Origin of the sequence: Marinobacter sp. P4B1 (assembly GCF_001447135.1) — a bacterium.
GTDB lineage: Bacteria > Pseudomonadota > Gammaproteobacteria > Pseudomonadales > Oleiphilaceae > Marinobacter > Marinobacter vinifirmus.
In genome coordinates this window covers 115,343-230,685 of the sequence record NZ_LLXM01000011.1, presented here as the reverse complement: position 1 = coordinate 230,685, position 115,343 = coordinate 115,343, and the positions used below count along the sequence as shown (strand labels likewise).

General features: G+C 55.0%; 102 protein-coding genes and 1 pseudogene (2 of these 103 running past the window's edge). 28 read left to right on the top strand and 75 right to left on the bottom strand.

Annotated features, from left to right (window positions below; translation table 11 throughout):
• From AQ621_RS08785 to AQ621_RS08690, 20 genes and pseudogenes are all read right to left on the bottom strand, one after another.
• Positions 1 to 3,384, bottom strand: partial view of an EAL domain-containing protein gene (locus AQ621_RS08785; protein ID WP_082640981.1) — the 5' portion only. It extends 90 nt beyond the left edge of the window; the window shows 3,384 of its 3,474 coding nt (coding positions 1-3,384); its start codon is at positions 3,382 to 3,384; its stop codon lies off the left edge, out of view.
• A 166-nt stretch (positions 3,385 to 3,550) separates the two neighbouring features.
• Positions 3,551 to 4,012 (bottom strand): flavodoxin family protein, encoded by a 462-nt coding sequence (locus tag AQ621_RS08780; protein WP_058341160.1) that lies wholly within the window; start codon positions 4,010 to 4,012, stop codon positions 3,551 to 3,553.
• A 22-nt stretch (positions 4,013 to 4,034) separates the two neighbouring features.
• The gene (gene recA / locus AQ621_RS08775; protein ID WP_058341159.1) at positions 4,035 to 5,078 is read right to left on the bottom strand and encodes a recombinase RecA; all 1,044 of its coding nucleotides are present in this window, start codon (positions 5,076 to 5,078) and stop codon (positions 4,035 to 4,037) included.
• A gap of 124 nt (positions 5,079 to 5,202) precedes the next feature.
• Entirely contained in the window at positions 5,203 to 5,703 is a 501-nt protein-coding gene (gene pncC / locus AQ621_RS08770; protein WP_058341158.1) for a nicotinamide-nucleotide amidase, read from the bottom strand.
• A gap of 420 nt (positions 5,704 to 6,123) precedes the next feature.
• Positions 6,124 to 6,450 carry a hypothetical protein gene (locus AQ621_RS08765; protein WP_058341157.1) on the bottom strand — a complete coding sequence of 109 codons (327 nt, stop codon included), beginning with the start codon at positions 6,448 to 6,450 and terminating at the stop codon, positions 6,124 to 6,126.
• A gap of 34 nt (positions 6,451 to 6,484) precedes the next feature.
• Complete coding sequence (locus tag AQ621_RS08760; protein WP_058341156.1) at positions 6,485 to 7,540, bottom strand: hypothetical protein; 1,056 nt, start codon at positions 7,538 to 7,540, stop codon at positions 6,485 to 6,487.
• Positions 7,541 to 7,609: 69 nt separating this feature from the next.
• A complete protein-coding gene (locus tag AQ621_RS08755; RefSeq protein WP_058341155.1) occupies positions 7,610 to 7,966 on the bottom strand; it encodes a hypothetical protein in 357 nt (118 codons plus the stop codon).
• Positions 7,967 to 8,024: 58 nt separating this feature from the next.
• Positions 8,025 to 8,246, bottom strand: coding sequence for a hypothetical protein (locus AQ621_RS08750; RefSeq protein WP_058341154.1), 222 nt, complete (start codon positions 8,244 to 8,246; stop codon positions 8,025 to 8,027).
• 166 nt (positions 8,247 to 8,412) lie between these two features.
• Positions 8,413 to 8,856 carry a cyclic-phosphate processing receiver domain-containing protein gene (locus AQ621_RS08745; RefSeq protein WP_058341153.1) on the bottom strand — a complete coding sequence of 148 codons (444 nt, stop codon included), beginning with the start codon at positions 8,854 to 8,856 and terminating at the stop codon, positions 8,413 to 8,415.
• 223 nt (positions 8,857 to 9,079) lie between these two features.
• Entirely contained in the window at positions 9,080 to 10,528 is a 1,449-nt protein-coding gene (locus AQ621_RS08740) for a helix-hairpin-helix domain-containing protein (RefSeq protein WP_058341152.1), read from the bottom strand.
• A complete protein-coding gene (locus AQ621_RS08735; protein WP_058341151.1) occupies positions 10,519 to 11,319 on the bottom strand; it encodes a PP2C family serine/threonine-protein phosphatase in 801 nt (266 codons plus the stop codon). Before AQ621_RS08735 ends, AQ621_RS08740 begins: the two co-directional genes overlap by 10 nt.
• On the bottom strand, positions 11,316 to 12,023 hold the full coding sequence (locus tag AQ621_RS08730) for a vWA domain-containing protein (RefSeq protein WP_058341150.1): 708 nt from the start codon (positions 12,021 to 12,023) through the stop codon (positions 11,316 to 11,318). The genes AQ621_RS08735 and AQ621_RS08730 overlap by 4 nt, the downstream gene beginning before the upstream one ends.
• 240 nt (positions 12,024 to 12,263) lie before the next feature.
• Positions 12,264 to 13,349, bottom strand: a complete 1,086-nt coding sequence (locus AQ621_RS08725; RefSeq protein WP_058341149.1) for an IS630 family transposase — start codon at positions 13,347 to 13,349, stop codon at positions 12,264 to 12,266.
• A gap of 205 nt (positions 13,350 to 13,554) precedes the next feature.
• A pseudogene (locus AQ621_RS08720) lies at positions 13,555 to 13,875 on the bottom strand (DUF4372 domain-containing protein); the annotation flags it as partial.
• Between the two features lie 312 nt (positions 13,876 to 14,187).
• Positions 14,188 to 15,000, bottom strand: a complete 813-nt coding sequence (locus tag AQ621_RS08715) for a chlorite dismutase family protein (protein WP_051302626.1) — start codon at positions 14,998 to 15,000, stop codon at positions 14,188 to 14,190.
• A 256-nt stretch (positions 15,001 to 15,256) separates the two neighbouring features.
• Positions 15,257 to 15,838, bottom strand: coding sequence for a NapC/NirT family cytochrome c (locus AQ621_RS08710; protein WP_051302625.1), 582 nt, complete (start codon positions 15,836 to 15,838; stop codon positions 15,257 to 15,259).
• Between the two features lie 53 nt (positions 15,839 to 15,891).
• Positions 15,892 to 16,560 carry a molecular chaperone TorD family protein gene (locus AQ621_RS08705; RefSeq protein ID WP_082640977.1) on the bottom strand — a complete coding sequence of 223 codons (669 nt, stop codon included), beginning with the start codon at positions 16,558 to 16,560 and terminating at the stop codon, positions 15,892 to 15,894.
• Positions 16,561 to 16,612: 52 nt separating this feature from the next.
• Entirely contained in the window at positions 16,613 to 17,356 is a 744-nt protein-coding gene (locus AQ621_RS08700; RefSeq protein WP_058341147.1) for a cytochrome c family protein, read from the bottom strand.
• 74 nt (positions 17,357 to 17,430) lie between these two features.
• Positions 17,431 to 18,438, bottom strand: a complete 1,008-nt coding sequence (locus tag AQ621_RS08695) for a 4Fe-4S dicluster domain-containing protein (RefSeq protein ID WP_201785334.1) — start codon at positions 18,436 to 18,438, stop codon at positions 17,431 to 17,433.
• Positions 18,431 to 21,280, bottom strand: a complete 2,850-nt coding sequence (locus tag AQ621_RS08690; protein WP_058341146.1) for a molybdopterin-dependent oxidoreductase — start codon at positions 21,278 to 21,280, stop codon at positions 18,431 to 18,433. Before AQ621_RS08690 ends, AQ621_RS08695 begins: the two co-directional genes overlap by 8 nt.
• Positions 21,281 to 21,867: 587 nt before the next feature.
• Between AQ621_RS08690 and AQ621_RS08685 the strand changes: the two genes are divergently transcribed.
• Positions 21,868 to 22,125, top strand: coding sequence for a type II toxin-antitoxin system ParD family antitoxin (locus AQ621_RS08685; protein WP_058341237.1), 258 nt, complete (start codon positions 21,868 to 21,870; stop codon positions 22,123 to 22,125).
• 5 nt (positions 22,126 to 22,130) lie between these two features.
• A complete protein-coding gene (locus AQ621_RS08680) occupies positions 22,131 to 22,430 on the top strand; it encodes a type II toxin-antitoxin system RelE/ParE family toxin (RefSeq protein WP_058341145.1) in 300 nt (99 codons plus the stop codon).
• Between the two features lie 555 nt (positions 22,431 to 22,985).
• Here the strand turns inward: AQ621_RS08680 and AQ621_RS08675 are convergent.
• Positions 22,986 to 23,882, bottom strand: a complete 897-nt coding sequence (locus AQ621_RS08675) for a LysR family transcriptional regulator (protein WP_058341144.1) — start codon at positions 23,880 to 23,882, stop codon at positions 22,986 to 22,988.
• A gap of 144 nt (positions 23,883 to 24,026) precedes the next feature.
• Here AQ621_RS08675 and AQ621_RS08670 point away from each other — a divergent pair, with 144 nt between their 5' ends.
• From AQ621_RS08670 to ygiD, 4 genes are all read left to right on the top strand, one after another.
• Positions 24,027 to 24,659, top strand: a complete 633-nt coding sequence (locus AQ621_RS08670) for an NADPH-dependent F420 reductase (RefSeq protein WP_058341143.1) — start codon at positions 24,027 to 24,029, stop codon at positions 24,657 to 24,659.
• Between the two features lie 66 nt (positions 24,660 to 24,725).
• Positions 24,726 to 25,163, top strand: coding sequence for a DoxX family protein (locus tag AQ621_RS08665; RefSeq protein WP_058341142.1), 438 nt, complete (start codon positions 24,726 to 24,728; stop codon positions 25,161 to 25,163).
• Between the two features lie 84 nt (positions 25,164 to 25,247).
• On the top strand, positions 25,248 to 26,207 hold the full coding sequence (locus AQ621_RS08660) for a glutathione S-transferase family protein (protein ID WP_058341141.1): 960 nt from the start codon (positions 25,248 to 25,250) through the stop codon (positions 26,205 to 26,207).
• 66 nt (positions 26,208 to 26,273) lie between these two features.
• Positions 26,274 to 27,083, top strand: coding sequence for a 4,5-DOPA-extradiol-dioxygenase (gene ygiD / locus AQ621_RS08655; protein WP_058341140.1), 810 nt, complete (start codon positions 26,274 to 26,276; stop codon positions 27,081 to 27,083).
• Positions 27,084 to 27,533: 450 nt separating this feature from the next.
• On the opposite strand, the gene AQ621_RS08650 is transcribed toward ygiD, so the two are convergent.
• From AQ621_RS08650 to AQ621_RS08585, 15 genes are all read right to left on the bottom strand, one after another.
• Positions 27,534 to 28,523 (bottom strand): nucleotidyl transferase AbiEii/AbiGii toxin family protein, encoded by a 990-nt coding sequence (locus AQ621_RS08650; RefSeq protein WP_058341139.1) that lies wholly within the window; start codon positions 28,521 to 28,523, stop codon positions 27,534 to 27,536.
• On the bottom strand, positions 28,523 to 29,134 hold the full coding sequence (locus AQ621_RS08645; RefSeq protein WP_058341138.1) for a DUF6088 family protein: 612 nt from the start codon (positions 29,132 to 29,134) through the stop codon (positions 28,523 to 28,525). The genes AQ621_RS08650 and AQ621_RS08645 overlap by 1 nt, the downstream gene beginning before the upstream one ends.
• Positions 29,135 to 29,217: 83 nt before the next feature.
• Positions 29,218 to 29,724: a hypothetical protein gene (locus tag AQ621_RS08640; protein ID WP_201785332.1), complete on the bottom strand. Its 507-nt coding sequence runs from the start codon at positions 29,722 to 29,724 to the stop codon at positions 29,218 to 29,220.
• Between the two features lie 254 nt (positions 29,725 to 29,978).
• Positions 29,979 to 30,764, bottom strand: coding sequence for a hypothetical protein (locus tag AQ621_RS08635; RefSeq protein ID WP_201785331.1), 786 nt, complete (start codon positions 30,762 to 30,764; stop codon positions 29,979 to 29,981).
• A 98-nt stretch (positions 30,765 to 30,862) separates the two neighbouring features.
• Positions 30,863 to 32,740: an ADP-ribosylglycohydrolase family protein gene (locus tag AQ621_RS08630; RefSeq protein WP_201785330.1), complete on the bottom strand. Its 1,878-nt coding sequence runs from the start codon at positions 32,738 to 32,740 to the stop codon at positions 30,863 to 30,865.
• A 59-nt stretch (positions 32,741 to 32,799) separates the two neighbouring features.
• Positions 32,800 to 38,292 carry a sacsin N-terminal ATP-binding-like domain-containing protein gene (locus tag AQ621_RS08625; protein WP_058341136.1) on the bottom strand — a complete coding sequence of 1,831 codons (5,493 nt, stop codon included), beginning with the start codon at positions 38,290 to 38,292 and terminating at the stop codon, positions 32,800 to 32,802.
• A gap of 29 nt (positions 38,293 to 38,321) precedes the next feature.
• The gene (locus AQ621_RS08620; RefSeq protein WP_058341135.1) at positions 38,322 to 41,495 is read right to left on the bottom strand and encodes a UvrD-helicase domain-containing protein; all 3,174 of its coding nucleotides are present in this window, start codon (positions 41,493 to 41,495) and stop codon (positions 38,322 to 38,324) included.
• Complete coding sequence (locus AQ621_RS08615) at positions 41,492 to 44,242, bottom strand: PD-(D/E)XK nuclease family protein (RefSeq protein ID WP_145840270.1); 2,751 nt, start codon at positions 44,240 to 44,242, stop codon at positions 41,492 to 41,494. The genes AQ621_RS08620 and AQ621_RS08615 overlap by 4 nt, the downstream gene beginning before the upstream one ends.
• A gap of 25 nt (positions 44,243 to 44,267) precedes the next feature.
• Positions 44,268 to 45,926 (bottom strand): NERD domain-containing protein, encoded by a 1,659-nt coding sequence (locus AQ621_RS08610; protein WP_058341133.1) that lies wholly within the window; start codon positions 45,924 to 45,926, stop codon positions 44,268 to 44,270.
• A gap of 40 nt (positions 45,927 to 45,966) precedes the next feature.
• Positions 45,967 to 49,200 carry a DEAD/DEAH box helicase family protein gene (locus AQ621_RS08605; RefSeq protein WP_158499528.1) on the bottom strand — a complete coding sequence of 1,078 codons (3,234 nt, stop codon included), beginning with the start codon at positions 49,198 to 49,200 and terminating at the stop codon, positions 45,967 to 45,969.
• Positions 49,190 to 51,037 carry a phospholipase D family protein gene (locus tag AQ621_RS08600; protein ID WP_058341132.1) on the bottom strand — a complete coding sequence of 616 codons (1,848 nt, stop codon included), beginning with the start codon at positions 51,035 to 51,037 and terminating at the stop codon, positions 49,190 to 49,192. The genes AQ621_RS08605 and AQ621_RS08600 overlap by 11 nt, the downstream gene beginning before the upstream one ends.
• The gene (locus AQ621_RS08595) at positions 51,037 to 52,290 is read right to left on the bottom strand and encodes a DUF6361 family protein (protein WP_058341131.1); all 1,254 of its coding nucleotides are present in this window, start codon (positions 52,288 to 52,290) and stop codon (positions 51,037 to 51,039) included. Before AQ621_RS08595 ends, AQ621_RS08600 begins: the two co-directional genes overlap by 1 nt.
• A gap of 60 nt (positions 52,291 to 52,350) precedes the next feature.
• On the bottom strand, positions 52,351 to 52,986 hold the full coding sequence (locus tag AQ621_RS08590) for a hypothetical protein (RefSeq protein WP_145840269.1): 636 nt from the start codon (positions 52,984 to 52,986) through the stop codon (positions 52,351 to 52,353).
• A 13-nt stretch (positions 52,987 to 52,999) separates the two neighbouring features.
• Positions 53,000 to 53,416, bottom strand: coding sequence for an HNH endonuclease (locus tag AQ621_RS18005; protein WP_082640972.1), 417 nt, complete (start codon positions 53,414 to 53,416; stop codon positions 53,000 to 53,002).
• Positions 53,406 to 54,344: a BrxR family helix-turn-helix transcriptional regulator gene (locus tag AQ621_RS08585; protein ID WP_082640970.1), complete on the bottom strand. Its 939-nt coding sequence runs from the start codon at positions 54,342 to 54,344 to the stop codon at positions 53,406 to 53,408. Before AQ621_RS08585 ends, AQ621_RS18005 begins: the two co-directional genes overlap by 11 nt.
• Positions 54,345 to 54,473: 129 nt before the next feature.
• Between AQ621_RS08585 and AQ621_RS08580 the strand changes: the two genes are divergently transcribed.
• Both AQ621_RS08580 and AQ621_RS08575 read left to right on the top strand, forming a co-directional pair.
• Positions 54,474 to 55,625 carry a ComEC/Rec2 family competence protein gene (locus AQ621_RS08580; protein WP_058341129.1) on the top strand — a complete coding sequence of 384 codons (1,152 nt, stop codon included), beginning with the start codon at positions 54,474 to 54,476 and terminating at the stop codon, positions 55,623 to 55,625.
• Complete coding sequence (locus tag AQ621_RS08575) at positions 55,600 to 57,924, top strand: Mov34/MPN/PAD-1 family protein (protein WP_145840268.1); 2,325 nt, start codon at positions 55,600 to 55,602, stop codon at positions 57,922 to 57,924. The genes AQ621_RS08580 and AQ621_RS08575 overlap by 26 nt, the downstream gene beginning before the upstream one ends.
• A gap of 93 nt (positions 57,925 to 58,017) precedes the next feature.
• Here AQ621_RS08575 and AQ621_RS08570 read toward each other — a convergent pair whose 3' ends face one another.
• From AQ621_RS08570 to AQ621_RS08550, 5 genes are read right to left on the bottom strand one after another with little or no spacing between them, the layout of a single operon-like run.
• A complete protein-coding gene (locus tag AQ621_RS08570) occupies positions 58,018 to 59,046 on the bottom strand; it encodes an HTH domain-containing protein (RefSeq protein WP_058341127.1) in 1,029 nt (342 codons plus the stop codon).
• Positions 59,047 to 59,093: 47 nt separating this feature from the next.
• Entirely contained in the window at positions 59,094 to 62,111 is a 3,018-nt protein-coding gene (locus AQ621_RS08565) for a type I restriction endonuclease subunit R (RefSeq protein ID WP_058341126.1), read from the bottom strand.
• Positions 62,108 to 63,328: a restriction endonuclease subunit S gene (locus AQ621_RS08560; protein WP_058341125.1), complete on the bottom strand. Its 1,221-nt coding sequence runs from the start codon at positions 63,326 to 63,328 to the stop codon at positions 62,108 to 62,110. Before AQ621_RS08560 ends, AQ621_RS08565 begins: the two co-directional genes overlap by 4 nt.
• Complete coding sequence (locus AQ621_RS08555; RefSeq protein WP_058341124.1) at positions 63,325 to 64,905, bottom strand: type I restriction-modification system subunit M; 1,581 nt, start codon at positions 64,903 to 64,905, stop codon at positions 63,325 to 63,327. The genes AQ621_RS08560 and AQ621_RS08555 overlap by 4 nt, the downstream gene beginning before the upstream one ends.
• Complete coding sequence (locus AQ621_RS08550; RefSeq protein WP_058341123.1) at positions 64,902 to 65,111, bottom strand: helix-turn-helix domain-containing protein; 210 nt, start codon at positions 65,109 to 65,111, stop codon at positions 64,902 to 64,904. The genes AQ621_RS08555 and AQ621_RS08550 overlap by 4 nt, the downstream gene beginning before the upstream one ends.
• A 275-nt stretch (positions 65,112 to 65,386) precedes the next feature.
• On the opposite strand from AQ621_RS08550, the gene AQ621_RS08545 reads away from it, so the two are divergent.
• Genes AQ621_RS08545 through AQ621_RS08535 form a run of 3 tightly spaced genes read left to right on the top strand, consistent with a single transcriptional unit; the run spans position 65,387 to position 67,076 of the window.
• Positions 65,387 to 65,737, top strand: a complete 351-nt coding sequence (locus AQ621_RS08545; protein ID WP_058341122.1) for a helix-turn-helix domain-containing protein — start codon at positions 65,387 to 65,389, stop codon at positions 65,735 to 65,737.
• Between the two features lie 33 nt (positions 65,738 to 65,770).
• Positions 65,771 to 66,769: a hypothetical protein gene (locus AQ621_RS08540; RefSeq protein ID WP_058341121.1), complete on the top strand. Its 999-nt coding sequence runs from the start codon at positions 65,771 to 65,773 to the stop codon at positions 66,767 to 66,769.
• A 55-nt stretch (positions 66,770 to 66,824) separates the two neighbouring features.
• Positions 66,825 to 67,076: a hypothetical protein gene (locus tag AQ621_RS08535; RefSeq protein WP_058341120.1), complete on the top strand. Its 252-nt coding sequence runs from the start codon at positions 66,825 to 66,827 to the stop codon at positions 67,074 to 67,076.
• A gap of 5 nt (positions 67,077 to 67,081) precedes the next feature.
• Here the strand turns inward: AQ621_RS08535 and AQ621_RS08530 are convergent, their stop codons facing one another.
• The 14 genes from AQ621_RS08530 to AQ621_RS08465 all read right to left on the bottom strand — a co-directional run bounded on the left by AQ621_RS08530 (position 67,082) and on the right by AQ621_RS08465 (position 79,304).
• Positions 67,082 to 68,647: a conjugal transfer protein TraG N-terminal domain-containing protein gene (locus AQ621_RS08530; protein WP_058341119.1), complete on the bottom strand. Its 1,566-nt coding sequence runs from the start codon at positions 68,645 to 68,647 to the stop codon at positions 67,082 to 67,084.
• Positions 68,644 to 69,000: a hypothetical protein gene (locus AQ621_RS08525; protein ID WP_058341118.1), complete on the bottom strand. Its 357-nt coding sequence runs from the start codon at positions 68,998 to 69,000 to the stop codon at positions 68,644 to 68,646. Before AQ621_RS08525 ends, AQ621_RS08530 begins: the two co-directional genes overlap by 4 nt.
• A 10-nt stretch (positions 69,001 to 69,010) precedes the next feature.
• Positions 69,011 to 70,372, bottom strand: coding sequence for an integrating conjugative element protein (locus tag AQ621_RS08520; RefSeq protein ID WP_145840267.1), 1,362 nt, complete (start codon positions 70,370 to 70,372; stop codon positions 69,011 to 69,013).
• Positions 70,372 to 71,391, bottom strand: a complete 1,020-nt coding sequence (locus tag AQ621_RS08515) for a TIGR03756 family integrating conjugative element protein (RefSeq protein WP_058341116.1) — start codon at positions 71,389 to 71,391, stop codon at positions 70,372 to 70,374. Before AQ621_RS08515 ends, AQ621_RS08520 begins: the two co-directional genes overlap by 1 nt.
• The gene (locus tag AQ621_RS08510; protein ID WP_058341115.1) at positions 71,388 to 71,873 is read right to left on the bottom strand and encodes a TIGR03757 family integrating conjugative element protein; all 486 of its coding nucleotides are present in this window, start codon (positions 71,871 to 71,873) and stop codon (positions 71,388 to 71,390) included. The genes AQ621_RS08515 and AQ621_RS08510 overlap by 4 nt, the downstream gene beginning before the upstream one ends.
• A 117-nt stretch (positions 71,874 to 71,990) precedes the next feature.
• Positions 71,991 to 74,717, bottom strand: a complete 2,727-nt coding sequence (locus AQ621_RS08505) for a conjugative transfer ATPase (RefSeq protein ID WP_058341114.1) — start codon at positions 74,715 to 74,717, stop codon at positions 71,991 to 71,993.
• A gap of 5 nt (positions 74,718 to 74,722) precedes the next feature.
• The gene (locus AQ621_RS08500) at positions 74,723 to 75,145 is read right to left on the bottom strand and encodes a TIGR03751 family conjugal transfer lipoprotein (protein WP_145840266.1); all 423 of its coding nucleotides are present in this window, start codon (positions 75,143 to 75,145) and stop codon (positions 74,723 to 74,725) included.
• A complete protein-coding gene (locus AQ621_RS08495) occupies positions 75,102 to 76,499 on the bottom strand; it encodes a TIGR03752 family integrating conjugative element protein (RefSeq protein ID WP_058341113.1) in 1,398 nt (465 codons plus the stop codon). Before AQ621_RS08495 ends, AQ621_RS08500 begins: the two co-directional genes overlap by 44 nt.
• An 8-nt stretch (positions 76,500 to 76,507) precedes the next feature.
• Positions 76,508 to 77,305, bottom strand: coding sequence for a TIGR03749 family integrating conjugative element protein (locus tag AQ621_RS08490; protein ID WP_058341112.1), 798 nt, complete (start codon positions 77,303 to 77,305; stop codon positions 76,508 to 76,510).
• A 12-nt stretch (positions 77,306 to 77,317) separates the two neighbouring features.
• Positions 77,318 to 77,971: a PFL_4703 family integrating conjugative element protein gene (locus AQ621_RS08485; RefSeq protein ID WP_029133456.1), complete on the bottom strand. Its 654-nt coding sequence runs from the start codon at positions 77,969 to 77,971 to the stop codon at positions 77,318 to 77,320.
• Complete coding sequence (locus AQ621_RS08480) at positions 77,943 to 78,323, bottom strand: TIGR03750 family conjugal transfer protein (RefSeq protein ID WP_058341111.1); 381 nt, start codon at positions 78,321 to 78,323, stop codon at positions 77,943 to 77,945. Before AQ621_RS08480 ends, AQ621_RS08485 begins: the two co-directional genes overlap by 29 nt.
• A gap of 3 nt (positions 78,324 to 78,326) precedes the next feature.
• A complete protein-coding gene (locus AQ621_RS08475; RefSeq protein WP_058341110.1) occupies positions 78,327 to 78,677 on the bottom strand; it encodes a TIGR03745 family integrating conjugative element membrane protein in 351 nt (116 codons plus the stop codon).
• Positions 78,678 to 78,761: 84 nt separating this feature from the next.
• Positions 78,762 to 78,992, bottom strand: a complete 231-nt coding sequence (locus AQ621_RS08470; RefSeq protein WP_031432075.1) for a TIGR03758 family integrating conjugative element protein — start codon at positions 78,990 to 78,992, stop codon at positions 78,762 to 78,764.
• Between the two features lie 9 nt (positions 78,993 to 79,001).
• Positions 79,002 to 79,304, bottom strand: coding sequence for an integrative conjugative element protein, RAQPRD family (locus AQ621_RS08465; protein WP_058341109.1), 303 nt, complete (start codon positions 79,302 to 79,304; stop codon positions 79,002 to 79,004).
• Between the two features lie 221 nt (positions 79,305 to 79,525).
• Between AQ621_RS08465 and AQ621_RS08460 the strand changes: the two genes are divergently transcribed.
• From AQ621_RS08460 to merR, 4 genes are all read left to right on the top strand, one after another.
• Entirely contained in the window at positions 79,526 to 79,882 is a 357-nt protein-coding gene (locus AQ621_RS08460; RefSeq protein ID WP_058341108.1) for a mercuric transporter MerT family protein, read from the top strand.
• Positions 79,883 to 79,914: 32 nt separating this feature from the next.
• Entirely contained in the window at positions 79,915 to 80,235 is a 321-nt protein-coding gene (merP, locus tag AQ621_RS08455) for a mercury resistance system periplasmic binding protein MerP (protein ID WP_058341107.1), read from the top strand.
• A 27-nt stretch (positions 80,236 to 80,262) separates the two neighbouring features.
• Entirely contained in the window at positions 80,263 to 81,897 is a 1,635-nt protein-coding gene (merA, locus tag AQ621_RS08450; protein ID WP_058341106.1) for a mercury(II) reductase, read from the top strand.
• A 97-nt stretch (positions 81,898 to 81,994) separates the two neighbouring features.
• Positions 81,995 to 82,426: an Hg(II)-responsive transcriptional regulator gene (gene merR / locus AQ621_RS08445; protein ID WP_227508278.1), complete on the top strand. Its 432-nt coding sequence runs from the start codon at positions 81,995 to 81,997 to the stop codon at positions 82,424 to 82,426.
• A gap of 78 nt (positions 82,427 to 82,504) precedes the next feature.
• On the opposite strand, the gene AQ621_RS08440 is transcribed toward merR, so the two are convergent.
• The 18 genes from AQ621_RS08440 to AQ621_RS08350 all read right to left on the bottom strand — a co-directional run bounded on the left by AQ621_RS08440 (position 82,505) and on the right by AQ621_RS08350 (position 99,881).
• The gene (locus AQ621_RS08440; protein WP_058341105.1) at positions 82,505 to 83,239 is read right to left on the bottom strand and encodes a TIGR03747 family integrating conjugative element membrane protein; all 735 of its coding nucleotides are present in this window, start codon (positions 83,237 to 83,239) and stop codon (positions 82,505 to 82,507) included.
• A complete protein-coding gene (traD, locus tag AQ621_RS08435) occupies positions 83,232 to 85,331 on the bottom strand; it encodes a type IV conjugative transfer system coupling protein TraD (RefSeq protein WP_058341104.1) in 2,100 nt (699 codons plus the stop codon). The genes AQ621_RS08440 and traD overlap by 8 nt, the downstream gene beginning before the upstream one ends.
• A complete protein-coding gene (locus tag AQ621_RS08430) occupies positions 85,328 to 85,858 on the bottom strand; it encodes an integrating conjugative element protein (RefSeq protein WP_058341103.1) in 531 nt (176 codons plus the stop codon). The genes traD and AQ621_RS08430 overlap by 4 nt, the downstream gene beginning before the upstream one ends.
• A 4-nt stretch (positions 85,859 to 85,862) precedes the next feature.
• Positions 85,863 to 86,411 carry a lytic transglycosylase domain-containing protein gene (locus tag AQ621_RS08425; protein WP_201785329.1) on the bottom strand — a complete coding sequence of 183 codons (549 nt, stop codon included), beginning with the start codon at positions 86,409 to 86,411 and terminating at the stop codon, positions 85,863 to 85,865.
• Positions 86,412 to 86,414: 3 nt separating this feature from the next.
• On the bottom strand, positions 86,415 to 87,170 hold the full coding sequence (locus tag AQ621_RS08420) for a TIGR03759 family integrating conjugative element protein (RefSeq protein WP_058341102.1): 756 nt from the start codon (positions 87,168 to 87,170) through the stop codon (positions 86,415 to 86,417).
• A gap of 288 nt (positions 87,171 to 87,458) precedes the next feature.
• The gene (locus AQ621_RS08410; RefSeq protein WP_058341100.1) at positions 87,459 to 88,217 is read right to left on the bottom strand and encodes a hypothetical protein; all 759 of its coding nucleotides are present in this window, start codon (positions 88,215 to 88,217) and stop codon (positions 87,459 to 87,461) included.
• On the bottom strand, positions 88,207 to 88,788 hold the full coding sequence (locus AQ621_RS08405; protein WP_201785328.1) for a PFGI-1 class ICE element type IV pilus protein PilL2: 582 nt from the start codon (positions 88,786 to 88,788) through the stop codon (positions 88,207 to 88,209). Before AQ621_RS08405 ends, AQ621_RS08410 begins: the two co-directional genes overlap by 11 nt.
• A 31-nt stretch (positions 88,789 to 88,819) precedes the next feature.
• A complete protein-coding gene (locus tag AQ621_RS08400) occupies positions 88,820 to 89,686 on the bottom strand; it encodes a phage integrase N-terminal domain-containing protein (protein WP_058341230.1) in 867 nt (288 codons plus the stop codon).
• Positions 89,687 to 90,525: 839 nt separating this feature from the next.
• Positions 90,526 to 91,626, bottom strand: a complete 1,101-nt coding sequence (locus AQ621_RS08395; RefSeq protein WP_058341098.1) for an SEL1-like repeat protein — start codon at positions 91,624 to 91,626, stop codon at positions 90,526 to 90,528.
• 346 nt (positions 91,627 to 91,972) lie between these two features.
• Entirely contained in the window at positions 91,973 to 92,401 is a 429-nt protein-coding gene (locus AQ621_RS08390; protein WP_058341097.1) for a DUF6573 family protein, read from the bottom strand.
• A 98-nt stretch (positions 92,402 to 92,499) separates the two neighbouring features.
• On the bottom strand, positions 92,500 to 93,015 hold the full coding sequence (gene radC / locus AQ621_RS08385; protein WP_058341096.1) for a RadC family protein: 516 nt from the start codon (positions 93,013 to 93,015) through the stop codon (positions 92,500 to 92,502).
• 104 nt (positions 93,016 to 93,119) lie between these two features.
• Entirely contained in the window at positions 93,120 to 93,524 is a 405-nt protein-coding gene (locus AQ621_RS08380; protein WP_029133474.1) for an STY4534 family ICE replication protein, read from the bottom strand.
• Between the two features lie 217 nt (positions 93,525 to 93,741).
• Positions 93,742 to 94,764, bottom strand: a complete 1,023-nt coding sequence (gene parM, locus AQ621_RS08375) for a ParM/StbA family protein (protein WP_058341095.1) — start codon at positions 94,762 to 94,764, stop codon at positions 93,742 to 93,744.
• Positions 94,765 to 95,240: 476 nt separating this feature from the next.
• Complete coding sequence (locus AQ621_RS08370) at positions 95,241 to 96,014, bottom strand: PFL_4669 family integrating conjugative element protein (protein ID WP_058341094.1); 774 nt, start codon at positions 96,012 to 96,014, stop codon at positions 95,241 to 95,243.
• 165 nt (positions 96,015 to 96,179) lie between these two features.
• The gene (locus AQ621_RS08365) at positions 96,180 to 97,463 is read right to left on the bottom strand and encodes an STY4528 family pathogenicity island replication protein (RefSeq protein ID WP_082640962.1); all 1,284 of its coding nucleotides are present in this window, start codon (positions 97,461 to 97,463) and stop codon (positions 96,180 to 96,182) included.
• On the bottom strand, positions 97,453 to 98,058 hold the full coding sequence (locus AQ621_RS08360) for a DUF2857 domain-containing protein (RefSeq protein WP_058341092.1): 606 nt from the start codon (positions 98,056 to 98,058) through the stop codon (positions 97,453 to 97,455). Before AQ621_RS08360 ends, AQ621_RS08365 begins: the two co-directional genes overlap by 11 nt.
• Positions 98,059 to 98,063: 5 nt before the next feature.
• Positions 98,064 to 99,641 carry a ParB family protein gene (locus tag AQ621_RS08355; RefSeq protein WP_082640960.1) on the bottom strand — a complete coding sequence of 526 codons (1,578 nt, stop codon included), beginning with the start codon at positions 99,639 to 99,641 and terminating at the stop codon, positions 98,064 to 98,066.
• 3 nt (positions 99,642 to 99,644) lie between these two features.
• A complete protein-coding gene (locus tag AQ621_RS08350) occupies positions 99,645 to 99,881 on the bottom strand; it encodes a hypothetical protein (protein WP_201785327.1) in 237 nt (78 codons plus the stop codon).
• 138 nt (positions 99,882 to 100,019) lie between these two features.
• Between AQ621_RS08350 and AQ621_RS08345 the strand changes: the two genes are divergently transcribed.
• The 11 genes from AQ621_RS08345 to AQ621_RS18000 all read left to right on the top strand — a co-directional run bounded on the left by AQ621_RS08345 (position 100,020) and on the right by AQ621_RS18000 (position 110,789).
• Positions 100,020 to 100,682: a S24 family peptidase gene (locus AQ621_RS08345; protein ID WP_227508277.1), complete on the top strand. Its 663-nt coding sequence runs from the start codon at positions 100,020 to 100,022 to the stop codon at positions 100,680 to 100,682.
• Positions 100,683 to 100,958: 276 nt separating this feature from the next.
• The gene (locus AQ621_RS08340; RefSeq protein WP_058341091.1) at positions 100,959 to 101,999 is read left to right on the top strand and encodes an ABC transporter substrate-binding protein; all 1,041 of its coding nucleotides are present in this window, start codon (positions 100,959 to 100,961) and stop codon (positions 101,997 to 101,999) included.
• A gap of 40 nt (positions 102,000 to 102,039) precedes the next feature.
• Positions 102,040 to 102,765, top strand: coding sequence for an ABC transporter permease (locus AQ621_RS08335; protein WP_058341090.1), 726 nt, complete (start codon positions 102,040 to 102,042; stop codon positions 102,763 to 102,765).
• Positions 102,755 to 103,534 (top strand): ABC transporter ATP-binding protein, encoded by a 780-nt coding sequence (locus AQ621_RS08330; RefSeq protein ID WP_058341089.1) that lies wholly within the window; start codon positions 102,755 to 102,757, stop codon positions 103,532 to 103,534. Before AQ621_RS08335 ends, AQ621_RS08330 begins: the two co-directional genes overlap by 11 nt.
• Positions 103,531 to 104,049 (top strand): VOC family protein, encoded by a 519-nt coding sequence (locus AQ621_RS08325; RefSeq protein WP_058341088.1) that lies wholly within the window; start codon positions 103,531 to 103,533, stop codon positions 104,047 to 104,049. Before AQ621_RS08330 ends, AQ621_RS08325 begins: the two co-directional genes overlap by 4 nt.
• Positions 104,046 to 105,224 carry a 3-dehydroquinate synthase gene (locus AQ621_RS08320; RefSeq protein ID WP_058341087.1) on the top strand — a complete coding sequence of 393 codons (1,179 nt, stop codon included), beginning with the start codon at positions 104,046 to 104,048 and terminating at the stop codon, positions 105,222 to 105,224. The genes AQ621_RS08325 and AQ621_RS08320 overlap by 4 nt, the downstream gene beginning before the upstream one ends.
• Positions 105,221 to 106,336 (top strand): His/Gly/Thr/Pro-type tRNA ligase C-terminal domain-containing protein, encoded by a 1,116-nt coding sequence (locus AQ621_RS08315; RefSeq protein WP_058341086.1) that lies wholly within the window; start codon positions 105,221 to 105,223, stop codon positions 106,334 to 106,336. The genes AQ621_RS08320 and AQ621_RS08315 overlap by 4 nt, the downstream gene beginning before the upstream one ends.
• Positions 106,333 to 107,268 carry a hypothetical protein gene (locus AQ621_RS17545; RefSeq protein ID WP_058341085.1) on the top strand — a complete coding sequence of 312 codons (936 nt, stop codon included), beginning with the start codon at positions 106,333 to 106,335 and terminating at the stop codon, positions 107,266 to 107,268. The genes AQ621_RS08315 and AQ621_RS17545 overlap by 4 nt, the downstream gene beginning before the upstream one ends.
• Positions 107,261 to 108,628 carry a sulfatase family protein gene (locus tag AQ621_RS08305; protein ID WP_058341084.1) on the top strand — a complete coding sequence of 456 codons (1,368 nt, stop codon included), beginning with the start codon at positions 107,261 to 107,263 and terminating at the stop codon, positions 108,626 to 108,628. The genes AQ621_RS17545 and AQ621_RS08305 overlap by 8 nt, the downstream gene beginning before the upstream one ends.
• 44 nt (positions 108,629 to 108,672) lie before the next feature.
• Positions 108,673 to 109,875 (top strand): glycosyltransferase family 4 protein, encoded by a 1,203-nt coding sequence (locus tag AQ621_RS08300; RefSeq protein ID WP_158499527.1) that lies wholly within the window; start codon positions 108,673 to 108,675, stop codon positions 109,873 to 109,875.
• The gene (locus AQ621_RS18000) at positions 109,842 to 110,789 is read left to right on the top strand and encodes a PIG-L deacetylase family protein (RefSeq protein ID WP_082640956.1); all 948 of its coding nucleotides are present in this window, start codon (positions 109,842 to 109,844) and stop codon (positions 110,787 to 110,789) included. Before AQ621_RS08300 ends, AQ621_RS18000 begins: the two co-directional genes overlap by 34 nt.
• Here AQ621_RS18000 and AQ621_RS08295 read toward each other — a convergent pair.
• Positions 110,682 to 112,349: a carbamoyltransferase C-terminal domain-containing protein gene (locus AQ621_RS08295; RefSeq protein WP_058341082.1), complete on the bottom strand. Its 1,668-nt coding sequence runs from the start codon at positions 112,347 to 112,349 to the stop codon at positions 110,682 to 110,684. The genes AQ621_RS18000 and AQ621_RS08295 overlap by 108 nt on opposite strands.
• A 656-nt stretch (positions 112,350 to 113,005) precedes the next feature.
• Here AQ621_RS08295 and AQ621_RS17280 point away from each other — a divergent pair.
• On the top strand, positions 113,006 to 113,263 hold the full coding sequence (locus AQ621_RS17280; RefSeq protein WP_082640954.1) for a helix-turn-helix transcriptional regulator: 258 nt from the start codon (positions 113,006 to 113,008) through the stop codon (positions 113,261 to 113,263).
• Positions 113,264 to 113,274: 11 nt separating this feature from the next.
• Here the strand turns inward: AQ621_RS17280 and AQ621_RS08290 are convergent, their stop codons facing one another.
• Positions 113,275 to 114,582, bottom strand: coding sequence for a tyrosine-type recombinase/integrase (locus AQ621_RS08290; protein ID WP_058341081.1), 1,308 nt, complete (start codon positions 114,580 to 114,582; stop codon positions 113,275 to 113,277).
• 213 nt (positions 114,583 to 114,795) lie between these two features.
• Here AQ621_RS08290 and mutS point away from each other — a divergent pair, with 213 nt between their 5' ends.
• Positions 114,796 to 115,343, top strand: the 5' end (the start) of a protein-coding gene (gene mutS, locus AQ621_RS08285) for a DNA mismatch repair protein MutS (protein ID WP_058341080.1). 2,074 nt of this gene lie beyond the right edge of the window; 548 of the gene's 2,622 nt are visible here — the first part of the coding sequence; its start codon is at positions 114,796 to 114,798; its stop codon lies beyond the right edge, outside the window.

Here is a 115,343-nt window from a genome sequence, read left to right as displayed (position 1 = left end):
CTTCAGGTAGCAAAACTGCTCCTGGGTTTCCACGCCTTCGGCCACCACGTTCAGCCCCATTTCCCGGGCCAGGGTGATCACACCCTTGCACACCGCCGCGTCTTTCTCGTTGGTGGTGACATTGTCCACAAAGCTGCGGTCGATCTTGATGTTGTCCACCGGCAGGTCTTTCAGGTAACTGAAACTGGAAAAACCGGTGCCAAAATCATCAATGGCCGTGGCAACCCCCATGCCGTTCAGGGCATTGAGGATCTCAATGGCGCCTTCGCTGTCTTTCATCAGGATGCCTTCGGTCAGCTCCAGCTCCAGGTGTTCCGGTGCAAGACCGGTGTCTTCCAGAATCGACCTGAGCACCGTCAGAAAGCCCGGGCGGTGGAACTGCAGCGGCGACAGGTTCACCGCCATACGGCCCTTCAGCAGCCCCATCTCAAGCAACCGCCGGGCGTCTTTACACGCCTGGGTGGTTACCCACTTGCCCAGGTGGGCAATCTGGCCGGTTTCCTCGGCTACGGGAATAAAGTCTGCGGGTGAGATAAAGCCTTTCTCCGGATGCTTCCATCGAACCAGCGCCTCCAGGCCGCAAAGGTGACCGTCCTGATCCACCTGGGGCTGGTAATTCAGGAACAGCTGGCCGGTTTTGATGGCTTCCTGTAATTCATTACGCAACTCCACACGCTTGGACAGCTTGGAATCCAGGTCTTCGGAGTACACCACATAGGTATCACGCCCCTGCTGCTTGGCCTTGTACATGGCCATATCAGCCTGCTGAATCAGCTTTTCCGGCCCGGTGGACTGCTTGTCCAGCAAGCTGATGCCGATGCTGGCAGAAATATAAAGTTCATGGCTGCCCACCTGATGAGGGTCCGCAATGCTATCCAGAATCCGGTTTGCCACTTCGTCAGCCTGGGCCGGGGAGGTCAGGTCAGGTAACAGCAACACAAACTCGTCGCCGCCAAAACGGGCCAGCGTATCTTCCGGCCGGGTCACCAGCTCCAACCGCCTGGCAATGCTGATCAGCAGGCCGTCCCCCACTTTGTGGCCAAGAGCATCATTGATCGGCTTGAATTCATCCAGGTCTACAAACAGCACGGCCAGCTGTTGATCATTCCTCTGGGCCAGCGCCACGTCGTGAGTAAGCCGATCTTCAAACAGGCTGCGGTTACCCAACCCGGTCAACACGTCGTGAGTAGCCTGATAGGCAAGTCGGTTTTCCTGCTCTTTCTTCTCCGAGATGTCGGTCATGATGGCGGTAAAGTGGGTAACCCGGTCATCGTCATCTTTCACTGGCGCCAGCGCGACATGGTTCCAGAACGGCGTTTCGTCCCGACGATAGCTTTTCAAGGTGACACTGGCTGCACGCCCAAACCGAACCGCGGTCCAGATAGCGTCCATATCGCTCTCTTCGGTTTCCGGGCCGGTGAGCTGCTTTACCGGCGCTCCGATCACTTCCTCGCGGGAATATCCCGTGATGGCCGTGAACGCAGAGTTCACGAACACCACCGGCATGTGGCTTTCCCGCACATCAACCACCACCACAGCGTTCTCGCTGGACTCCAGGCTGCGCTGCAGAATCCTCTGGTTTTCCTGCGCCTGGTGCCGGTCGGTTACATCCTTCACCAAGGCAAAGACACCCACTACCCCGGCATCTACCACAATCGGAACAAACGCACATTCATAGTTCCTGCGTTTGCCCAGGGCGTTCAGAAAGGCCACTTCAAAGGTCTGAGGATGGCCTGCCACGGTATTCTGAAAGGCCGTATCAAACACAACAAAGTCGGCCTCATCCATAGCGCCGTGAGTCAGAACATCCTGGTAACGGGTAACCCCCAGATCCCGGTTGGTAAACCCCACGATCTTCTGGGCTACCGGGTTAACCGCCTGGTAAACCCCTTCGCGGTCGAAGGCAAACACTGCATCCGGCGACTGAGAGAACAACGACCGGAAGCGTTGCTCTGCCACGTTGATTTCCCTGGCCTGCCGTTTCTGCAAGCCCAACAGGCTGCGCCCCATAATCAGCATGTAACTCATCAACAGCCCGAAACCAAACAGTGCCGGCGGCAGCATTCCCCGCAGAGAAAGTACCGATGCCGGGCCAGCCGTGGCACTGAGCACAAGGTCCGGGCCGTTGGGAATGTTTACTGGCACATGCTCGTAAACCTCATGTTCCAGGTGATGAAGTGCAATAGCTCGCTCCACAGCCGGGCTGTCCGCTCCCTCAAGCCGGATCTCGAAATCGTAATAGTCCCTGGATGATTCAAGCGCCAGCAACTCCGCCACATCAAATACCGCGAGGAAATACGCACCCGAATCCAGGTCTGGCCGCACCAGGGCGATCGCCGAAAACGGCTTAGCCGGGTCCGGGAATATCCAGGCGCTGGCCAACCGTTCGTCGCGCGCTTTGCGAACCCAACCCAACACTTCCGGGTTGACGGTCTGATCCATCACCCACAGCAGATCCTCAGGGTTACGACTCCGCCGCCACACCGGAGACCGACCATCCCGGAACAACACCAGGGACTTCAGGGCCGGCGTATCTTTGAAATACCAGCGCGTTTCGGTTTGCTCGAGAGCTTCAGGCACTTCAAAGCCCAACGACGCCCACCGGTTGGCCAGCCGATCAATCAACGCGACGGAGGACTGCAACTCCAGTTTTAGCTCGCTGGCATAGTACTGAATGGTAGAGCGGGCGATGTGGTGTCGCTCTTCATGGGTGCCCCAACTGGCAATGACCGACAACACAAACGTGCCAAATACGCCAGCCACCCCAGCAACTACGCCGTCTCGTCGCAGCATGAACGGCTTATTGGGATTGAGCTGGGCCAGGATAATCAACGCGATGCCAAACCCCAGGCAGAACAACCCGGCAATCAGCGAAAAACCTTCAACCAGACCGCCCGGAGCACCCAACAGGCCCGGGCGGACATTCTCCAGCACCGCATAGGAGCCAATGGCCAAGCCAAAACAACCGGCAAGCAGCGCATACAACCGCCCTGCTGCCCCGCGCAGCCCGATGAGAGATACGCTGGCCAGCACCAGCACGGCGACTGCAGGCAGGTTCATCAGCCGGGACTGTCCACTGAGCAGCGACACCGCTGAGCCGTCCCCGCTATCCAGTAGGTTGTGGCCCAGACTGTATGCACCCAGGCCCACCAGCATTATCCCGAACGCGAGTTGCCAGAGGCGCTTTCGAAAGAAAATAGCAGTCATTGCCCCTGCACCGGCAATAATCGCCAGCGCCCCCTCTGCCGTAAGCATCAGGCTCTGAGGCATCGGCACCATCGGGAAGGCTGTGATAATTAATGCCAGGACGCCGGCCTGAAGGCCGCACAGAAAGAGAATCAGTAAGCAGGCCTGGAGCCTGAGGTCGCGAGTTGGCTGTGGCATGAAAAAACTTTGTTGTCGCCCGGAAGTAAGGAGAAATTAACAAGTTACTAGCACCTGAATACTAGCAGTTGATTTTAGCCAATTCCGTTGTTTCCTTGTTACCGAATAGCCCTCCTCGCCTATCGGCGGTGGCCAGCAGCGATTAAACGCCGTTGCGCCGGGGTTTTCAGATAATTCCGGCATCCAGGCTGGCCGCCACAAACAGCCCCAGCTCTTCACACTGGTCGGCAAATTCGGGCTGGTAATCACCCCGGCACAGCAGGGGTTCCTGAATAAGTTTCCAGCGCAGGCCAGTGGTGATGCTGTCTATGGCGCGGCGTGTGCCGGTGCCATCGTGCCCGGCGCGGATATAGAAAGTAAAAGGCAGGCCCTGGGTTTTCTCCAGGCAGGGGTAATAGCTACGGTCAAAGAAGTCTTTGAGGGCGCCAGACATATAGCCGAGGTTTTCGGTGGTGCCAAGGATGATGGCATCGCAGGCGAGGACATCTTCGGGGCCGGCTTCGAGCGGCGCTTTCACCACCACTTCCACCGCTTCAATATCCCGGTTACGGGCGCCCTTTTCGACGGACTCCCGTAACCGCAGGGTATTGGGAGACGGTGCATGGGCTACTATCAACAGTCGCTTCATGTAACGCCTCCCGGGTTCTTACTTAGAGCAATTCACCGTTCGCTTCCACGGGCGCTTCTGCCGCTTCTTTCTTCACCGGCTTGGGCATCAGCTTGTCGCGAACCTTGGCTTCGATTTCGTTGGCGATGTCCATATTCTCTTCCAGGAACTTGCAGGCGTTGGCCTTACCCTGGCCGATCTTGTCGCCGTTATAGGCGTACCAGGCACCGGATTTGTCGACGAAGCCTTCTTTAACACCCATGTCCAGAACTTCGGCCATGTGGTAGATGCCCTTGCCGTACATGATCTGGAACTCGGCCTGCTTGAACGGCGGAGACACCTTGTTCTTGACGACTTTTACGCGGGTTTCATTACCTACCACTTCGTCGCCGTCCTTCACCGCACCGATGCGGCGGATGTCCAGGCGTACGGAAGAGTAGAATTTCAGGGCGTTACCGCCGGTGGTGGTCTCGGGGCTGCCGAACATCACACCGATCTTCATACGAATCTGGTTGATGAACACCATCAGGCAGTTGGCGTGCTTCACGTTACCGGTCAGCTTACGCAGCGCCTGGGACATCAAACGGGCCTGCAGGCCTACGTGGCTGTCGCCCATTTCGCCTTCAATTTCCGCTTTCGGAGTCAGGGCCGCTACCGAGTCGACGATGATGACGTCGATGGCATTGGAGCGTACCAGCATATCCGCGATTTCCAGGGCCTGCTCGCCGGTGTCCGGCTGGGAGACCAGCAGGTCGTCAACGTTTACGCCCAGTTTTTCAGCGTAGATAGGGTCCAGTGCGTGCTCGGCGTCGATGAAGGCACAGGTTTTGCCGGCTTTCTGCGCTTCGGCGATCACTTGCAGGGTCAGGGTGGTTTTACCGGAGCTTTCCGGGCCGTAGATCTCTACGATCCGGCCATACGGCAAGCCACCAATACCCAGGGCTACGTCCAGCCCCAGGGAGCCGGTGGATACCGCAGGAATGGCTTCACGGGGCTGGTCGCCCATTTTCATCACGGCGCCCTTGCCGAACTGGCGTTCAATCTGGCCCAGTGCTGCGCTGAGTGCTTTCTTGCGGTTGTCTTCCATTGTTACCTGCCCCTCACTATTCGATATGACGACACCGGAGGTGTATCCAGTGTTTTCCTGTATATTTGAACAGTATTAAAACATAAGCCTTGGCACAGACCAACCCCTGCCGGGGTGAAAAACATCACAGTGTTTTCAGAAACTCCGTAACCCCTTGCAACACATACAAAACCGATTGCCGGCGTACCTGTTCCCGGTCGCCGTCAAAGTGCTGAACACGGGTTTGCGTGTTGTCCGGGCCGGCTCCCCAGGCAAACCATACCGTGCCTACCGGCTTTTCCTCGCTGCCGCCGCCAGGGCCGGCAACGCCGCTGATGGCCACGGCCACATCCACACCGGTGGCGCGAACGGCACCGGCCACCATCTGGCGCACCACCGGTTCGCTGACAGCGCCGTGCTCGGCCAGCACCTTTTCTTCTACGCCCAGAATGGCCTGTTTGGCCTCGTTGCTGTAGGTCACCAGCCCGGCCATTACATAGGCAGAGGAACCCGCCCTGTCTGTCAGCACCTTGGCCACCCAGCCACCGGTGCAGCTTTCAGCGGTGGCCATGGTTCTGCCCTGCTGTATCAACAAGTCTCCCAGCGCATTGCCGGCGGTTTCCAGTTGCTGATCGGTTGCTTGCATAGCCTTCTCCAAGATCCTGTTGCCAAACCCTTCGTTTCATCCCGGGCGTTATTTTCTTACAATCCCCGCTTTGACCCAAACGCACGATCAACCGGACGCTTCCATGCCTGCAACCCAGACCGATCTTTCCAAGCATACCCCCATGATGCACAGGTGTTTTATATTTGTTTAATAATGTTTTTTTAAGATCTACAACATAAAAGCTACACTATTGGTTACAGTTTTTTCAGCTCCTTGCTTCGTAGTGTGTTTTTATGTTGTAACTAGGCTACCTTCCGGGCTTTGACTTCCAGGTGAATGCCCTCCCCCTCGCAGCTCTTGGTTTTCCACTTCGCCTTCTCCTTGGCTATGAACGACTAGCAGAGGTCAAGGATACACACTGAACATTTCCCTGGTCGTCTCAATCGGCGGCACGCCCACTTACCGCGACTGCAGACCAAGGAAACAAGCAACATAGCATCCATAGTCTCCGATCCAGCGCCTATCCTCACCTAACTCCCGCCGCCAATCGATCGCTTCACCGCTAGCGGCCGCATTCCTACTGAGAATGTTCAAGGCATCGATAAAGCTATTGTGCGCGAGGGTTCTCGCTCTATCTACTTCTGCCCGTTCTTCAACGGACATCAGATACCACTCGGCGCGAAAATGTGCGTAACGTATAGCCGACTTAAGCACTTGCCGAGTGAGCTCTTCCTGCTTGCTAGCCATCATTTGGGCGAAGATTCGTTTTGCAGTTACTTCATCCATAGCCACTGATCCTGCCGCCTTGATTCGGTGGACATCAAGGTGCCCGATGTCCATACCTGTCGTATAGCTGCAGATCGACTTCATCATAAGCCGCCGAAAAGGCATCAAGCACGGGCTCCACTGAGCCTGCCGAAGGAGCAAATACATTGATCAAATTCGACGGAAAATACACCGCGGAAGCACCGGATTCGACTGCAAGCTGGAGAATCTCCGCCACGGCCCTTTGGGTGATGTTCAGCACATCACTTCTCGATGTATCAGGCAGCAATGGCGCAACAGCTATCGCGATCAAGCACTGGGGCAAACCAGGCGCAGTCTTCTCATCCTCGGAGCCCAACTCTATGACAAAACCCTGACCAACAGGTACCTGTCCTGTTTTGAATAACTCACCAATGCGATGCTGAACACGCTCTTTTGCCTGATCTAAGACCCGATCAAGGCCTCCACGAAGGAGGCTATCCCCAGAGCAGGCCGCAAGTGCTTCGCCATCTGCTTCTATGGGAAGCACCAGCGCTTCGCTGTGCAATAACTGAGGGACTGTGTTGTCACTCGATATGACGGTCGCGCCAAGCGCATGGGCCATAGAGATCCCCATTGAATCTTCTCCAAAAACATATAGGTCAGGAATTGCAGTAGACGGCGGCTTGCCCGTGTTGCCTACCTTCTTGCGTACGCTGGTATTGCCGTATAGTGCTGGCAACCAATAATCCCTGTCCGATGCCGGGACAGCCATTTGCCTAGCTCTGAACGCTGAAATCAATTCCGAATAAAAAGCTCGCGCAGCATCCTCTAGCCCGAACAAGTTCAGGCTTTCGATAACACGCGTTACGCGTTGATAATTGTGATTGAACCCGGTTGTCATGGCCCGTGGATCTGATTTCATGAACGTGAGAAACCGGTTGGTATTGTTGGATAATTTCGCCATATTATCCCGATCCTGCGCCATTTGCTCTACATCGCTTTCAGTCAGCCTGTGATTCTCACCGGTTACCGCAGAGCGTTGTGTTGTGGGAAATGCCCTCTGTACCCAGTCATGGCCGGATTCCAACGCCTCATTCGACCACTGTGAGATACTCAGAATTGGCTGCATATAGGTCTCCGCTTGCGCTGATCAAATCTAATCAGGTTAATTGCGAGCTCTCTGTTCCCAATATCAAAATCAGGCTCTCTGCCAAATGCTGCAAAATGTACGAATCGTGCGATCTCGCTCTGCATAGGCATACCGATACAACGTTAGCAGGATAGCCGCCTCGGGCGGATAGGCAGGCCAAAGAGTAGAAGGACTGTATTCGGCCAAAATGTATTCTACATATTCTTTGAAAGATTTATCCGCATGCCGAGCCATAGCCTCAAAATACTCAAGCAGGTCTTCTGGAATTTCTACGTCTACGCCAGCAATTTTGTTTGTGCGCGCATCAGCACCAAGAGTAATTCGAATCCCCATGACGTATCCCCCACTTATTGAATCATTTGTTGTTTTGAAGTCAACGGATACAGAATCAGACCAGGCGACCATTCGAATCTAAAGTCTGGGCACCACCCAATTCTTGCTTTCTACTCGTGACCCGCCTGAATTACCGCAACATTTGTCTTTTATTCAACGACATTAGCTCCACTTTCTTTTTGACAAGTTTCGTCATTAGGGGCCAAAAATCATCTGGGGGATGAAAAACCCCTAATTCAAACAACAGTTCCATATTTTCTATTATTTCAAGGACTTCAGCTTTGCTCTTGCTTGCCGATATCAGCTTGGCATATCGCCCCATCAACGATGGAATTAACACGACTTTACCCATGATCGATTTACCTACCGCCTCTAGGGGACGCTGCCATTGAGGTAAGGCTGTCTTCCATGCCACTGGAAGAGGAACAGGCGCCCTAAAGCGGCAAGATCAGGCTTGTGGTGGGCATTCGCACAAAGGGGGAGCCTGCCGATCAGGCAGCAAAACACGTGATTGCCCGTTACGCCTGCTCCGATTCCCAGATTTCTTTCGCCTCCAACACCCACGCCGAAAAAAGTTCTTGTGTCATGTTGTACATCGGAAGGTGTGTGACCCAGAATCCAGCGCGATCCAATTGGCTTACCATTCGAGGCCCTTGCACTTGGTTTGTTGAGTGCACAAGAACGGGCACATCGAAGTATTTGTTCGCGATCAGTTCCAGCGCTACATTACTGCCAGACAGGCTCCTATCGTCTGAGGTGATCACCTGTTGCTGGAGGTCATGATCCAGAAGCACGCCACCATAGTCCACACTGCGATCACGTCGGATCATCCCGATCGCCAGACCAGCTGATCGGGCCCAGACGATATGCACACCCGGCGGAACCCAGGATCGGAACATCTCCACTCGGCCGTCATCATCCTCCACCAGCAGCAGCCGAAATAGTGGGTTAGGACTTGGCATGACTTAGTTCCCTCCTGCGGTTCAGATCTTCACCTCCGGCCTTCAGATACGGAACTACTCGTCAATTTCCTTGGCCCACTCTTTGCGAGATGGGCCGTCCTTGCGCCGATTCCGGTGTGGCCCACCCTTGTGCCTTCTTGCGTGTACAGCGACCGGATTACGACGCTTGGCCGGCTTTATGACTATACGAATCTTGTCCATCGCTGCCTCCTGATGCCCCAGTTCAGTATGGGTCCGTGCCAATGTATTTCCGATAAATCTCCGAGCCCGTTTCGAGCTCCGGTTGGTCTTGCTTCGTCGCCCTTCCGTATTCTGCCTGCGCCTCGTCGGGGGATATCCTCTGCTCAGTGGGTAGCAGGTTACGTGCCAATGGTTCATAGGGAGAGAACCCAATTAACCTCCGATAAATGTCGGAACCACTCTCCAGCTTCCGAGTTTCATGCTTCTCGGGAATCCTGGGCTCCATCAGATAGGTAGCGACACCGTTGCCCCCCTGTTGCGGCAGCATGGCGTGCAGATCCCACTGCCCAGACAGGCGCTTCAAGTTTGACCAGTTGTAGGCAAGCAGCATTACGCTCAGCAGCACGATAGGAGTAGTCCACCTTGGCCACACGAATCCAGGCACTATGCGCCTCACCCCCGGCATCGGGCGCTGCGCGGGGGTCGCATGCGCGGCCGCTCCCCCTGCCTGTTTTCGCGCTTTTTTTCGCGCCGTCTCAGCCTGGCAGGCCGGGCACTTCGCATGGTGGCTGAAATGCGCATGGCTTCCGTTACGACGGCAACCTATCAGATCTTTCTCAACCTGCAGCAGTTGGTCAGACCAGTCCTTGGCGCTGGGTCGCGCAGAGGGAAGCTTGTGTCCGTCAACAAACGCGCCTCGCACCAATTTCTGCAGGGGTGTTGGGAGCCAGTCCAACATCGGAGCGCCACGGGGCGGCTTAGGTCCACCGGAGGCATGGGGACACAAGCCTGCATTTATCCGTTCTGCAATTGCTCCTGGCTCACCAACCCCCGCATAGGGGTGATACCCAGACATAAGCAATTGGTACACGAGCACCGCGAGCGCGAAGCGATCCTGCTCGAAGGTACGACCAGTGACGGACAGGTTCATCCCCGCCACCTCGGGGGCCGTGAATTCCGGCCGTCCAACCAAGCACAGGTATGGACCCACCTGGAATGAATCACAGTCGATAATTGTGACCGTGGCGTCGGGCTGAACCAGGATGTTGCAGTCGTTGAGGTCCCCGATCACGTAACCCATGTCATGAATGGCCGCCACGGCTGCAGACAGATTGTGTGCAGTCCGCAGCAGGTACCGGTAGTCAAAGCCAGCCGGTAGCGATTGCCGGCGCGCGCCCGGATGGTAGACCACCGAGAACGGGTAGGTGCCTCGCAAGGCCGGCATGAGATACCCCACCACGGCTCCGCTAGCATCTGTCAGCACATCCACCGGCCAGGCAATCGAAACGCGTCCCTGGGATGCTCCTGGATCGGCAGGGGGATGACTCAGCATCGCACGCAGCTTTTCCCCTCGTTCGGTAGTCGGCTGATGGTAGACCTTGGCTACCAGTCTACGATTACCCTTAACCTGATAGACCTTCGCTTCACCACCACTACCAAGCATCTGGTTGGTATCCAGCGCAATCTGGCCTGTTGAGGAGTTCAGGCGCATCTCTGCTCCGCATTCGCGTCATCGATACATGTGGCAAGGATCACTGTCTTGTCGTCGTCGGACTTTTGGGCGATGCGCTCACCTGACAACAGACGGCGAAGGGCCTCCAAACGGATAGCCGTTTCAGGTGTGGCGTTCATGAACTGAAATAGCCCGTTGAACAGCGCCGAATTCGGTTGGCCAGTCGCATAGTTGATGGCCACTGTCTCGAACCCATCGCTGAACACCGCGATCTCTCGTACCTCTCCTTCGATCACCTGGAGTTGCAGATAGTCCGTGTAATTCTCCTGCGTGATAAACGCGGTCTCGTTGATGTATCTCCCGTGGAAAGGCTTGGTGATCGCCCTGAAACCCTCATCTCCATCCAAGGAACCCACGATCGCGCCGTCGCCAACTTGTCCCACCGCCATGAATCCTCCGCTCACTACTGCTACTAGCAATGTCGAGGCCAAGTCACGCAATGCCACCTGTTTGCTATCGGCCAGCTCGACCGCGGCATCCCGCGCAGCCGCAAAAGCGTCGGCGATTGCATCCAATAAGCGCCCGGTGCCTTTCTTGGATGTGTGATCTTCCGGCCGCGCCAAAATGTGGGTGATAAGGTGTTCAACTGCCGTTTCAACAGCCAGCGCACTACCCCACTCAGCATGCTTCGCCGAACCCGCCCCGTCTGCGCTCGTCAGAATCAGGATATCGTTGAGCTGTGCCCAGGCATGTGCGTCCTGACACGGAGTCCCAAAACGCTCGTGGCCCTGGCCAACAACCGACGCCCCTGTGCACCGCCAGGTTTTCATCCCACCTGCCCCCAGCCCTGGGCCCAGCCGTCGGGTGGTGGCAGGGCCACCTGTGCACCGGGAGCGGAACACGAGGCCAACCGGAGACTGGCCGACATCCAGGTGAACAGTTCCCGGAACTGCAGCCCGGCCAGCTTGAGCGGTACCCGATCAGGGCCGGTGATCTGACCAAGGGTGCGCATGTCCGCGCCCTGGACCCCGACACCGAAGAACGCCACGTCCTTGTTGGCGTTGCTGTGGTGCACCCGCTCGGCGGCCCGCCGCCAGTCGTCGGTCGGAGCCCCGTCGGTGATCAGGAAGATCCACGGCAGGGTCTTGGGGACACCCGCCTCCGCCAGCACAGTCTTGCGCATAGCCACCCGGTCCAGGGCCCGCTCGATGGCCGCGCCCATGGGTGTGCCACCCTGCGCGGACAGGGTCGGCGGCGTGAACTGCTCGGCAGTGACAAAGTCCTGCACGAGCCTGACCTCGCCACCAAAGGTGAGGATGGCGACTTCCACGCGCCGGCGCGCCAACGGGTCTTCCATCAGGGCCTGCTTGAACACCTGCAACCCTTGGTTGAGTTCGGCGATAGGGTCGCCGCTCATGGACGAGGAGGTGTCCAGCAGCAGCGCGCAGGGGGTGCGCTGGTCGGGGTTTTCCTCGAACTCCAGGGTGTCTTCAAGGTTGGGGATGCGGTCGTAGTCGGTGATGTCGTAGTCCATGGTGGTGCTCCTGTCGCTGGGTTGATGAGATCTGTTGTGTGCTTGCGTGTTCTCTAAAAGGGTCAGGCCCACGTCCCTGTGGTGCCCGATAAACCCGCCTGACAGGCCAGGTCCGGAGGCCTGCGGCCAATCGCCTGTCAGGCGGGACACATAAGTGCCCGGCTACTACTCGATGCAGCGCGTTCTGTTCCCAGGGGCGCCAGCCCCGGAGGCTGAGTCAGGAGTTGCTAGTGTACCCCGTCAAACGCTTTGTAACTTATCAAGCGTTTGACGTCCACGTTTAACTTTCTCAAGAATATCGTTTGCCGACTTCGTCCAAATGAAGGGAGCAGGAGATTCATTGTGCTTGCTGATGTAATCCATCACCGCCTTCTCAAGCTCGGCGACACTGCAAAAGATGCCGCGCCGCAGCTGCCGCTCAGAAAGATCTCTGAAAAACCGCTCCACCATATTCAACCAAGAAGCACTTGTGGGCGTAAAGTGAACATGAAATCGCTTGTGATACTTTAACCAGCTTTGAACTTTTGGATGCTTGTGCGTGGCATAGTTGTCACAGATGATATGGACTTCTTTATCCGCCGGCGTGTTCTTGTTGATAAGCCGCAGAAAATCCAGCCACTCCGTATGACGGTGCCGTTTAGCGCACTGTCCCAGTACTTCTCCAGTGAGTACATTCAAAGCCGCAAACAGGGTTGAAGTGCCATTGCGCTTGTAGTCGTGAGTCATCGTGGCGTTGCGACCGGGTTTGAGTGGCAACCCAGGCTGGGTACGATCAAGCGCTTGCATTTGGCTTTTCTCATCGCAGCTAAACACCATTGCATTCTCCGGAGGTGACAAGTACAAGCCCACGACATCCTCGAGTTTTTCCTGGAATCTCTTGTCATTGGAGAGCTTTAATCCCGTGACCCGGTGCGGCTTCAGACCATGGACGCTCCAGATCCGTCCAACCGTACTCTCACTGACATTCATGCGCTCGGCCATTAACCGCCGACTCCAGTGCGTGGCATTGTCCGGCTTTTCTTGGGTTGTCAGCTCAATGATCTTCTTGACCTTTCGCGAAGATATGCTCTTCTTACGGCCAGGCCGCGGCGCGTCCTTTTCAATACCGGCCAGACCAAACTCTTGGTAACGATCACGCCAGCGCCCCACCTTTTGTCGGCTGATGCCCAGCTCTTCGGCGATCTCGCCGTTGGTCTTCTTCTGTGCAGCCAACAGCACGATTCTTGATCGTTCCGCCAATCTGACCGATGTGGAACGAGAGCGGGAAAGTCGCTCCAGTAATTCACGCTCTTCGTCTTTGAGCTCAATATCAACTGCAACCCGCATAATGTTTTTCCAGAACCAAGAAACAGCCCTTATTTTACATTAAATACGGCGGGGTACACTAGTTTGACAGAACGCCAGTAAGTTCGTAACCGTCCGGCGACTTTTTGTGATAACTCTTCATGCCCCGTAAATGACCACTTGGATTCACACCAGATACACCCACAAAATGCCTACCGAATAACACAAAATGACTTTTTTACGCCGGACGGTTACGAGCAAGGAGCTTGCCGACCAACTGCTCATACAAGGTATAGGGTTGTTGCTCGTTGATACGGGCCAGAGAGGAACGGCTGACCAGTGCGACGCCCAAATGATAAAGCTTGGCAGCCTGTGCAGAGAGGTTGCTGACCATGTCACGCAGGCTGGAGCGGCCCGATAGCTGTGCTGTCGCCATGGCGACGAACTGGGACCGGCGGGTCATTTTGCGGAGTTTTCGGCCCGCATGGTGCTGGTTTGCCAGGACCTCGAATTCATGTCGCGGAACCAATTTGAGTAATTGAGAAAATACGGTATTATTATGAGCCAAGGCCCGATTTCCTTTTTTGTTGATCAATGACTTGTTGTCGCGATTTCATTGTATCAAAACAAGTTGGTTATCAGGCCTTTTCGTTAAGCATTTATGGGACAGCAGTGACCGGATATCTATATTTTGTCGTCCACACCAGATGGTACTTACAATCCCATACCGTGTAGCTCCCTTTCTTGTATGCTTCCATTTCCCGAGCATATCCTATACCCCGCCATCCGTCGCCTAAAGGCGAGGGGTTTACAGATCCCTATCGGGGACTCTAAAAAGCCCCCGGCTTTTGCCGGGGGAACTTACCTTGCCTTGAACTCACTATTTGGAAATGGCTTCCACGACATCGGTAACCGACATGATTGTTCCCATCACGATGGGATCGCCATAACGCGTGTTGTAGAGCATCTCCGATACGGAATGCAACGCGATATTGAGATTGTTGAAGGCAACCAGATCAGAGGTCTCGAAGTAGGTTATGAAGTCAGTGTCATCAAGCCCTGTGGAATGGTAGAGCTTGCGCTTGACATTAACCAGGTACGGCAATGTTGGGATTGTGTGATCTTCCATCATTGCGAGTTTTTCCTTTTCGGTCTTATTCCACCATTCGGGGCTCTTGTCGATAGGAATCACGAACGCGTATTTAGGCGCATCTGCCGAGTAGGACGTGCTTTTCAGTGCATTCAGAAGATTGGGCGACTTTTCCTTGGTTGTATGATTAAGACCTTTAGTGACACCGATGAGGGCCAAGGTTGCTTTTGAGTTCCGGCCCAGACTCGTGGCCGAGAAATCAGTTAGAAACGCCTGCGCGGCAGCTGGTTCATAAGCATGCATCCGCAGGAGAAAGTCTGATTCACTCTTAAAACCCCGCGTAAGGTACGCCTGAACAAAGACCGAGTCGCTGTGCTTCTTGACTACGGCCTCAACTTCGGCGGCTGCTTTGCTGCGGTCAGCCATGCTTATTTGATAGTAGCTCGGCTGCACCTTAAAGGTATTGTACAAACCATATACATTCGTTTCGCTCAAAATCTTGGCCGGATCTACCATCATCTTATCGGCCGCGACGGCAAGTGTTGCCATGCCCATCAGTCCGATCCCGACAATTGCCGTAAGGATTCGCTTTGATTTGTTCACAGTGTTATCTCCTTCTCTATATCGTAAAGCTAGGTTATTTAAAGTCACAGTGTTATCTCCTTCTCTATATCGTAAAGCTAGGTTATTTAAAGATTCCAGGATCACCCCGGTGGCTAAAAATCTAACTGGCGTAAAACACCAATCACACTGATGCATTTACTTATCTCTCCGTTTGCCTGGGCCTCCTGGTGTTGCTGTCATGACGGAGTCTTCTGTGCCTATTGAGACATTCCCTTTGTTACGCGTCATAATTTTGTTAACCTCCATTCGCTTCGGGATCATAAAATTTGGAAATATCCTTGTGAGCGATACCCTTGTGACAGTCAATGCATGTATCGCCATTTGCCAAACCCTTGCGATGCCGGCGCTTGGCGGTCGGCTTCTGTGCATCCGAAGACATTGCCTCCCAACTGTGACAGTTCCGGCACTCTCTGGAGTCATTTGACTTCATGGTTGCCCACACTCTGTTGGCCAAGTACAACCGTCGTTCTTCGAATTTCTCTGGAGTATCGATAGTACCCATCAACTTGTGGTAGATTTCACCGCTTGCCTGCACCTTACGTACGACCTTATGCATCCAGTCCTTGGGCACATGACAATCAGCGCATGTGGCACGGACACCCGTCCTGTTGGAAAAATGGATACTATGGGTATACTCGCGATAGACTGTCTGCTCCATTTCATGACAACTGATACAAAATTCCAGTGTATTAGTTGCCTCCATGGCGGTATTGAAACCGCCCCAAAATATTATTCCCGCAAAAACGAATACCACTGCGCCAAGAACCGTAGTACCACCGAACCATCCAATTCTTCTAGTCAAACCTGGCAATTTCATTTCAACTTTTCTCTTCTCAATCTATGGTACGCAGTAACGGAATCTGATATTCCTTAACGCTGTGCGGACCGCGTTTCAATATCTGGATCAATCTTCCTGAGGTATTCCAGATCAGCCTCAACGAATCTGGCCAGCAAATCCGTTAAACCTATATAGAAGGTACCTATGTTACGCTTGTATACCTCTTTCTGTAGATGAGGCATCCAAGGTGCCAGATGACGTTCTAGAAAATCACGCTGCGCCATAATGTACGGGGTTTTATCGATCCCATCCTGGGATTGCTTCAATGCTAGGAATTGCATGAATTCCAGCTCGGCTGTAATCCGGTCTTCTAACTCATGAAGCTCTTCGCTAACCTCCAAACCAAAATTGCTATAGAAATCCTTGAGTTCCAGCAACAAGTCCGGTTTGCCACCTTTTTTTACATAATCCCCCTCATAAAGTGAGACACTACGCTTCGGAAAATTAGTTTCAAATGCAGTCAGATAAAGCGCTTCAAATTCCTCGTAATTCACCGTCATCTTGAGTTCTGGGGCAAGCGTAACCTCAAAAACCTCCAAAATCTCAGGTGCTGCTTTGCCTATTGCCACACTAAGCTCCCTAACAAAACTCCCATTATTCCAGAATTCATACAATGCCGTATCTGGATATGTAAATCCGAGCGCCAACATTCCATACAAACTTGCGCGCCCTTCCTGTTGTCCACTAACCGATTCGTTCATCGTTCTTGCACCTAATTACCCGCATTTCAGGACAGGGATCCACTCATCCCGATCAATAGTCATTTGGATCGATGGCATTTTTTTGCAATTCATCCCGCAGAGCCGGCGCTTCTCCTTGGAATACACCGATAAGCTTGAAATGCTCATGGATAGACTTAATCCCATTCTCACCGCTGTGCATCACTGACTTGATGAAATCAAACTTATATTTTTCATCCAATGTCGGCGTGAAAGGCGTGAAAGGAGGATGAGTACCGCTGTAGTCGGAACCTTCGTAATTGAGATGACACGCCACACACTTGGCTTCGTAATCATAGTTCTGGCCCGCAGCGATCAAGACTTTTCGATCGGTATATTCACCCTCACGTTTAAGTTTGTTCTCCGCCTCGCCATGTTGCTCACGGAATATGCTACCTGCTCCGTGACAAGCCTCACAGGTCACCCCCCGCAGTGCTTTAGCCAAGCCACCGGGTAAATCCGTGTTATAGCCACCGGGCTCGCCGTAGCCTGTGGTGTGACAACCGATGCAGTTGGTATCGTTGGTGTAGTCCTTGGTTGGGTCGAGACCTGCCAGTTGTTTAGCTTCTGATTTTACCTTGGGCTTGAGGGAGTCGAAGGCCTTCGCATGCGCTGTCTCCTCGAAGGTTTCACCCTGGAGGTCATGGCACTTGATACAGACCTCCTTGCCTTCATAGGTTGCAGCCAGGTCGGCCGAATGAATTGGCTGGCTGAGCAGAAGGGCACCTGACAAAAGAGCGAAATAAATTATGCCAGATAGATTGGTATTAATATGCATCGTAAAAACCTCTTGCGTATTGATGCCGTGGAAATTGAGGTGGGGCCAACAACAACCCCACCCCGTAATCATCCTCAGGTCATTGGAGAAATCATCATTGAATCACTCAACTCACCAATCATGGTGTCCATAAGCTTGGAACCTTGGCCGGCAATCTTCTTTGCACGCTCAGCCTTCAGCACCGCAAGCACGCCACCGACCTCAGGCCCGAATAAACCTTGCAGTACATCCAATGGCATTTTCTGCGTCATCATCATATTGCCATTTTCATCTTGCATAGCCGGCCCCACGAAGGGTGGAATGTAGAGCACATTAGGCTTGGTTCCGAATTCAGGATGCATTGGTATAGCCACCTTCCAGACGTTGGCAAGCTTGTATACAGAGCTCTCCACATCATCAATGAAGCCAACATGCATTGCGCGGCCCACACACTGAGCAACGCAGGCTGGAGCTACTCCCTTTTCGATTCTGGGGAAGCAGCCGATGCATTTATTCGCCTTCTGGTCAGTTTCATTGAAATACACCTTGCCGTAAGGGCAGGCCTTGATGCATTCCTGCGCACCCTTACATTTCTCCAGATTAACAATGTTCAGTCCATCCTCTGCACGCTTATAGATAGCGTCATTTGGGCAGGCTTCCAGACACGCTGGATTCTCACAGTGGTTACACATGCGTGGCAAATACTGGAATATATTGTTTGGGTATTCACCGACACCTTGATCCTCATCCCAGTTCGGCGCCCAGCGTGGTTCAGGGCTTGGCTTTACAGAACCTTTTTTGCCCTCAAACAGGCGAGCTGCAAAGTCGTACTTAAACGGTACGCCGTATTCATCCAAGGTTGGATAATGACCGTCCGTCTGAAGCATGCCGTTTTTGTATCCACCGCCCTTACTCTGCCAGTTTTTTGGATAGCCCAAGCCTGGGGTGGTTTCTACATTACGCCAGTACATAAACTCCTGACCTGGGGCTGTGGACCACAATTTCTTGCAGGCCACGGTACAAGTTTGACAGCCGATACATTTGTTGAGATCAACAATGAAAGTCAACTGACGCTTTGGGGTTGTTATCATCTTCTTAGACATGACTTATATCCTTCTCATTTTGGGTAGCTGCTGCTGTTAACCCAGCGGTAACAGAACCTGTATAGCGACGTATCTCGACGCGCGTATCGCGCTGAACACCACCCGGTCCGTAGTAATTAGCCCTGAACTTAAGGTGTGCATAGTTGCCGACTAGGGATGTCGGATTTATGCGTATAGGCAATGGGTTCTGTGTATTTTCCCCTCCGAATTTACCCATGTAGAGTTCAGGTTCGTGATGCATACTTACCATGCCTGCCTGCATCCCATTGCGAATCTTGCACCGCACCATCGTCTTGCCATGATCATTCCAGACCTCTATCCAGTCGTTGTCCTTAATTCCACGAGCCTTTGCGTCCACCGGTGAAATCTCGCACATAGGACCTCCTCGCTGCAGACGCAACGTCAAAATATTGTCCTTCCAATTGGATTGAACACTGTGACGATTGTGTGGCGTGCTGAAGCGTAATGGATACTGATCCGCATTAACAGGAGTCTTGTATACAGGAAATTCAACACCCAAATCGAAAAATGTCGGGTGATCTATGTAAAACTGTTCGCGTCCAGTCAGCGTCGGCCACGGCTTCTTCTTCTGGATGAAGTATTGAAATGGCGTGTATGGAACACCTTCTTTCATAGGTGAACTCCAGTTGCTCTTGAAGCGCTGTGGTCCTTCCTTGCGAATCATCTCCAAGGTTATGCCATGTGTCTGAGGTGCATTGTCTAGAACGAACTGACAAGCCTGTTCATCAGTCGCCAACTTTCCACCATCAATCTGTTGGTCATAGAGCTTAGTGAGGTCTCGCGCTATATTGAACTTCTCATCAAAATACTTTGTATATCCTTTTTTCTTGGCAACTTCACCCATTTTCTTGGATAGCAGGGCAAAAATCTCCCAGTCCGTTTTTGATTCCCACAGAGGTGCTATAGCTGGCTCTGTCATGTGTATAAAGGTGTGCTCCTCGTTCATACTGAGGTCGGTCTTTTCATACCAATGTGCACTTGGCAATACCACATCTGAATATAGTGCCGTGCTATCCATACGGATATTCAAGTTCACCGTCAAATTCAGTTTTGGCCACAAGTTGCGTAATACATAATCAAGACCCTTGGCATTATTCAACCAATTGCTTCGATAGCAGATAAAGACCTTGGGGTCACGCCCATTCTCCGGGAAAAGTGGCATCTGTCCGCTTTTCAATGATTCACGGAGATATTTCGCGGTATCAATGTTTTCATTCTCCATCGCATCATAGACATTACCATGGTAGTAGGTCCAGATGGTAGTTTGACAGAAGCGATGCTTATTAGCACCGAGAGGGAAGGAGAGCTTACCAACGCCCGGCAAGGGAGTAGGCTTCCACTGACCAACATAGTGATTGACACCTGTTCCGTTGTAACCTTCGTTGCCGGTCATTGCACACAACAAGAGGAATGTGCGCATAACAGTGTCACTCCAATACCAGTGGTTTGTACCAGCGCCCATGATGATCATTGATGGCTTGTTCATGGCAAAATCACGCGCCATTTGTATGATAACGCTAGGCGCCACACCAGTGATCTTCGAAACTTTTTCCGGAGTGTACTCATTTAGCTTGGGCTTGTAAGCCTCAAATACCGGCTGAACTTTAATCTTCTCACCATCTGCAAGCTTAACCTTGAATGTACCTTCAAGGGCAGGATCTAGATCACCCAGCTCAAGATAGCCATCTGGGAAAGTAAGCGTATTTCGACCCATGAAAGGCGGTTGGATTTTGGCTTTCATCTCCGGCTCTTCACCCCAGCTACCTTTCATCAATACCGGCTTCTTAGTCTTGGTGTCCCAGGTATAGAACTTCTCCTTTGATCCACCTTTCACCATATCGGCCTCACGCAGATACATCTTGGTGTCAGTACGAATCAGGAACGGCAGATCTGTCTGTTCTTTCAGATGATGCTCTTCGTAGAGTTTTTCTTTGACAATAACATTTACCATGCCCAAAGCCAAGGCAGCATCAGTTCCCGGCTTTATTGGAACAAACACGTCTGCTTTGGTGGCAGTGGAATTGAAATCGGGGGAGATGACATACATCTTACTGCCATTCAATACTGCTTCTTGGAGAAAGTGTGCATCTGGAATACGGGTCTGAGCACTGTTAGCACCCCACATCAGGATTGTTCGGCCGTTATACCAATCAGCGGTTTCGCATGTATCTCCTTGAAAACCCTGAGTCTGTGTCTGACCGGTAGGATGGTCGGCGTACCAGTCAAAAAAGGTGTGCGTATGCCCCCCGATAAATGAGGCAAAACGATGCCCAGCTGCGAAAGAGACTGGGGAAACTGCCGGTACTGGAGTGTATACGCTGATGCAGTCGGAAGCGTCATTTTTAAGCGTATCGACAATTCCATTTGCGACATACTCAAGCGCCTCATCCCAAGAAACTCGACGCCACTTACCTTCGCCCCGTTCCCCTACACGGATTAGCGGATACTTGATGCGGTGGGAGCTATATATATAGTCAGTAGCACACTCGCCCTTATTACAACCACGCGGATTGTACTCAGGAACCCCGTTTAGCTTTGGCATATCCTTTGATTGCTCTTCACGCATCACCACACCATTCTTGGTGTAGACGAAATGCGGGCAAGAACCTGTACAGTTGACCAAGTGTGTGCCGCGGGTCTTTTTGTCCCAGGACCACTGCTCACGATGGAAATTCTCCCATCCCGTATAGTCATGCTGCATCATTGGATCCTTGGTCTGCGCCAGCGTGCGCATCACTATGGATCCATTTACAAGCATCCCAAGGGATACTTGCCCCATGGCTTTCAAAAAACCGCGACGTGTTGAACCGAACTTGTTCATTATTCAATCTCCCAGTGCCACATTATTACTCGGGTGCGGATTTCTAAATCACGCCCGAATACCGTATCACGCCCGAATACCGTCATGCAAACAACAAATGACAATCAGGATGCCCCACCTTGCAAACATCGGCGTATCTAAACCAATACCACGATGGGTTATCGTTACCTTCTTTGCATCGGACAGCCAGTCGGTACCATGAAATATTCCGACGTAAATGAGTACTGCCGAACCAAGAACTTTTGAGTTATTGACATAGATGGCATGTCCTCTCGTTGAGCATGTGATTTACATGCTCGATGAGCGTGTTTACCTAATAAGAAACAATCAGTTAAAACACGCCTACTCCCCTCGATTGTAAACAAGCCGTTTTTTCGATTTAATATCAATGACTTATATTCCAGTTAATTGATAATACCATGAAAAATACCATGCTCAGAAAATCCTTCAAAATGCTCGAAAAAATTCCTGAATGAACGCTGTAACACAGCAACTCCTGAGATCCTCGACCAGTCAATACAAACATTGACAATCTTTGTATTCCGACCTAGCATTCTTTGTGCAAGAGCTTGCACTTGGAGGCGATTATGCATATATCACTAACTCCCGAACTGGAATCTCGCGTAAAAGCCAAAGTGGAAACCGGCCTGTACAATAATGCCAGCGAAGTCATCCGTGAAGCGCTCCGCTTTATGGAAACCCATGAAGACTGGATTCACGAGATCAAACTGACTCGACTACGTGAGCAACTAAAAGTGGGAGCAGACCAACTAGACCGTGCAGAAGGTATCACAATCGAATCAAAAGCGGCGCTCGACACCTTGTTTGACGATATCAAGAGCTGACCCTCATGGCGTCCCATCAGCTTGTCATTGCGCCAGCCGCTAAAAATGACCTCAAGGACATATACCAATACGGCCTGCGACAGTGGGGACAGGCGCAATCCGAAAGCCACCTGTCCACTATAAAGAACCAATTCTGGTTGCTGACTGACCAGCCACTTATGGGCATCGAGCGCACCGAACTCCTGCCAGACACCAGAAGCCTCCCTATAGAAAGCCATACTCTGTTTTACCGTGTGACCGCCAACAGGGTTGAAATCATCCGTGTACTACATGGCCGCCAGGATCCACAACGCCATCTGAAATAACCAGGCATAACCCATGTGCAGTAGGTATAGCGGGTTTCCGGAATACTCCGGCGCACCCTCAGCTCAAGCTACCCGATACCATGCCAGTATTAATTTTCCTCTCTTGGTATCGATGCGTTCTGCCTTGCAACGCGTAGAAAATACCATGAAAAATACCATTGATGATGTAGATTATATTATTGATCAGAGTAGATTAATTATTATATTTCAATAGGTTATAAATTCCACCTGCTCCCACTCAATTGTAAACGAGTCATTTTTTCGATCTAATATCAATGGCTTAATTGTTGGCTCATGTGGCAATACCATGTTCAGAAATTGTTGCTAATCGCCACTTAAAATTGCCGAACAAACGCTGCCACACAGCACCCTAAACCACCTTATCCCGATCCTGGTACTGCAAAATTTCAGCAAATTCATGCTTATCTCAACAAGCATGAATGACTCTCAGATCTCCAAGATCCGACCAGAGGGGCAAAGTCGTGAACCAGTTAAGCCTGTGCTGGGTAATCGAGCGTCCAGTTGTGGTCGTAACTGATTCCAGACTATACACGGTCAGCATCTTTCAAGTTCTGATAACTTCTCTTCAAGAAAGTTGACGAGCGCACGTACTTTGGGTGCGACGTGTTTGCGTGTCGGGTAGACGGCATAAATGCCCAACTCAATCGAACGGTATTGGGGAAGTATTTCCACCAGTCTGCCAGCTGCCAGATCGTCCCCGACGAGGAAGGTCGGCTGTAGAATGATACCCTGATGTGCAAGTGCAACGGCCCGGCATGTGTCCCCATTGTTTGTGAACATCCATGGGTGAATCTTCACGTTAACCGGACCCTCAGGACCTTCGAATTCCCAGGCATCCGCATCCAACCAGTAGCTATATCCGATCACTTTGTGCTCGGCCAAATTGGCTGGATTGGAGGGCTCACCATATTTATTCAGATACTCTGGTGAGGCACAAAGGACAATTCGAGTCCTGGCAAGACGCTTGCTGATTAGCGATGAGCTAGACAAGGTGGCAATGCGGATCGCCAGATCATATCCCTCCTCAACCACATCCACGACACGATCAGAGAGTTCTACATTGAGCCGCACCTGAGGGTGCAGTTCGTGAAATGCATCCCAGAGGGGTGCAAGGGTTTGAATGCCAAAGGACACCGGTACATTCACTCGCAGGAGTCCGCGTGCCGCACCACTGCGCGAACTGACCTCGGCTTCCGCCTCTTCAAGGCCGGATAATAATTCTCGGCAACGGGTATTGAACACAGCACCCTCTTCCGTGAGTGAAAGCCTCCGCGTGGTTCGATGCAGCAACCGCACGCCGAGTCGCGCCTCAAGGTCGGCCACATAGCGAGACACCGCCGGCTTTGACATGTGCAGGGCGTCAGCGGCCTTTACAAAGCTACCCGCATCCACCACCGCGCAAAAAGTCTGCATTTCCTGAAATCGATCCATTATTCCTAATATCGGTATAGTTCATTTCATATTCATGTGTTTATCTCAATTTACTGAATATGTAAAGTTTTACTCGTACTCGGGATACACCCGAACCCGCCGGAAGGCGACTGTTAAAACACTGCTAAAATTAGGAGATACACAATGAATATTACTGTTATCGGAGCCGGCAACATGGGTTCGGCCTTCGTTAAGCAATTGACCCTTGCAGGACACCAGGTCACTGTCACCGCCCGCGATGTTGCCAAAGCCGACACTGTCGCGGCAGCCCATCCGGGCGCAAAAGCTGTCAGCCCAGAGCTTGCCGCTAACCAGGCTGAAGTCGTGATCATCGCTACGGCGTATGACGACGCGGTGAACGCGCTGCGTTCTATAGGCGACCTTCAGGGCAAAGTTGTCATCGACATCACGAATCCACTGACTTCTGACTTTATGGGCCTGACCATAGGCCATGAGACCTCAGCCGCAGAGGAAATCGTCAAGGCTGTACCTGGCGTAGATGTCGTAAAAGCCTTCAATACCGTGTTTGCCCAGGTCCTGGCCGAGGGCGGAGATTTCGGCGACGGTCGGAAGGTGACCGTATTCATCGCCGGAGACAGCGAGCAGAGCAAGGACAAGGCACGCGCAGTGGCCGAAAGCATGGGGTTTGTAACGGTCGACGCCGGTGGACTTAAGAATGCGCGTTATCTGGAACCGCTGGCTGGCCTGAATATCTATCTCGGATACGGCGCGGGCTTCGGTACACACATCGCGCCAACCTGGATGCGGGACGCCTAGTCAGATTGATAGGCGTATTGGTCAACATACTTCAAGTAAATATCTTGGAACTTTAGAGGTGAAATCATGAAAACGTTAGTGAAAAAAGTCGCAGCAACCAACACCAGTTTGAGCCAATTGGCCCTTCGTATCCCGGTCGGCATCATCTTTGTCGCGCACGGCGCGCAAAAACTGTTCGGCTCGTTCGGTGGGTATGGCCTGGAAGGAACCGGTCAATGGATGGCCTCTATCGGCCTGGAGCCCGGCTACCTGATGGCATTACTGGCCGGCAGTGCCGAATTTTTTGGCGGCCTTGCCCTGATCCTGGGCTTGCTGGTTCGCCCGGCAGCCGCGGTGCTTGCCTTTACCATGGTTATTGCCATCGTTACGGTCCACATCGGTAACGGCCTGTTTATGAGCAATGACGGCTACGAGTTTGGTCTGGCATTACTGGCTGCATCGGTTGCCCTTGCCATCAGTGGTGCAGGCCGGGGTTCTCTCGACGCCATGTTGTCCAAGGAATAATTGAGACCATATGTATAGGCTCGACTAAGCCGGGACACTTCGTCCCCGCTTAACTGAAGCAGAAACGTTGATAGGAGATTCTAAATGTTAATTAATGGGCAGTGGGCGAAAGATTTTCACCCCGTACAAGGCACTGACGATGAAGGCGGATTTGTTCGAGAGCAATCCAGATTTCGCAACTGGATCACCTCTGATGGTAGCCCGGGACCATCTGGTGAGGGCGGTTTTGTCGCGGAACCCGACCGCTACCACCTGTATGTTGCGCTGATTTGTCCCTGGGCCTCGCGCACATTGATGGCTCGTAAACTCAAGGGCCTGGAAGATGTCATTTCGGTTACCGTGCTCGACCCCCGCCTGACCGAGAAGGTCTGGCGTTTTGGTGACGACATAAGGGCCATTCCAGGAACCCAGTCAGACCCACTGTACGGTGCCGAATACCTTTACCAGATTTACCTGCGTGCCCAACCCGACTACACCGGTCAGATCACTGTGCCCGTGCTCTGGGACAAGCATAAAGAGACCATCGTCAACAACGAATCATCCGACATCATCCGCATGTTCAATGACGGGTTTGGTAATCTGGCTAAGGAAAGCATCGATCTCTACCCGACCGACCTACGCCCTGAAATAGACAACGTTAACGAGCGTCTCTACGACCATTTCAACAACGGCGTCTACCGCGCCGGTTTTGCGACAACCCAGATAGCCTATGAGCACGCTGTCCAAGAGGTGTTCGATAGTCTGGACTGGATTGACCGACAGCTCGATAATCAAAACTTTCTGGTTGGCGACCGCCTCACCGAGGCCGATGTCCGAGCATTCGTAACCCTGATCCGCTTCGATATCGCCTATCACGGGCTTTTCAAGACCAATCTCCGTCAGCTGCGCGACTATCGGAATATTACCGCCTACATGAAGCGCATCTATGAGCTGCCGGGCATCGCAGAGACGGTATCACCGGAGCACATCACGACTGGGTACTACTCAATCCGAGCCTTGAATCCTTCGGGTATCGTCCCGGTTGGTCCCACGGAATTATGGTGATACTAGCCGCCCCTTTTGGGGAAAAACATTCACATGAAGAACGGATTAACCTGATAGGAACTAAAAATGACCGAAGAAAAACGCGGCCTATCCGATGACCGAATGCCGGTAGTTTTTGCTGGTCACGGCTCACCCATGAACTTGATTCAAGATAATCAGTGGAGTCGTGGCTTTGCACGGCTAGGCGACTACGTACCCCGGCCGGCGGCTATTTTGGCAATCTCGGCACACTGGTATGTGAGCGGCAGCTATCTGACATCTAATCGACATCCACCAACCATTCATGATTTTGGCGGCTTTCCAGATACGCTCTATCACATAGAGTACCCTGCTCCTGGAGACCCAAAACTTGCTGAGCAAGTGCGCGATCTCCTTGGGGAGTGGCAAGTGCAGCTTACCGAGGATTGGGGGCTAGATCATGGAATCTGGTCAGTGCTGTACTGGATGTATCCAGAAGCAAATATCCCTGTCGTGCAGCTTAGTATAGATCGAAAGCTTGATGTGCGGCAGCACTATGCTATTGGCAGATCACTTACAGGATTGCGTAATCAAAACATTCTCATAATGGCCAGCGGGAATATTGTGCACAATCTTCCCGATGCTTTCAGACAAATTCGATCCGGTACAACTACCACACCTGAATGGGCCAGTCGTTTTGATGAAACTGTCAAACAAGCATTGCTAGCGCATGACATTGAAACTCTTTTGTCGCTGTATCCAGGAACAGACGACGCACAACTCGCACATCCCACGCCAGATCACTGGTTACCGTTGATCTATGCCGCTGGTGCTTCAACCGAAGATGACCCCATAATCTTCCCAAACGAAGGGTTCGATTTGGGATCTCTTTCAATGAGAAATGTTATTTTTGGATGATATCGACTGCACATAGTCTGGCTACCCCGCCCCGTCAAATGAGCAGTGAACGCCGTGTAATACGCTTCGACGATCCGAATTGAGAAGGATTTGCTCGAGCCAGTGACGCTGGTAACTGCTGACATCACGACCCCGGCTCGCCGTCCTGGCCGACACGTGGACTAAAATCCGCGCACTGTAGAATCCCTGTAGGTTTGATTCAGCACTTCTTCGATATATCGCGGGTCGTCCTTGCGATACTGTGTTTTGATACAGTTTATAGCTTGGCTGAGAGACCTTGAAGCCTCAGCCGAAATGCCAGCCAGTGCCAGTCATTGCCTGCCAGTTCCGATCACTCCCACTCGATTGTAAATAAGCATTTTTTATCTTTTATATTCAATGACTTATTTTCCTGCTAAACGGTAATACCATGAAAAATACCATGCTCAGAAATTCCTTGAAAAAATATAACTATATTGTACCGGACGGCCCATTTATTTCCTCTTGAAGCGTCTGGAGCACCGCCAGAATCTCCTCGAAATCCGGCACCTCACCGAAGATCATGTTTCCCATTGCGCGATAATCGGACCTGACCGAGACCAGCACATGGCCTTCAGGCACCAGCACCAAGGTACCTGGCTTTGCTAAGTCGTATCTGGCCCACCCCCGGGGATAGAATCGCTGCTTAAACGCCACTACGCTGGCCAGCAATTCTGGATCGGCCAAAGCTTTTTCCTTGACCGGTGACTGGGCCATCTTGGCCAGGTCGTAATAGTGGCGCGAATAGCGAGGTGGCTGTGCATTTCCCTCGGGGCGATGAGCCTCATGGTGCAGAATCGTAGCCTTCTCCCAAAAAGTGCGTTCCGCCTTGATGACTCTAACCGCACATTCTCGTTGCTCAAACACATCGGGAAAGGCCTCTGCTGCATAACAGCTGATACTGCGATCTTCATAAGGCAGCCATGACGCCAGTGGGCCGACTTCCAGGCGCACTTCGGAACGGAGGTAATCATCAGGATAGGCCGCGGGGTAGTTGATATCAATCACGAATGGATCATCGTCTACACGACAGTCACACACGCCGTCGAGTGCAGATTCGACCATTCTCAACAGTTCCCCGCCAATGTACTTTTGTGCCTGCTCGTTGATCGCCGCATTCAACTGAGCCTGTTTGGTTTTGGAGCGTTCAGCCAAGGGGTCATCGCCACCCAGAACACGCCAGTCGAGGACCAGGTCGATATCCTCCGAAAAACGTTCAATCAGGTTATAAACCTTCGATAGACTGGTGCCACCTTTGAACATTAGCAACCGCGCGAGATCCGGTTCCTGGAACAGCCGGTTGAGTACCCAGGTAACCCAAAAGTCCTTTTCGACAACAGCTGGCGTGGTGCCCTTCTGCGTCGCCGTCTCCGAAAACAACTCGCTACGTTGCTGCGCAGGAAGCCGGGCAACCTTATCCATCAGTTAGCCTCCTTGCAGATCCGTTTGATGGCTTCATAGATCCAGCCAGTGACCGAACGGGTGTCCTTGAGGATACGGTCACACGCATTGGACTCCAGCTGCTGGCGGATACGCTCGACCACCTTCTGGTCCACATGCTCCCGACCCAGCGCTTTCAGGGCCTGCACTACCAGGCCACTCTCCCGGTATTTGAAACCCACATCCTTCAAGGCGGATTTCTTGAACACCAGGGAATGCTTCCCAATTTCGTACTCACGGCCTGGACCGTCGGAGAGGTAAATCCAACGCCCCGGAACCTGGGTGGAAAGGCCCAGCAGATTGAGAGCCGCATCGCCGGAAGGTTGAATGCGCCAGTTGAATTTGCGAGCCAAAGCATGAGCCACCTGGTCGAGATCCGGGCTCAACTGACTGTCCAGTAGCTCGCTATAGCGAGGATAGTCGTAGACCCCTCGACAGACACGGCGAATCTTGCCAGCCTTGGTCAGGCTGGAAAGCGCCTGGTGGATATTAGCCTCGCCAAATTCGGCCACAAAGTCGGTCTTGGTAAATGCCCAACCCCTACCACGGCCATATATCCGTGAAATAACTTTATTTTCAATACCTTGTGACATATTCCAATGCTAGTATTTTTTAGGAAAACAGTATTGTTTTTCTAAAACAGGAGCTTAGCAGATCCACTGCACTATGTGCAGTCTTATGACGCAGCATCCTGAGCAAAAGCATCCCTGGGCACCCATATCCAGCCCTCACTTGGGGTAACGTCAGCCTCAGGCGGCATAAGAGCACTCCGCTTTTCCGCGAACAGACTGGCGACCAAGGCACAGGTCAGCGCATCTTCGCAGTCCGCATGACTGAGCGCGGGGTAAGGCCGGCGCAGAGCTTGAATGGTTTCTGAGCGTTTGCAGGCCGAAGGATAGGCCTCGATGGCGGCTAGATTCCTGCCATCACTCCAGACGCCGCACCCCACTATCTTCGGCACAAAACGCGCAAGGACGTGCATCCCCTTCGTGGCCTGGGAGCCGATCATGTCTTTAATGGCCGAAAGCGGACTAAGGCCTTGCTCAAACAGGTAATGCTCAGTGCGGCGAAACAGATAGGGATTGGTGTTGGATGCCTCAATGGAGGCTGCCGCCTTACTTTGGGTTACCAGCTGGATAAAGGCTTCGGAGAAACCCAGAGGGGTGTCAATGGCGAGGGTCACTGGACCGGATTCCGGAGATACCCTACTCCCACACAAATCGAACAGAGCAGCGATCCACTCCATACTCGTCGAACAGCTATTGATACACTCGCGAAGGTTGCCGCGCCAGGGAGTACCGACGATCTCATGGTTGGCGTCGAGAATCACGATGGCGTCGCGACTGTTCTGATTCTTGTCGCAATTCCAACCACCGACATCCCAGCCGATAAACGAAGCCTTTTTACTATTGGTGATGATAAAAATACCTTCCGTAACTATGTAGTTTCATTCCGACTTTTCAGGAACCGTTCCTGAAACGCACGTCGCCCCTGATCGTAAGGAACTGGATTAGTGGCATGAGGAACCGGTGCAGTTCTGTCGCCGATGAGGTAGTTGATCCGGTAAGTGCAGTTGCCAGACGGATGTAGCATTCCGCCAATCACCCGGTCATGTTTCAGGGCCCGTTCCTGAATCAGGCGGTCCAGCACCTTCTGGACCTGAGGTCCTAGCCCAACGAACACGGCATCCGTTAGCTCTTCGACCTCTGCCACGAAATTCTCCAACAGGTACTTTCTCAGCAAAGGGTGCTTGGTCATATCCGGGGTACCTCGATAATCCTTGTCTTTGACGAACACCGGATATCGCAGGAGGGATGTGGTCTGCACCAAATGGCGCGAGGTGGAGAACAGATCGGCCGCATCGCTCAGGTCGAGCCACTTGTGGAATCCCCAATGGTTAAGCTGATTAATCAGATTGCTACGCAGCGGCTCGCCACTAAACGCGCCGACACTCTTAGCGGCCTGGACTGCATCAAGACTCGACTTGCCGGCCTGAAGAGCGCGCCGCGCCTCGTTATTTGCATTGACCATCTGAGTGGGGCCCGGCGTGATCCCCACCAGAACGACTCGCGCACTCGGATTGATGTACTCGAAAGGTGCGTAGTAGATCTTCACATCGCCGCTTGCATCCATCAGTAGCCGCGGGTCGCGCACAACTGCGGGCGTCGACCCACAGAGAATCGGCGCATACCTTTCGATCAAGTCTGTTTTCATTGTTCTCAAATGTCCTCCTCCAAGACTGGAGCACCTTTTGGGGTCAGTCTGGAGTCCATACGCCCGGCCAGTCCCATAGATTTCTGCTCATGCCAATTCATTCCATCTCAAAACCCCGGGTACTTCCGCCAGATCCGTTGGTTCAACTCTTCGTTGTCGCTGTACTCGCCGATATCCCAATCTTTGAATGCGTAGAGATCTTCCGCCAGCTCGGTAATGACCTCGCGTAGCTCCAGCGGCTCCAGCCACTCGGCAGGTATCGCCTTCACGCCGAGCATCGCTCCCAGCAGGTTGCCGGTGATTGCTCCTGTCGAGTCCGAGTCACCATCATGGTTAACAGCCAGGATGACGCCATGTTTGAAGTTGCGTGCAACCAAAGAACAATAGATAGAGATCGCCAGGGCTTCCTCAGCGATCCAGCCCTGACCCAACCGGGCAATCGCTTCTTCGTGCGGCAAGCCAGAAACAACTAGCTCCTCAGCCAACTCAATAGCTCGCAGCGTTTCCTCATGGCTGGGCTCATCTCGAAGGATGGCTTTCGAAGCCGCCAGCGCATCAGCCAGCGAAGCACCGTCAGTCAGAGCCAGAATCAACACAGCCAGAACACCGCCAGTCAGTGCTCCAGTGGGATGGCCATGGGTCAACGCGGCCAACTCTGTGCCCAGTTGAAAGGCGTCTTGGGGCGATTCGTGCTGGCGCAAGCGCCAGCTGAACAGTCCTACTGGAGCAACCCGCATGACACCGCCGCATCCTTTGCTATCGTTGCGGGCTGGCTCCCCGAGTGAACTCATTGCCCGCAGTGCGGAGATACAGGTATTACCTGGCGCGCGGCAGCTGTGCAGCTGACGCTGCTGAAAGAGCCAACCTGGCTCATCGACACCGAAGTCGATGTCGCAGCTTGGACGTTCGCCCTGGGTCTGCAGCCAGCGCAAATAGGCATTGGCGGTCACCCCGGGATAGGTGGTAATACCCTTGAAACAGCCCCGCACCCAGCCTCGGATCAACCCCTCAGCGGTGAACAGGGTCATCTGGGTGTCGTCGGTGATCTTCCCCAGACCACCATAAACTGGTGCGTACTGGCTGATGCCCTTCGGGCCAAAGCGACTGAGAATCTCGGCCCGCTTCATGAACTCGACTGAGGCACCCAGGGCATCGCCGACCGCCCCACCTAGCAGGCAGCCTAGAAAGCGCCCCTGGACAGTGCGTCTTTGCTGACGTTTGCTGCGCCAAGCCGGTGGTACCAAGCCGTCTGTCGCCTCTGCTTCGCCAGTTTCGGTGTCTGGCTCCACGTCCTCTTCTCCGGACAACGCATAGTAGACGCCCAACTCCGTAGCCACGCGTGCGGCAGGCCGTGCAACAAGGTGAATTTGCTTTCGCCACTCAGGCACATCGGAGCCATCCCAGCTAATACCCAGACCTTTCTCCCAATAAGACAGATAAGCCTCACCTCTATCGGCGGCATAGTTGTTACCGTTGCCAGCGGAACAGTCGAGCGCATACTCCCAGTTGTTCTCGCGCATGCAGACACCGTGCTCTGGGTGTGGCACCTGCCCCAGCCCAATTAGGTATTCCGCGCTTTTGGCATCCAATGGGCGAAACACGGCCACACTCAAGCGCCCGTCATTCCGTGGGGTAATGGCAGCGATCAGAGCATCGCCACGTTGGATGGTAACCAGCTTGGTGTTCAGGTCCAGTGGACCGATTTCGAGCCACCAGTGGTCACCAGCGGCTGAAATCACCTCTCGGGCGTCGTCGGGAGCCAGCAGTTCGGCAATTCGGTCCATCGCGGGCTCGACTTCCTGCCATTGGACTCCACCATCCCGACTACGCTGTTGCAGGCCGTTCAGCAACACGGCCAACGGCAGATCCTCCTCTCCCGAAATCACTGACTGCAAGTCCGTCTGAGTTATGTAATATGGAATATCAGGCAATCGATACCGCTCCAGGGTGGCGGGTTTGAGGTGAAGCTCTACCCAGTTCTGCATGGTGTCTCCGCTGATCTTTGTCCCTCTATGTTATTTTTTGTCATCATGTGCATCAGTGGTCACGACACCTCATATCTGACCCTCAGACCTGCTTCCTCGAAGTGATATTTACCTTTGTGTTTTCTGTCATATGGATTTGGCAACAACCGGAATTGCGGGCTATCGGAGAGCGCATCCAGCACATGTAATATCACGAACTCTTTTTTCCTGCGATTTGCAGAATCGATGGCCAACTCCACCTCTGAAGAACCAAGCTCAAAAGCCTCATCTTCTGCCTGGGTTGCCTTCACCTCCACGTAATGGGTTTTTCCGTTCTTGTGGATTACAAAGTCACAGCCGTACCCGTCATCGGTAGTATTTTCTGTATACTTGTGCCGACTGTTCTCTGAAATCCAACTGCTCGGCCCCACAGTTTCAACACCGTAGAACTTTTGCAATGCTCGAAATGCATGGATTTCACCGGCCAGTCCGACAAGATCTTTCATGGCTTGACTCATCCGGCCCTTGGGTTTTTTCTTGTTTGTAGGTTTCTTATTGCCTTTCTTGCGCTTCTTAGAAGCCCCCTGCTCCTTTAGTTCTTCGAGATCAGTGAGATCTGCCGTCGCCACGCTGTCATCTTCAATAGCTCCGAGAATGTGATCCCAGAGGTTGAGTAAATTTTCCTCGGAATTTACAAAATCCATCCCGCATACTTCCACCGTCTTTTTCTGTAATTCTTGCTTTTGTTTCCGCTCTTCAAGTCGATCACGCGCCTTGGCGATCTCAGCGTCTGAGATCCCCAGCCTGTCCATCAATTCGCTCACAGTAGAGCTCATACCCAGCGCAGTCCAGAATCCCTCATGTACTTGAGACTGATTCAATTTCCCTACCAGCTTGAAGCACATTGCTTCGTTCCAGACATCAACAAATGCGGTTTTCGCAAAATCATCTGCCAGCTGTGTTTCAAAGATATCGTTATCTTGCCCCCACATCCCCACATCGGCGTTTTCCCTGATACACCAGGCTAAAGCAGATTTCTGGATACCCTCCAGAACACGAAAAAATTTCTTGCGGTTATCCGCATGAATTTCTATTGGATCGAGATCCGGCTCCAGGCCCAACTCATCAAGCTGATCACGCAGCTCCTCCACACTTGCCGCGCTCTCCACCAATGCAATCACATCTGAGTCTGTATCCCACTCAACCAGAATATCGCGCACCTTGTTCATCACCTCGGGAAAGGCCACGACCCAGTAGTGTTCCGCATACTCTCTAGGGCATTCAAGGCTCGACAGCTCGGCTTCGAAATCCTTAAAACCTCGAGATTCAGGATGCTTGCGTATCGTGTGCCGGATAATAGAACGCATTATCGTGCGGCATGAATCCATATGCTCCTGGAATTGCGCATTTGCCTGGTCGTTGGAAACCAACGATTCGCTTGATTGTGATAGAACCTTATTCCATTGATCGAGCTGCGCCTGATCTCCGAGGATTTCCCAGGCTTTATATCCCACTGACTTCAATCCTGCGGCGTCCCTGACAATGGACAATACGTCCTCAAGATCAAGCGGAGCGATACTGTATGATTGAAGGGCATCCCGGTATTGCTCGTCTGAAGACACCTCATCCAGAGGTGCTATATCGGCGTCGGTCTGCATAAGCAGAATCAGCGGCCTGACAAGTCGCACCCTCCAGGCAAGATCTCCTAACCAGCGCTGCTGAACCTCTTGATAATGATCTGCAGTAATGTGTAGCTTTCGAAGAGATGCACACACAACATCTTCAGATATTTCATCTGCGCTTTCATAGTCTCCGAGGACAAGCTTTAACGAAATATCTATATCACCACGATCTACTATGGATGCCAGCGCCTCGCTAAGCTGGCTCACTTCAGTCCGAGCATCGCTGATGGCCAGCAATGTGTTATCTTTTGCCAGCCATAATGCGGGCACTGGGGTTCTCGCTACTGACACGTCGCCATGCCATAGCCCAGCTTCTAGCGTGTCTACCCAAACTATTCGGGCTCTTCGCAATGCATCAATCGCCTTTGTGAATGTTTTCGTGCCTACCCCTCGACTCTGCCCTCTAGAGAAAGCAAATATTGAAAGAACGACCGGGATCAGCCAGGGCAATTCTTCGGATAGTTGTGGTGTATTTTCTTGTCCCTGCCACTGACTTCCATCAACAAGAGCTCTCGTGGTCAGCTCAGACGCAAGTCGTACACCATTCCCGTATGCATTCTGAAAATGGTCTTGCAGGCGTTTTGCATCCTTCGTATCCATCGCAACAACAGGCTTGGAATGTAATTCCAGTCCACCATGAACAGCAGAGGTAGCATCTGGGAGGTATACGGCCTCCTCTTCGGATGGCGTTACAACGATCAGTGATCCGGAACCATTCTGAACAATGACGCTGTCCGGGAATACATCTTCTTCATCCGGGTAGAACTGACCCCAAGCAGTCCTGACCTGGCCCAAAAAGACGCTCGAATTCGATATATCAATCGCTGGATCTTGTAAGGCAACAGCCAGATCATTCAGCAACCTTGGATCTGCCGTTTCTTCCTCGGGATCGTAGCTAGGCATACCCAGCTCTTTCATTGATGCAATGAGCCCTTGATTCCTGCTTAACACGGAAGCAACGGAAACCGGCATCGGCATAAGGTGAGAGAACTGATGCAGTCCTCCAATCAAGGCAGGAGATGGTATATGCCAGCGATCCGAGGGACGGAATCGAATCGATTCCTCATCAGTCTCACCTTGCATCCATTTCGTCGCCCTTAATGAGAATGCAAGTGGTGAAACCGATGAATATCTATGTGCTTCGCCCCCGATCTTGCGAATCGTGGCACTCTCCCAGTTTTTCCACCGCTTCTGCCACGATGGAATGGAAACCAACAATAATTCCATCAAAAGCTTATGGGCTGCATCATAAAAGCCTTCCAGCTTTTCGAAGCCTGGCAGAGCATATACATCCTGTACCTCGTAGCTGAACTCACCGGAATAACGTGGGCTTTCGGTATTTTTAATATACTCTCGATAGGCATCCCAAACATCAGGGCTATAGCCTGCTGGACCCTTTTCGGGCAGCTTCACTCCCTTCCAATGCGCTATGGTGAATCTTGCGTCCCAGTCTTTGCCTGTTACAGGCACAAGCCGAATTCCATTGAACGCGCCCGCTTTTTCCAGAAGATCTACCGAGGACAAGCCCATGCCACCCCACAAGGGATGGTCTGGTGGAAGCAGCAGGCGCTTTAGCGCATTACTGCATTCGGGAGTAGCTGTACGTCGAAGATAGGCATCGAGTTCCGACCCGCTCTTTCCTGGCCAACCGGGGCCGAAACTTGTCTCATCTATTGGAAACCATCCGCCAATACATGGCGCCGATAGCTTACTGAGCAGGCGTATGGGCTCCTCCATACTGTGCTTCGATGCTTGCAGTAGCCTCAGGCCCCATTGAAGGATATCCCGACACAACTGTGAGTCGGGGCCATCAATATCATGCGGAAGCTTGGGCGTGGCTTTCACCAGGACGCCACTGAATATTCTTTCTACCCCGTAGGATTGCACCAACCCTGTAGAAAGATACCTGTGAACAGCAGTCGTCTCGACACCACCCTTGGCTCTGGGGATATGGGTTTGAATATCCTCATTAAGAAAAGCGATAAAAGGCCTCAGGTTTTTGGGAATGTCGTCAATCCCGCCCTCAGCCAACACCTCATCATCGGAACCACTGCTGCGAGGCCGGAAGAAAACCGAACACCGATCGTCACAAGAATGAAGTTGATTGTCAGTTCCTAAAAGAACGCTTTTGCCAATGAGCGGCTTGGTATCTTTTCCGAACAGAGACTCCACGTCTTGCCAGAATCCACTCCAATCAACCGGCTCCTTGGATTCATGTAATTTTCTTGCTATTGCTTCTATCGTCGCCGCGTTATCATCTGGCATCGCTTCGGGGCTGATGTTGACTTCATCAAATATCCTTCTTATTCCCGACTCTCGTTCTCGAAGAGCCTGAACGAATACCGGGTATGTTGCTTCGGAACGTAGTAGCGAGGCCTTGATGACAACATCCGATTCGAGTGCCGGCAGTAGACTGGTATAAACAAGGCTACGCCAGCCTTCATCTGACAGCGCAATATCCTGGCTTTCTATTTCAATTTCTCTGCCAGAAAACACTTCCCCGAGAGCTGCCCACCAGCGTTGCCCCTCATCACTATCCGTCGGAGCCAATATGTCGATAATTGCTGCTGCTTCCCCCTCTCCCTTACCTGACAGGCTTTTCAGAATGACATCAACCCCTTTTTCGGCAATCGTTCTTAACAACAGCGAATTTAGTGGATTTTCAAAATCGATATCAGTACGGCTCATATCACCGAAGAATGGCGCGCTAAAATGTGCTGCACACCCACTTGGAACCTGTGTTGGCAAATAGATATTGAGTACACCGTCGTCAGGTTCACTACCTACTTGCACCGCTATTTCAACGGTTGCCTCATCGACTTCCGGCCACTTGCCGGGCAAATCGGCAACAGCAGACTGGATCTCTTCCTTCTCACTCGGGTTTTTTTCTCCACCGACGGTTCTTTTCCACAACCAGTACCGCCTGCTGTAATCTTCCCTCTCCTCAGTCTCAGGATCATCCGCGGCTATCTGAACCTCGAAGCCTCCTTCAGGATCGTCATTCCGGAATATCTGTTCTCTTTTGTAGCATCTGTCCTGGCTATTAGTTGCGAGCCGTAACTCATTAACCCGCTGCAAGAAGATAGCCGTACTTTCGTTCATTTCCTCCAGCTTATTAGTTGCGATCTCCTTTGCACGATCATTAAGGAAAGGCAATCTTATAACTGTTGAAAACCCTCTCTGCTCGAAGTCCGCCACCCTTGGCGCTGCTTGCTGCGTATCCATGGGAATTGGCAATGCATATGGAGATAGAAAGGCCAGTTCTTCACGCAACCAGTCTTTCGAGAAGGACCGGCATCGTTCCCGAAAATATTCGTATCGGGCATCATCCCACTCCAGGAGCCGGCCCCCGATGGCCTCTGGTGATTCAACGCTGTTGTCACCATCAACAACACGACGTATCGGCCCCTCAAACATTTGAATTACGTCGGGCCGAAAGCTGAAGCAATAGCCGTCGAAGCTTGAGCTTTCTCTTTCATTGCGCGAGTAAATTTCCGGCGCCTTGGTTATTTCGAGAACACTGCGAAAACCAATTCCCTTGTTTCCGATAGATTTCTGAGGATCCTTATCGCTCTGCCCGAGATTTGAAAGCGCCTTAAAGTTGGATGGAGTAAATGGCTGGCCATCGTTTGCTATGTAAAGAGCGCCATGTGGGTGTTCATCATCCGCCAGAACAATCTCGATCCGTTGTGGTGTCTCCATGACGCCTACTTCGAAAAGCGCATCGTGTGCGTTCTGGATGAGCTCGATCAGAAAACGCCCGTGATACTGATGTTCTACTTGCTCAGTAAGATTGTGCAGACTCCGATAGCGAGAAGTACCATTTGAAAGCTCATCCAAGAAGCTTCTTATCTCTCCCAATGTCTTGTCGATGACTTCTTTACGAGACATGAGTTCTACACCAGAGGTTTGTATATAATCTACGCACGTGAGAGCACCACCTCACCACGCCGTATCCAGTTAATCCCCGTGCCCAACACCTGCTTCCCAGCGTTTGTGAGGGCGTTGGCATAAGACTCAAGCTGTGGTCTGTAATTGATAAACGCTGTCTCCGGATCATCGACCTGATCGGACTTATGGTCGATCACCCAGATGCCTTCCGTAGTTTCCACAATCAGGTCGGCCATTCCGGATACGACGGTCCCCCGCTCGTCCAGCGCCAGGATTGGCTGCTCCCGCAGCACCGAGGTACCGTCAAGGTGATCCGCCAACCAGGACTCGAATTGCCCCACGGCGGCAGCGATCTTTTCTAACCCATCCGGCTCGATTTCCACACCGGTAATCTGGGGGATTCTCTCCTTGAGGTCGGGCTTCGCTCCCAATACCTCGAAACATCGGTGAATAAAGGTTCCGAAACTCATCCCTGTCAGACCGACATCAATCTCTAATCCCGCACCGTACCGCTCAACGAGCAAACCTGCCCTAGCCTGCGCATCGGCAACCACTTCCGTTGTTGAGGGCGCTCGGCTGTCCGGGGTAAGCATTTCAGGGAGCGCACCAGCTTGGATCGCACGCCGGCCCGTGACCGGCAATTCCGAATCCTCCAGAACAGCGCCGATGTCGAGGTCATCCGGAAACTCAGCCGGTCCCTCGATCACGGTACAGGGAAAGTCCTGTTCACCGGCCTGGATGTTTTCCTCGTCCAACGAGAGGTCACAATCCTCCGCTAATATCGACCAATAGGTAATCTTTGGTGTTTTCGCCTGCGCAAGATAACCCGGCCACTCCAGGACCATCTTGTCCCTGGCCCGTGTCAGCGCAACGTACAGTAGCCGTCGTGCCCCGATTTCCTCAGCGTTCTGCAGCTCGGCCAGGAACCCATCGTTGGTCTCCGAAGCAGCGAATGCCGGGGCGTATTCAATCCGGGCATGCTCGAGCAATCGCGACAATTCGTCGAAGGTGCTGTAACCCAGTTCGACGTTGGGTAACCGTGCCTTGATCTCCCGATCGAGTCCACATACCGCGACCACCGGCCACTCCCGCCCCTTGGAACCATGCCAGGTCGTGAGCACGATCGCGTTTTCATCGAGTACCCGAGGGTCCGGCCGCTTGTCGCCATCCTTTTCCTCTACCCTGGCAGCCATCCAGGCCAGGAAGGTTTGAATTCCGGAACCGTGAAAACCACCGTTAGCCAGTGCTTCGCGGTTGGCATCCATGAACTCGCCCGCCTCCGCCAGTAGACGCAGCAGGTTCGCACGAGCCTGTTCCCCATCCGACCAGAGTGCCACCACGTCGAATAGGCCCAAGGCGCAAATCATGTCCGCGACCAATGCATAAACGGTTCGCTCAGTTACCCCCTCTGCCAGTTCGTCAAGCCTCGCAAGCAACGGCTCGTCAATACGACCTTGATCCATCAGCTGGGCCAACGCGTCCTGGAGGCTAAGGGAACCCAGCTCGGTCACCGCCAAGTACAACGCCGCGTGGCGATCCGCAGGATTGGCCAAGTAAGCCAATGCGTGCCAGGCAATCTGCACGGGCCGCGAGGAGAACCAGCCATCCGCCTGCAGCCGTACGCGCAGTCCTTGCGCACGAAGCACTTCGGCGTACGTGGCCAACATGGGGTTGGTCGGACAAAGTACAGCGATATCGCCCCCACGAAGCCGCCGGAGCTTCTTCGTTCGCCGATCCACAATCTGTTGATCGCTATCATCGAGCAACGCTTTCAAATGCTCGCCCACGGCAACAGCGCGTATAGCGTGCTGACCCTTCTTGGCCTTCTTCGGGAACGACATCACATCGAGCGGCGCGAGGAGGCTTTCCTCACTCTGCGGTTCCAAAGCGACGTAGGCTTCGCGGAACAGGCCAGGTCCAAGCGCATTGACGAAATCCATCAGCCGGGGTTGTGAGCGCCAGTTCCGGGTTAATGGCTGCAAGGCTTGCGGATGTTGACCTATCAGGGCCTCGAATAACCTCGGATCGGCTCCCTGGAATCCCATGATGGCCTGCTTCAAATCGCCGACCACGATTGTCGGGACACCGGCCTCTTTCAATTGCCACAACAAGGCGAACTGCAGCGGATTGGTATCTTGAAACTCGTCGACCACCAGGCAGTCCACACGTTGTACCAGCGTCTGAAGTACATCGGGACGCGAGCGGAGCAGCTGACCCGCCATAGCGATCATGTCGCTGTAGTCCACCAGTCCCGCCTCATGTTTGGCCTCGGCGTAGTGGACCAGCACTTCCTGTCCCGCCGACAAGAGTGCCTGCACGTGTGCATTCGCATGTGCCAGCGGACCTGGGTGGCGCGGTAACTCGTTTGCCGCCGCCATAACCGCGGACGACAGCGTGTCATACCTTTCCGGCAGTTCCGTCCCTCGCTTTGACTGGCGCAGCTCACGCAAGCCTTTCCAAAGTTTCCAGTCCCTGTCCAGGGCGTCCCCCTCGAGGGCCCGGTTCAGGTTTTGAAAGTCGTTGAAAAACGCCTTGGTCGCGGCAGCACTGGTTCCGTATTCCCGATCGAGGATTTCCGGATACGCCTCAAGTAAGGCCTCGACGCTTCGCCGCAGGGCAAGACTCAGCGCATCGCCATCCGCGGTCGGCCCGTAACGTTCCGAGATCCATGCTGCGGCCTGGGTGGCGTAGACATCGGTGTACGCCTGCCAGCCTAGCGACCGTAACAGCTCGACGATATGCAGCAGGTCGTCACGGAAACTATCCTCGGCGCTTTTTTTAGTGACGAAGTCATAGGTGTAACCATAGGCCGCGAGATTGGACATGATCTCGTCCGCCTTGTCCGTACGCGACAATGCCAGGCGGATCAGGGCATTTTTCTCATCTTCGTTAAGCAGTCGAGGCTGAGGCGATGAACCGGCTTCAAAGGCGAATTCCGTCAGCACCCGCAGTCCAAAACCGTGAATGGTGGAGATATAGGCCTGGTCGAGGCGCAGCGCATCTTCCGCTCGTCCCATGGCAAGCAATTTGGCACTGATACGTTCCCGCAGCTCGGCTGCCGCTGCTTCGGTAAAGGTCACCGCGACGATCCGTTCCGGCGCAATCAGGCCGTCGCGTACCCAGTCTCCCAATTGTTGCTGGATCGTGTAGGTTTTCCCCGAGCCCGCACCGGCAGGAATGACAGTCAAAGACGGTATAGTCATTGCGCTTCCTCCGCCTCACCCGCCACAGTGAACAAATCGATCAGCGGGCTGTTTTCCAAGGCGTAAGGTTTTATCCCGGCCTGCTTCTCGAAAAACTCGGCGTCACCCTCCCGATTGAGGCGTGCCTCGCCGGCACTAACCTCGCCAAGCCGCTGCTGAATCAGCGCCATTGCCCGACTTGCCACATCGTTCTCCAGCGTCTGCCAACCCGGGACGGCACCGGACTCCAACAGTACCGAATCGGACAGGGAAACCTGATCGTTCAGCATGTAGTAAACGATCCCCGTCCGGGCCGCACTACGAATCCTGCTCAGCAGCGTTTCGTCTGTGTCATCCTTGGGGCCACCACTTTCCAGCATTGCCCGGTAGAGGTTCGCCTGACAGTCGTAGCCTTTCTCCATGCGCGGCCGGCGACTCGTTGACTTTGAGCGTTTATAGTCCACGACCAACAACCGGTCTCCGGGCAAGCCCAAAAGCAGATCAGTCTGACCATGAATCGGGATCCCCGACCAGGTTCCCTGCAGCCAGGCTTCACTGGCGAGGACCTCGGCGCTCAATCGGGCCAGTACATCGCGCCAGGCCTGTGCGGCTTTGATGGTCTCGGCTGTAAAGTGCCGCCGTTCTACCTGCCATTGGGAAGACCGGAGAAAAGGGGCCAGTCGTCGGATGGCATCGTCCAGCAGGGTTTCCACACGTCCTGGAATCTCGCTTGAATCGGGCAGCACTTCCCCGGGGCGAAACATGTCTTCGAACACCTTGTGCGCAAGCGTCCCCAACAAGGCCACGTCCGCTGACTCCGGCGCCCACAGCAGAGGCTCTGCCTCGAGGCGGCGCAGCAGCCAGGCCAGTCTCGAGACCATCAGAGTCTCCAGGCTGCTCGGCGATTCAGGCTTTAACTGACCTTCCTTGTCAGTTCTCAGGGCCAGTAAGTCACGATCAAAATTCAGGTCTTCCGCGTGAAGCGTGCGCGGTGATTGTGGAGACGCAGGGGCAGCCAGGGCGAGGTGTCTAACCTGTGCACGATCATCGGCAGAATCCAGCTCGACGACCCTTTCGTCGGCTGAGTCCGGTCCGGTAAACAACTGGTGCATGAACACCAGGCTCTCCGAGGGCGATTGTCTTTCCCCTCTCGCGTCACGGCGCGGCACGAGAAAGGTCACCGATTCGGCGACAGCCCCCAACTGCCGTTTGAAGCGTAGACGCCGGTCTTCCAGCTCTTCCGATGGCGAGCTGACGGCAAGGCCAGTCTGCTCGCGAATGGACCCAAGATCGTCGGCCGAGAAAACCGGATCACTCGCCAGGGTTGATGGATAATGCCCCTGCGCGAAACCCAGGACGATCAAGCGCTTTACAGTTCGCCAGCCTTCCTGGGATTCTCGCCACACCGTCACGCCTTCGAGATTGAAGTCGGGTGACTCACCCGAGGTAATGAACCTCGGACTCACGGTTCTACGCAATCCCGCCCAGTCAACGGAGGCCGCGCCTTCCAGCGCGTCATTCAACTGTTCGACCGCTGCCTTTGCCTGTTGGATGTGCCCGACAAGATCTTCACCGCCTCGAAGCAACGACACGAATTCCGGCAACGCTTTGGCTAACGAGGCAGGCTCGCTGTCACCGTCCCGCAACTGATCCAGCATGAATCGCCCGTCCCGGCTGGTGGAGGACAACGGGCGCAACCGGTAATCACCATCCATCACCGTTTGAGCCAGCACCGCCCCTTCCTCACGAGACCAGGGCATCAATGGCGATGACAGGCAGATCGCCAGCGCCATGGCGGGCGCAGGCTTTTGCCGGCAATACAGAAAATGGAAGACAACTTCGCGGCCAAGATCACGGCGCCAGCGCTCCGCGGGCAACCCCGAAAGCGCGATGCCACCCAGAGCACACGCATCCTCCAACGCCGTGGCGTACTCGAAACTATCGGGGATCAGCAGGCCGATGTCGGCGGGTTCAAGGTCGGGATTCTCGCTCAGCATGGTCTGCACCATACCGGCCGCGACTTCTGCTTCTTGCAGGAAGTCCCGAGTGCCGACCCACTGTACCGATGTGTCTACCTCACCTTTGTCCGTGACTGCTTCGAACAGCCGCTCTTGCAGTACACGCAGGCCACTTCCTGGCTCCCCGGCGAAATCACTACCCAGCACTTCGTTCAGAATCTGGGGCAACGCTTCGTCGTGACGTTCCTCGGAGTGATCCGCGTCCTGATTCAGTTTTTCGATCAGTTCGGTTTGCCACCGGGTCAACCGGGGGTTCCCTTCACTGCGGTACACACGGATGGTATGGAGGGCATCGTTAGCATCAGCCGACAGCACCGAATGTATCTTTGACAGTTCCTGTGGCCATCGTCCTTCGAGCAACTTGGCCAGTCGGAACAGATCGTCGAGGTGCCGCCGTGGTCTTTCAGGAAGACCCTCCAAACCGGCAATTCCGATATCGCTCGTGGGATCGGTGGAAGATACGATCTTTATCAACGCCGATTTGACCGCTTCGCTGGTTTCTACAGGCGCAACCGATAGGCTCTCAGTCCAGAATGCATCTTCGAGCTCTTCCAGTGCATTCCTGAAGCCACTGTCGTCGTCATCGGTCGTTTCCGGTACCAGGTATGCACGACACGCCCATTCCATCAACTCCGACCATGTGCCTACGACCATACCGGAGCGCGCGCTTCGCTCCGCCAAGATGCGGCGCAGGCGGCGAGCCGCGCCAGCATCAGGTACCAATAGGTATTGAAGGTTTTGTCTAGACACTATTCTCTCTTTACCTGCTAAGTTCCTATTTTTGTTCGCTGAGAAACCGGCTGTTGTATTCGTTTTCACTGTTCACTACCAGTTCAAGCCGGACTGTCGCTCTAGTCATTCCGCAAAACAGTATTCTTTCAGCGCGCGTCAGGTATTCTGTATTCGGATCTATATCCACCAGAATCACAGCTGGCGCCTCTTGCCCCTTGAATCGATAAACGCTGTCGAACATCAGGTGACCCTCTGTCATCACCTGACGCCCGTCTTCATCGTACTCACCCGTGAAATGTCGCAAACCCACACCACCGACCTGATCACATTGACTGAATACGGAACTCTGCGCGCCCCGACACGTGATCACTACAATGTCATCACGCGTAAAACCATGGCGCATCAACTGCTGCACGATCTTTCCTACAATTTTTGGCTGCTCATCAGCATCTATATAGCCGTGAACAGCGACGCCCAGAACCGGCAAGTCATTACCCTGCTCAAACGGAATAGGCAGCGTATCCTTGATAAATCTTGCGATAGACTCCGGAGAGCGGTAGTTGATTTTGCTGCTATAGCGAACAAACCCATCCAGCGATACCGGTGTCTTATCCTGCAGGTTCTGGTCACCATCCTCCAGCCAGAGAATGTTCGCGCCTTCACGAAGGAAGAGCTGGATAATCTCAAACCATTCCTGCTCAAAATCCTGACCTTCATCAACGATCAGCGTGTCGTATTTACTTTCCTCTCCAATTTCCTGCACCAGAACCTGTTCCTGTACACGCTGCCAGAAACCCGGATCTGTCGTCATCGACGAGAAGTCCAATCTCTGTCCGAGAGATTGCAAAAATTCATCACAGAAACCATAAAATGTGCTGACCATTCCAGCATCGCCAACGCTTTCCCTGATGCGATCAGCCAACGGCCGGTTATAACAAATCAGCAAGACCCTTCGGTTTTCGGATACCTCACGATCCAGGAACCTTCTGGCAAACAGGCTCTTGCCACTTCCGGCCGCACCTGAGATCTTGAGCCGGAACGGCTCCATCTCGAGATTGGTCAGAATATCCGCCAACGCCCCGCTTTGACGCACGAACTGCTTTTCCTGTGAGCCAATATGGGTATGAATATCGGGAACAAGGTCAAACGTTTGATAAAAGAAATCTTCAACCTTTTCATACCAACCGTCGCGCGTTTCCGTGCCAGGCCCCAGTAATGTCTGGATTCGTTTCGACAACCCATCTTTTGCAGCCGCATCTACGATACGCTCAGCATTCAGCCCGGCTGCATTGACCTGTTTGACCTGATAGTCAGGACAGTAAATGAGGTAATCGACGACGAGACATCGACTTTTGCCGTTCAGCCAGTTGAATTTTTCACGCACCTTGTCAATGGATCGGTGAACCTGTTGGGCGACATTCTTCTCGTCAGTTCCATATCGCTTGACGAGTCCCTCGTCTGTTTCTTCCAGGCCTCCATTCTTCTGTTCTATAAAAAGGACTTCTCCAGACCGATTCAGCACGACGAAATCTATTTCTCCAAAATGCGTCCATGCCTCATATTCCCTTGACCAGTGAACCCCATGGAAAATCGTAAAATCGTTGGGCAGCTCTTCTTTAAGCATTTGCAAAGCTTTGAGCTCGGCATTCTGCGCGCCGGAGAGGGACAGGCGAGATAGGTCGGATGGGACTATGTACGCCACATGATTCTCCTGTATCTATGTATTCCGAGCATTTCTCAACCTATGGGCTCAAATTAATCTTCAGGCGTCCGACCAGTTCGTCCAGCCTCTCCTTCGGGACATGCTTTATCAGGTACTCGACCAGGTCATCCTGCCTTGGCTGACCAAATACCAACCTGTAAACCGCCAATGACCGACGCAACGCGTCGATAAGCTGTCTGTCTCGCGTCAGTGGAAGTGATGGCACATATCTTTCGATACGCGCCCCACCCTCGATCGGGTAAATCCAGTACGGCACAAGGTCATTTTCCCCTTTCTGCCGGTCCTTCCTGCCTTCGTCCAGCATCGCAAACCACGGATCTTTATCGCGCGATCTCATGGCATGGTGTCCATACTGGCTCGCGATATTTTTTCGTACCGCATGTCCCTTATAGCGATGCACACGGCCTTCACGTTGTTCCAGGTCCACGGGATTGGCGGGTAAATTCCAATGCACGATGGCATGGCAGTACCAGTGAAAATCGAGTCCTTCCTGGCCGATAGAGGTCGATGTGACAACGAAGGGCCAGAAAGGTGAATTGAATGCCTCGCGCACCTTCTGCGCACGTGACGCAGCCGTGTCGCCACTTTCCTCGTCCCGCCCTTGACCAAAAGGCATGGCGAAGCGCGACGGGAGTCGATGCGTCTGTACCGTTACGCCGCCATTTCCCGCTCGAATATCGTCTACAGCCAGTGCTGCCGCCCGGACAGTGAGCGCTGTTTGAATGGCTTCGGCAATATCCTCAACCATCTCCTCAGGCTCTTCACCAACGAGGCCGAGTGAATCTTTGAGAATGTGTACATATTCATCCAGTACAGACTGCAAACAGCCTTCAGCACCATATTCAAGTACCCGCCGCCAGTAGGGTTCTGTCTGCTTCAATCCACGCAGGAGCGCAGTGACTTCGATCCGGTTGTAAAGACTTCGAAATGCCCAGCCAATCCTTCCTGCCGCATTTCTTGCACCCGCATGACTTGCCAGAGTTGGGCCTGTAAAGCGGTCCAAAGCGCGCAGTGCACACACGCCCGGTCCACCCAAGGCAAACAAAGTAAGCACCTCTGCCAGATCATCCGGCGGTCGGCCTAAGGTCAGCTCACCATTGAGCAACTGCCGGGCACGATCAACGTGTTCATACCATGCATCCTCTCCACTACTACCTTCTCCCGCCCACTGACCTTCAAGATCGGATTGCCCAAACCATTCCTGCGTTGCCTTGGGATAGTGGTGTCTATCCAGAAGAATTGGCGCCGCCCAATACCATTGTTCGTCGACACGGGATTCGTCCGTCGGCATTGCGAGCGCCTCGAGTCCTTTTGAAATATCCTCCCAGATAATTCCCTGCAACTGTTTCAATGTAGGCGGCTCACCATTGCCGAACTTCCTTGCCAGACTCAGTGGGTCATAGCGGCGAGCCAACGAGATTGATGGATACATCAGAGCCAGCACCGGCATGCCTGTGGGCCGGTCATTCGACACCGCAATACGCAAGAGCAGGGTATGACCCCTTCGTTCTCGCTCGTCTTCTGTATTCAGGGCGGCTGGCTCGAACAATTTGACCGCTTGTCGCTCCGCTTCGTAGCTGAGAATGGTCGAAACAACTTTGGGCACAACGCGCCAGCTTGAAAATATCAGCCGCTTGGTGATCTGCGCATGGATATGATTGCTGAATGGCCCATCCAATTCGTAATAGGGCAAAGACGGGGGCAGCCAAAGCAACTGCCACATCTTTGTGTCGATCACCTGCTTAATAAGACCTCGGAGGCGTGCGTTGCGCGGATCCAGCGCCTCGTAAGCTTCAATGTCATCCCAGGAAAGCAACAGATGCTGTACTTTGGACAGTGCTCGCGTAATAACTTCCGTCTTCCCCTCACCATCCAGCGCATCATGGAATGTGCGCTTCAGTTTGTAGTCTTCCATGAAATTAAGAAGATACGATGATGACTTCCAGTATTCGATCGTATTCGGCATATCCAGCTCACGCGCAATCGACTGTAATTCCACGTATGCTAGGATGTCGGTCGCCAACAGCTCTACATCCTTTGGCTCCACCTGGGTGAGCATGCCTGCACGATCATCAGTCACTGCCAGCCGCTCGGTGCGGGCCATAACGCGTCGTAGGGATTTCTGTATATCCGACTTTATGCTTTCAAGCCGATCAGGTGACTGGTCATTGAATCGGAGTAATTCATAGCGGTACTCCCGAAGTAAGTCCGCGAATTTCTCCACTTTCCGCTTATCGCGAAACAGGAAGCCCAGCGTGTCAATGAAATCACGATAGTGATCTTCATCATCACTCTCGTCTGACAGCGTGTACATCTTGTAAGGCGTGGCCGACAGCAAGAGCACGCGCACCGCGGTCAAACCATCGGAGTATTCGAATAACTTGCGCGCCAGTACACTCGCATCATCTTCCCCGCTGAGAAGGTGCTTAAAACGCTGAAATTCATCGAGAATAACCAGGTCGGGTTCCAGCATTCTGACGCAGGTCTCTGCGAGCAAACTGCGCAGTTTTCCTACAAAGGCAGACCGCTCAGTCCTGGCTTCGCGCGTAATCCTTGAATCTGAACGCCGATACTCCTGACAAAGCCAGTCGAACCGCTCACGCAATGTCCACTCACCGTTGTCCCTTTCCTCTCGCACATGCTCTCTTATTGTTTTGCGAAACTCCTTTGCAAGTGTGCGATCGATCCGATTGTTGTCAGGGAAATATTTTAATTGCTGTCTGAATCGCTTGGTTCCCGACGTTCCCTGAAATACATTCATGGGAGCGGTTCCGGAAAAATGCCAGATGTCTTTCAACAACCAATAAAGCAGCATCCGTTCCGGGGCTACACCGAGATGACTTTTCAGATCGAATGAGGTGCCCGGCGTAAATGAAATGAAATTAATTCGATTCTTATTCAGATCGCGCAGCATGATGGGCAATAACGTAATGCGCGTTGGTAGCGTCTTGCCTTCATCGCCCAGCACGTTCAACCGCTTGATATTCTGCCGCGCAATATCCGCATTGGAGCAGATATACATAATATCGATCCGATCGACCCGATCCCACAAATGATGCAATGTGCGTGCGATAACAGACCGGGCAATAAGTGTTTTACCAAGTCCCACCTCATCCGCGACCAGAAACCGGTGCGTAGAACGTGCCTGCTCATAGAGCCTGTGAAATACCGCAGCCGCTGTGCGCCGCTGAAAGTCTTTCAAGCCGCGGTCGATCTCGCCGAGATTCGGCAGTTCGCTGTCCCTAGCTCCCACGTCTTGTTAACTCCTCTCGCGCTTCCCACAAGGGATGCCAGATCCGCTCGAACTCCTGCGGGAGAAGCGCTCTCCCTTCCTCGGTGTTCTGCAGGTCGGTCACCAGATGGGCAACCTGGTCGATCTTTTCCGGGGCACGTTCCAGCGCCTTAACGAGCGCCTCTAACATCGGAATATCCGCATGAAACCCTCCGTTCCCTGTTCCTGTATACCGTGAGGAACCGGAGATTTCAGAAAGCGATAGCGCCCCTTCTTCTCCAAGCAGCAGAAACAGGTAGCGCATCAATTGCTGCTGATCCTTCAGCATATAGCGCAGTAGTCGCTGACGTCGGTTTTCCGGGAATCCCTTTGAAGGGAGATTCAGCACGAACCGGCAAACGCCTGACCTACCATCAACGGAGATTCGTCCCTCGAAGGCAAAAAAGGTCGTAAGCCCCTCAAACGATACTGACGAGAACGAGGACGACCAGCCTCCATCCGATATCAGGCGCTGCGCGCCCGCCTCCTGCCTGAGCGTCAGTGGCCAACATTGCAGGTCGAATTCTGCATCAAGGAGATCCGGGACTTTTGTTGAAAACAGCCTGAGATCGAATAGATTCTCTTCGGAGTTTTCAGCATGCACCACTAATTCCAGGTCAACGACAAAACGGCGAAGACGCAGGAGCAAATTCTCCAGAGCCTGTTGAGTCGAGTCCGCCCCGCCTTTTTCGCCTGGCGAGAACGGCTCCAGGAGGTCGCGTAGTACACTGATACCTTTCTGTTGAGGACAGAGAATCGCTTCTACCCCCATGTGCTTGCTTTGTCCTTGCATCTCCACGAGAAACTCAACATTCTGGTGAAACGCAGCGTTCGTGGCATTCGCTGAGCCGGTCCACACCCGGCCTATCCCCGAATCGTCAAAAGCGAACAACTTGGCATGCAAGCCGGAAAGCAGGCTTCCGGTGTCAGACCCTTCATCCGGTTCAACACCTTCTTCCTGCTCTATGTCTGCCCCTTCACTAAAAGCGAAAATCTCGTAGTCGCCTATTTGGTCGGGATCAATCGCTGCCAATTCGTCGACGCGTGAAACAAGCGTCTGCTCACCGGAGATATTCAGCCGACTGAGGGTGCCTTCCGCGACGAACGGTGCGATCACGAGACCCCGGTCTGCACTATCCGGGAACGGCCACACATCTTGTTCACCAGGCAAGCCGATCGGCCAGAATTCAATATTCTCAATATGATCTGGCAACTGAAACTCTACAGTGTCAAGCTCTCTGGCCAGCTCCGCCAACGTATTTTTTGTATTATCCGTTAGCTCCTGTACAGCCATCTCCTGCAGCGAACGGATGAACCGTGAGAGTGGTTCATTTTTCTTTGTCGCCTCCTTGCCTACTACCCCATCCAGTACAAGCAGGGTGTCCCAGGAACGATCAAAAGTGAGATTACGGGAGGCACAGAGCAGGCGATACTGCGCTGGTTCGCCATCGGCCACGTAGCGTACGATCCACACTTTCGGGTGAAACACGCCTCCATCCCTGACCGCCCTCACCTCGTGGACACTTGATTCCAGGTAACCAAAGAGCAGACGATAGGTCTTTGGCACAGCGATCTGTCCTGCCTGGCAAAACACGTGGATGCGATCTACATGACGGCGCAACGCTTCCAGCAGGGCATTCGGATCCTTGGTCGGTTGACCATTGTCTCCTTCCCAGTCAAAGAAGGTAAATGCAAGTGGCGCAACCAATAGCGCCATAAGATCCAGGGAGTAACTCGTCGATATCGCGGAATCCAGGCGGAATCCCGGCGGCGGTCGGAGTGATTCAAGCAGCAGAGTACGATCCTTCGGTGCCAACATTATCCCTGCCCCCTTCCCAGACCACGAAGGATATCCTGCACAATGGTCTGAACCTGCTGCCAGCGGTAGGTGAGTTGTTGTGTACCGGCCGCACCGCTCCACATCTCGAGTGCCCTGGGGTTATCAAGGCGGGCCAGTGCTCGTTTCAGTCGACGCTCACGATGATGAATGAGGTCTCTCGCGGCACGAGCACCAATGAGGGTATCGATTCCATCCGAACCAAGTGCGATATCTGTCCAGGTATTTATGAAATGGACAGTTGGAATCGGAATACGCGGATTTACACGATGAATGACTTCCCAGAAATCAGAGTGGGACTCAACCCACCGATCTAATGTTCCGCGTTTGTCTTCGACCTCTCCATACCAATCGTCCAGTGCATTTCGATAACGACCAACAAGGCCCTCTTGTGAGCCAGCACCACCATTACCGCTCGACGCCCGCTTTTCGGCCAGCATCAGGTTATAAAGTAAAGCCGCCCCGAGCATAATCAGCGAGAAGAGTTCTGCATGGTGCAGCTGCGCCTTCACATGGCTTGCGCATTCACCAACTTGTGGATGGTGCCAGGGAAAGCTAACCGCATCCCACCACTCCCCCTGGTCGACCAGAAATGCGATCAGGGTACCCGGAACATTTGTCATTATCTGCTGGTGCAGATACTCAGCCTCTTCTTCTCTCAGTTGAAGCGAGACTCCTTCAGGGAATCCATCCGGTGCCGATGGCAAACCCTCGTGCCAGTTGGTCTGTGGCTTGAAAAGCTCGACGATTCCATCTTCGGCAGAGGCATGGACCTGACGTCGGCCTAGGTAGAACCCATCAAGCGACCGATGATATTGATCCAGCGAGCCCTGGTATCGGCGGATACCAAAAACACCGAGACCCGCCCAATACACCGAACTCGGCAATCTCTGCAGACCGGCTTTGGCATCTTTACCGATTACGCCGTCCGTATCGTCCGACTTGAGTAGCTGGTAGATAAGATCAATTTCATGCCGGCGCGCCAGCCTGGCCACATCACTCGATTTTGTCCTGCCGGCCTCAAGAGCCTGATATATCCAGGGAATGAACAACAGGTACTTGGCCCGTGTCTGGATCGTGCTGATTCCTGGAAACAAGGAATCTGCAAGCGCGTCTCTGACTGTTCCAATGCCAAGCTCATCCCGCGTGTCTTGTTCACGGAACAGATCAACGACATCGAGCGCTTTACGACGGTCGCTTTCTGAATGATCGAGCCAGGCAAAGGTGGATGCCATCTATTCCTTCTCCAAATTACCGCTTAGTTCATGGATGTCCATAATTAGGGTCCTATCCGGTTACGAGGCTTCAACCGCAAGGACATTCAATACAAACCTGACCCCGCTCCTTCTAGCCGCTATAGCAGCCACCACATATTGAGAAACCAGGATTGCGGGATACCAGACAGTCTGTAATGTCGTTTCCCCTATGAAAACTGATCCCAGACCAAACAGTACAAACATGGCAAACGATAACCACGTTATATCTCTGGTCAGAAGAAAGTCCTTATGTGCACCCATGACACTGGGTTCACTTTCATGTGCCCGGTAGATTCGATACCACAAACGATTTTGTTCCGACGGATCACTTGGAAAGTCACCGACTTTATCTTGCAACCTGTGCGGATCAATGCGTGGATCCTTGCCCAGATATCGCGAAAAAGCGCGATGACCGGGCAAAGGATTCGGCCATCGCCAAAACACAAGAACGGCCTTCAACTGCGGGCTTATCAGGTTACTTACAACCGTCGTCACAACCACCCCGAGTCCAACCGCACTCAAACTCTCCCAGTTTGACTGGACCCACTGAATGGCACCGGACACTCCATCCAGGCCTATGTAGGTCACGACTGCGAATGCCGCCAAGTTGACGACAAGAAAACCAAACAACCAGATCTGGTTTTCTGATTTCAAATATCTATCGCTACGAGCCACAGTACCGACTGCCCTAATCCGGTTCGACTTCATGGCCAATCACGGCCCCCATAACCGCACCAAATACGGCGGCCGCCACTCGCAGGTGTGGCGGAACGAGAAGTGTCGCAAGCGAGCCGACGGCTCCTCCGGTCAACGCGTTACTCATCTTCTTGCTTTTTGACAGTGGCGCACTTGTGTAACCGTTCTTTGCGCGGGCGGATCTTGTCGAGGAGCTGCCTTTACTTCTATTACAGGAGACACAGGCGGCATACAGATTATTCAGATGGTCCGTTCCTCCCCTCGCCCGTGGCACAGAATGTTCTACTTCCCATGCTTCTCTGGCGTCGGTTTTTCCGTAGTTATTAAAACTCAACGGGCTCCGGCAGATATGACACTGCCCGTTTGTTTTTCCGAATATCCGCTCGAGCTTGTCAACGTCATACGCCATCGTTCTGTGCCTCATTTTTATGAATGTACTCAGACGTCAACACTGCAGTTTCCTGTCTGGCAAGCTTTTGCGCCTCGTCGACTTCTTCACGATTCAGCAACACAATATGTTGCCGTTCCGGTTGAACGTCCTTCGGATCCATATCCAGACCGAATCGACGCATGAAATAGAATGAAAGACTGATCCGGGTTTCGACAGAAATCTCTCCTTGCTGCATACCGTAATCCAGCTCAATGGCCTTTCGCTTTGCTGTTCCCAGATCCGGATGTGGGCCAATACGAAAAGTCAGGAATCGCTGCCATTCGATGTCATGTTCCGCGTTGATCTGGTCAGGCTTCGTCTCATCAAATGAAAGCATTCGGGCAAACACAAAATCCTGGAATCGGTTCCTCGTGTGGCACCAGGCGCGCACGTGCCATCGGAAACCATCAAATGCAAGCGCATGGGGTGTCAGCCAGCGCCAAAGAGAATCGGGCCTTGACAGCGATTGGTACTCAACATGTATTGCGCTCCCCGTGCGAATGACATCGAGCACCTTCCGCAGCTTCAAAGGATCAACTCGCCGCGCAATGCTGGGTACCGTTGCATACGGTGGCATCCACCCAAGCCAGCTTTCCTGTTTTGGCAATATGTCATTGGCTATCAATCGCAGCTGCGCCAGGTACCGCTGGGCGTCGAGTTCGAGCAATACCGGCTTGAACTCCGGTGTAACTAGGTATGACTTGGCACGTTTGTCATAAACCAGATTCCGGTCCGCCACCTCCTGGTAGCGACCCAGGTCCGCGGATGCCTGCGGCACAGATATGCCAAAGAATTCAACGAGATCCGAACGATTTACCCTGCCATCCCAAAACAGACGGAACTCGATGAATTCCAGCCGGCGCTCAGTGCTCCAACGCATTTTTTCAGATGGGCCATCACCACTCATGAGAACAATCCCGTATAGTTAGTATATTGACATAGTTTCTATACGTATAGTATCTTATCTGATCATAAGGCCCTGTCAAGCCCTTCCGGGCGCCAGGCTGTTTAATGAATTACGTTTGGAGAACCGAACATGAACGCCACCATTACCTTTTTCCCGGTCGACAACGGCGACATGACGCTTGTGGAGCTTGAAAGCGGCCGGACCATCCTCATCGACACCAATATCCGTGCGGCCGCTGATAATCCTGACGATTCGACCCGCGATGTTGCCAAGGACCTGCGAGACCGCCTGAAGAGAGACGACCAGGGTCGACTCTACGTCGATGCATTTCTACTGAGCCACCCCGACCAGGACCATTGCTCGGGTCTGGACAAGCATTTCCACCTTGGCAAACCGGCAGACCATGCCGGAGATAAGATTTTCATCCGTGAGATCTGGTCATCGCCGCTGATTTTCCGCCGTGCATCGAAAAATCACACGCTCTGCTCCGATGCCAAGAAATTCAACACCGAGGCAAAACGGCGCGTTTCCCGCTACCGGGAATCCGGCCTTGCTGTCTCAGATGGCGACCGTATCCAGATACTGGGGCGGGACGAGAACGGAAAGACCGACGACCTTTCAGGGATTCTGGTCGAGGTTGACGGCCTGATCGAAAAGGTTAACGGCCAGTACGACGCTGGTATGTCAGCGCGCCTGCTCGCGCCGCTGCCGCAAAGCGATGACGAGTGCGAGGAGGATACACTGACGAAAAACCATTCCAGCGTCATACTCCAGTTCACGATCACCGCGGCCGGCGGTAGCTGCCGCTATTTGACCTGCGGCGATGCCGAGGTGGCGATCTGGGAGCGTCTGTGGGACCGGCACAGGAACCGCGCACACTGGCTGGAATATGACCTCCTGCTCTCCCCGCACCACTGTTCCTGGCATTCCCTGTCATACGATAGCTGGAGCGAGAAAGGCGAAGATGCCGAAGTGAATGAAAATGCGCGCAGCGCACTTTCCCAGGCGCTCAGCGGCGCGAATATCGTTGCGAGCAGCAAACCGGTTAAGGATGATGACTCAGACCCGCCCTGCATTCGCGCGAAACGTGAATACGAAGACATTCTGGAACCGGTAACAGGCGAATTCCGCTGTACCGGCGAATACCCTTCCAAGGGAAAACCGGCCCCCATGGAGTATGAAATCGGTCGGAATGGCCTGTCGCTGAAAAGCGCCGCGCTCGCAGCACCGGCTATCATCTCCAGCAGCGCGGTTGGTGGCCAACCCCTGCCACATGGCTAATTCCGGTAGCTCTGACAATACACCACCCTGGGTGTTCAAACATGCTCTGGCCCAGATCGGCAAACACCCGCATGTGGATGCCGTCGGGCCTGTCGAAATCGATGCCGACGGCATCTGCCTGGCTTCGGTGTCTATCAGGACCAACCTGCCCACCGCATGGCGAGCTACCGGCGAGAGCCCCACCGGGGTTCAGCTCGTTGAACAAGTTGTCTTCCAGTTCCCGGTAGATTACCCTGCCAATCCGCCAAAGATCTATCTTCGCAACGATTTCAACCGCTCCTTACCCCATATCCAGCCAGGGCTGCCGGGAGATCCGGTTGAGCCATGCTACCTTGATGGAGATCCGCGCGAACTACTTCACAGGCAGGGGATTGGCGACATCGTCAATCAACTGGTCTACTGGCTGGAACGAGCAGCAAAAGATGAATTGATCGATCATGAACAGGGCTGGGAGCCTATCCGCCGTGACGTCATCGATGATTATGCGGTCGTAGAACACAGCTCCTTGCGACAATTTGTTCAAAAACACGCTGCATTCAGGTTCCTTCCTGTCGAATACGTCAAGTTTATTGCACCCGCTGAGGCTCAAAGACCGGGTAAAGGATATTTATTCTATGGCTCAGTGCTTCCCGAGACTGTGTCAGTTAACCGGAAGTCGTTGGGCGATTTGCGGGTATCGCAAGCATCATCAAAAGGTTTTCAATTTGGTGAATCCATCGCCATTTTTGCCACACCCGGGAAATTGCCCTCCGGTGATCCGTTTGTATGCGATCAGTATCTACCGGAAACAGTGACCAACCTATCGATGCTGGTACAGCAGGCCCATAACTACGGATGCGGGAAACAACTCGAAGATGCGCTCTCCCACCTGCAGCGGCAAACCGCCGATATCTCGACTGTCACGCAAAGCATTCCCATTCTTGTCATCCTTTGTGCAAGACGGCCGACGCATCTAATCGGTACCAGCAGCAATCTGGAACTTATCCCCTACCTGCTCGAGACCCCGGCGCCAATGTTTACAGACGACCATGCCGCCACCCCAGTACATCCAGTCGCATTACGGCATGCCATCTCACCACAGCTCTTGCGGGACGTGTCGGGCATTAACACGACTGATGATCGTATTCTTGTACAGCTTGGTTGCGGCAGCCTGGGGTCCAAGATTGCCCTGCACATGGCTCGCGCCGGCCTGGCGCCCTCGGTGGTTGCGGATAACCGGACTATGTCACCGCATAATGCCGCCCGCCATGCTCTGGTGCCCAGTAAAGAGCGCTTTAACATCCTGTGGATGATCCCGAAGGCAGAAGCGCTGGCAGATGCCATCAACGGTCTGGGTCAATCTGCAGAAGCCGCGAATATCGATGCTGTTTCTCTCGGTACTGACAAAAAGCGATTATGGAAGGTCATACCTAAAAAGACCTGGGCCGTGGTTAATTCCACCGCATCACTTGCAGTGCGTGACGCACTGGGCGCACTCCCCACGGCCATCATGCCTGCACGTGTTATTGAAACCTCACTATTCGCGGGAGGCTCCGTCGGCCTGATGACGATCGAAGGCCCCGACAGAAATCCGAACACATCAGATCTGGTCCACGAGGCCTACGAGATGATTCGAACCGACGAATCGAACCGCGAACGTTTCTTCGGTATCAATGGGGATCTGGAACGCCAGGAAATTGGCCAGGGTTGTTCGTCGACAACAATGGTAATGCCCGATACCGATATTTCGCTCTTCTCCGCATCCATGGCTCGTAAGTTATTGGAGGTGCGGCAGCAGGAACTACCTGAATCCGGCCAGACTCTTATCGGCAGACTTGATCCCGATGGACTGGGATTGACCTGGACCTCTGTTAACGTGGGGCCATATCACTGCATACAAGCCGAAAACGATCCTTCCTGGCAGATCCGAATTTCACCAAGCGTTCATCAATTGATTTCTGAGGAATGCGGTCGATATCGGGATGTTGAAACGGGTGGCATCATAATGGGATCTGCCTCCGAAATCAGAAAGACGATAACCATCACCAATGTCCTGCCTGCCCCCGCTGATTCACAACGCTCTGCTGCATCGTTCATCCTCGGTACGCAGGGTGTTAACCAGATGGTAGAAGATTATGCGGAACCGACAGGCTTCACCCTACATTGTGTCGGCACGTGGCACAGCCACCTGCAAGATTCTGGAGGATCACCCCGCGATTATCAGACGGCCGCCTTGATCGCCGCAAAGATCGCAATACCCTCGGTTTTGCTGATAAAAACACCTTCCGGTTATCGTGCGATACTGGCGAAGGACGACTAATATAACTCCGCATTCATCATCTGAAGTCGGAGAAGATTGTCTTGCCGTGAACCACGAGAGAAGTACGGTTCAGCACTGTCATCTCATCACCGGTCAGAATTCTTCGTCGATCTCAAACAAATCAGGCGTCGAACGATGGACGCCAATGCCGTGTTCCATCAAGAGCATCACCAGCTGTTCCCCGTTCATCAGGGCGATAGGAGTCTTGTCTGCTTGGGCAGCTTCCTTGACGGCTCCTGAACTAAAATCGCTGGTGGTGATGATCAGACCTTGCTCGTGCGCTCCGAGACTGCCGCGCACCTGCTGAACCACCGGGGCAAGGATGTTGTTCTTGAGCTTCCATTTCTTGACCTGAACAGCCATCTTGATCCGAACCACGTCGCCCACCACCAGGGTGCCCCGAACATCGATACCACCGTCACCGCTGAGCTTGGTCACCTCGACCATCTCGAAACCCATCTCCGCCAGTAACTGCGAGATAAGCTCTTCGAACTCGCCGGGCTTCATGGCCAACAGGCGGTCACGCAGAACCTTTCGGACCTGCTGGTTGTGCTGCTCGATTTGAAACGCCAAACCGCGCCCCATCCATTGACTCAGCCCCACGTAGCCGCGGCCATGTTGCACAAAACGAGGACGGTCTCCGCGCTTCTGCTGTCGCTTGATTTCGGTGATCACCTGAGCATACATGGTGGCCTCGGGTGTCTTTCCGCTGGTTACCAGCCATCCTTTCCCAAGCGCCTTCTCAGTAATCTTCTTGTAGTGCATCGGTTTCTTGCCGCCAAACTCCTCAAGTACCTTTTGCGCACAATCGGTAAACGACAAACCAGCGTTCGAGGAAGGCGTTTTCAGAACTTGACCACCTTGCGGAGCAGTGGCCTGAGTCTTTTTCTTTTGCGTGAAGGAATCTCGAAGAGCGAATGTCTGAGCGCCAGTCTTCACGAAGGGCGACTTGCTCCCCTTCTTCTTGATGTCGGAATAAAGCCGGGCACTTACCGTAGCGCCTGGGGTCTTACCTTTGGACTGCCAGAGACCGTCTGCCATGATCTTCTCGGCAATGTCCTTTGCATGCAGCGCCGTGCCCGCCTGCTGCAATACCTGGATAGCGGCCGACTTAACGTCCATGCGTCTCCCTCCCTGTTTGTCCTAGTACCGCCATCATTGTCATGCCCTCAGAATAAGCCGAAGAAGCGTTCGAAGAATGCGCCCAGCTTGTCCAGCACCGTTTGCTTCTTCACCGCATGGCTGTTGTTTTTGTTGAACCTTGAAACCGGGGGCAGAATCTTCGTGATGGCGGTGCCGGTGACTGGAATCGCGCCGTCCCGGAACGCATTCTCAACAAATGCCTTGGTCTCGTCGGCGTTGAGACCTTCATCCGCAATAATCCGGTCTAACTCCTCCGCCTTTTTGGCTGTGATAAAGGCAACCCACTCCGCATCCACCTTGGCTTTTGTGGAGACGGAGTCAACAAACTGTTCGATGAGGTCTTTCTTGTTACGCAGGCTTGGGCTGGCATTGATCGCACGATCGATGGTGGCCCTGATCTCTTTGTCTTCACCCGTGCCTTTCTTCTTCAGGTATCTTTCGACCAGCATCAGGATGTAGTCGACGTTGATTTCGACCTGCTTGATGAGCTCGATCTCGAACACCACGTCGTCGTTGATCGACTCCTTTTCCGCCTCCGCTACGCTACGGAATTCCGCGTACAGGTTCAGATACAAACTCTGGTAATCCTGGAAATCACGCTCGCTGAGGATTTCATTGCCTGCGAAATCGTCGAATGCCGTGAGAATGTTTTTCAGCCGCAATATCGCGCCAAAGAGCTTGATAAACGCCTTCTGGGCCGCTTCGCCAACGATGGCCTTACCGAGCGGAAAGCCGGCGACAAGTTCTTCGATCCGATTCTCGTACTCCTTGTAATACTCGGCGTAGGGCTTCAGCAGCACGATGCCCTTGGCATCCTTGTTACCGAACAGTGCTAGGGCGTCATTGGTTTCCTGTTCAAGATCACGGAAGGATATGATGTTGCCGTAGGTCTTGACCGAATTGAGAATGCGGTTGGTGCGCGAGTAGGCCTGGATCAGTCCGTGGGCTCGAAGGTTCTTGTCTACCCACAGGGTGTTGAGCGTAGTGGCGTCGAAACCGGTCAGGAACATATTGACCACAATCACCAGGTCCAGCTCGCGTTTTTTCAGGCGCTGCGATAAGTCCTTGTAGTAGTTCTGAAACTTGTCAGCCGAGGTGTCGAAGCTGGTGCCGAACAGTGCGTTGTAATCCTTGATCGCGGCATCCAGAAAATCGCGCGAGCTTTGATCCAGCCCCTCGGTTTCAAACTCCTCCTCGTTTAGCAGGCCATCGGCTTCTTCCTCGTTGGCAGCAAAGCTGTAGATCAGACCCACCTTGAGACGCCGCGCGGTCGGCAGCTCCTTTTCTTGCTCAGCGAATTCTGTGTAGTAGCGTTTAGCTGCGTCGATGGAGGCTGTGGCGAACAGCGAATTAAACCCAATCAGCCGCTTGCCATCATGGCGGTAGCTGGCATTGCGCTTGGTTTTCTGGTCGAAGTGCTCCCGGATATAGCTCACTACCTGCGTGATACGCTCCGGAGCCAGCAATGCCCGCTCCGTGTCTATGGCCGATACCTTCTTGTCCTTGATACTTGTGCGCGACTTGATGGTGTTGATGTAGTCAATACGGAAGGGCAACACATTCTTGTCATTGATGGCGTCGACGATGGTGTAGGTATGCAGCTTGTCGCCAAAGGCCTGCTCGGTGGTGCGCCTCAGTGGGTTACCCCGGCTGCTCGCATTGTCGGCGAAGATCGGTGTGCCGGTGAAGCCGAACAGGTGATAGCGCTTGAAGACCCGGGTAATTTCCGCATGCATGTCGCCGAACTGACTGCGATGGCATTCGTCGAAAATCACCACCACATGCGCTTCATAGATCGGGTGTTTTTTGTTCTTCGCCACGAAGCGGCTGAGCTTCTGGATGGTGGTGACAATGATGCGCGCGTTCTGGTCTTCCAGTTGCCTCTGCAATACGGCAGTCGACGTGTTGGAGTTGGCCGCGCCTTTTTCAAATCGCTCGTACTCGCGCATGGTCTGGTAATCCAGATCCTTGCGGTCCACCACAAACAGCACCTTGTCGATATCCGGCAGGCCCCGCGCCAATTGCGCCGCCTTGAAACTGGTCAACGTCTTGCCGCTGCCGGTGGTGTGCCAGATGTAACCGCCTGCGGCTGCCTTACCCAGCTGACGGTGATTGGTACTGGTCGCGATGCGTTGCAGAATCTGTTCTGCCGCTACGATCTGATAAGGCCGCATAACCAGTAGCTTACGATCGACATCGAACACGCAGTACCTGGTCAGAATGTTCAACAACGAATGTTTTGCAAAGAAGGTCCTGGTGAAGCCAGTCAGTTCGGTGATGGGCTGATTCTTCGCGTCGGCCCACCAGCTGGTGAACGAAAAACTGTTGGAGGTCTTCTGGCGTGAGCGTTTGCTGCGTTGCTCTGCCAGATGGCCATCACGGACCGTGTTGCTGTAATACTTGGTCAGGGTGCCATTGCTGATGACAAATAGCTGCACATACTCGAACAGGCCGGATCCCGCCCAGAAACTGTCGCGCTGGTAGCGATTGATTTGGTTGAAGGCCTCGCGGATATCCACCCCACGGCGCTTGAGCTCCACATGCACCATTGGCAAACCGTTGACCAGTACCGTCACGTCGTAACGGTTGACCCGCTTGCCCTCCGCTTCATACTGATTGATGACCTGCAGGCTGTTGTTGTGGATGTGCTGCTTGTCGATCAGGTAAATATTCTTGATCGTGCCATCGTCACGCTTGAGCACCTGGATATGGTCTTCCTGGACGCGTGTAGTCTTTTCGACGATACCTTCATTGGCACTGGTAATACAGGTACCGAAAAAACGCTCCCATTCCGCGTCGGAAAATTCGAGCTTGTTCAGCTTTTCCAGTTGGAGGCGCAAATTGGCGATAAGATCAGCCTCCGAGGTGATTGGTAGGTAACCGTAGGCCTGCAACTGCAATTGCTTGATAAAGGCTTTTTCCAGCTCAGCCTCAGACTGGTAGGCGGTCTCCCTGACCCCCTCGGGCAAGAACTCAGCAACTACGGTACTTTCATTGGATAGCGCAATCGGCTCATAGCGGTTGGATGTGAGATCTTCGCTCATGCCGCCTCCCGGAAGGTAAGCAAACGATCCCGGTAGTGTTCATATTGCTTACGGCGCGCGGCGATCTCCGCGGGCAGGCCACTGGAGAGGTCGTTCACCAGGGCGTCGAACTTGTCGAGGATGGCGACAATGCGTTCTTGTTCATCGAGCGGCGGAACGGGGATTCGTATTCTGGAAAAACTCTCGATCAGGAGCGTTTTTACCTTGGTGCGAGCAACATACTTCGCTTTTTCTGCAATGAATGAACTCGTTTGCATGCAATAAGAAACGAACTTTGGATTCATCGAATGACGGAAGGCATAGCAGTGGTCATGGATGGCGACATCTTTATCGCCAATCCACGCTACGGCCTTACCGACATCCTCAACCGTTTCCCCCACGTCGGTGATGACAACGTCTCCAGGTTTAGCAAAGCGCAACTTTGTTGTTATATCCGATCGAACATGTGAAATAACATCACTCGCGCTAACCCCAAAGTGAGTGTAAATCTCTCCATAATGGATACAGCCGATTCCTTCCTCGACGTAATCCGCTTTAGTGAATCGACGCCCGCGAATAAATTCCCCTAACTCGGCCAGCGTAACCCAGCGAACATCCTGATCGTCGAAGGCGAGCAGTGCGTCGCGGTAGTACTGGTACTGCCGGCGACGCGCCTCCAGCTCCGCCTCCAGCTCCGCCTCCAGCTCCGTGAAGGTGTCAAGTACTTTCGCGATTTCACGCTGAACTTCGATGGGTGGGACGGGGATGCGAAATGCTTTCACTGCGCTATCTGAAATTGCTGGGTAACTTGCGCCGCGCTCATTCGCTTCCACATAGGCGTAGAAGTTCGCTGTACCGATAATATGGAATAGGTAATTTGGAAGCAGCTTTTTGGCCTTTGAGCGCAGAACGCAATAGCCGGTGCTACAAATCTGCCCATCGTACTCAGCAGAGATCAAACAATAGCGTTTCAACATTGGCCTAGTTGTGCCGAATATCACATCACCTTCGCGCACTATTTGTTGAGCGCGGCTCGGCGCGGATTCGCTGTCGATAGTCTCGGTAGCGCCGATGGCATGGGTTGTACGGTCCACCGAAGTCAAATCAATGTACTTGTATTTCTCATCCTGCACATCTTGCCATCTAATGTTTGGAGTCTTATCGAGAAGCTTACGCATCTCAATAAACTCGGTCCCTTCGGGGCAAAGTTCAGCAATCAACTCATCAATCCGGATCATGTCTGCCCCCCTTCCAGGTCAGCCACGATAGCGTCGATCTGCGTCCTCAGTTCCGATTGCCTTGTCACGATGCGGGCGATCTCAGCGTTGAGCTGTTTGATATCGATTTCCTCGCGATCGTCTTTTTGCACCACATAGGAAGATACGGCAATGTTGTAGCCGTTTTCGGCAATCTCGCCGTTTTCTACCAGTTGCGCGAAGTGGTCTATGTCCTTGCGTTCGGTAAAGGCATCGAGGATTTTCTGCTGGTGCTCCGGCAAGAGCTTGTTCTTGTTGCCGCTGCGCACAAATTCATTCGATGCGTCGATGAACAGGGTGGCGTTGTCATGCTTGGATTTCTTCAGCACGATAATGCAGGTAGCGATGGTGGTGCCGAAGAAAAGATCGGGCGGCAGCTGGATGACGGTATCGACGTAGTTATTGTCGATCAGGTACTGGCGGATCTTCTGCTCGGCCCCTCCGCGATAGAGCACACCGGGAAATTCAACGATGGCCGCGGTACCGTTCACCGCCAACCAGGAGAGGATGTGCATGGTAAAGGCGAGATCAGCCTTGCTCTTTGGCGCGAGCACGCCGGCCGGAGCAAAGCGCGGGTCGTTGATGAGCAAGGGGTTGTCTTTGCCTGCCCATTTGATGGAATACGGTGGATTGGAAACGATAGCCTCGAAGGGTTCGTCATCCCAGTGGACGGGGTCAATCAGCGTATCGCCATGGGCGATGTCGAATTTCTCGAAATTGACGTCGTGCAGGAACATGTTGATCCGGCACAGGTTGTAGGTAGTCAGGTTGACCTCCTGACCGAAGAAGCCCTGGCGCACCTTGTCGTGGCCCAGCACCTTGACGAACTTGAGCAGCAGTGAGCCGGAGCCACAGGCGGGGTCATACACTTTGTTGACCTCGCTTTTGCCAACCACGGTGATGCGGGCAAGCAGCTCGGAGACTTCCTGCGGGGTAAAAAACTCACCGCCAGATTTACCGGCGGTGGAGGCATACATCGTCATCAGAAATTCATAGGCATCGCCGAACAGGTCGATAGTGTTGTGCGAAAAGCTGCCGGAGCCGTTGGAGAGCGGCAGGTCTTCGATAGCCTCGAGAAGCTTCACCAGCTTTTCGTTACGCTTGGCCACCGTGGGACCAAGCTTGCTGCTGTTCACATCGAGGTCGTCAAACAGGCCCTTGATATCATCCTCGCTGTCGGCGCCGATGGCGGAACCTTCAATGTCCTTGAATACGCGGGCCAGAGTTTCATTGAGGTTGGAATCGCCGCGTGCCTTGTCGCGGACGTTAGTGAACAGATCCGACGGCAGGATGTAGAAACCTTTCTCCTTCACAGTTTCCGTGCGGCCAAATTCAGCATCGGCATCGCTCAAGCGCGCGTAATCGAAATCAGGATTGCCTGCCTTGCGTTCCTGCTCATTGAGGTAGCCGGTCAGGTTCTCGGAGATAAAGCGGTAGAACAACATGCCGAGCACGTAGCTCTTGAAGTCCCAGCCGTCCACGCTGCCACGCAGATCGTTGGCGATACGCCAGATGGTTTTGTGGAGCTCCGTGCGTTCGATTTCCTTCTTGTTATTCATTCAGCCTGATCCTGTCTGTTCGTCTCCGCCGCGCCACCAGCCTTAACCCACTCGTCGACTTCGTCTTTCTTGAACTTCCAAAGACGGCCCATGCGGTGGGCGGGCATACCATGCTTGTCGATCCACTTGTACACGGTGTCATTACTGACCCCGAGGTGTTTGCATATCTCGGTGATTGAAAGCCAGCGGTCTTCCATCTCAACCATTCCTCAGATTCCTCGTGAACGATGAGTAAAAACGTCTTAGGTCCGTGAACTGCCGACCCGGGAGCAACCAGTCTCCAGCGTCTGGACCAAATCATTGAAAATTATGCGGATTAGCACCTTATGTCAACCGATTATTGCCGATTTAACCCGATTTTCGTCTATATGGGTCGACTTTATGGGTGCGGTCAGCATTTCAATGAAATTGCCCTCCCCACTGTCACTCATACACCCGTCGCCGGATTGTCAAAATCAACAATGTGTAGTATATAGTACACATGACATTCGGAGAATACATCCGTGAACATCGCGAGGCCCTGAAGTCAGAGGATCGGCGGTTTTCGGTACGGCAGGTCGCTCAGCGAATCGGTGTGGAACCAGCCTACCTCAGCAAGATAGAACGCGGGGATGTGGCGCCACCGTCGGAGGCGAAGATCCGGGCATTGGCCGAGGAGCTTGGCGAAGACCCGGATGTGCTGCTGGCAATGGCCGGGAAGGTATCGACGGATTTGCAGGAGATCATTCGCAAGCGGCCGCAACTGTTCGCTGACCTGATCCGCCAGCTCAAATCCGCACCGGATCACGCGCTGTTGCGTATTGCCCGGGATGTCCGTGATGGCGACTGGTAACACCTGAATTATTGACTCAGGGGAGAAAAGACAATGATCGAACTATTGAACAATCAACTGACCTTCCGGTTTCCGGAGGTCCACAAGAAAGCGGTGTGTAGCATCGACTTCCAGCGCACCCTGCGGATCCCGGATGACAACCGGGAATATCCCCTCCCCCCGGGCCTGGGTCGTTTTCCGGTGGAGCACGTGGATGACGTCGCAGACAACTTGCCTGATACCTGGCGGACACATGGTGGCGTCTTCATACCCATGTATCAGTCAGAGGCACTGTGGATCAATTTCACTGGTGACTACCCCTGCGCCGTCAAGATCGCCGCCGGCAAGATTAATGCGGTTTCCGGTGAACCCTGGAGCAATGGGCTTTCGGCTGATCCGCAGGACTATGCGGTGATTCCGGAACAGCCCTGGCTGGACGGTTTCAACGTCTCGGAGGATTTCATCCGGCAGTTTGTCGCCATGCCGCTGGGAGAAGGCTTCACGGCCGAGGAGCAGATTACCGGTAAGGTTGAACATGGCGGACTCCAGATCATCGTCTACCCGATGAAGCATGATGTTTACGTCGAACATTTCGAGCGAACCGTGGAAGCAGACATGGACTACCTCGAGATGCCGATGTTCAGTCGCACGGTCTGCGAATCCGCTGCCCCGGATATGGGTCTTGCTCCAGGCGGCTTGATGCGGCAGGAGATCTACGAGGACGAATACGGCATCGATGCCTGGGATCAGGACAATGGTTTCCGGTGCTTCATCCACCTGGCCAACAGTGAGCAATATCTGGCAATTACAGGACACCAGCCACTGCATACGCCGCCGACAGCCAAAGATTACACGAGTGCCGGTTTACCCTGGTTTGATTACTATAACGATAGCAAGGCGCTTGCTGGCTCGGACACATTAGGCAAGCTGACCAGTGTCGCTGCCAAGGTGATTGAGAAAGGCAAGGGACTGCTGCCGGACAACGAACAGGTTCACCCAAAAACTGTCAAGATAATCAGCAAAGGTAATGTGGTCCGGGATGGGGAATTCTGAAGCATTGGCGCACGGAGTTCACCATGGGAGATGCGATAGATAGAGATTTATTGAGATGGAAGATCAGCGCAAAGCTTTTACAGTGTTCATGGCATGCCTTGGAGGCATACTGACTGGCGCGAAGGCAATCGTTCGCGCCACGAGCCTGTTTGTCATGGGCCTCATCGGCCTGCTGGCCGAAGCTGCGATTGCATCCGAGGATGACGCGGATTCTGAAGGCGATGATCTAACCGGGGACTATAATTTCCGCACCCGCAAGTTTGACAATGGCACTGATCCGTACGGATGGTATGAAGACGACTTGTAGATCCGTTATCGCTTCGCCCCTTTAGTAGCAACAGCCTTCCCAATACCTCCGCCCTGCCTCCCGGCATCCTGGGCTGGCCGTGTGAATTCGCCTTGTACCGAATTGATCGAGCGGCCGATATGTAGCCCCGTCCATGCCATCATCCCGCTCCAGAGCAACGGCAAACCCAGATAAAGGCTGGTCGTGATCATATTGAGCAGCATGCGTTTGATGTCATGCTCGCCGGGGTTTGCGAACATCTGCAGGAAGACGTTCACATCCGGGTACATGGACAGGATGAGGTTCTGATCCACCCACAGTGCCAGGTACCAGAGCACGCTCCAGAATTTGACGGTAAAGATAGCCATGGCGCCGATGACCATCATGGAGATGGAATAACGCGACAGCACCACGATCATGGGCAGCAAGGCATAGATGCCGAGCAGGAGCACGGCCTGCACCATCGGAAGCGCCTGCAGGACAGCGGTCATGGTGACCGAGAACAACGCCGATGCAGCGACCACGCCACCCGATGCCAAGCCTCCCTTGGCGACATTCTCTACCGTACTGAGTAACCCGGTACTACCGGAATTGTGAGCCACGAGGTCGTTGTTCGACCACGATGGCGGCGCATTCGCCAGAACGGTCTTGGCCACGGCATCATTTTGCTGTTCACTGGCCAGGGCCGGTGCGATGGCAACCACGAGGCCTGAAAAGCCGGCCGATGTGGCATCGGCCTCGGTGATCAACTTTTCACGCAGACCAGCCGAGGCATCCTCCCACCACTGCTTGCAGTAAGGCCTGCCCCAGGTAGGTGGCGCGGCGGGATCATATTCGGTATCACGGGCAGCATTGTAGGCCCAGCCGCTGACCTGCGTAGTGGCACGCAGGGTGTCATAGTAGCCCGGCGTATTGCGATAGACTTGCGAACCCATCCAGTCCGGATCGTCGGGTCCATACGTTGTCAGCAGGGCATTCACCGCAGCGGTGGCGGGTCGTTCTGACTGGTACATCGATCGGGCCGGAATATAGCATTGGCTGAAGAAGTCGCTCACTTCCTGGCGCAGACGCGGGTCGGCAATGGTCGCCAGCCGCGCCTGTTGTTCGTAGGTACGCATGTCCGCAGCACTTGGAAGGCCTTCGACCACCGCATGATTGAATCCAGAGGTCATCGAGAGTACCGCATACCACCACACCGGGATGTTCGCCGTTGCCGGTGATCCTGTGAAGCCGGTGGAACCGTAGGTGCTCTGAGGTGCGGCCACGGTCGCCGTCGGTGGCGTGGGATCAATCAGCGTCGGTGGCGGCGTGTAGTTGAGTGAAGCCGCGTTCAGTGGCGTCAACGCAGCCGGTTGGCCAGATAAAACAACCACCAGTAATGCAATAAAGAGCTCCAACTCCATACGCCGCAGCGACAATCCGGTGACAGTACCGAACTCACCACCTTGCGCCGGTTCCCGCCAATTGTCGATCAGGATGCCAAGGAACGGCAGGAACACGATACCGGTGCCGACCAGCACATCCCACAAAATGCCATAGAAGGTCCAGCCGAACAGTGTCGTAAAGAGTTCGAGATAGCTGTCGACAGTCATGCCCCGCTCCCCTGCAGTGCAGCCAGCACCTGACCAAGCAGGTTCTGCCCCAACACCAGCTCGATCACGACGAGCCAGGTCACGATACGCCAGCGTACAGCGAGCAAGTTCGTGGCCTGTGTCTCATCCAGACGTCCCCAACGGTCAAGGGTGTTCACGATCCATGGCCAGCCCATCGCTAACAGGGCAATCAGCGAGACCCGGATGCCAGTCAGGAGCGGCTTCAAGGCATCGATCCGTGTCTGCACAGCCACAACAGAGGTTGTCTGGACTGAATACCAGAGGAAGCCACCTGCCCCCAGCGTCAGACCGAACGCCAGCAGGGTCAGCAAAAAGAACCAGCGCCGACGCATGACAATTCCGTTATTGGACACGGCCATTGCTCAGCGGACGTGGATCGATGGTCGGTACTTCTGGCGTTTTCAGGGACGACTGCCGACGGGCCGCGGCGCGTTGAAGCAAGGTCGCAATCGTGTCCGAAACCACCTCCTTGCGTACCCGGGTCTCGAACAACAGGTTCTCGATCTCCTTGTCCAGCTCGGCGATGGATTTGTCCGCGTGCTCGCGGGCCACCTCGGTGGCATAGACCTCGGGCACCTGGCGGCCGGAAAGCAGCAAACGGCGGGCGTATAGCGCCTTCTCCACCGTGCGGGCTGTGCTGATCTCTGACACCAGCCGGCCCATGATGAGACTCTGCTCGGAAGCCGGCATCTCCCGGATCGCCTCGATGACCTGGCGGGTGATGGCCACACCGGGGGCAGTAATATTGTCCAGGTTGGCCAGAGTCGGGGGCGTAGCCCCGGAGACCAGGTTCTGGATTTCCGTCGTGACGGTAGTCGCCTCCTGATTGAGCTTTGGCAGCAGCCCGGTACCGGGAATACTGTCCTTGCGGCAGGTATCACAGGTCGTAACGATGTTTTCGCCGACCACATCGACGACCCAGTTCCGCGCCTCGGTTGGTGTAGTCCAGATCTCCGTCAGGCGGGTGGCCGATGCAGGAGGCACCGGGCCTGCCGTTGTGATCGGACGATTCATGTTGATGTTGTACCCGGCCTTGACGATGTCGCCGGTGAACTCCAGCACTGGCTGCCCCGAGCCCCCGGCCTGCCCGCCGATCCAGGGCACGCCGTTATCTCCGTTAGCGGTCTCGACGGCGTCCTTGGCGGTTACCGCATCATTACCACCAACGCCCATCTGGAGCTTCCAATCATTGCCTTTGGACAGCGTGATGAGGTCGGCATAGGGGTTCTTGCCCTGGGCGATCTCTGCCTCCATCTGCTCGCAGGACTTGGTCGCCAGCTGCATAGTCTCCTCAGCCTGCAGCAAAGCATTCTGGAACATGTCGTAGAGTCCGGGATTGGCACGCTGCAGGATCAATGCTGGCAATGACGCAATGGCGGCACTGGCTGCCGCCGTCATCGCATTCATCATGTTATCGATGCCAGCACCGATGTCGTTCAGCGTATTTGTCACAGCAGCCACGGGATCGAACTTACCGCAGCTGTAGCCTAGTCCCAGTTGTGCCGAACCACCCAGGGTAACGGATACGACAGAAGGATTGGCAGGCGCCGATACCGGCTCTGCCCCACCGATTTCGTAATACCAGAAGCTGTCTTCCGTCGGCCCCTTAGTGATGGCATGCGCATTATTCAAACTGAGGAGTCCAATCAGCAACCAGCTGATAGCGTATCCAAGACGGAATGTGTGTACAGAGTTCGTTTTCATCAGGGATAGGCAATCCAGTCAATATCAAACAGAAACCACTGGCCGCGGCGCTCACAGCACTTGTAGGGCCGCCATAGATTCCAGACATAATCGCCTTCGCTATCGACGCGACCCCCACCCCAGCCGGTCAGGCTGGCAAGATCATTGGTGCCGAAGACGTTGCAGCTCGATTCAGACAGCGGCAACAACATCTGCCAGGTACCGGTGGTGCGATCCTTCTCCATCAAGGGTCCGGGTGACCAAACTTTCATGGAACCCGATGAGCCAGTGACTGGCACATAGACATGCGGTTGACCCGTACGCGTGACGATGTCACCGGCTCGTTGGGTATTGAGGGCAGCGGCCTTGGGTTCTTCGGCCTGTGTCGTCCAGCCGGTACGCGGATAGACACCACCCCAGGTCTGGAGGGGCCAGGTACCCAGCTCGCGCAGACCGGGAATCAGGCTGGCAGGATAGAATATCTCCGGGATCTCTTGCCGCCACGACAGGGCATCGAGGCCGGACTGGAAATAGGGAAAGAAAGAAGTGGTCTCTGACGGACACAACAAACCAGTACCGGCAACGATACCCGTCAGCGAACTCAGCGGGTGGCCAATGGCGTCAGTTTCCCGGTAGACCAGGTTCTTGTGGTCACGCTCCGAGGTTCCTTCCGTGCGGTTGCCAGCGCTATCGATCGGCACCGGCAACAAGGCACCCAACAGACCCGTGGCCGCCGTCTTCTGCGCCAAACCCAGCGTCGCCCGGATCTCGGTCCACGGGTTCCCGCCCAGCTCGTTGTAGGTACTGACCACCAGATCCGGGTTGTAATGCCCCACCTTGATCGAGGTGCGTACGCTGCAACCGGTCCAGGAACAGCGCAACCAGAAACAGGTGCCAATTGGCATCCACCGCATGCAGGAAAATGCTGCCGTTGTCGTCTGGGCAACGATCTGTGGTGTAGTCGTCGTACCGGAGAATCCGGTGACCGGAATCCATAGTGCAATAGCAAAACAGAACGATAGACATCTCTGGCGGATCATCGCTTACCTTCCCGCCGCCATGTCCGGTAATGCGCAATCGCTGTCAGCACATCGGTTACGCCATATACGACTGCCTGGCCATCGAAGACGACGGCTGGATAGCGATCCACACCATACTGCATCGCCTTAGCCAACCCTTGCGCCGCCATTTGCATTTTTGTTTTTGTTTGATCATCCATGTGCTGGATGCGAACCAGCGCGATCCGCTTCGACTTTTCCGGATCGGCTGGCATGTCGACAGATAGGTCTCGTTCCATTGCCTCGATGCCATCGATTTCGTAGACGGTGATGTCCGTACTACGTGACTTTTTACCGATGCCTCTGGCATCAACGAAGGGATACTTGACCGATGTAAACGCCTCGATTACATGAGGCTGGTTCTGTTGATGCTGATCCGCAAACGTGGCTCCTGAAAACAGGAGTACGGAAGCAAGACAAACTAATGGAATGCGGGAACGGTGTTTTGAGGCTTTGCAAATCATAGTGGTCAACTCTGTGTCGATATGCGTACTATCGTGGCGCGGACACAAGCGCTTCGATACCGAAAATCGATTCACGAGCATGCAGGGTTTATTGAAGAGAAATCGTCAGAGCGACGACTAACCACCACGTTTCTTTGCGATGCGTTCAGCGATGACATGTACCGCCTCGAGTTCGCTGCAGTTACGCTCCCGCATAATCGCGCCACGCTCGGCCTTTTCGTGTTTCTCGGTCATGGCAAGCGCCAGGGATAGCGGCGGCGGGACATTACGAAATAGCGCTTCCATATTGTCTGATAGCACTACACCTTCGACATACTTGCCGGGCTCTTTACGAGCCGACAGCAACAGACTGCGCTGCACATCGGTCAAATCCTTGAAGCGGGCGATTTGTTCAACCTCCTCCTTGGGCATCACCAGGCACAGCCACCACTCCATCATGTTGAGCATCTTGCGGCTTGCATCGGGGAAGTCTTCCAGATTCTGGGTGGCAATCCAGAACCAGGCGCCGAGCTTGCGCCACATCTTAGTGATCTTGACCACATAACGCGCCAGCAACGTATTGGTGGTAATGATGTGCCCCTCATCGGTCACCACCAGTGTCGGCCTTGCATCGTGCTGGTGGCGCTCTACCAGATCGTTGATATGGCTCATCATGGAGATGTAGGCGACGGTGAGCTGATCTTCGTAGCCTTCCCGTGCCAGTATCCCCATCTCCAGAATCGTGATATCCGCCTCCGGCCAGGGGGTACCCGGCCGGTTGAAGAAATGGCCCGCCAGACCTGAACAGAACAACGCCATGCCGTCGCCCATCTCGATGGCCCGGTTGCGCCGGTGGTCCGGCAGGCTTTCATCGTGACCGATACTCTGGAGTGCGGCGACGACATCCTGGGTGAGCACCTGATCGCGGCCAGCCTCTTTGACGGTTTTGGCCGCCAGGAAAATCGCATTCCGGATCAGCAGTCGGTCAGCCCGGGTCATGCGCGCATCCTCGCGCTCATCACCCCCGGTGATCATGATACGGGCCGCGATCTCCATTTCGCCGAGCACGTCACGGCCGGTACCCTCCTCATCCAGCTCGTCGTCTTCTTCCAGTGCGTCCGGATCTTCGCGCAATTGCTGCTGACGTTCTTTCTGCAACACACGCAAAGCATCGGCAAACGGCGGCAGACTGACATCGGTATTCGGGTTCAGGGTAACCTGATTGACGGCCAGGCCATGAGCCTGAAACTGCTGCCCCAGCAGCGAGAAGGAACCGCCGGCCTCGATGATAAAGATGCGCGGGCGGTACATGGCAGCCATCTGCTGCAGCAGATAAACCAGCATTGCCGACTTGCCGGCGCCAGTGGGACCGAGGATCAGCATGTGCGCGTTCTTCTTGCGGTCGGCCCGGTGCAGGGGATCGAACACAAGGGGTTCGGCACCCCGGTTGAAGAACACCAGACCCGGGTGACCGGTACCTTTGGATCGGCCGTACAGGGGCAGCAGATTCGCCGTATGACTGGAAAACACCAGTCGTGAACGGCGACTGGATTTCTCCAACGCGGCATCGTAGGCCATGGGCAGATTGCGAATATAGCTGTCGAGCGCCAGCAGATCGGCTTCGTGGAGAATCGGTTGCAGCCCGTTGGGCAACAACAACGCGTTCAACTGATTGACATTGGCACGCAGGGTCTTCATATCGTTACCGCGCACATAGAACCCAATGCCCAGTGGATAGAGCTTGTTACCGCGCGCCATCTCTCGCTCCACCGCCTCGGCGTCTTCTTTGGTGAGTTCGGCCTCGGCGGAATCCCCCACCGCGGCCCGTTTGACCTGGGCGATGTGGTTTCTCGTGAAGTCCTGGGGCCTAGCCGTCAGGGTCATTACCATCACGGTGTATTCAGGAAATCGGTCAAACAGTGAGAAGACGTGATCACCGGCCTGGCGCTCTGCAGTCATGTGTCCCACCTCAGGCGCCCGACGCAGTCCCTGAACGGTCACCAGGGTATGCGGCAGATCATCAAACCACCAGGTGGCCGTAGTATTGTCCGAGCGAGGCATCGTCAACGTCAGCCGTTCGGCAAGATCATGCCCGAATGGCAGGTCTTCATCCCCCGGATAGGGTGCCACCTCCAGCAACTTATCGGGATCACCACCCGTAATTTCAGGCTTTGGATTGAACCATTTCAGCAACCACTCGTAGAGATCCCGACCCGTACCACGGCGTACCCGAATCCCCGCCGAGGCCAGTGAGGCCACCCACTTGGTGGCCACATCATTCAGGGATTCCTCGATTTCCACGGCCGAAGGCACCCGACCATTGGGTTTCAGACGACGATACAAAGTGGCTCGCACACGCCGGATCTGGCCTCGCCACTGGGTGCCGGTTACCGAGGTATCTTCAAAAAGACCACCGGGACGTGTGATCCTGGCGAGATGCTCCGACAGCGTTTGTTGGAAGTGCCGGGTATAGTCCGACTCCCGTGCACCAGGCTGGGCATAGTTCGCGATTTCTTTCTCGAATCCTTGAAGACTTGGCTCGTCCTGAACGTATACCTGCAAGATCCACGGGGCATCGTCTTCTTCAGGGATGGCATCGGTCAGCGCGGTCTGGATCGCATCGCGCAGCTGGGTCATGAACGCAGGTGTACGCGCCTCGGTACCGGCCGGGATCAGATCGAACAGGGCGCCGACACTGATCCCGTCCTCCAGCAGAAAGGTACGGCTTGCCGGGTTGTATTCCATCCACGGCAGAAAGTCGGTAAACGACGGCGGGCGTTCATACAGCTGCTTGACCTGGTTCGTCGTGACTGGCAGATCGTCATTTTGTTCGTCACGCTTTGAGGGTGTAGGGACTGACTTCATGAGACTCACCGGCGGACACCGCCCTGCTGACTACGGACTTCACCGGGTAGCGCATATTCCACCTGCTCGTACATCGGGAAAGCTGTCGTATAACCGGGCACCGGTGCGCCGGCATCACCGGCCAGATGCGGAAAGATGTACATCACCAGCGTCGGGTTGGGCAGGCGAGGAAACAGCACATCGATCTCGTTGAAGGCATCTCGTGTGTAGCCATGCAGCGCCGCCTCTTCCGAGACGATGGGCCGGTCACCCAGCTCGCCACGAAGAGCCTCTGGATTGTCGGCATTCATCTCATGTACGTGACCCTCATAAATAGCCTTCATCGAAGGGCCATTCTGGGGTAGCACGGTGTCCTTGGTGCTGGCGCAACCGGCCAGCACCAGGCTAATCAAGCCGAGTGCGGCGATAGGGGTCGAGGTCGGTTTCATGGGTCAGTTTCCTGCCAGTGGTATCAAAATCAATAGGGAGTTCCCGGTCAACATGGATGGCAATGCGGATGCCGGCCGGGACAAAGACGGCATCGAAGCTCTGGGACTGGCGCTCCAGCAACCACTTCGACACTTCCTCGCTACCTCCGGAAATGGTCTTGCCCAATACGAAGCGGCCGGTATCACCGCTGATGCTGCTGGTGACACTGCCCGCATTGCTCACCACCGAGGTCGTCTCGGCATTGGCCGCCGCTTCTGCCGCAGCCTGGATGGCCGTCACACCTATACGTTGGCTCAGAAATGCCGGCGCGTTGGTCTTGCGCTCACCGGTAATGCAGGGAATGCCCTGTTCATCTGAGATCCAGCCCAGTGGCTTCGCAGCATCTCCTCCCTGATTGCCTTGGTCGTCGCCGGAAATGGTTCGGATGGTGCCATCCTCAAAGACGAAGGTGACCGAATCGAGACGACCGGTCACACATGAAAGCGTCCAGTCTCCAACGGCAGTCCCGCTCCACACCATGCCTTGAACGCCCGGCACAGTGAGACCATTGGCGGCCAGGTTATCTGCGCCGGTGATGACCTTGAACGGCATCGGATCACGGACCTGTCCTTGCACCGGCACCCGGCCGACCAGGGCCGTCATGGCTGTTGAACCGATCAGGGTGGCGTTACGGGGAACCGTATAAACGGGATGGACGGTGCTGAGTTCCTGAGTCAGTTTCCCGGTCTTTTCAGTCGCCGATGTCAACGCACTTCCGGTCGACTGACCTACCCTCTGCAGCAGACTGTTTCCATTGGCCTCTAACGCAGCATCATCGACGACATCCAGCGGTTCGACCCAGATCAGGCTGTCAGTAGTTGCGGCACCTTCTCCGACGTCATCGAGGCCCAAACCCACCGGGATGTCACTGCCACTTTGGTTGGGATAACGCTGGGAAAGAGACTGAGACAGCGCATCCACGCGCGCTGTCAGTGAAGAAAGCACACCGGCATCGATCCGGTCGCGTGACTCCCGGTCTTTTTCATGGGACAGCAACTCACGCCTGACCCGGGTTGTGACGTTCTCCTCGATCTGGTGACGATTAGCCAGCAGTTCACGGTTCTCTTTGCGCAGCTGGTCATTGTCCTTGCGTAAAGCCTGTACTTCCGTGGTCATGGACGTGACATTGGCCGTCAGCGTCTTAATGGTATCGGCAGGACTGTCCGCATCCGGCGCAGGCGCCTGGGGCACACTCTCCAGAACGAGCGCATCTTCAGGTTCCTGAGAACAGGATTTCAGGGTGACGAATACCAGCATTAGCACGACAGCACCGGCAAGCAGGGGTAAGAGTCGGTTGGAGGTTGCAATCGCCATGTGAACCCCTAGTGCGAAACGCCGAACGGCCGGGCGGAGATCAGGTAAACCGCCGTGGTATCAGCCTCATCGCCTTTGGGAAACAGACGGTGGTGCTGAAAGGTAGCTGTAAGCCAGGTGCCGCGAAGGTTGCGTGGGTCGAGTGTTAGTGCCTGTTCGGTGCGGTTGGTGAGCTTGACCGCAGTGACATAGAGACCCTTGGCGCGCCATGCCACCAGCGGGACCCCTTCAACGGCGCCACCATGGTACAGATCGACAGAATCACGGCTGACCGGCACACGGACAATACCGGGTTGGTCTTTGACCAGGCGAGCCGGGGCATAGAGCTGTTGGGCGGCGAAGCGGGTCAACTGAACAAAATCAGGCCGATCCTGTTCCGGCTCATGCCCGCCCGTCGCCTGATCTTTCTCACTGCCCTGTTCACCGGTCACATAGATTTGAATCGGATGGCCCGGCCCACCCTCTTCAGTGGCCGTGACATCGAGCAGGTAGATACGCCCACTATCTAGTTCACGTACCATGAGTCGGTTGGACCCGAAGGACGTGTGCGCCAACAAGTAGACCATCCCATTGACACTCTGCGTGCGCAGCACACCCTGAACGGAGGCCGGCACACCCACCTTTACTGCGGCGGGAAATTCAATCCGCTGTTCCTGACCAACAGCGAGTTCCAACCGTATCGGTGCTTTTTTCCACTCGATCCGCTCAAGCGTTTCCGTCTCGGCATGCACGAGCGACTGCACCAAGAGCAGCGTCACGCCCAGCCAGGTAGCCATTACGGAATGGTTCGATGGTTTATTTCGCATGGGTTGCTCCTGCTATTGTTCTTGCCCGGCATCTACACCGAGTTCTGATTCTTCTAACCGACGCGGCCCGTCACTCGCAAAGCCGTCTAACGCCAGCCCCCAGGGATTGGCTTCCGGATCGACCGCGAGACTGACCACCCGCAAGGGATAGCGAATGGCGGTTTTCTTCACCGTCATGCCTTTCACCGACTCGAACAAGTCGAGATCCAGCCAGACCACCCAAACGCCTGGCGCGAGCACATCGACGCGACGTTCCTCGTAACCATGTCCGGCAATCTCATGCACACCACGCACCCGGTAGGCCAGCTCACCCTTACGGCCTTTCTGTTCCAGATCGGCCATGAGCTCCGTCCGGTATCGCGGCGTCACATACGGAGAAATGCGGAAGATGGCCTTGCCATAATCCTTGGCTCCATCGTCGGGCCAACGGTTAAGCTGCTGGAAGATGTAAAAGGCAAAGGCATACACATTAGCCGCCGGCACTTCGTCGACCGAGAGCGTCGCCCCGGAGCGCAGATCTGGAGGGACATGCACCGTCAACTGCTTCGGCGCCTGACTCCAGCCAAACCAGAGAACCAGGATCACGACGAACTGGAGGCCGATCACCACCCATAGTGAGCGCAGGTGAGCGCGAACGTTATCGATCTCGGTGCGGTAACGTCGCATACCGTGTTCTCCCAATATCCCAGGCGCCACTGCGCCGAATGAACGGCGCGCTGCGCAAACCATGGTCCGACAACCAGATGGCAATCTGTTGCTGGTAATAGCCATCCGGTCGGCCACGTTTCAGCCGCTGGAACAGTCCCGCCATAACGATGACTGTTCCCACGACACCAACACCGGCCATGCCGAACCCCATGGTGACCGCGCCCAACAAACCCGCCAGGAGGAGGCTAACGGGTAACCAGATGAGCGCGGCCACACCCACGATGATGCCCAGTTCGGACGACGAGCAGCCTTTGAAGATCGCCGGCTCTACATTGAGCCGGTCGGCCAGAATGTCGTCTCGATCCGACATCGGTTAGATGACGCCCGCGGCTTCAGTGAGCAGGTAGCTGGCAAAGATCAGCACGATCGCACCGACGATGCCGAGCACGCCCACTTCGGCCCATTCGGCCTTACCCTGGCGAGCCTCGTTGAACTTGGCGAAGCCGAGATAGGCAATCCACAGGAAGCCCAGCACAGCGATCGCCAGACCCAGGACCAGACCACCATCCTTGATGTAACCCGAAATGAGCCCAATCCAGTCACCGGCTGCGGGTGCGGTACTGGGTGCCACCGGGGTCGGCAACGCTGCCAATACCGGCTGGCCTGCCGTAACTGCGAGCAACCCAGCTGCGGTTACCACCTTTTTTACTGCTTTCTTCATCATTACTTTCTCTCCGAGGTAACGGGGTTGCCCCCTGTTAAAAATACGGGGAACTCCCCGAACCTCTGCGACAATGGCCAACGGCCGCTACCGCAGATAAAAACCCAACACCATAAGCACGATGCTGGCGCGCAGTGCCGACCAGACCACATCGAACAAAACGACCTGCCCGTTCTGCCAGGCACGGAAGGTGCCCAGCGAGACCCAAATAACCCAGACGAAGGCCAGCACCAGCACGACCGATGCGATGCCGGTCAGCAACGTGGCCGGTGTAAAACCGGAGCCCGCTTGAAATGCCGTGTTCTGTGCTGCCGTCATGACCTGACATCACCGACGGTAATCGCCACGCAGGGGCGGGAAAGTCCGTGGCTCCGAACGTGGTGCATCGATATGCTCCTGGATCCCGAGTCGAATCCGGTCAAGATCCTGGCGCAGCCACTCATACTGGAAACGAACGCGGGCATCCGGATTGGCTTGAGAAGCCGCTTCCATGATCAGTGGATCCATGGCCTGAAGTTCGTGAATAATCCGAGCGAGTACCGCCCGTTCGCCGTCTGCGTCAGCAATGGCAAACTGAACCGGCAATACAGACGCCAACAGTCCTGAGACCAGCAGTTTGGTAATTTGCATGGAAGTTCTCCCCGTGTTGCGCATGACGCGCATGGTGGGGGATTCGAGGAGGACTAGATATGGAAAATCAATTCCGTAGGAGGCGGGGTTTTCTGTGTCATTACTCCTGTGTGAACCGTTGAACCCCGGGCTTCGAATGCAAGCAAAATCAGTCCTTGACTCCGTACTTAGGTACGGTGTTTATACTTTTGGCCAAGGTTGAATAATTGAGGAGTAATCCTATGGCGGAACACACGTTGAGCAAAAACCGCTCCCTGATCCTGGCGGCACTGGCGGCCATCGGGGCGTCTTTGTGCTGTGTCGGCCCTTTCGTCCTGTTAATGCTCGGTATCGGCGGCGCCTGGATTGGCAACCTAAGCGCGCTGGAGCCGTACCGGCCCATTTTCATCGGCGTGACACTACTTTTCCTAGGGCTGGCATTCCGAAAGCTTTATCTCGTGTCCGAGGCTTGCGAGGCCGGTAAGCCTTGCGCCAACCCGATCACGCGGCGCAACCAGCGGATCATTTTCTGGGTGGTGACGGTGATTCTGGCCGCGCTCGTTGCCTTCCCCTGGTACGGCCCGGCCTTGCTGGGCTGATTGATGATCCATAGACAAAGGAGACCGCATCCATGATTCGAACCCTCTTACTCGCCGCATTGCTCGGCCTTTCCAGTTTCACCCTAGCACTCTCCAACACCGTGGCGGCGGCCGAACAGGCGCAGACCCAGACCATAACCCTCGACGTGGAGAACATGACCTGCAACATGTGCCCCATCACCGTGCGCAAGGCCCTGGAGAAGGTGCCGGGCGTGGTCAAGGCCGAAGCCAAGTACGAAGGTGACGGCGTAGGTTGGGCAAAGGTGACCTTCGATCTGACCAAGACCGACATCGACACGCTCACTAATGCCACCTTCGAGGCGGGCTATCCCTCCTCCCTCAAGCAACAGTAACCAGGTTCGACCAACGGAACGTAGACCATGACCACCGTCACTTTGAACATTACCGATATGACCTGTGACCATTGCGCTCGCAGCGCACAGGATGCCCTCAACGCCCTGCCCGGCGTGCGCGCCGAGGTGTCCTTCGCCGAGGGACGGGCGCAGGTCGAAACGGACGGCAATGTGGAAACGGCACGCCTGCTCGATGCGGTGGCCTCGAAAGGCTATCACGCCACCTTGCTGGAGGGTGACGAACCGATCACCGGCGGCAACGGCGGCGGGTTGCATGTGGCCATCATTGGCACCGGTTCGGGCGCCTTTGCCGCCGCGATCAAGGCCGCCGAACAGGGCGCGCGGGTGACGATCATCGAGGGCGCCGAGATTATCGGCGGCACCTGTGTCAACGTCGGCTGTGTGCCATCCAAGATACTGATCCGCGGCGCGCACATCGCGCACGTGCAAGCCCGGCATGCCTTCGATGGTATTGCGCTGAACGAACCCGGGATCGACCGCGCTGCCATGGTTCGCCAGCAGCAGGCGCGGGTCGAGGAACTGCGCAACGCCAAGTACGAAAGTATTCTGGAAACCAACCCCTCGATCAATCTGATGCGCGGCTGGGCAAGGTTTGACGACTCCCATACGCTGATCGTGACACAGGACGACGGATCCGAAAAAACCGTCACCGCCGACCGTATCCTGATCGCCAGCGGTGCCCGGCCCGCCATCCCCGACATTCCAGGTCTGAAGAACACGCCCTACTGGACTTCCACCGAGGTGTTGGTTGCAAAAGAGATCCCGGCGCACCTAGTTGTCATTGGTGGCTCAGTGGTTGCGCTGGAACTGGCTCAGGCCTTTTTAAGACTGGGTAGCCAGGTAACGGTCATGGCACGCAGTACATTTCTGTCGAAGGAAGACCCCGCCATCGGCGAGGGTCTGGTCAAGGTGTTCCAGGAAGAGGGGGCGCGGGTATTACTGCATACCCTACCGGACTCAGTAGCGCACGACGGGATCCAGTTTATCCTGCCGTCAAGCGCTGGTGAGATTCGTGCCGACCAGCTGCTGGTTGCCACCGGTCGCACACCCAATACCGATCAACTGGATCTTGACAAGGCCGGCATCGAAACCGGACGCAATGGTGAGATTGTAATCGACGATCACATGCGGGCCTCGATCGACCACATCTATGCGGCCGGCGACTGCACCAACCAGCCGCAATACGTTTATGTTGCAGCGGCAGCCGGCACACGCGCCGCAATCAATATGACCGGTGGCAATGCCGCGCTGGAACTGACCGCTATGCCCGCGGTGGTGTTCACCGAACCCACAGTGGGTACGGTCGGCATGAGCGAAAACCAGGCGAATGATCGCGGCATCGATACAGATTCGCGCACTCTAGATTTGGAAAATATCCCCCGCGCCCTGGCCAATTTCGACACCCGCGGCTTCATCAAGCTGGTGGCCGAGAAGGAAACGGGCCGATTGCTCGGCTGCCAGCTACTGGCCGCAGAGGGTGGCGAAATCATACAGACCGCAGCGCTGGCCATCCGCAACCAAATGACGGTGCATGACATTGCGGACCAGCTGTTCCCGTATCTCACTATGGTGGAAGGATTAAAGCTCTGTGCCCAGACCTTCACAAAGGATGTCAAACAATTGTCCTGCTGTGCGGGATGATGCGTCTTCGTAGATTCTCAAAATCAGCATTCCAGAATAGAATGAAGACATCACCTGATTTCTGAACAGAGACTATCCCATATGAGGCAATAACAAATTGAGCGCAAACAGAGCAACCGCCCAAACCGACTCGGTACTGACCATCGGCCAGCTCGCCAAGGCCGCAGGCGTCAATGTAGAAACCATCCGCTACTATCAACGCATCAAGCTGGTCGCTGAGCCGGTGAAACCGGCACAAGGCTATCGCCATTACGCATCCTCAACAGTGGAGCGTATTCGATTTATCAAACGCGCCCAGGAACTTGGCTTTTCCCTTGATGAAATCACTGACTTGCTTTCCCTGGATGACCGGGATTGCAACGAGGCACGTACCATCGCGGAGCACAAACAGCACGTCATTCAACAGCGCATTGATGATTTGAGCGCCATGCAACGTGGTTTGAGTAAGTTGATCAAAGCCTGCAAGAAAAACGTATCGGGCCAAGAGCGCTGCGCTATCATCGCCACGCTGACTAAAGATCCTCGGTAACAAAATGTGTCTATAGATACAAACAATACTTCATCAAATACATTCCTCCATAGTTCACCCGGCAACCACCCTTATCTTTCACAAGTACTTTTTGAACGTACTGGCCGTCACCGCCACCGTCAGCGCGAACAACGATGCAAACGGCAATATGACGAAGGTCGGATGCAGACTGAACGGCAAGGCGAGATAGGTCACCCAGGTCAGGACAACCAAAGGTAGTGCCGCCTTCTTCGCATAGTGATAGACAAAGGAACTCTCTCGACCTCCACCCCATCGGCGCAAATCGCGTTGCACCAATCCATCGACGAGCGCGACCAGGCTAAACAGTAAAAATATCGGCATCGCCAGGGTCAAAATGGCAAGGCGCACTGAGAACACCTGGGTCACCTGCATCATGGCCAGTACGTACTCTGCCAGGGGTTTATACACCTTATGCAGCGTCGCCCTGACGCCCTGCTCATACTTCCGCGGAGGCAGTGACACCCATTGGATGAAATCCACAAACCGCGTCACCTCGAAAAGGTAGTGGTAGGAATTATCGGCGAACCGTTTGGCGAATCGTGCCGGATCGGAGGTCACAACACTGCGACGAAAATCATTGTCGAGATAGCTGATCTCCGTGACCAGCATGGTACGGCTGTGATCGACCCCTTCATCCGGCCACCAAAGCACCATGCCTGCCCACTCCACGATGATCGAGAACAACAGCGAAAACAATAACCACAGGATGACCTTCGCGACAGCCGATAGGGTCTTCGATAACAGCCCTTGCTGAACCACACGGCGACGAGGATCTGCTACGGGCTCAGCCATCGGATGCCTCCGCTTCTACCTCGGGCTCGCTGACGTCCGGCGCGGCTCCCCACCACGGTTCCTGCACGCGGTACCAGTGATCATTGGTGATGTAGGTGCGCTCCATCTCATTGGTTATCTCGGTGAGCGTCTCAGGCATATCCGAGTCCGTCGCGGGCAACGGCATGCGAATCTTCCAGAGTTGGCCACCTTCCAGGAGGGCAAAGGCCTGTCCCTTGGGTAGGGTTATCAACTCGGCCGGTGTCAGCAACGGGACTTCTGAAACACTGATTCGATCCTCGTTACGGGAGCTAAAATCGATCCCGGAACCCGGCTCCGAGGAATCGTTGACACCGGAAACGCTCATCAGGGTGAACACCTCAACCTTGGGTAGCTGGTCGGTGAGCATCTCGGCAGTAGCCAGCTCTTTCACCCTCAGCATAATCATTGTGTTGAAGTTACCGGCGACCTGCCCTGCTTTTGCGCGATTGCCGATGCGCGCTTCGACATCCGACCAGGTCTGGGTGTAGGCCGTGACCTGAAAGCCGGCCCCACCGGCCTTGTTCAGTAGGGGGACAAACTCGTCACCGATCAGTTCGTTGAACTCATCGGCATGCATGGAGATGGTGGGTGGGGTGTCGATGGATTCTCCGTCCACGCCATGCTTGTAAATGTGTCCTGCGACCGACACCAGATCAGCGAACATGGAATTGCCTACCGCACTGGCCACGGTGGTATCAGTCAGGGCGTCCAGCCCGACATAGACGATCCCCTTGCGTCGGATGGCTTCCATCCATTCGAAGATCGGACGCGTATCGTTCTTATCCAGATAATCCGGAGAGATCAGTTCGGCGATATTGCCCGTGGTCAGCTTCTCCATCAGCGGGCCGACGGAGCTGACGATCTTGTCGAAGTAGGTCTTGTCGTACTTGAAGGCAGACACCAGTCCATCGAGGACTGGATCGTAGAGATCCTGTGCCTGCAGGTGCCGCATCAGCGCGATAGCTTCTTTACTGCGACCCCGCAGGGCTGCCGGCAGATTACGTTCCGAGATCTTGCTCGACAGTTCCTCGACCTGTTCCTTCCAGTCCTCGGCGCCGTGTGTATCCAGATGCGCCTCGGCATACTCCGTGAACAGAGGTTCAATGTCGTTGATGTAGCGTCGGACCTGCTGATAGTCCGGACGGCGGTTTAGCGCCACCAGTGCGCGGGCAATGATGTTGACGAATCGCCAGGCGAACTCCTTGAAGGCCGCTGAATTTCCTTCACTGGGTAACTGGTTGGCGATGCGGGTAGCAACCTCGGTGATTCGCGAGAAGTTACCGATGGCGTTGTAGCGCGCCGAGACCTGCGGAAATCCCAGATGGAACATATAGAAGTCTTTGGTCCGTCCGGCCCGTTTGGCCTCGGCATACACACGCCGCAACAAACCCGCATCCCCCTTGGGGTCGAAAACGATCACCACGTCACCGCGGCGTATGTCCTGGGTGATGAGGATCTCGGCCAGCCGGGTCTTACCGACGCGAGTGGTCCCCAACACTAGGGTATGACCCACCCGCTCGCCGATGTCCATCCACACGTCCTGCTCGTCCGGCTCGACAGCGTGTAGGGCCGGTTTGCCACCGACCGCCGGCAACGGGGACAACGGATTCCACCAGGCCCGCACCCGAAACAGCCGCGCCAGCAAACTCAGAATCGGGACCGATTCCCAGGCGACCTCCTTGCGGCGCGCCCATTGATAGAGGGTTCCCGGCTGGACGTGGCGCTGGACCTCTGGCCGGATGGTATCGCGCAATCGCTGCGTGTGTTTCTGGGTCCAGCGAAAGCCGCGTCCTAAAAAGAGCTTGCGGCGGCTCAGCGGGATCTTGCGGGAACGTACCTTATAGTTGGGCAGTCGGCGCATGCTGCCCTGGTAGCGCAGCACCCGCCAGGCTTGTCGACCCCGGATCAGGCCGATCAGGACCAGTACGGCACCGGCGCCATAGGCGACACCCGGCGGCATCATCAGCGCCCAAGGAGCCAGAATGGCGATGGCTGCCGTCGCAAAGGCCACCAATGTCGACCACAGCTCGACCGGGGGCCGCAGCAGGGCCTCGATGGGGTGCGCGCTCATTGCTCGATGCCGTGCGCCGAGATCAGCACCGGATAATGCGAAACGCTCAGTGCCTTCGCGATGTCGCTGCCCGAGGCTGGTAGGATCGGTAGGCCGTCAGCCAATCTGGCCATCGTTCGCAAATCATCCATCGTCTCGGCCTGCACCAGCATCCCGACCGCACCGATCTCCTTGAGCCGATCGCGGTGTGTCTGTAGCCACTGTCGGGAACGACTGTCTGACCCGATCAAGAAAAATGGCCGCGTGAACGGCCGGTCATGCGCACGAGCCTGCACCGGTCCCGGTGTCAGGCTGGGTGATTTAATCGGCAACCAGGTTTTGGGGTCAGCGGCGCCGAGCTGGGGTCTTGTTGGAACCTGACTTTGCTGTTGCAAACCATCCTGAGTTTGAAAAACTTCCAGAAAAGGTGCGATGGGTTGTGTATGACCGCTGTCATAGATCGCAGTCAGCTCGGCCCGGGCCATGACGGGCACCAGCAGGCAACTCATGACCAAGACCTTGCGGCAATAAGGATTGAATCGATCCATCGAGTCATCCTTCCTGTACGATGCGTTGCCAGTGGGAGACAACACGGCGACGGTACCGGTCTGCTCGATGGGAATCCTTCGGCGAGTGATAACAGCCAACGCTGCCCCACCAGTCCTGCCGCGTGGCGTAACAATCCTGCAAAATCCCGGCGCCCACACGTATGTTGTGATACGGATCAAGCGCCTGCCACGGGGTTCCGAGCCGATTCTTGTGATAACGCCAGTTGACCTGCATCAGACCGATATCGATGGAACGCTTCCCCTCCTTCAGATACGCCGTCAATGCCTGCCAGGCCGCTTGCCGAGAATCGAAGAAGTAACCCCGGCCGGCCACGTTCAATGTCCAGGGCCAGGGCCGGAGGGATCTGGCCTGTCCCGTCTGCTTACCGCTTTCAGTGAGTGCCACAGCGAACAGAACGCTCTGGGGTATTCCGTGCTCTGCCGCAATCATGCGATAACCCGCTGGCACGGATTCATTCGCCCTGCTTATGGAAGGAAGCGTCAGGACGGCAAATACGATCGGCCAGCCGAAAACTCGTATCAACGCCATCATGGGCTAGAGCTCCGAAACCGGTAGTCTTGAAACGTCCTCTCCTCGACGGCGCAATATGGACGGGACGTCACCTTGCCCCTGGGTCAATTTGTCGAGGGCTCCGCCATCATGATTGAGGGTGATTCGCCGGCTGCGTACCCAGTCCGGATCGATCTGGTGATTGGACGCCCAGTCCCTGACGGCGCGATCGTCTCCCTTGTCTACATCGGTGAGATAGATATCGATACCGCTGACTTCGTCGATCCGCTTTAACAGCTTATTCAGTAACAGATCACAGGCCGGACAATCCGGGCGCGTAAAGAACAACAGGCGATCTCCGGACTGAAGGGTATTTTTCACTTCGGTCTTTCCCGGTAACCGGCTGATGTCGATCAAAGACACATTCGGATACAGGCGCTTGGTTGCAGCATCGTAGGCGTGCTGGAACGCAAGGATACGACCGGCGTCTTCATACATGGCGTGTGCCCACACTTCGGCATACCGCTGCCGCTCCGCATCATCACGCGCATGAATACCGAGCACTTCGATGGGCGATATCGTCGCCGGACTGATGCTCCCGCGAATGCCCTGCATCAACTGTTTGTAACGGCGCCACTCCGTCTCTGACAAACCCCACAGACGGGCATGCGCCAGATCCGTGGCTGACAAGACATTCGTGGCTTTGTGCGAGTTATCCTCCCGGGTTTCCTCAATCTGGGTATGTGATAACTCGGCCGCCATCACGGTATTCGACGCGATAAGAGCACCCAGAAAAACCATAGATCTCCATCTTCTACTCATCGGTGCATTCCCCTTCACACGTGTCGGCCATCGGTACTGCCTGGTCTCTCTGGACGATATAGGGCACCGTCAGATCCCGGTACATTCCGGACTTGTCAGACAAACACCCGCGCATCCCCTGTGTAGCGGGAACTGAATCTGCCGTAGTTTGGATACGAGATGCACTATTGCTGGATGGTTCACCACCATCATTTTTCTCTGCTGTCGCTGATCCCAGCGCAAAACTGCCGAAGAGCAATAACACGGCTAATACGATTTCCATCGGCTCTACCTCTGCAATGAAATGGAATGGTTCTGGCCATGCGGCCCTTTGAATTCGACCCTACCCTTGAGGCGGTCGATGCCAGCCACTGTCCAACCTGATTGCTGTTCGCCGGACTTCAAGAATGCAACGCGACCTGTCTGGGAGATGGCCACGTAGGTCATGTCATCCCAAACGTCGATAGCATCGACATGAAACGGTGGAGTTTTGGCGGGTGCAGGTTTCGGTCTGGCCGCCGGCTTATGCTGGGTGACCTTGCGCTTCTGGGTCTCCTTGATGAGGGTATTTAGCCGTGCAATGGAGTCGTCAATACGTTGACGAAGGGCACGGTTACTTTCCGCAAGATTGGCAACGGCCACTTTGATCGCGAGAACACCTTCTGCCATGGAAGCCAGGCTCTGCTTCACATCTGTACTATGGGCCACTTGCGCTTCGAAACCGCGGTCGATCCGCCCGGACAGAGATCTCAGCCTCCGATCGATCTGTTCTACTTTGCCCTCGGCCGGGCCTATCTCCGGTTCCGGTGTTTTGATCACTTCCCGGGTTTGGGTATTGGAGTTCTGTATCTGGATTTCATCCAACGGTTTTTCTTGCCGCTGGATCTTGGAAAGCGACAACGCACTGATGACGACGATACCGACCACAACGGCGGTCAGTACGGACTTATAAGCCAGCCGCCGGGACCTTGGCTGCCTCTCTGCCTTATCCTGCTTGCTCTCCTTTTCTGACGGATTGATCTGCTCCGGTTGCTGCTCAGTCGTCATCCTGCACTTCCTCCACATTAGCCATGTACATGGTCTCGTGGGCAGCAACCTGCTTCACTGCACACTGCTCGAAGGTGATCAGTCGGTGAACAGGATCCTGGACTAAATGGAAGGCCGGTCCCGCGAGTGTCTCCAGCGCCTCGCGCAAGGTCATCGGCCCAAGATGGCGATGGACGGCTGGCAACGGTAACGCAAATAACGCGAGCGTTTCCGGCGCGGTGGATCCAGTAGCAGCCAGCCGATAACCACTACGCTGCAGAAGATATCGCACCGTCTCTCCGATGGTCTGAATGCGATCCGGCAACTGAACGGTAACGGTCGCTTCCAACAGTTCCGACTGCGCCTGGGTCGGGGCCGCGGAAACCATCGAATACCGACCTGTCTGGATATCGCTTGCATGAAGGTTCACGCTGGCGACAGTACAAATGCCGGCGATACATATCGCTGTCACTGCACCATGGTGAGCAGGATTAAAGAGTGATCGTTTCATAATGGATTCAGCCTCAGTGGTTTGATACAACCTGGCCGGCATCATGAAGCTGCGCTCGGGTACTGAAAATGGATAATCCATTCTCACCGGCGCAGTGTTTTTGTGGCTGTATTCACGTCCCGCAATACACAGCCACAATCTGTGGTCTCTCGTGCCCGAGCTCGAGACTGATTGTCAGGCGGGCTTGCTGGTCAATCCGTTTTTGTTCCGGCGTGAGCGTTTTGACTGCAGAACCGCCCGCCGCGGGTGAACGCCATCCGGTCAGTTCCTCATAACGATTCTGTGCATAGGCATGACGAAGACCATGCATCCTGGACAACCCTGCCCTGGCGGTCTCGGCTTCGTACAATCGCAATTGCTGTCGATAGTTCTTTGCGCTGGGAATCAGAGAACCTTTACCGGCCAGCTGTCGCGCTCGATCTAGGACAGCACGTTGGGCCTCAGTCCGTATCGGGATGGTTCGCGCCTTGCCGCCCTTGGTCCAGCTTTCCTTGAGGACGATATGGTCGCCGCGATCGGCGTAGTCCGGTATGAACTTGATCGCTTCTTCTCGGCGCAAGCCAAAGGCCTGCTGTAGTTCCAGGCTCATTCGAACTCGGGCATCTCGAATATTGCCAAGTTCTTCCGCCCCCACACTACGGGCCTTGGATTCTTTGGTCACAAACTGCCGGTTAGGAACACCATAGTGGTCGTTCGATCGTGCAACGACATTCTGACGATTGACCTTCTGGGCCCACCAGCGAATGACTGCCAGCCGGTTCTTCATCGCCCCGGCCGACAGCTCTTTCTCATGCCAGTTTTTGACCAAAGCCTCAATGTGCTTGGGCTTGAGCGACTGTGCGCTCATATGACGGTAACCCAGATCATGGAGCTGGTCGGCGATCTGCGTCAGCAGCCGCTCCCGGTCTCGCTGGGTGGTAAAACTGCCGTCCCGGTTTCGGCGGCAAATCTGCTTGAGTTGGTAGTTCAGATCTCTCAAAAGTGTTCTCGCATATCGGTAAGTGTTTCTGACCCAACCGGTGGCCATAGCCATTCGGTCCCGCGTACGCGGTACGGTCATGGGACACTACGCCCATTGCGACCTAAAGCTGCCTGGTCTAGGCAACGCCGGTTCTCCCCGGAGGGAATGGTCTGGCGTGGACCAACGTGCGCCGTTACGGGCGCGATTTAAGTGTGGTTACACATCACCTCCTTTCAGATAGGCGGAATACTTCCGCAGTTAATGAAGAATGAGCATCAACGGCACCACCAAAGGCGGGCGTCTCGGCTCGACGAGTCAATACAGGCTGGTGCCTGCGAGAAAGAACCGATCCCGTGGTCGGCTCGGATTGGAGAATGAACCCACGGCTTTCGCCGCAGCGCATCGAAGGGTTCGGGTGCGCTCTGTTGCCACTGTATCCGCAGTAGCCACGGTTAAAATCGGTCGAGGGCGGCAGTATCGGTGTTCATCACTGGCCTTGCACTGGGTAATCCTGCCGAAAACGCGCGCCGTTTCCGGGAATGCCGCCCTCGTCACTACCCCGCTTCGCTTGCCAGTGACGAGGGCGCCTTCGGTTCAGGCACGCCATGTGCCAGGCATCCGCCTGTCACGCGGCCTGCTACTAATCGGCTGGTGCAATCCTTCGGAGCATTTCTACCTGCCCACTGGGGCCCACAGGCGCCGCTGAGTGCGGCCCCGCCCTTGGCACGCGAGTTAGAGGCTCGCGTTGCCGTGGCGGGCAAGGCATGTGGACTCAGTGGACAGTTAGTAGGTTAGGTCGGTTGGATGTTGAAAACCGCCCTGGGGGACGTTGCAGGGCGGTTTTCCTGTAAGCACTCTCACTCAGACTGCTGGATCCTTTCAAAAATTGCTTCGGCTTGCTTTCTAGCCTCGCGTTTCCCTTCTTCGCTCAATGATTTCAGATCCACCCCTTCATCACCAGCGGCATAAAGCGGTCCGCCAACATCATCATCATAAATTTCATCTGCATATTGCCCTCCATCATGGAATGCTTGCAGATGAGACTCTGTCAGATTGGTTCCCAGCATCTCAGCCAAGTAAAACCACATCCACGACTGTTGAACATCCCCTCGTTCGAACTCAACAATAAGCCGACGCATCGCGTCGGTATCTCCCGCTTCTGCAGCTACATTCAACCAGTGCACCGCATCTTCCATCCGGCCTAGTGTCTCTGCCACTTCTGCGACCCTTATAGGATCATCAGAAATTCCATGCATATTTATGGCATCAAGATAAGATGGATCATGAAATAGCTCTGCGAGCGCTAGGAGTGCAGAGGTGTTTCCGAGTCGACCGGCCTCGCGGAGATGAAATGTGTAATTTTCAGTTTTCTTGAGCAGGCGAGCATACTGATCCGCCCACTCCTTTTCGACACCTGTTAACTCTCGCCCTTGCTTCTCCTGCGAATACCAGTACTCACCACTTCCTCCTTGCGAACCCTCATCATCGTCGGGCCGGTGGAGCAGCGCCAGTGCAAAGTGCGCAAGATGATCCCCTCTGCTGGCTTTTGCTTCCAGAGATTCCAATAATATCGGTGGATATTCGCCGCTGTTCGGAGAAGTCCAGAATTCCTCCATGTAGCTTTCATCATCGCTCAGTCCGTCCACCAAATCGGTGACCGCTAAGACATCAATGTGCTTCTCTTCAACGAAGGAAATAAACGTAGATGCTGTAGTATCAGTGATACTAGGATCGTACCCAAGCTCTACGACCCGTTGCTGGAATATCGTCCGATATTCATCAGGTATCACCTTACTCTTTTCACGCTGTGTGAAAACGCTATCAGAGCAAAGTGCCGCATAAGATTTAAAACCAAACAATGCCGCAAGCAACTCATAAATATGAGCTCGCTTGAATGAGCATGCGGTAATAGATTCGAGGTTTTGTTGCGCAGAATACGCAAGTTCTTTGATAGTCATGACAAATCTTTCTCCATAACACGCCCGTACGGGTTAGACGCACACGTTTAATTCCCCGAGGACGAGGCCTTAAAGAGAGATTCTCAATGACTGTACTTTTCAAACGCCCTTTTTTACTCGTGTGCAAGTAAGGTTGGCACCCAGCTGTTAGTTTAATCGAGATACCCGCCCAAATCCAGGCTGGCGAGCATTATCGCCACGATTACCGCTGCACACTTCACGAAGCAATGGACTGACTGCCAGAAAATTCGCCTAAATGGGCCGAGTCAGGACAGTTAAGCTCTTAATGGAATGCCGCTTTAACCCAAGCGGCCAGGGGTAAGATGCCGGAGTATTCCGGCTATTTTCAATCCTCTTCTTGCAAGAGGATGGTAATCACGGGTTCACCCTGATCACCTGGCCCGACAATGAGCTTCAGTGTGACCAGCACCGCTTCGGTCGAGTGACCGTCACGGGCTACCCGATACAGCTGGAACAGAAGCCGGTGGCCCGAATCTTTGGCGGTGCGTATGGCGTGGGACGCCATATACAGGACGTCCCAAAGCCTACCCGACTGATCCTGATGCACCTGCTGTTCACTGTCATCCTCGGTCCAGGCCACGCAATCGGCCCAAACTGCAGATGTCAGCGCAACAGGCCATTTGAAACCGGCCTCACTGGCCATGGAACCCGCATCGATCAGCACACCGTCCTCGATGGCCTGCGCACGGGTATAGGTTGAAATAACTTCACCGAAAACCGCTTCGGCGGACTGTTCATTGGAAATGTTACTCATGGGTATTCTCCTGTGATGGATAGACACCAGGTCACACCTCCTCCCCAGCCGGAGAAGATGATGCTTCCCCGGCAGGGTTTGTAGAAAAGTGTTGGACTTCAGAGCAGTCCACGTTCTGCAAAAGAGACGCTTTCGCCAGCCGAAACCACAAAGTGGTCAAGCACCCGCACATCAACCAGTGCAAGTGCGTCTTTCAGACGGCGGGTAATCGCCTCATCCGCATGACTGGGCTCAGCAACGCCCGACGGATGATTGTGAAAAAAGACCACTGCGGCGGCATTCACCTCCATGGCCTGCTGCACCACGACCCGCGGGTAAACCGAGGCGCCATCGATGGTGCCCTGGAACAGCTCACGCACAGCGATGATCCGGTGACGGTTATCAAGAAACAGGCAACCGAAGACTTCGTTACGGTAGTCTGCCAGGCGCAGACGCAGGAAATCCCGCGTCTCGTCCGGTTTACTCAAAACCCTGCCGGCCCGATGTTTGATGGACAACACCTTCATCGCCAGTGTGATCACTGATTGCTTTTCCACATCGTTCAAGTCTGCTGGTTTCAAACCGGACAAACGGTCTTCTACCAGCGCCTCTACGGACGCATCCGTTTTCTTCATGACTGATCTCCTCAGGAGAAAGGGAGACCAGTCCCTCGGAGGAATGATCCCCCGATGGGTGGAAAGTGGCCGGGTAACATGGTGTTACCCGGCCAAACGTTAAGTTACGCCGCGTCTTCTTGTGCGGTGTAGAACGGTTGCCCGTCGACCTTGGCCCACGCGATGCGCAGTAGCCGTGCCTTCAGGCTAATACCGGTCTCGCCGGCCTTGTCCCCGTTCTTGAAGGTGAAGGACTCGGCAAAGAGATCACTGAGTGTGAAGCCGATCAGTACCTTCAGATTGCCCTCGACGGCCGGCTTGAGCTGACGCACGATTTCCTGCGCCTGCTTGCCGGACACGCGACACTCGAAATGCGTGTACTGGGCGTTGTCGACACTGCCACGAAGGGCAGCGATGGTGATACTCAGGAAGGGCTCTCCTTCCTTGGGCGTCACCTCCCGGACACGATTGAGATAACCGATGCCGGTGGTGTGAAGGTCGAAATACTGCTTGGTTTCGTTGGTTGACATAGCACTTGCTCCTTAGAGGTTAAAAACTCCCGGAACAAGCGCGCCCCTGACGGGGATGCTTGCCCGGCAGGGTGAATGAAATGGAATCAGGTTCCACTCCCTTGAGAAAGGACCGACGACAGAAAACTGTCGCTGTGCACCGATTGCACGGCCCGACGGTGCCTCGACTGTCACTGAACCGCAGTGACGACGGATAAAACCAGTAAAACGAATACAATCAAGCCGCATCAGAGGCCTCACAGACATAGCGCAGGTACTTAAGCATGCCGCGTGCATTGGCAAACGCAGGATGTTCAGCAATCGCTTGATGCGGGAACCAGTTGGCGATGTGTTTAGACAGTGCCACGGTCCCACCACCGACGAACAGCACACGATCCAACTCGATGCCTAACCCCAGTTGCCGGCGAGTCTCGTCATGAATGCGTTCCACGACCTCGCGCATGGCTGCCTCAACTAACGCGGCAACATCGTGCGCCTCACCTTGAAGACGAACAGTCTTGTGCTCCACCGCCTGGGATACCAGTTGCTCGCTGAGTGACTCCAGATCGAAGCGTTCCTGGATTCCATCGGCCACACTCTGTTTCACGTTCAACATTCCACACTGCAGGGAACCAGAAGAGGCATGTAAGATGCCCTGGTCCTTTACCACGACGTAGTCTGTCGTGCGTCCACCGATGTCGACGATGGCAACCGGAACGGAGACACGATCCGCATCGAGAGTGACGCCGTCCTCCAGTTCGACGATCACGTAGTCGTACCAGGCGGCCAAGGCCTCAGGTATCACCTCATGGAACGCTATACCCGCTGGCAGCGCACCAGAAAGTGGACGAACTGCCTGCTTGAGGCTATCGCGCTTCCTGGCAATGGTTTCCTGCCGATGCTCACCGCTCTTGCGGTAGAAGGAACTGACAGGCAAACCGGACACTGCATGCACACTCTTTCCAGCAAGTCCGGCCTGCTGCAGGGCGTGCTGAACAACTGCTCGGTTCAGACCAGACCACGGGTAGCCCTCAAAATGCGTGGGCGCACCGTCCAGGGCACCAACCGAATACACGGTATCCTCTGTCTCGTACTCAGAGATGCGTTGTTCGGCCTCATGGATCCAGGTCACACCGGACTGGCCCACGCGAGCACGTGAAGGAATCGCGAGTAACCGGCCGTCCGGAAGTGCGATCTTGGTGAATGCATAGCCATCGTCGAGGCCAACCGGGATGGGATTTATTGAGCTTGCGTCAGCCATATATTTTTAATCCTCTGATTCGTTATCGAGTATGTTTGTTGGTTGCCTGCCCTAGCCCATCACCTTGCCTAGCGCCGCAAAGGGTTTCGTACCCTCCGTGGCCGACACTGGCTCAGCGTTCACAACCGCAGGCACCGATTCAGGAAGTCCGGCAGTCCTTCGCGGCGACCGGGGCATCGACTTCGTAAATGCCGTAGTCGAATCGCGTTTCGAATCGTCAGATGTACTGCGTAGCGATTCGATCTCGGATCTAAATCCCTGAACCAGCAACCCACGCAACCATTCCTGCCGGCGGTTAGCCGGCACTTGTCTGTGTCGGTTCAGCAGGACGGACTCCAGCGCCACACGAGGATCAAGCTGTATGGTGACTCGGGTTCCAGGTTGTGCTTTTGCCATAACAAGACGGCCCCACTGACTTCAAACAAGCTCAGGATTATGGAGACACGTACCTGGCACACCAGAGGAAACCCGACACATCACGTGTCGTCGTTTTCGTCAGAGGAAGGAGCTGTGGTCGGTGTGGAGGGTGCGGAATGCAGTCCGAGATTCCTGGAGAATCCTGATGACAAATGACGTTGAATCGGCGCCATCTGTGCACGACGTTTGCCACTCAATACATCATCGGGAACTACTCCCATGAACTGTACAGCCTGTGTATTTTTGTCGTTGTCTTTCTGGATATCGGATCGCTCGATGCGCAGAAAGCGATAACCTTGGGGAATCATGAACAGACCGCGGATCTTGCGTGCGCCCAACTCTATGACGTGGTCGCGTGATGCACGGTCCAGCACACCGATGTGGCCGGCGGTTAGCGCGGCACAAACCAGGGTATCGTATGTCGATACGAGGCGTGCAGCCTGATAAGCATAGGGGTTCGCGAACTGTAGAGGCATCCGGTAGGGCCGCTCAGACTCGGCGACCGCGACCTCTATCGAACCCATCTGTGTCAACCGCTCATCCAGATCCCGCTGGAGACGCAGGAATAGCGCCTCCCGCTCCTCAATGGCTTCATGTACTTTGATTAGCCACCAGTCTGCGTATGGATCACCATTGCGCGACGCCTGCCAGATCAGTCGCAGCCGCTCAGCGAAGAGCCCCAGGCCAATGATCGGTGATTGTCCTTTCGTGCCGTTTCGACCACGAATAAGCCGACGCGCCTGGTTCGTCTGCAGCGTCAGCCAGACCTGGCCACGCAGTGGACCCAGTTTGTCGGCATCGGCCGGTTTGGGGATCGGGTTTTCCGTGGTCATAGGTTGTCGGGCTCCCCCCTCTGTCGATAGAGTTGCATGAGTTTGCGCGTATAAACGCATGCGCACTCGTTATGAACAAGGGAAAACCCCGTCGACAAATGGGAGGGTTCTGTAATGAGTTGGAATTTCGGCAGGTGATTCCAGTGGAATCACCTAGGGGAGACTTTATGTCTCGTTAGGTTCGGACGATGGCCCCTTATCTATTGGCATTCCCAACGCCTTCCGCATTTCATCCATCCGTACTTTTGCCAGCGCCATGCGCTTCTGGCGTTGCTCCTCAGTCTCCTTCGGTTCCGTGGCTGTGTCATGGCATGCTACCTGTTGACGCTGAATCTCCCGCGCGTGCCGGGCATCCCGTACCTTGATGCCGAGATTGGGCACAAACTCGCCGGATTTCATCCGTTCACAGAGACGGAACAGGAAGCTGATCTCGTCATAGACCGGTTTCATACCCTTTTGCTCGGCCTGGAACCGTCCCTCCAGCTCATCAAGAATCGGCTGGCGATCCGCTGGGGCGAGTTTGGAAAGATAGCGGTTTGCGATGTCTCGCTGGTTCTCGCCCAGACGCCGCGGATATACCAGCGGCTCATCATGCTCACCGGCATGCATAAATTTCGACGCATCTTCACCAGAAGTAGTAGTTGTTGTTTTTTTATTATTACTACTACTACAACCTGAGTTCGATTTATGTGCATTCGATTTTTGAACTCGGGTCTCAACCGAGTTCGAATTTTGGTCACGGTGATCCCGCGCCTGACTGTTGCCCATAGAATCTTGACGAATCTGCTGGATAGCATCGCGGGTAAACGAGAAGAACCGGCGTACTCTTTCGTTACCTGTGCTCACCGCTGACTGCAACCGCCGTTCGATTGGATGCTCCAGGGCGCATACGTCACGCCCGCCCCTGACATCCTCATCAATGGACGCCAACACGCCCTTAGCCACGGTACGCACCCGGGCATGACCATGGCTCACGGCCTTGTTCAGAAAGGCCATGTAGTCGCCATCCAGGTGAATCACATCGGCCAGTGGCAGGGGCTCATCATGCAGTGCATAGACGTTACCGCGAAACCGTCCGCTCGCTTTACGCATACGTCCACAGAGGGTCAACCAGCGCGAGGCACGCAGGATGGCAATCGCACGAGCTATCGTAGAACGCGATGAAACATTGGCCAGGCGGGAAATGGTCTCATAACTCGGAAAAGCGGCATTAGCCCCTGTCTCCCGCACCGCCAACATGATGACCATCCACACCAGTTTGTCGACTGGCTCGAGTACCGGATCGCGGATTACCGCAGTGGGAAAAGACTGGTGCCGGTTTCCGAGGAAAAGGACCGTATCGGCAGCACCGCCATCGCGTGATGCCTCCACACGATCGATGGTGGCCTTGATCAGTTTATCGAGGGCGAGTGTTTCCGGACGAATGACGCCTGTCTGCTCATCCATCATCACCTACCTGAGCGGCACCATCGTCATTCTGGCCGGTCAGGTTTCCGTACTGGGTCCATCGCTGGGTCAGGTTCCAGATGGCGCGCATCGGCACCCCGGTCTCCCGGTGGAGTTCCAGGTAATCCTTGGGCGCGAGTAATCCAGTTGTCTCCCCATCGACCCGGCTCGACCAGGCCTGCCAGAGTCGGTGGGAACTTTCTTCATCGGCTTCGGGGGGGCGTCCGACTGAAGGGCTCACAGACAGAGTACGCCTTAGTCGACCGTAATCACGGGCATTCAATCCGAACAGGATCAACAGCATCTCATGCGGCGCATCAGCTGCGATCAGCGACTGCAGGGTTTCTTCCGATTCCCGCTGCACCCGCAGGTGATCGATCATCGGCCAGTACACCTGCCGGTTCAGGGCGATATCCAGACAGTGGGCACGAAGCGATTCAACACGGTACAGGTCCGAGACGTTCATCTCCCGCAGAGCCTCGATCTCCCGTGGACCGAATTTCATGTTTTGCAGGGCCACGTGGTCCCCTTCTGCCAGGCAGCGAATGGCATACATCAGTACAGCGGTGACCAGATCGGATTCCTTCGTGCTTTCCATCGCCTCTACTCCCAGACCGATACACCGGTCTCCGCGGCGATACGGCGGATACGTCGATAGGTATCCATCAAGGCCAGCAAATCATGCCAATCCCGATCATCGAGCGGCCGCCAGAGCCGATAGCCGGTGTGACCTGGATCCAGTGTCCAGATACTGCTGAATAACAGATCGGCATCTTCGGTCTCGAGTGCACGTCGAAGGATGGACTCGTCTGGCAGGAGCGGCAACATGGCCCCGAGCGGTGCAAAGGTCATCTCCGCACAAGCCGCCAACTGCCACCACAGCATGGTGAGCTGACTCAAACTATCCTCGTCGAGCTGATCCGCCAGGGTTGGATCTGGAACATCGCGTAATACGAATCCCAAGCCTTTGCCGGACACCGCTTCAACGAGGCCCGCCATACCGTTACGTTGGGCCAGTCGTGTCGCAAGCGTCCAGGCTCGACCACGCAAAGACTTCAGATCGTTCGGGCTGGTATCGTTGGTGAGATTCGGTAGCTCGGTGTCAGGCTCAGAAGTCTCTTTGACATCGTCATCCAGAAGACCAGTATCCGGCGCACTACCGGGATTCGACTGATCCCGTAGTTCCGGTGGTAACTCATCAGTGGATGTTCGATCCGAACTGGATACACGCGAACCTCCATCATCCTGGTCAGCATCGAACGATTCGTCTGTAGGGCGCTCAAGTTCTGACGATTCCTCATTCGGATCCGGTTCCACTTCAGCCTCTGGAATCACCAGTTCCCTGCCGGCCATCTCGGCATCGAGCATCACACGTACGGTATGAATGCTGACATCCAATGCAGCAGCAATTTCAGATTCCAAAGCGCTGCGGAGTACATCTGTATCCCAGTCGGGGCTATCGTACCGTTTGCATAGTGTCGTGAAGACCTCTTCGAAATCCTCTGCCGACTCGGAACACCGATCCTGCCAAATCTTGTGAGCGGCACGCTCCAATCTGCGAATGCGTTCGACATGCGGCCTGCCGAGCCCGCCTTCGAGTGCAACGGGGATGACGGGTAACAATCGATGGACGGTGTACGCCATCTGGGAAATACGCGCCTGGGTGATGCGATATCCGGCACGGCGGAGTTCTGTTTCCAGACGCCTTTGAGAGATCACATCGAGACCGAGTTCTTCGGCAAGCAATTTTTGCGCTTCGCAAACAGCGCGCGCCTTATCGATGAAGGTAAGACCTCCCCGCAGGTCGTTTTCCCGAAGATGCGCCAGCAGGACATCAGATTCGCAGCACCAGGCTTTGAGCAGGCAAGGTACTGCGGCAAAACGTTGATCACCGGTCTCGGCGAATAACTCCTTCAGTATGATCAGCCGCGTATTACCACCGGCATGGACGATAAAGTCAGCCGCCTCTGGGCGCTGCGTGACCACCAAAGGTTGGTCCAGACCGGTATTGCGAATCGAGTCTCTGATCCGGTCATATTCGGGATTGCGGCCGTGACGCGGATTATGCTCATATGGCTGGATTCGGGAGATGTCGATCATCTGTGGCGCCGGGCTGGTAGTTGCTTCTGCCGGTTGTGAGGTCGACAAATTCTCAGACGGCGTTGTGGGTTTGCCAGCCATTGGTCATTCCCATCCCTGCAGGCCGACGAATATCTCCGGGTAACGGACCAGGCTTACCCGCGGCACCGGCTCAAGCCGCCCTCCTGATCGGTCCGCCACCCGCTGGCTGATCTGCTCAATTCGTGTCGCCATCTGCGGGCTCGCATGCCGGTGCTTACCAGCCAGCTGATACAAATAAGCAACTGAATCGTTGCAAACGGTAGCCAACTCGGCGCGTTCCCGCTTGGTGGCATATTTCAAAAATGTCCTTAGCTTCATGGTGCTGGACATTAGCACCATGCATATCTATCAGCAAGCTAACTCGCCAACTAATTGTTTATCTTTATGCTAAATTTCTGCTATATTCCCTGCATGATGCGCATACCAGAAAAAATTCGGTTGAAGAATCTCGAGCTTCTGATTGCCGAAGCCGGCTCTGCTGCGAAACTGGCCGAACGCGTCGGCACCAACAGTTCCTATATCAGCCAGGTCCGCCGTCAGATGCGCACAAAGAAAGGCACTCCGCGAGGCATCGGTGACGATCTGGCGGAAAAGCTGGAACGCGGAATGGACAAGCAGGAGGGCTGGATGGACGCACCACACAGGGATGAATGGGAGCAGTCGGACATTGCCGGCACGGAGGTCAATGCCCACCTCGGACCGGACATACGCAGCCTATGCCCAGTGATCTCCTGGGTGCAGGCCGGAGATTGGATGGAAATCGCCGAGGGTTTCCAACCGCAATATGGTCAGGAGTTGCTACCCTGCCCCGTCAGTTGCAGCAACGATTCTTATGTCCTGCGCGTACGTGGCGTCAGCATGGAACCCAAATTCCATGACGGCGACCTGATTTTCGTGGACCCTCATGTCGACGCGATCCATGGGAAATATGTGGTCGTGATGATTGAAGACACGGCAGAGGCCACCTTCAAACAACTTATCGTCGAGGAAGGCCGTCAGTACCTGAAAGCGCTGAATCCGGAGTGGCCAAATCGGATCATCGAGGTCAACCAGAATGCCCGAATTTGTGGAGTTGTGGTGTTTAAGGGGGAGATGGTTTGAACAATTCTACTCATTTCATTTAACAGGGAGGAACAATCATAGTGGCAAGCTATTCAGTAACCGTTAAGTCACCTCGATCGACACCATCAAGGCCTTCTTTGCTTGCGCCTTATCAATACTGGTGGACTTGCATTAGCACTCAAAATTTAAGCGGCAAACGTTTGCTGTTGAATCTCGACTTCCCAATTTAAGAACTCAACTGCAGTATCTTTATTTAGCGATGAAAAATAAGATATATTTTTCGCAACTTCCGATTCAATAAAGGGTTTCAGATAAATGTTCAACGGTCCCTTCCACTTCATAGCCGTCTTTATTTTTTGTTCGATAATGTTTGTAGCACGTGTAAGTGCGCAACCTATTGTTTTGGGGTGGCAAACCCCTTGGGCAACTCAAGGGCAGCTGGTGATGGGCCTTAAACACACAAACCTTCCGAACTTGGTTGGGATCGACCTTAAGTATCTCGGTTTTGCCTACGGAGGACCTCTGAACCAAGCGGCGCTGGCTGGGGAGGTAGATATCCTGCTAACGGCAGATCAACCCGCCGTGGCGCTTCTTTCTCGAACTTCCGCGTACAAGATTGTTGCGCGCATGATGTACAACCGCACCTGTCTGTATGTCCCGCCAACATCTCATATTCAGTCTCTAGGCGATCTGGTTGGCGCAACAATATCTGGCCCAGTCGGCGCGGCGGCAGAACGCATCGCCTTGAAGGCGATTCAGGATGCCGGTGTCGATCTGAACACAATTCAGTTTGGCAACTTGAACATGGCACAACAGGCCGCGCTGCTCGTACGCGGTGCGCAAGATGGCCGGTGGACTACGATCGATGCGTTGTATGGTTTTGACCCTCTTCCTGCGCAATTCGAGAGCCGGCAGATCGCACGTACGATTAATTGCGGTAAGGTTGTCTCGGTCGTCGTCGCAAGCCGCGATATGATCGAAAACCGGAGCGAGGCGCTTGAGCGCTTTCTTCGTGCTTTTTATTTGTCTTGGCACCAATACGCGACCCATCCCAAGGAAATGAACCAGATATTCATCAAAGACTCATCACTCGAAATCTCGCCCCAAGCGCTAGATATCTCCGCAGCCATTGAACCTAACCTGAACGCCAAATCACTTTTGGATATCCGGATGACTTTCGAGGAAGATGATTACGCAATTTTCGACCAGGCAAGTGACTTTCTGTTCAGTCGTAAGAAAATCAAGGCCCCTCTCGACATCCGGAATCCGGATTACGTGGACATGGGACCAATGAAAGCCATCCTGAGGACGAGTAGCGAAGCGGAAACGCTTATCCCTCGCATCAAACTGCACTGACCGAAATAAACCAGTGGCGGCACGACACGGTAAAGCGGGAATGGCGGGGGTCGCACTACTTCTGGTCGCCTGGTCGACACTCCCCTCACCTGACGGTGTGATTCCCTCCCTATCCGACGTGATCGCGCGGGGCTGGGAGATGGCGCTGGAGGGGCGCCTCTGGTTCGATTTGTCCGCCAGTCTTTGGCGCATCCTAGTCGGCGCTACCATAGGGATTTTCTGCTCCGTTGCCGTCGGCATTCTTTGCATCGTCCCGATCGTAAGAGCCTCGCTGGCCGGGCTGATCGAGTTGACCCGCCCCATCCCGCCGATCGCCTGGATTCCCCTGATGTTGGTGCTGTTTGGGGTCGGCGATTCCGCAGCCATCGCCATCGTCGCGTTCGCGGTGTTCTTTCCTGTTATCGTCTCCATTATCCTTGCGCTAGACAGCATCGATCAGGATTTGGTGCTGGTTTCGCGCAGCCTTGGCGCGGATTGGCGATTCAGGATTCAGCACGTCTATCTGCCCTCCATGACCCCAACCCTGGTAGCTGGCATCCGCCTCGGCATCGGTATCGGCTGGTTCTCCGTTGTCGCAGCCGAAATGGTGGGCAGCTATGGGGGGCTCGGGTACGGAATTCAGATCGCCAGTCTCAATCTTGAGATGGAGCGTTTCTTCGTTTACCTGACCGCAATCGGCGTTTGTGGTCTGATCATGAACGCGGGAATGCTGTGGATCGGCGAACGGCTTACTCCTTGGCGGAAAGGCAACGGTCATGTCGAGTGAATTCTGGCTCGAAATGAGGAATGCCAAGTTCTCGTGGGACGACCGGTGGATACTGCACGATATCTCCCTGCGTCTAACGCAACCCCGTATAGCGTGGCTTACAGGGCCGAGCGGTGGCGGAAAGAGCTCTTTTCTACGCATCGTAGCCGGTCATTATCGACTTCATTCCGGCACCTGCATCGTGGATGGCAAGGAGGTAGCCGAACCTGGACCAGCGCGGGCGATCTCATTGCAGAACTACAAGCTGTTCCCCTGGAAGACCGTGTTTGAAAACGTCGCGGCCGGCTTGCGATTCGCCAACTGCGATGATGCCGAAATCAGCGACCGCGTCTGCGAACTTCTTGAACGTGCGGGCCTGTACGCAAACCGTCTCGATTGGCCGCATCAACTCTCCGGCGGCATGCGGCAGCGCGTTGGAATCCTACGCAGCCTGGCCGTACGACCTCGCTGCCTGCTCTTGGACGAACCTTTCAGCGCGCTGGACGACGCGACTTCGCGTCAGATTCAGGCCCTGGTTATGGACTACTTGGAGGCCAACGGGGCGAGTTGCCTGATCGCTTCCCACAATACCGACCATGTCCGTCAGGGACCCGGCCATGTCTTGTTCATGCGCGGAGGGGGAACAGTCGAGGTTATCGAACCGTCCCTGGCAGCCCACTTTGGTACCGTGGCGTTCGCGGATGATCTCGGCTCCGTGAAGCGCGGAGAGAGTCCCGGCGACCGAGGGTCGCGGACGAGGTTAGCGGTACGCGAGGGCGATGCTTCATGAGTGCCTCGTCAACGCATTTACAACTTCACCATTTCTGCATCTTCGCCGAGGATGTGGACAGATCGATCGGCTTTTATTCGCAGGCATTCGGCGCCGAAGTCGCAAGCGAATGGAACGAAGTGATCGACGATACCGGGCAGTGCTTTCCGGGCCGAGGCGTATTCATGCGTCTCTCCGCCAACTCGTTCATTGAGATCTTTCCCGCCGACGCAGGCGCCCCCGCACCGGACTTTCCGGTTCGCGCTTACAACCACATGTGTTTTGCGTCGCTCGACTGCAATGCGGACTACGTACGGGCCCTGGCCGCCGGCGCCGATCCGTACGCGCCCGCCCGGGCCCGGGAAAAGGGCGTTGACTGGGACGGCGCACCGAAGACGATGGTCCTCGGGGATGCTCGACGTTCGCGAATCCGGATCGCTTATCTGAAGGGTCCGGACGGCGAGATCATTGAATTGATAGAGACAGATAGTCCGTTACTCGGTGGATCGAAAACAATGGGAAAAGAGGTTCAATGAGGGATCGGGCTGCAGTTACCTATTGGCAGGATTTCACCACGCGTTACCAGTTTCCCGTGGTCTTCGGACGAGGCCTGCTGGCGCCAGACAGCGATGTGCTTATCAACGCGCTTTGCATCCAGGAGCCGGAAAAGCGCCACAAGATTCTCGTTGTCGTGGACGCTGGATTGGCCGAGGTGGTGCCTGATCTGATGTCGAAGGTCATTCGCCACGTGGATGTCCACAGCGCCGGCATGGAGTTGATCTGCCCGCCAATCGCACTGCCGGGCGGCGAGTCAGTGAAGGACAGCGACCGTTTTTTCTGGAAATTGATGCAGAAGGTTCAGACTCTGGGCGTCGATCGGCATTCCTATGTGATCAGCATCGGCGGGGGTTCGCTGCTCGATCTCGTCGGTTTTGTCGCCGCGACCGCGCATCGGGGGATTCGGCACATCCGCATGCCGACCACGGTTCTTGCGCAATGCGACTCCGGGGTGGGCGTCAAGAACGCCATCAATTTCGGTTCCAGCAAGAATTTCACCGGTACGTTCGCGCCGCCTTGGGCCGTGTTGAATGATTTCGATTTTCTCGACGTGCTGCCGCCACGCGACCGGATTTCCGGGATGGCCGAAGCGGTCAAGGTTTCCTTGATTCGCGACCGAGAGTTTTTCCTGTTCCTGGAAAGCGCAGTCGACCGCTTGGCCAATTTCGAACTCGAGTCCGTGGAGGCATTGGTCATACGCTCCGCCGAACTTCACATGGCGCAAATATCGCAAGGGGGAGACCCTTTCGAGACCGGCAGTTCGAGGCCGCTTGACTTCGGCCATTGGGCGGCGCACCGCTTGGAGGTGCTTTCCGCATACGAGCTTAGTCATGGCGAGGCCGTCGCGATCGGACTGGCCCTCGATGCCCACTACAGCGCCCTGATCGGCCTGCTGAGCACGAGCGACTGCGAACGCATAGTCTATGTTCTCAGTCGACTCGGCTTTTCTCTCTGGCACCCCGCACTGCTGAAAGAGGATGCGAACGGGAGGCGCGCGGTCCTCGAGGGCCTACGGCAGTTTCAGGAACATCTCGGCGGCCGCTTGACCATAACCCTGCTGTCGGACCTCGGCACCGGTGTGGACGTGCATGAGATCAAGGAGGACACTGTACTAGAAGCGATCGGCCGCCTGCGGGAACGTTTCGCTACATGAGCATTAGCCTGCAATCCGCGATGCCTTGGCAGCCGCCGCCAGGCGGCGGCATCGAAGACGCTGGCGAGCGTCTTCTTCTTGAGGCCGGGGCCATCTCCAAAACCTTGTCCAAGGTCTATTCCTATCTTCCGCCGGGAACGCGGTTGCGGCGGAATCTAATCGCGATATTCGAGCGCCTAGTGGAACCCAGGGGGTTCGAACCCATACAGCTCTCCGCCCTTCAGCAGCATGTGCCCGGCGCGGGCAACTACGAGGATTTTCAGTGCCTCGTATCTTCGCCCTTTCTCGGCCAAGTGCGTCTGATCAGCGACACGGCGGAAGTCGTCGGCCGCATGGTTCAAAGGGGGATACCCGCGCAGAACGGCATCGCCGTCTGGATGGTTTCGCGGGAATGGCGTGCGGCCGGTGGGTCCGGTGGGTTTCGCCACTCGGTCGAATACGAAAACCTCATTGCCTACCGGACCGGGATCGCCGAGCACGAACCACCGGCGGAGGCTATCGAGTTGCTTGAACAAGCTACCACCTCCCTGAACCTGACGTATTCCTGGGATGTGCCGGCACTGAATTCGGCGGGCGAATATAGCGCGCACAACCTGACCGTCACATTCGACGATGGCGAGAGGTTCCGTATCGGCCAAGTGTGCGAATTCACACACGCAGCGTCCGTTCGGCTGGGCCTGGTGCCCGGCGGGGCCAAGGGTGCGGCGTCTCGGGGGCGCACGGTCTGTTTCTCGCTCAGCGTCAACCGGACGCTCTACGCGCTTGCCAGGGTATTGGCATCGACGGATTCCCAGCCGTGGCCCTTGGCTGTCGCTCCCTATCACGTACACGTTGTATCGGTTGCAAGCCGGTTACCGTCGGACGCCCGGCGCCGGATAGACGCGGCGATCTCGACCCTGTCCGAGCAGGAACTCGCCGTGTTGGTTGACGATCGGCCCATAAGCGCCGGTCGAAAACTCTTCGACTCGGACAGATTCAGGATACCGTTCCGCCTCGTCGTGGGCACACGGGACCGCTTCGGCCTGCGTGCTCCCCAACGACGAGAGGTCGAGGTCGGCCCGGAGCGGGCCGCGAGCATGATCATGGATATCTTTCGGGGTCTCGCACAATGAACAACCTTGACATCGGCACCTACCGGCTTGTTCAATCCGTCAAGAGGCTCGGTGGGCAACGACGCCCAGGTTTGGACAAGGGTGTCACCCTGGCTGACAGACTCTACTTGGACGCGATGTCGGCGGCATTCTCCGGCCGAGACACGACGCCCGATGATTTCGTCGCCCGCATGATCGCGAAGACATTGGCGGCGGCCCGAATCGGCGAGATTGCGAAGTCCGACTTCGAACGAATGAGCGCTGCGGACAGAGAGAACTTGGCAAACGCGTTATGTTCGATGGCGCCTTCCACGACGCACGCCGCCTTGCCTCGCAGGCCAGGCAACCATCTCCCCATCCTGAGCCCAAATATTCTGCCGGAAGTCATCGTCGATCTCGTATTCCGCGCCCGCGCCGGCTACGAGGGTCCCGACGGAGTGCGGCATCAAGGCGCCTGGACAGAAAGCCAGGCGGCGCACGCTCTGGCAACCGCGGTTATCGCTGGCCTGCGCGCCGGCACAGAAGCCGCTTTGCTTGCATTCGTTCACAATGCCCACCTCGCGCTCATGCCCGACATCCCACATTTAGTCGAGGCCTCGATGGGCTCCGAATGTCTGCAACAGATGGAGGCCGCCGCCCGCGGACGGCTCCTCGCCGACTTGGGGAGCGAACGCGAGGGACAATTTCTGTTCCAGTCGTTAAAGGGGCCTCCCTCGACGGAAGTCACGGCGGCCGTCGATGAAGCCGACTTCATCGATCGCACACTTTGGCTGATAGAGATCGCGCCTCCTTGGCTGGACCTCGACGATTCGAACCAATTGCGACGAACGCTCTGTAATGAAGATCACAGACTGGAGCGCCAACTCGTCCTTCTCGATGAAATCATGCGCAACACCGTCGCGCACACACTTGAGTGGTCACTCCCAGGAAGAGGAGACAGAGATAGTGAATAGCAAACCGAACATTCTGATGCTGGGTCTGGACACGCTGAGAGCGGATCATTTGGGATGCTACGGGTACGACAGGCCGACATCCCCCTTCATCGACAAATTCGCCGAACGGTCCGTGCTTTTCGAGCGCTGCATAAGCCACGCGCCCTGGACCATACCGTCCTTCACTTCCGTCATGAGCGGTCTCGACCCGATCCGTAGCAAGGTCGTGGCCAGCCCCTGGAATGTCCCGAACTACAAGCCCGTCCGCTTCGACGATACCGCCCCAGTCCTGGCGGAGGTACTCCGCGACGCCGGATACTTCACCCTCGCGATCGACAATCTTTTGGAGATGGGTTCGCATCCGTCTTGGTTCGTGCGTGGATTCCATGAATATATCAATCTCACGGACAGTATGTTCCTACGCCATCACCACGTCCTTGCCGAACAGGTCACCGACCGGATGCTGTCGACAAACATACAGGCGCTGGATGGCCCCTGGTTCGCCTTCTTGCATTACTGGGACCCCCACTTACCGTACAACTATCCAAAACGCTACGACGCCGAACTACCCCTTTGGCTGCCGGACGCAGTATCGGCACCCGACGGCCGAGACTATTTGCCGCGCCGGGGCTATGCGGATGAGATAAGCGGCCAGTTCGCGGAACTGATCGCGCAATACGACCGCTCTATCCTCTACCTGGACAACGAACTTGAGCGCCTGTTCTCCGGCCTCGAGATGGCGGGTGCCCTGGAAAATACGATCGTCGTGATGTTCGGTGACCACGGCGAAGCAATGGTCGAACACCAGGTCCTGTTCGAGCATTCCTTGCTCTACGAACCGACCGTGCATGTTCCAATGATCGTCCGCGATTTCAGATCCGGCGTTACCGGTCGTATCCGCGACCTCGTACAGCATCATGACGTTGCGCCGACATTGATGGCTCTATGCGGCATAGAGGCCGACTGGCTAACGACCGGGGCCGTGATGCCGCCCTTCGGCCCCAATCCGAACCGGCGTTTCACCGTTAGCATTCAAGATGGCGGCGCTGCCATGCGCGCACTCAGAAACGAGCGCTGGAAACTGATCAAACATTACGATCCACGGCAATCGGGCTTGGCTCGTCCCGCAGCGCTTGAGCGCGTCGAACTCTATGATCTCGAAGCAGATCCTTTCGAACTCGATGATATCTCGGAGCGCCTGCCCGACCAGGTCGCCGCCTTGTCGGCCGAGCTAGAGGCGTGGCGCCTCGACGCACTAGGGCCGACCGAGCCCGACCCCCTATTGGATTCGGAGCAGCGGGTAGACTTCAACGACTATCCCGGAGATCCCGAGCTTGCAGAATTCTACCGTGGCCTGGTCCGGCCCGGTGCGAAGAAATGAGGGTCTTTTTCATCACCCGAAAGTTTCCCCCGACGCTTTCGGGTATGAGCACCTACGCGTTCAACATGTGCCGGCAGATGGTGGCTCGATCTGTCGATTTGAGAGTCGCCGTTCAGTATCGGCCGGACCATCTCGGTGCACAGGGATACGGTGACGGCCCCCCGATTTCGTTGCCCGGCGCCGAGGTCGCGGGCATCCCCCAGATCAACGAAATCGAACGCGGCGATTTCGAGGCGGATATCGACGTGCTCGTTGCTACCGCCATCGATGCATTCGCCCGGCGTCCCTTCGACGTGGTGCATGCGCAATACGGTTATCCCTGCGGGGTCGCTGCGGTGCTGGCCGCGCGTGCCGTCGGCGTACCGGCAGTCGTATCCATGCAGGGCGGCGATGGCCACTGGTTCGGTACCTGCTGCGACCAACACGCAGCCGTTCTCGAATGGTTGTTGGCATCCTCTTCCATCGTTCTGTTCCCAACCGAGAGCTTTCGCGCGCGCGTGGAAGGCAGGGCCGGATCGCCGACGCAGGGCCGCGTCCTTCCCGGTGCTGTGGATACGGCTCTGTTCCGGCCGAACGAGGAGAAACGGCGCGAGTGGCGCGAGCGCCTCGGTATGAAGAACAACGCCCTGGGCGTGCTCTATCATGGTCGCTTGGACGACCGGAAGGGGGTGCGAGAACTCATTGAAGGATTCGCGGGCCTCGACGATAGCGTCTGTCACAGGGCGGTTCTCGCCGTGGCGGGCGCCGGGCCCGACGCCGATGCGCTCTTTGCGCTGGCAAAAGAGTGTCTAGCGCCGGGACAGTACGTCTGGCTCGGCCAGCTTCCCTATGAAGATATCCCCGGATTCTTGGCGGCAGGCGACATCTTCTGTTCGCCGACCTACCAGGAGGGTTTCTCTAACACCCTGGTGGAGGCGGCGGCGTGCGGCCTACCGTTGGTAACGACGGATACGGTCGGCGTACGGGACGTTTTCCGCCATGAACAAAACGCATACCTTGTCCCCGTTGCTAAAGCATCCGCCGTAACCGAGGCGCTGGATCGGATGCTAAGGGATTCCGCGCAACGTGCACGTCTCGCCAGCGATGCTCAGACTTTCGTCAAAGAACGCTACGGTTGGAGCAGTCTCGTCGATTCCATCCTCTCGACATATGCCTATGCACTCCCAGTATCTCCGGACTGCCCCGACCCCCCAAAGAAAGGGAGGACATCTAGGTGCAGGTATCGTCTAAACCCGCTGCTTCTCTAGTGGCTGCTTGCCCGCCGGGTAGCCGTATCCTTTTTGTGTCGCCGCATTTCGACGATGTTGCGTTCTCCTGCGCGGGACTTGTCCATCATCTGGTCTCGACATGTGAGACACGGGTGGTCTGGGCGACGGTTTTTTCCCACGGGCGTCCCAGGCCGCAGGGGTTTGCCCTGCGCTGCCAAACGACCAAGGGGATACCACGCGAGGTGGACTACATGGCAATTCGCAGGCAGGAAGACCGGAATTGCGGCGTATTGCTCAAGATAGAAGAGGCAATCAACCTGGGATTTCTCGAAGCCCCGCACCGAGGATACCGTTCTGCGAAAAAGTTGTTTGGGCCGCTACTGAGGCACGACGAACAGCGGCTCTTGAGGGCCGTTGGCCAAGCACTCGCGAGGCTTGCATGCGACCTGTCGGCCTACCGGGTAATTGCGCCACTCGGGCTCGGCGGCCACGTCGACCATGTCCTGGTTTCTCGTGCGGCCGAGATGGCATTTGCCCCGGCTCGTCTACTTTACTACGCAGATAGCCCCTACCTATTGCGCTGCAGCAGGTCCGATTTGCGATCCCGGACACTGGGTATGACGGCCCATGTTCTGGACGTCGGCGCCGTAAGCGCGGAGCGGGCAGCCGCTTATGCCTGCTATGCTTCACAACTCGACTATCAGTTGCGAGATATCGGCAACGTCCACGATCTGGCCCAATCCAGTGCGCGCCACGCCGGCGATTTGTGCCGTTCACGACACGATGTGGAGATCTACCTTCGCCGATGGCCGCCCCGGCGACACCCGGTTGGCGTTTTCGCGAGGTCATGCAGAGGAACCGGTTTTCGCGTCCTCACGCCGAAGAAGGGCGCCGCCGATATAGAGGCTGTCAACGCATCCCCGGAGAAGGTGATCCTTCGCGTCACGGGGTGATTCGACCAAAGGCAAGCCGTGCAGATTAAAGCTAGTGTTGAGCAGCAAGGGCATGCCCACTCGGTATTCGAAAGCGTCTAGGATGGCATTGAGCAAGGGATTGTCCATTTCTGAAACCGTCTGAACCCGGCCGGTCTGATCGACGTGCAGCACCTGCGCGATTCGTTCCACCATGCTCGGCTTCGCTTTATGGGTAAACATCATGTAGGGCGACGATCTATCGGGGCCATCGAACCAGTCCAGCAGCCTCGCTCGTTTAATGGCAGGCGCGAAAGGCATGAAAGGTTCCCGACGTTTCAGCTTTTTGTTGATCCTATCGCGCATACCAGGCAACCCCGGATGGGCCAAGACGCTGCGGTTGCCCAGGGCACGCGGCCCCCACTCGGAGCGGCCCTGATACAGGCCAACAACTTCGCCGCGCTCCAGGGACTCTGCGATGGCCTCTGTGGGGTCTCCCCGTGCGTCGATCCGTAATCCGTTTTGCGCGAGTATCTTCGGATCGACGGAATATTCCCCGCCGAGGAACTGACACTGCTGGAGCTTGGTCCGCGGCGCGCCGTTTTGTGCTGCCGCCTCGAGAGCCGCCCCAAGGCCGATGCCGCCATCCGCAGGACTCGGCGGAACATAGAAACTGATCCCGGGAAATGTATGCCGGAGCCTGCTATTCAGGGCGACGTTCAGAAATATCCCGCCGCCCAGGCACACATTGCGGGTCTTCGGAAACGCTTTGAGTTGGGATTGAACCCAAGCAATCGCCGTGTCTTCGAGAACCGCCTGCATGGCGGCGGCCAGATTCTCCCGCCCGGCGGTTTCCGCGAGTGCGGACAGTTCCTCTACAACTGGATCCCATACCATATGTCGATTATTGACGACGCCTCCTTTGGGCCTGAACCGGCGGCCACCGACGAGGTGCCCATTTTCTATCCGCGGTGCGAGCTTTGTGATCTCGTCTTTAATGATCGTCGGATCCCCATATCCAGCAAGACCCATTGTTTTCCCTTCGCCATCCGACATGCGCCAGCCAAGGGCCTCGGTAACGAAGCCGTATAGGAGTCCAAGGCTATTACCGTCTGACCAGCAGGTCCTTTTTCTGACCAAGGTGTTTCCTTTGCCTTGAAATACAGCACCAAAACAAGGATTTCCCTGGTCGTGGCCCATGCCATCGAGCGTGATGACGAGCGCGTCATCGAATGGGCTCAGCCTAAAAGCAACGGATGCGTGCGCCAACTGGTGGTCACAATAAAATACGGTACTCGGCGACGCGGCCGGCATCTTGATACGACCAGCAGGAAAAGGGAATTCCGCTGCGTTAGTTACACGATTTTCCCTAGGTAACCGGTTCTCGGCGATGGCGACGATATCCGCATCCGCCAAGGCAAAACCAAGATTCTCCTGCACGGTCTTGAGCGCGAGAAACGGATAGCCTGCATGATGTTTCAGTCTGCTAAAGCGTTCCTCCAAGGATGCAAACATGACACGGTCATCGTGCATGATCGAGATGTTGGTGTCATGGAAATACTTAGCATAGGGTTCTAGATGAGAAAAGCCAAAGATGATCATGGTTTGCCCCCAACAAATTCTAGTCGAACAGGAACTCCACAACTACACAATTTTCCTTCTCGGGTTTTGCCCCGTTTCCACGGACCATGCTTAGGATTTCGTGGATTTACTTCAAACCGATGGACACCTGTTCGACTAATGATGATTTCCACTCTATGCAGACTATCGTAGACGTTTACCCTCGTGCTAAACATTTATCCTTTGCTTGAAATATTTGCACCGTGCTAATGTTTAGCATGAATATTTTCATCGTACCAGATAGCAATGGGCTGCCAGTTAACGAGATGAGCCAATGAGCAACGTAGACCAGACCCTACCGGGTAAGACTCTGATCACCCTGCTCAACAAGACGGGCGGCGCTGGTGGATTTCTTCGCCTAGAACGCCGACGGGCTGATCACCTGATACCTGCACCGCACTGGCGCCGGCCGCGAATCCAGCTTCATCTACCGCCGCACCAAGCGCGACCTGGCACTGTCCGTCGCTACTCGAGCTATGGGAGGTATACCTCGTACCGCACCTGCCAGCCCGCTTCTGCGCGTTTTCTCGCACGACCCGCCGTTAGTATGAACTGTGTATCAGAGCAGGGTGGAACACGTGAACTCATGAGGCAAGCAGCAATCGCACAGCAACCCCCTCTTTGGGTATTCATCGCGCATGCCTGAGCCTCACCCAATCCGAATCGAAAGAAAGCCAGCGGTGTTAAATCGAACCGGGATGAGTCACGCGACCCTATATCGTCGAATCAGTGAAGGCTTGTTCCCTCCCGGTGTTTCCCTTGGTAATCGTTCTGTCGGATGGCTGGCCCATGAAGTGGACACGATGTTAAATGCATTTGCCTCGGGAAAAACGACAGAGGAACTTCAAGCCGTAGTAAAACTTCTCGTAGAAAAGAGGCAGACTCTGGCCAATTGATTGAGTGACCGTCAGTCACGAATAAGCGCGTCCAGATGATCCGCCCATTTCTGTAGCCACTGCCTACACTCCGCCTCGTACCGGTGCAAATCGTAGGTTCCTTCAATCCCCTTACGTGAATGCCCCAATACCGCTTCGGCCACTTCGTTAGTGCATTGCAGGCGTGACAAGCCGGTCCTGACGCTTCTGCGCAGATCATGAGGTGTCCAGGCCGGAAGATCTACCATCTTGTTGCTTACTCTCATCCGCCAGGCCTGCTCGGTTAGCTGCTTTTGCTGGATAGGCAGCCGCGTTTTCTGGGATGGGAACGGGTAGTCTCCAGTGGTCAGGCGAAGTGTTTTCAGGAACTCCACCGCTTGGCTGGGCAATTGCACATAGCGCTCGACCTCCGTCTTGCTCTCCCTTATGTGGAATGTCCGTTTCTTCAAGTCGATGTCCTTCCAGGCCGCATTGCAGACCTCCCCAGTACGACACCCTGTCCAGAGGGTAAACCGAAGAACATTCTTCTGTGTTGCGGTGTAATCAGACCCAGGCAACCATTTCAGCAACGTCGCCAATTCGGTATCAGAGAGGACTCTTTTTCCTCGCTGATGGGTGAGTTTCACCTTGGCCTGTCTGAGGCTTGCTTTGGCGAGAATTGCCGGATTTGCAAACTCATCTGAAAAATAGCCCAGACCAATCGCAAACTCGTAGGCGGCTGAAAGCTCTCTCAGTACATTTCCTGCTTGAACATTTGCCCCACGTTGAACAATTGCCATGATCATATCCACCACAGCCTTTCGCGTGACAGCATTCGCCGCCATCTCCCCCAACTTGGGAATCACATCGCCATAGAGGGTTCTGCGCGTCTCAGACTGACCTTTCGGTTTTCGTGCGCCGGCGATGACCTTTCCGCTTGGAGATTTCCGGTCTTCGATATACTGGGTCAGGTAGAGTTCTACGAGATTCTCCACGGTGAAGGATTCCTCAACTGACTCTCGTTGTCCCAGTTCCAATTCCTGGGCTTGCTCCCGTTTCAGCCGTTTCTCCTCTTTGGCCTCGGTTGCCGGGCAGTGCCCCTGGCGGCGAACTTGTTTAAGTTCCTGGAGCTTCAATCTCGCTTCGGCCAGGGAGGTCTCCGGGAAGTTGCCGATTTTCACCTGAACGAGCTTTGAGGTGATCGGGCTGGTATAGCGATAGAAAAATGTCTTTAATCCGGTAGCCCCGCACTTCACTCGCAAGCCGATGTTTTCCCCCGTGTCGGCCTTGATCTTATCTCCCGGCTTCATCGTCTCCACTGTCCTGGAAGACAAGGGTTTGGTATTCTGTACTGTTGCCATTGGCATCCTCTTGAATTGATGTCAGTTTGTCCGACGCAATGGAAAAAAGTGTAACTTTTGGATTTCAATGGAAAGTTACACCAACAAAAGTTACACTTCAAGTTACACTATTTCCTGAGATTGGATGATATTTTGTGAGACTCGATGAGATTACAAGAGACGACATAAAAACAATAAATACTTATGAATCAATAAGTAGAGCAGCGTAACGGCATGAGTTCATTAGAAAAAAAAGAACAACATACACCAATGATGCAGCAGTACCTGAAGATCAAGCGGGAGCACCCGAACGAGCTGGTGTTCTACCGCATGGGTGACTTCTACGAGCTGTTTTATGACGATGCCAAAAAAGCGGCCGAGTTGCTGGACATTACCCTGACCGCCCGGGGACAGTCCGGTGGCAACCCTATTCCCATGGCCGGCGTGCCTTTCCACGCCGCTGAAGGCTACATTGCCCGCATGGTGCGCGCGGGTCAATCCATTGCCATTGCCGAACAGATTGGCGATCCGGCCACCAGTAAGGGGCCGGTGGAACGGAAGGTGGTGCGCATTGTTACCCCCGGCACCCTCAGCGATGAAGCCTTCCTGGAAGACCGCCGCGACAACCTGCTGGCGGCAATTTTCAGCCATAAAGAGCAGTTCGGCTTTGCCTCGCTGGATATTTCCAGTGGTCGCTTTGCGGTATCTGAACTGGGCAGCCTGGAAGCCCTGCAGGGCGAACTGCAGCGCTTGCGCCCGGCAGAGATCCTGATCAGCGAAGA

Excerpts from the sequence above, each read along its gene's own strand:
- AQ621_RS08780 (WP_058341160.1), bottom strand. The coding sequence starts at position 4,012 with ATGAAGCGACTGTTGATAGTAGCCCATGCACCGTCTCCCAATACCCTG.
- recA (WP_058341159.1), bottom strand. The coding sequence starts at position 5,078 with ATGGAAGACAACCGCAAGAAAGCACTCAGCGCAGCACTGGGCCAGATT.
- pncC (WP_058341158.1), bottom strand. The coding sequence starts at position 5,703 with ATGCAAGCAACCGATCAGCAACTGGAAACCGCCGGCAATGCGCTGGGA.
- AQ621_RS08765 (WP_058341157.1), bottom strand. The coding sequence starts at position 6,450 with ATGGATGAAGTAACTGCAAAACGAATCTTCGCCCAAATGATGGCTAGC.
- AQ621_RS08760 (WP_058341156.1), bottom strand. The coding sequence starts at position 7,540 with ATGCAGCCAATTCTGAGTATCTCACAGTGGTCGAATGAGGCGTTGGAA.
- AQ621_RS08755 (WP_058341155.1), bottom strand. The coding sequence starts at position 7,966 with ATGGTCGCCTGGTCTGATTCTGTATCCGTTGACTTCAAAACAACAAAT.
- AQ621_RS08750 (WP_058341154.1), bottom strand. The coding sequence starts at position 8,246 with ATGGGTAAAGTCGTGTTAATTCCATCGTTGATGGGGCGATATGCCAAG.
- AQ621_RS08745 (WP_058341153.1), bottom strand. The coding sequence starts at position 8,856 with ATGCCAAGTCCTAACCCACTATTTCGGCTGCTGCTGGTGGAGGATGAT.
- AQ621_RS08740 (WP_058341152.1), bottom strand. The coding sequence starts at position 10,528 with ATGCGCCTGAACTCCTCAACAGGCCAGATTGCGCTGGATACCAACCAG.
- AQ621_RS08735 (WP_058341151.1), bottom strand. The coding sequence starts at position 11,319 with ATGAAAACCTGGCGGTGCACAGGGGCGTCGGTTGTTGGCCAGGGCCAC.
- AQ621_RS08730 (WP_058341150.1), bottom strand. The coding sequence starts at position 12,023 with ATGGACTACGACATCACCGACTACGACCGCATCCCCAACCTTGAAGAC.
- AQ621_RS08725 (WP_058341149.1), bottom strand. The coding sequence starts at position 13,349 with ATGCGGGTTGCAGTTGATATTGAGCTCAAAGACGAAGAGCGTGAATTA.
- AQ621_RS08710 (WP_051302625.1), bottom strand. The coding sequence starts at position 15,838 with ATGAAATTGCCAGGTTTGACTAGAAGAATTGGATGGTTCGGTGGTACT.
- AQ621_RS08705 (WP_082640977.1), bottom strand. The coding sequence starts at position 16,560 with ATGAACGAATCGGTTAGTGGACAACAGGAAGGGCGCGCAAGTTTGTAT.
- AQ621_RS08700 (WP_058341147.1), bottom strand. The coding sequence starts at position 17,356 with ATGCATATTAATACCAATCTATCTGGCATAATTTATTTCGCTCTTTTG.
- AQ621_RS08695 (WP_201785334.1), bottom strand. The coding sequence starts at position 18,438 with ATGTCTAAGAAGATGATAACAACCCCAAAGCGTCAGTTGACTTTCATT.
- AQ621_RS08690 (WP_058341146.1), bottom strand. The coding sequence starts at position 21,280 with ATGAACAAGTTCGGTTCAACACGTCGCGGTTTTTTGAAAGCCATGGGG.
- AQ621_RS08685 (WP_058341237.1), top strand. The coding sequence starts at position 21,868 with ATGCATATATCACTAACTCCCGAACTGGAATCTCGCGTAAAAGCCAAA.
- AQ621_RS08680 (WP_058341145.1), top strand. The coding sequence starts at position 22,131 with ATGGCGTCCCATCAGCTTGTCATTGCGCCAGCCGCTAAAAATGACCTC.
- AQ621_RS08675 (WP_058341144.1), bottom strand. The coding sequence starts at position 23,882 with ATGGATCGATTTCAGGAAATGCAGACTTTTTGCGCGGTGGTGGATGCG.
- AQ621_RS08670 (WP_058341143.1), top strand. The coding sequence starts at position 24,027 with ATGAATATTACTGTTATCGGAGCCGGCAACATGGGTTCGGCCTTCGTT.
- AQ621_RS08665 (WP_058341142.1), top strand. The coding sequence starts at position 24,726 with ATGAAAACGTTAGTGAAAAAAGTCGCAGCAACCAACACCAGTTTGAGC.
- AQ621_RS08660 (WP_058341141.1), top strand. The coding sequence starts at position 25,248 with ATGTTAATTAATGGGCAGTGGGCGAAAGATTTTCACCCCGTACAAGGC.
- ygiD (WP_058341140.1), top strand. The coding sequence starts at position 26,274 with ATGACCGAAGAAAAACGCGGCCTATCCGATGACCGAATGCCGGTAGTT.
- AQ621_RS08650 (WP_058341139.1), bottom strand. The coding sequence starts at position 28,523 with ATGGATAAGGTTGCCCGGCTTCCTGCGCAGCAACGTAGCGAGTTGTTT.
- AQ621_RS08645 (WP_058341138.1), bottom strand. The coding sequence starts at position 29,134 with ATGTCACAAGGTATTGAAAATAAAGTTATTTCACGGATATATGGCCGT.
- AQ621_RS08630 (WP_201785330.1), bottom strand. The coding sequence starts at position 32,740 with ATGCAGAACTGGGTAGAGCTTCACCTCAAACCCGCCACCCTGGAGCGG.
- AQ621_RS08625 (WP_058341136.1), bottom strand. The coding sequence starts at position 38,292 with ATGTCTCGTAAAGAAGTCATCGACAAGACATTGGGAGAGATAAGAAGC.
- AQ621_RS08620 (WP_058341135.1), bottom strand. The coding sequence starts at position 41,495 with ATGACTATACCGTCTTTGACTGTCATTCCTGCCGGTGCGGGCTCGGGG.
- AQ621_RS08600 (WP_058341132.1), bottom strand. The coding sequence starts at position 51,037 with ATGTTGGCACCGAAGGATCGTACTCTGCTGCTTGAATCACTCCGACCG.
- AQ621_RS08595 (WP_058341131.1), bottom strand. The coding sequence starts at position 52,290 with ATGGCATCCACCTTTGCCTGGCTCGATCATTCAGAAAGCGACCGTCGT.
- AQ621_RS18005 (WP_082640972.1), bottom strand. The coding sequence starts at position 53,416 with ATGGCGTATGACGTTGACAAGCTCGAGCGGATATTCGGAAAAACAAAC.
- AQ621_RS08585 (WP_082640970.1), bottom strand. The coding sequence starts at position 54,344 with ATGAGTGGTGATGGCCCATCTGAAAAAATGCGTTGGAGCACTGAGCGC.
- AQ621_RS08580 (WP_058341129.1), top strand. The coding sequence starts at position 54,474 with ATGAACGCCACCATTACCTTTTTCCCGGTCGACAACGGCGACATGACG.
- AQ621_RS08570 (WP_058341127.1), bottom strand. The coding sequence starts at position 59,046 with ATGGACGTTAAGTCGGCCGCTATCCAGGTATTGCAGCAGGCGGGCACG.
- AQ621_RS08565 (WP_058341126.1), bottom strand. The coding sequence starts at position 62,111 with ATGAGCGAAGATCTCACATCCAACCGCTATGAGCCGATTGCGCTATCC.
- AQ621_RS08560 (WP_058341125.1), bottom strand. The coding sequence starts at position 63,328 with ATGATCCGGATTGATGAGTTGATTGCTGAACTTTGCCCCGAAGGGACC.
- AQ621_RS08555 (WP_058341124.1), bottom strand. The coding sequence starts at position 64,905 with ATGAATAACAAGAAGGAAATCGAACGCACGGAGCTCCACAAAACCATC.
- AQ621_RS08550 (WP_058341123.1), bottom strand. The coding sequence starts at position 65,111 with ATGGTTGAGATGGAAGACCGCTGGCTTTCAATCACCGAGATATGCAAA.
- AQ621_RS08545 (WP_058341122.1), top strand. The coding sequence starts at position 65,387 with ATGACATTCGGAGAATACATCCGTGAACATCGCGAGGCCCTGAAGTCA.
- AQ621_RS08540 (WP_058341121.1), top strand. The coding sequence starts at position 65,771 with ATGATCGAACTATTGAACAATCAACTGACCTTCCGGTTTCCGGAGGTC.
- AQ621_RS08535 (WP_058341120.1), top strand. The coding sequence starts at position 66,825 with ATGGAAGATCAGCGCAAAGCTTTTACAGTGTTCATGGCATGCCTTGGA.
- AQ621_RS08530 (WP_058341119.1), bottom strand. The coding sequence starts at position 68,647 with ATGACTGTCGACAGCTATCTCGAACTCTTTACGACACTGTTCGGCTGG.
- AQ621_RS08525 (WP_058341118.1), bottom strand. The coding sequence starts at position 69,000 with ATGCGTCGGCGCTGGTTCTTTTTGCTGACCCTGCTGGCGTTCGGTCTG.
- AQ621_RS08520 (WP_145840267.1), bottom strand. The coding sequence starts at position 70,372 with ATGAAAACGAACTCTGTACACACATTCCGTCTTGGATACGCTATCAGC.
- AQ621_RS08515 (WP_058341116.1), bottom strand. The coding sequence starts at position 71,391 with ATGATCCGCCAGAGATGTCTATCGTTCTGTTTTGCTATTGCACTATGG.
- AQ621_RS08510 (WP_058341115.1), bottom strand. The coding sequence starts at position 71,873 with ATGATTTGCAAAGCCTCAAAACACCGTTCCCGCATTCCATTAGTTTGT.
- AQ621_RS08505 (WP_058341114.1), bottom strand. The coding sequence starts at position 74,717 with ATGAAGTCAGTCCCTACACCCTCAAAGCGTGACGAACAAAATGACGAT.
- AQ621_RS08500 (WP_145840266.1), bottom strand. The coding sequence starts at position 75,145 with ATGAAACCGACCTCGACCCCTATCGCCGCACTCGGCTTGATTAGCCTG.
- AQ621_RS08495 (WP_058341113.1), bottom strand. The coding sequence starts at position 76,499 with ATGGCGATTGCAACCTCCAACCGACTCTTACCCCTGCTTGCCGGTGCT.
- AQ621_RS08490 (WP_058341112.1), bottom strand. The coding sequence starts at position 77,305 with ATGCGAAATAAACCATCGAACCATTCCGTAATGGCTACCTGGCTGGGC.
- AQ621_RS08485 (WP_029133456.1), bottom strand. The coding sequence starts at position 77,971 with ATGCGACGTTACCGCACCGAGATCGATAACGTTCGCGCTCACCTGCGC.
- AQ621_RS08480 (WP_058341111.1), bottom strand. The coding sequence starts at position 78,323 with ATGTCGGATCGAGACGACATTCTGGCCGACCGGCTCAATGTAGAGCCG.
- AQ621_RS08475 (WP_058341110.1), bottom strand. The coding sequence starts at position 78,677 with ATGATGAAGAAAGCAGTAAAAAAGGTGGTAACCGCAGCTGGGTTGCTC.
- AQ621_RS08470 (WP_031432075.1), bottom strand. The coding sequence starts at position 78,992 with ATGACGGCAGCACAGAACACGGCATTTCAAGCGGGCTCCGGTTTTACA.
- AQ621_RS08465 (WP_058341109.1), bottom strand. The coding sequence starts at position 79,304 with ATGCAAATTACCAAACTGCTGGTCTCAGGACTGTTGGCGTCTGTATTG.
- AQ621_RS08460 (WP_058341108.1), top strand. The coding sequence starts at position 79,526 with ATGGCGGAACACACGTTGAGCAAAAACCGCTCCCTGATCCTGGCGGCA.
- merP (WP_058341107.1), top strand. The coding sequence starts at position 79,915 with ATGATTCGAACCCTCTTACTCGCCGCATTGCTCGGCCTTTCCAGTTTC.
- merA (WP_058341106.1), top strand. The coding sequence starts at position 80,263 with ATGACCACCGTCACTTTGAACATTACCGATATGACCTGTGACCATTGC.
- AQ621_RS08440 (WP_058341105.1), bottom strand. The coding sequence starts at position 83,239 with ATGGCTGAGCCCGTAGCAGATCCTCGTCGCCGTGTGGTTCAGCAAGGG.
- traD (WP_058341104.1), bottom strand. The coding sequence starts at position 85,331 with ATGAGCGCGCACCCCATCGAGGCCCTGCTGCGGCCCCCGGTCGAGCTG.
- AQ621_RS08430 (WP_058341103.1), bottom strand. The coding sequence starts at position 85,858 with ATGGATCGATTCAATCCTTATTGCCGCAAGGTCTTGGTCATGAGTTGC.
- AQ621_RS08425 (WP_201785329.1), bottom strand. The coding sequence starts at position 86,411 with ATGATGGCGTTGATACGAGTTTTCGGCTGGCCGATCGTATTTGCCGTC.
- AQ621_RS08420 (WP_058341102.1), bottom strand. The coding sequence starts at position 87,170 with ATGGTTTTTCTGGGTGCTCTTATCGCGTCGAATACCGTGATGGCGGCC.
- AQ621_RS08410 (WP_058341100.1), bottom strand. The coding sequence starts at position 88,217 with ATGACGACTGAGCAGCAACCGGAGCAGATCAATCCGTCAGAAAAGGAG.
- AQ621_RS08405 (WP_201785328.1), bottom strand. The coding sequence starts at position 88,788 with ATGGATTATCCATTTTCAGTACCCGAGCGCAGCTTCATGATGCCGGCC.
- AQ621_RS08395 (WP_058341098.1), bottom strand. The coding sequence starts at position 91,626 with ATGACTATCAAAGAACTTGCGTATTCTGCGCAACAAAACCTCGAATCT.
- AQ621_RS08390 (WP_058341097.1), bottom strand. The coding sequence starts at position 92,401 with ATGAGTAACATTTCCAATGAACAGTCCGCCGAAGCGGTTTTCGGTGAA.
- radC (WP_058341096.1), bottom strand. The coding sequence starts at position 93,015 with ATGAAGAAAACGGATGCGTCCGTAGAGGCGCTGGTAGAAGACCGTTTG.
- AQ621_RS08380 (WP_029133474.1), bottom strand. The coding sequence starts at position 93,524 with ATGTCAACCAACGAAACCAAGCAGTATTTCGACCTTCACACCACCGGC.
- parM (WP_058341095.1), bottom strand. The coding sequence starts at position 94,764 with ATGGCTGACGCAAGCTCAATAAATCCCATCCCGGTTGGCCTCGACGAT.
- AQ621_RS08370 (WP_058341094.1), bottom strand. The coding sequence starts at position 96,014 with ATGACCACGGAAAACCCGATCCCCAAACCGGCCGATGCCGACAAACTG.
- AQ621_RS08365 (WP_082640962.1), bottom strand. The coding sequence starts at position 97,463 with ATGATGGATGAGCAGACAGGCGTCATTCGTCCGGAAACACTCGCCCTC.
- AQ621_RS08360 (WP_058341092.1), bottom strand. The coding sequence starts at position 98,058 with ATGGAAAGCACGAAGGAATCCGATCTGGTCACCGCTGTACTGATGTAT.
- AQ621_RS08355 (WP_082640960.1), bottom strand. The coding sequence starts at position 99,641 with ATGGCTGGCAAACCCACAACGCCGTCTGAGAATTTGTCGACCTCACAA.
- AQ621_RS08340 (WP_058341091.1), top strand. The coding sequence starts at position 100,959 with ATGTTCAACGGTCCCTTCCACTTCATAGCCGTCTTTATTTTTTGTTCG.
- AQ621_RS08335 (WP_058341090.1), top strand. The coding sequence starts at position 102,040 with ATGGCGGGGGTCGCACTACTTCTGGTCGCCTGGTCGACACTCCCCTCA.
- AQ621_RS08330 (WP_058341089.1), top strand. The coding sequence starts at position 102,755 with ATGTCGAGTGAATTCTGGCTCGAAATGAGGAATGCCAAGTTCTCGTGG.
- AQ621_RS08325 (WP_058341088.1), top strand. The coding sequence starts at position 103,531 with ATGAGTGCCTCGTCAACGCATTTACAACTTCACCATTTCTGCATCTTC.
- AQ621_RS08320 (WP_058341087.1), top strand. The coding sequence starts at position 104,046 with ATGAGGGATCGGGCTGCAGTTACCTATTGGCAGGATTTCACCACGCGT.
- AQ621_RS08315 (WP_058341086.1), top strand. The coding sequence starts at position 105,221 with ATGAGCATTAGCCTGCAATCCGCGATGCCTTGGCAGCCGCCGCCAGGC.
- AQ621_RS17545 (WP_058341085.1), top strand. The coding sequence starts at position 106,333 with ATGAACAACCTTGACATCGGCACCTACCGGCTTGTTCAATCCGTCAAG.
- AQ621_RS08300 (WP_158499527.1), top strand. The coding sequence starts at position 108,673 with ATGAGCACCTACGCGTTCAACATGTGCCGGCAGATGGTGGCTCGATCT.
- AQ621_RS08295 (WP_058341082.1), bottom strand. The coding sequence starts at position 112,349 with ATGATCATCTTTGGCTTTTCTCATCTAGAACCCTATGCTAAGTATTTC.
- AQ621_RS17280 (WP_082640954.1), top strand. The coding sequence starts at position 113,006 with ATGCCTGAGCCTCACCCAATCCGAATCGAAAGAAAGCCAGCGGTGTTA.
- AQ621_RS08290 (WP_058341081.1), bottom strand. The coding sequence starts at position 114,582 with ATGGCAACAGTACAGAATACCAAACCCTTGTCTTCCAGGACAGTGGAG.